The sequence below is a fragment of the Kordia sp. SMS9 genome (assembly GCF_003352465.1).
Classification (GTDB): domain Bacteria; phylum Bacteroidota; class Bacteroidia; order Flavobacteriales; family Flavobacteriaceae; genus Kordia.
Window position 1 is genome coordinate 3,073,596 of the sequence record NZ_CP031153.1, and the last position, 115,343, is coordinate 3,188,938.

A 115,343-nucleotide genomic window follows, 5' to 3' on the forward strand; every position below is an offset into this window, starting at 1 on the left:
CCGATTTGGGTATTTTGTGCCTTTCTGAATCGCCACTACATTCACAACCCATGCATCTTTTGGTACACGACGATTGCCTTCTTTCGTGACAAAATCTTTTTGGTAGAATACATTCAAACAATTATCACAATTGCTAGAAATTTGATCAAATTCTTTTTTAATCCAACGTCTTGCGGCACCAATTCCACGCGTTTCAGAAACGGTGTCACTAAAGGTGTTTCGCGTTCCAAAGTTTGCCAGCGTTCGGATATCATTTTCGATACGATCTGCCGAAACCGCATCAATGATATCGTACAAACGCGAATCGGTTTGTGACATCATAAACGTTACAGAAAAGAGTAGGGTAGTGAGGATAATTTTCTTCATAGTTTTTTATGCTAAATATGTATTTGTATTGAATTTATTTTTTTGTGTAATAAAAAGGAACAATCGCGTTGGAGCCGTCTTTTTGACCAACACTGACATAAACCGTCATATTGTTTGGACCGACAGATTCGAAGATCATTCCTTCAAAAATTGCTTTGTTTTTGGTGACTTTGATCAGTGGAAAATCGACCGTTTCATCCTTGATTTCCCAACCTTTCAATTCGCCGTCAAAATGTTTCAGTCGCAAGAGGAGACTTTTGTTTACTTCCGAAATCGTTTCAATTTCATAAAAATTCACTTTTCCGTCTACAATCAATTTAAAGGTTGCCATCATAGAACCACCCGAAGGTTCGCTCCAGTTTTCTTCCGTAATTCCTCCAAACGCTTCGCCTTTCCAGTTGCCTGCAATCCAACGAATGTTTTCTAAGGTTGGCGCGAGTGTTTTTTCAAGTTCGGCAACCAAAGCTAATTTCGTATTTGCTCGGTTTGTGGTTATGCGTGTAATGTTGTCAAAATTTTCTTTGTCGAACAGTTTTACAATCTTCCATTCGGTATCTTTCTCGGGATGCAGTTTGTATAACGCTTTTCCTTTCGCCATCAAGATAGAACCATCAGCCAACCAGCACATGTCTTCTACATTTGGAATTGTATTCGTGATTTTTTTGGTTTCGTAAGTTTCAACATTCAGGGAACGAATTTCCCAAGCATCGTTCTTTTTACTGATATAACTTACCAAGTTTAAGTTTGGAATGTTGTGCAATGATCGACCAATTTTGGTATCGGCAGTCTCATGGGTATTTTTTTTAAGGTTAGAAACAACAAGTCTTTGCGGTTCGCCCAAAACGAAAGAAACCAGCACATTTCGAGAATTCCATACGTGATACCCAATTTTTAACTCTTTGTGAATTGGTTTACTTTTTCCGCGTCGGTATCTGTATAATAATTGCAGTCCTGTAGTGTCTAAACGAATGGCAGAAACATCTTTGGTTGTAGGAATTGGTGTTGGCGAATATTCACTTCCTTGTTGGGTATTACTCAACCATTTTTTATCGCCATTATTGATATTATACGAAAGAATATCCGTTTGTCCATTTCGCGTGGACGCGAATAAAATTGTGTTTGCATATTGAAACGAAGGTTGATTGTCATAGCCTTCATTGTTAGAAATATTCTGTCCGTTGGTGAGTTGTATTTGATTGTTTTTGGTAGCAAGATCAAAAAGATATACTTCTGTATTAGGTTGAGAAAACACAGCAAACGGAATTGTAATTACCAGCAAGTGTAGTAATTTTTTCATGTGTGGTTTGATTGATTAGTTGATGGAAAGTTACGCAATTTTCAAAATATGCATTGTAAAGGAGTTGTTTTTTAACAAAAACACTGTTTTTTGAGTCTTTAATAACGACATTAAAATGTTGAATGCTAAATGTTGAATTACAAATAAAAATCAATTCGCGTTTATATAAAATTGAGCATCACAAAAACCATTGATGAATTCGTGACAAAAAGTAAGAAGTTGAAAAGTGTCTAAGTCTACGAGTTTATGTTCTGAAATAAAATAGTGTAACCAAATAACGAACCACGACATTAAAATGTTGAATGCTAAATGTTGAATGAAAAACAAAAATCAATTCGCGTTTATATAAAATTGAGCATCACAAAAACCATTGGTGAATTCGTGACAAAAAGTAAGAAGTTGAAAAGTGTATAAGTTTACGAGTTTATATTCTGAAATAAAAATAGAGTAACCAAATAACGAATCACGACATTAAAATGTTAAATGCTAAATGCTAAATGTTGAATGACAAACAAAAATCAATTCGCGTTTATATAAAATTGAGCATCACAAAAACCATTGGTGAATTTGTGACAAAAAGTAAGAAGTTGAAAAGTGTCTAAGTTTACGAGTTTATGTTCTAAAAAAATAGTGTAACCAAACAACAAACAACAAACAACAAATAGGAATTACTTTCGCAATCCAAAACCTTTTGGAGCTTTTAGCGGACTAGAATCATACATGTTAATATAAATAGAAACCGTATCTTTTGATCCTTCCCAAGTAACGCGATAATTGTCAAGTATAGCATTATCACCATACAAGGCGTTTTCGCTAGGTGTTGGACAACAACTTCCAGCTCGGTAATAGGAAACTTCTTCACCATTTGGACCTGTCAGCGCATTTAAATACCGTTTCTCATTTGTAGGTCCTTCAGAATCTCTTGCACCACCAACTTCCACAGCATTCTTAGGAGAATATCCATAGGTTTCATCTGTTGAAATTTCTTTGACTACAAAGGTATATGAATCACGGAGCGTTTGTTTAAAATTTTTACTTTTAGCTTTTTTAATGTTTGTGACAGAACGTTCAGCAGTCGAAGCAGATTTTTTAGTTCCACAGGCTACAATCACAGTTAATACAAGCAATACAAGTCCTAGTTTTTTCATGTAATTTAGTTTTAGATGGTTCATGCAATGTACCGAAGCTACTATTTTTACATTGAAAATCAAATTTTGAAGCGGTGTATTGAGTGAATGTGATGTTTCTGTTAGGTAAGAATAAGTTTCGCTGAGAGAACATTTGTGCCAACTAAAAGATAAAGAACCTGTTAATGTTGACAATTTTTCTTTTCTGTCTTCGTCAACCAATACGCTAATTTCCGAGTCAAAAATGGCATAATCAAATATTGCATCGCAGTTACCAAAACGACTGTTAATACAAACGTTCTGGCAATAAGCGGCAAAGCAATTAATTCTTCTTTAAATAGAAATAAAATTATGGTAATGAGTGGATAAATAACGATCCAAGTTAAAAACGCCAGTCTGTGTTTTGAGGTATTATTTTTCATTATTTACGGAATGATATTACGGTTTCTAAAATCCTGCAAAAGATCTAAGAACATTTCTTCACTGTCCATCACTTCGTGGAATCCTAATTGTTGAATTTTGGTAGTGCTTAATAAAACATCCCAATCACAATTGAACATAAAGTCACCTAATGGCCAAGCGGCAACATCGTGATACGAATTTGGTTCCAACTGATACTTTTCTACAATCGAATCCCAAAGTGGTGCTTTGTCTTCCATAAAAGTTGCCAAATTGATTTGTTGTGGTTCTTCATATTCCATGTCAAAAAACTTGGCAATTCTTTTCCACAAATGTTGCCAACGAAAAGCGTCTCCATTCGTAAAATTAATGGCGTGGTTGGCTGTATTTTCAGCAGTAGCTACCCAAACGGCTGCTTTGGCTAACAATTTGGCATCACAGACTTGTACCAAAGCTTGATACGCAGCTTCACTTCCCGAAAAGCGCAATGGCAATCCCAATTCTTTTGAAATAGTAGCATATACACCAATCAATAAAGGCAAGTTGGGAATGCCGACAATATTGCTGCAAAGCAGTTCTGGACGCAAGGCAACCCAAGACCACGATTTTCCACGTTGACGCTCTATCAAAAAGTCTTCTTGATTGAAATAGAAGTTCGGAGCCATGTGTCGTGCATCCGTTTCTTTGGCTGGTGTTTTAAACTTTCCAAGTTGTCGTCCGTATACTTTTCCGCCTTCCATCAAAAAGACACGCTGGAGATTCTTTGCAATTGGTTCAATGGCTTCTACGGTATTTTTCAATAAGGCTACGTTTTTATCAATTGGACCGCTAAACGTGGCATCGCCAATAAATCCAACACAAAAAATATGAGTTGTAGCTGTTAAGTGTGAAAGTTTTTGTTTGGTTTCTTCCACATCTAAGAGATTCACTTGAATAAAAGTTTGTCTACTTTCGTACATTGGTTCTTTAATGTCGAGTCCTACAATATCCCAATTGTCTAGCGTTGATAAATAGGTAATGATATTTCTTCCCATTCCGCCAGAAGCGCCTATAATTACTGCTTTATTTTTCATAAGTTCTAATTTTTTAAAGTTGAATGTGTACGGATTGCATGTTTTCTAGCAAATGCTTTTCAGAGGAAGTTCCTGGAATAGGAATCACGTTGTCGCTGTAGTGTAAGAGCCATGATAAGGAAAGTTGGTTGATAGAAATTCCTTCTTTTTCCGCTTTCGCGAGAATGGTCTCATCCCAATCGTTTTTTGCGACAGGTGTGTGTGCGACAAACGCGATATTTTGCGCAGCAGTTGCTTGTACCAAGTCTTCATAACGACGATCTTTATAACTGAACGCATTCTGTACAATGTCAATCTTTGCCACTTTTTGCGCGCGTTCCAAATCGTTCACCGTTACGTTAGAAATTCCGATGTGTTTTATTTTTCCTTCTTGTTGAAATTGTGCCAATGCGCCTACCGATTCTTCAATAGGAATGTTCGGATCAATGCGATGTAAAAAGTATACTTCTATTTGTTCGCGTTGCAATCTGCGCAAGCTGCCTTCAATGGCCGTTCGTAAGTAGTACGGATGTCCGTTTGCCATGATCGCGCCAGGTTTGTACTTTACCGCGCCGCCTTTGGTAGCAACTACTACGTCGTTTTTAAAAGGTTGTACAGCCTCTGCTACCACGAGTTCTGACGTATACGGTCCGTAAGAATCGGCAGTATCAATAAAGTTGACGCCTTGTTCAATAGCTTTGCGAATCACTTTGATTGCGGAAGCTTTATCAGTAGAATCTCCCCAAATTCCGTTTCCTGTTGTGGCACGCATGGTTCCGAATCCTAAGCGGTTGATTTCGGTTGCGTTTCCAATTGTAACTGTTGTTTTTAATGTGTCCATCGTTTTTGTTTTACTTGTTTGATGGTACAAATGTATGCCGCGATGTTGCCTGAGCTTGGGTAGATTTTACAGCTACTTAGGTAAATTTTACAGAATTGTTATTTTCCGTCTCGAAATTCGCTTGGAGAAAGCTTGGTAGCACTTTTAAAATACTTTGAAAAGTACGAACTGTCTTGAAATTTTAAGAAATAAGCAACTTCTGAAACCGTGAGTTCTGTACTTTTTAGTAAAGACTTAGCTTCTAAAATAGTTCGTTGTTTAATAATTTGTGAAGCTGTTTTTCCTGTTTCCTTTTTTAAGGTGTTGCTCAAGTAATTCGCACTTATGTGAACATGCTCGGCAAAGTCAGCAACGGTGAAAATGTATTCCGCTTTTTGTGTGGCGATGTCAAAAAAGTGTTTCTCTAGCAAATCGTAAAAAGCTTTTGAAATGCTTTCTTTCTTCGTGTTGTTTGTCACTGTAGGATGCTGTTCTCGATGCCATTTTTTAGACAATAATAGCACAATAGATACGTAATGATACAGCAACGGTATTTTGTCTTTTTCATGACTTTGATATATCTGTAAAAGCTCCGTCAGCAATTCATTCAACTGTGTTACTTGCGTTGCATTGAGTTGCAATTGCACATTCGCATCTATTTCAAAAAAAGGATATTCTGTATAAATATCTGTTGTAGAAAACTGTCGGATGAATTCGGTAGAAAACAAAAACACAAAGCCTTTCCACGGTTTGGTTTTTTTGTAATAGCGCAAATGTCGTGGCGACATAAAGTAGAATGAACCTTCTTGCATGGTGTATTCTTGCAGTCCAATTTTGTATTCCGCGGCACCTTCTATCAAGAACGAAGCGGAAAACGTATCGCTTCTAAATATTTGTGTTTCGGCAGAATGTGTTTCAGGAACTTCCTCGTGTTTGTGAATGTGAAAGAGATTTGACTGCGGCGTAAAGGTGCGCAACGCTTTCAATAAAGCCGTAATGTCTTTAAAGTAGGATATAGAAGATGGATCTTTCAAAGATAACAAATTGAAAGTCTAAGATAGTATTTTTTAAATTTTTAAATGCGTTCAGAAAGCTGTAATTTTAGCTAATGCCAGAAACCGCTACAACTTCGTTATACATTATGGCTGCCATTTACATTGTGGCAGGAATTTTTCATTTTGTGACTCCAAAACTTTTTCTAAAAGTCACACCGAAATGGGTTCCTAAACCTGAAATCGTGAATATTTTGGTGGGAATTATTGAAATTGCATTAGGAATTGCGTTGCTATTTGAAGCCACACGTTCGTATGCTGCGATGGGAGTTATTGCCTTGTTAATTGCTGTATTTCCTGCAAATTGGAATCATTTTCAAATGGCAAGACGCAAAGGTGAATTTGTCATTCCAACGTTGATTCGATTGCCGATGCAAGCGGGACTAATCTATTGGGCGTATACATTTGTTTGAAGCTTTAGTGGTGTCCTAAATTAAACAATATTTTATTGATTTAGGGTGCACTATTTTCATTAGTCGTGGATTAAATTATACATTTATAAAGATTACATCCGTTGTGTATTTTGAATACAAAAGTATAACGAAGCTTCATTTCGAGTGATTTTGAGGTATGAAAAATCGTATCGAGAACTGTTTAGTGCAAAACATGCTATTTTCGATACAAATTTCACACATTTTCAATCATAAAATTCACTCAAATTGATGAGTTTTATCAAAATATACAACGGTTAATAACACTATTCACTATGAAAAAACGATTACTTTTATCAATATTATATTGCTTTCCAATACTTTTTTATGGTCAAATAGGAAATGAGTTCGAAGACGGAATTTCTAATTGGACGAATACTGACGGCTCTACAACCATGCTTACTCAAGAAATGCATTCAGGTTCAAATGAATTTAATCAATACTATTTGTTGAAAACCTGCGATGGCTCTAATACTGCTATAGGAGAAATGGCTGTTGTATATCACTTTGGCGGTAATTTATATGATGAAACATGGGGAACAGGTTTTGAATTTGATGTAAAAAATGATAATAACTTTCCGCTACATATACGATTGGGATTTGAAGGATTCAATAATGCTGAACTGGTTACACTACAGTCCTTTGAAATTCCTGCAATGACTGATTGGATTTCTGTAATTTTTTGGGTTCAGGGCGGTTATGATGTAGAACTAACTGATGAAGGTGACTATGTACCTAGTATACCTGGCGTCTTTTATGAGACTATGTCTAATGTCAAAAACATTCGAATTATACATAATGCTAGTGTAAGTTTTGATGGAGAAATAGTGACTGGATTATTAAAGATAGATGATTTTGATATTATTCTTTTATTATCAGTAGATGAAAAGTTTTTGAATGGCATTAAAGTCTTTCCAAATCCAGTTGTAGATCAGTTATTCATTAATTTTCCTGCCACGACAAAAGGCAAACTTAGCTTAACGTCTATTGATGGAAGAAAATTATTGACAAAAGATATTCAAGCTGAACAAATGCAGTTAGATGTTTCAAGCATTAAAAGTAAAGGTATTTATTTTTTAAAGATAGAAACGCCTCAAGGAACGCTAATTAAGAAAATTGTGAAGGTTTGATTTGACTGTTAATTGCAAACTTCGTCGATTAAATTATGAGTAAAAGAGGATTCCTGTTTTTTAATAGGCGCACGGTGTGCTTATTGCACAAGTTTAAGAAGTTTCTTGTATCGTATTATTGAGCAGTATATAAGCGTGCTATTACTAGAGTATGCAGTAAACAAGGACGTTATATGAAAAAGAAACGGCAAAGTACGGTAGAACCCGTTTTTGGTACGCTAAAGGAATATGTGGGACTCAGAAAAATCAATACATTAGGAATTGAACAAGCTAACAAAGTCATGCATATGGCGGCCATTGCTTATAACTTGAAGAAGTACCTGAAATTCATCACAAAAACTACAAAAGTAGAGTTAAATCACTTGGCTTCCTCATTTTCAAAATAATGCTACTATTTGATAATTATATCTTGATTATAAGCGGAGTTAATTTTAGAACTCTATAACGAGAATCAAAAGAAAGGCACTCTTAAAAGTGCTGAGAATGCCTTATTTTTTGTGAAATTATAGGGTTGTGCAACGATTACCATTGTTGGCAATAGTTTTTTTACTTTTATCTATTAAGACTCCTGAATTTTCTTCCCCCCATTTTTTTATAAAATTCTTAATCTCAGAAGGATTCGTGAGCTTGATTTCAATATCTTTTTCGATTCTTTCCCCTATAATCCGATATTGACGAAATTCAGTTACTATATCCATATAGTATCCAGTAAATCTGCAAGGAATCTTACCGTTAGAACACATAAAACTGAATTCATTTCTTCCGTCAAAATCTGAAACTTGGTCATCATAGTTTCCCTTATAATAACATTCTAGCTTTCCATTTGAAATCCAAGAGTTTACTGATTTCCAGGTCCCAAGTAATTCTCCATCTGAATTATAAGATTCGCCCTGTAATAGATAAAATCCTTTTTCATATTTAATTCTAATAAGAGCATAGGTCTTTATCTCTGTAACATCTATCCATAAACCTTCAAAAAACTCTTCTCCTAGAATGATTTTTCTTATCCAAGAATTATTATTTATAAAATATTCAATAACTATTGAACCAACTTCAACACAAATTAACAATGTAACGGCTATTATTAGAATGGCTAAAACCTTATTATCAATTTTATTATCCAGAACACTTGTTTGTATATAACCAGCAAGGAAAATTGCAACCGATGCTAAGATAGTTTTAGAAAGGTTATTTATATTTTCAATTTGTTGAATCTTAGATGATATCATCGAATGTTAATAAATTATTGCCAACGATAAGAATAAGTTGCGTTTTAATGCAATTTATTCTATTGTTATATATATGTTTTTTACGTTCTTATCTTAACTAAATTACAACTTAAACTCAAGTAAAAAAACAGGAGTTCAAAAAAGAGCCAAAATGAGCGGTAAAGCCCGTTTGAAATAGTGAAAAAGATGCGCTTTATATTTGTATAAGGCGTGCCTTTTTTTACTATTTACAATGTTAGATTTTATAGTTTTTTTATAAGGAGTTGATTTTGTGAAATAAATCCACTACCTTAATTTAAGTTTTTGAGTACATTAACAATGTTTGAAAGAACTGTCTTTCACAGTGTAACTGACAAAAACTTAAATGAAAATCTACTGATTTTAAAAATAATATAAAATCGTTCCAAAATCATCTTTTCTAACGGATGTCTCCGATTCTCTTTTTGAATTATATATAACATATGTATATACGGAATTCCTGTTTTTATACTAAATATGATAAATAACAGGAACAAATTTGATTTCAACCTCCTGTTATTCCCCATAAATGTAAAACAAAACTCATACATACACAATGCGGTTTTCCGTAAAGAACAGAAGTTAAGTACTAATTCCCTAAGAATATGTTCCTAGTCTGTATTGAATGGTTTTAGAGTTCGCATCAGCCCAAACCAATGTCCATGTAGTTTCGTCAGAATTATTGCAATACATACTGCGATACGCTTTATGATGTGTTATGGTTTATACAAATGAGTTTCTTTTCTTTCTGAAATAAGATATTGAAATCTACATTAGCGATTCCATAAGAATGAATATGTACCACATACGCATAGTAATTTCCTTTTTCAGCCAAAATCTTTCGAATCAGTTTATTTTCTGTAAGTTTATCAGATTCTGACAGTGTTGATCGGTAATAAGAATAAGGATGTTTGGTGTTTTTTCAATGTTTTTCATAGTGTAAATTTTCTGTAGTTGATCTATATAAATCTAAATGAAAGATGCAGACTTTACAATTTAATCGCTTTTATACTACTAAAGAAGAATACATTTTGAAAAATTCACAATAGTTATATCATATTCAATCATTTTATTAAAAAATACGCAATAAAAATGCTCGGGAAATATTTTTACAGTAATGTAATATGCTTCCCCGACGTCGGGGAAGGTCTATGCAATACTGTAAAACGCTTCCCCAGTTTCGGGAAATGTTTTTGCAACACTGCAACTTGTTTCCCTAGCGTTAGGAAAGATTCCTGCAATACTGCGAACAGTTTTCCTGCATTGAGGAAAGACTCTTGCAGCGCTACAACATACTTTTGGGAAACTTCAGAAGCTTCTAAAACTACTGAGACAGACTTTCGTTGAAATACAAACGCTGCTCGTTTATAACCATAAGGGAAATGGATGTTTTTAGTTTAGCATTTAAGGGATATATACGCGTGTTGTTGGTGTAAAGAAGGTTCAAAAAAAAGACAAGTAGTTACTATACAATTCTATGATTCTGTAGTGGTGTCATCTTCTTCCTCTTCAATCCTTCTTGCTTTTGCCAATGCAGTAGCAACCAAACCCGCAGGAACTGTTACCACACCAATTCCAATAATAAGTACAAAAAACGTAAAAATTTTGCCGCCCACGGTAATAGGAATTACATCTCCATATCCGACTGTAGTTAGGGTAACAATGGCCCACCAAAGACTGTGAAAAATGGAACAGAATGCTTCTGGTTGTGCTTTGTGCTCAAAAAAGTAGATTCCTGAGGCAGAGAGATACATTAAAATTCCTGTAACAATAAAGAACAATACCATTTCTTCCTTTACAATTCTGGCAGCAATATGAAATCTGCGCAACGCTTTGTTGTAGCGTATTAATTTTAAAGCTCTAAAGATTCTAAAAACACGAAAAGCTCTTAATCCACGTAAATCAACAGAGGTATTGAGGTAAAACGGTAAAATAGCTAGTAGATCAATGATACCGTAGAAACTGAAAATATATCGGAATGTTTTTTTAGCCACATATATTCTAAGGATGTATTCAATAGAAAATACAACGACACAGAATATCTCTATGATGAAAAGAATTTGTTTGGTAGAAGCGCTATTATTTGGAAGTGTTTCAACTGCAGAAGCCACTAAGGAAATCAATATAAGTGCTTGAATACAATAGTCAAATATTTTACCTCCTCTTGTGGTGTTGTCTTCTACAAATATTCTAAGTTGTTCCTTCATTTTGGATCAGGTATAGCCTTGGTATACGAAAGAAGCGTTTATGCTACCTAAACTTTTCAGTAATGTAGCAAACCATTCTCTTTCTATACAGAAAATTCAAGATATTAAATAATTAAGTATTTGACTTTATATATGGCAATAAAAATCTATTTGCGAACTTTAGTATTGTTTGTTAATGTTAGATTTTTTAAGTAGAGTATCGTCAATAAAGTTCCGATTATGCCAATAAAACTCCATAAAATTATTAGAAAATAATCTGGATTTAGTTTCTGTATATACATGCTCAAAGACATTGCCATAAGCGCAAATCCGAGTGTGCCTGCTTTGGCTAAAATTATTCCAGTAAGAATATAGCCCCAATTCTTCTGTTTATACAATAAAAAAGCAGCCATACACATTAATGGGATTATGATGGCTAAATCTAATGAATAGATAATTAACGGAGCTTCGCCATCAGGTGTTTCAGATCGGTGTTCAGGATTCGTGAGATGAGCAAAAATATCACCCAACCAAATAAATGATAGCATCAGTACGATGAGAATCAAATATACAATAATTGTGTATTTTAACGATTTTCGTGGTAAAGCAAAGCCACAATCATAGGTATGCAATTTTAAACAGGAAAGGACAAACCCAAACGTAGCGAGACTAAATATCGGAATATGAAATAAATATAAAAATGTGAGTTTTGCTGCAAATACATAAAAGATATAAGTGTACACAAAATAAAGTAGTATGCCACTATTTAGAATACGCCATTGCCTATTTTTTGTGTCAGATGTTTTAATAATGCTAATGAGTAAGATGGGCACAGCCATACCTAAAGTTACAATATCTTGTCCTAGCCATTGTGCATTTATCCATTCACCATCTTGATAAATATCATTATTAAAAATACTGATGATGCAGGATATTATTGCAAGCGCAGCAATTAAATAGTTGATTGTATGTAAGGAACTTTTCGTCACAGGTAAAAATTATTTCTAACAGTTTTATACAAAGTGTCCGTTTGGGGATTTAAGGTACTAATTTTCTATAAAAACAAAAAGCCACTTCCGTGGAGAAGTGACTTTGGTAACGGTTCGTTTTTTTGATGGACAACAGGACCAATAATTAATACCAATTTTACTATAGAATGCTGAATGAACGAGCTTATTTGTTGCATCTTATAGTAGAATTGGTATAACTATTAAAAGTCAAGATGAGTTCACTTATTTGATGGATGATTTTATTATAATGCCTGCGTAATAGTTTGATTCCAAATGCCCGTAGCAGCAGTTTTTTGTGCAAATTCTGTAAAATCCATTGCTTTTCTTCCAAGGATACTTTCAATATCGTTTGATACTGTTTGATTGTCCGCATTGCCCAACACTTCTTTAAAAAGATAGCCAAACAACCAAATAAAGTCTGCGGGAACACCTGCGTTTTCCATGCCTTCCAAGTATTGTTCTAAGGTAATTGCTTGAAAGTTGATGGTTCTGTTTGTCGCTTTGGCAATGGTTTGAACGGCTTCTTTAAACGTGAGCTTTCTTGGTCCAGTAACTGTGATGATTTGTCCGTTGAGTGAATTGTCTCGTAAGGCTTTTGCTACCACTTCTGCAATGTCGTCTGCATCGACAAACGGAATTTCAGCTTCTGCCATCGGTAAGGCAACATGACCTGCTAAAATTGGATCTGAAAAGACACTTTCGCTAAAGTTTTGATTGAACCATGAAGCACGTACAATGGTGTAATTCAATCCAGAGTTAGCCACAATTTCTTCACAAGCTTCGGCTTCTTTTTCTCCCTTTCCAGAAAGTAATACCACTTTGTCCAAACCTTCTTTTAAAGCGAGTTCTGTAAAGGTTTGAATGGCTTCTTTGGCACCTGGTACAGCCAAATCGGGCGTGTAAGCAATGTAGGCGCTGTCCATGCCTTTTAAAACGTTGGCATAACTTTTTTGATCGTTCCAATCGAAAGCAGGAGTGTTATGTCGTGAACCTACAAATACGTTTTCCTGTTCGTTTTTTAAAATGTGTACAATACGGCGACCTGTTTTTCCTGTGCCGCCAGTAACTAAAATGTTTGATTTCATAGTAATTGATGTTTAAAATTTATACTGTGATACTTTGATAAGTGCAATGAGTAAAAGTGCAAAGGAACTAATGCTGGTAATCGTTCTGATGAGATGCAAGCGATTCCATTTGACTTCATATTGATCGCGTAGACTTTGTAGATCACTTACAGAAGCTGTTGCGAGATCGGTTTTGTCTAAAATTTCATTCAATGGAACATTTCCAAATATGGTGATTACAACCAATCCGAAAAAGTAGCATAGTGTTGCCGCTACGAGCACTAAAATGATGGTACTTGATGTGTTTTTCAATAAAAATATACTGAGCATTTGTGCTAGAAATGGTCCAAAAAAGACAACGATAAATGTTGGATTGATGATGGCGCGATTCATTTGTTGAAATGCTTGTAAATAGCCTACATTGTCCAATCTGCCAATTCCTGAGGTAACCGCGTTTGTCCATGTAAAACATAAACCTGCGGAAAGTCCAGTGAGCAATGCCGCGATCAAAATGATTGAAAGTTTCAGTGAAATGTCCATAGAATTAATCTTTTTTTAGGTTGAGAATGATTTCTTGTGAAGTCGCTTCGTACATAGAAACGATCGTTACCGAGTTGGTTTTTGAGTTATCTTCTACGGTATTTATGTTCTTATCTACAGCAGTGAAAAGAGTAAAAGTCTTTAGAAGAATGATATATACTAACATGTTTAAAAGTCCCATAACTGATTGTTTTAGTTTGATGAGACAAATTTCAGAAAAGGAGTGAAGGGAAGATTGACCGTTTGCGCCAATGTTTTGACTGTTTACGCCAAAGTGTGGAAATTTACGATTTACGATTTATGATTTACGATTTACGATATTCAATAGGCGTTTTTCCCGTCCAACGTTTAAAGGCACGATTGAAGGCACTTTGTTCCGAAAAGCCAGTTTCAAAAGCAATTTGTGCAATATTCGTATCTGATTTGGTCAACAGCAACTTGGCGCGTTCTTCTTGTTTTTGTTGAATTAAATCGCGAAATGTGACACCGTGTTCGGAAAGTCGTCGTGTAAATGTTCGCGTGCTCATGCCTAAGATTTCTGCTAAGGATGCCACACTTGGAATACCACTTGGCAGCGCGTCTTCAATCAATTGTTGAATATCAGTGATAAGTTTGTTAGAGTTGATTTGAATTCCGTTGGTTTCTTCTTCAACGCGTTCCACCAAAAATTTATTGATGCTGATATCGGCTTTGGCAGTTCTTAGGTTTAAATCTTCTGTTGTATACGCAATGACATTGTGCGATTGATTGAACAGTATCGGACATTGAAACGCTTTTTGATAATCGTCCAATTTTTTAGGAGGATCATGTTTGAAGGAAACCGACACAGGAAAAATCATTTTTTCGCTCATTGCTTGCAAAACCACTACGGTTGCCGAAAAAGTGGCTTCGTTAGAGAGTTCCAATCCGCGTCGATGTGCGTCTCGGTATAGATAGACTTTAGAAATTTCTGGGCCTTTTTCTACTTTGAAAACGTAGGTGTCAGAGAGTAATTTAAAATACCGTTCGCTTCGGTCAAAAATCTCGCCAACCCACGAACAGGTTCGCCACGCCAAGCCCAATACTCCGTAATCGTCTATTTTCATTTGCTGTCCAACACGAATAGAAAATCCTGCGCCTAATTTTTTATCTAAGAATTCGTGCAGTTCAAAAAAATGATTGGCAGGAACGGCGTTTAGGTTTGAAATGGCATCGACGGACGTTGATAATTGTTGAAGTTCATCTGCATGCAATCCTTCATCAAGTGCATGATCGATCATTTTTTTATAGAGATTGATGGAAATGTATTTCACAAGACAAACTTTGTTACTAAAATACTAAAAATTGAAATGATGTTACTCTTGTATATTTTTTTTAATGAATTCAGAAATGGAGGAAGCTTCATCAATCACGCAGATATGACTTCCGTTTTTAATAATTAAATCAGGTTTTTGGACGAGTTTGTACGGTAAGGTTCTGTCGTTGGTTCCATGAATGCGAAGAATTTTAGTCGTTTTAGGAACTTTCGGCGCTTTCCAAGTAGATAAAGCTCTAAAAGCCCATTGCAAATAGGAATTGGTTTGTTTGCCAATCATGCTTTTAAATAGCTTTGTAGTTTCTGCAGTAAATCCGTGATATTTTCCCCAAAACCAAATAGATTTTACACAAAATCCTTTCGTAAAAAAACGATCTAAACGTAATGGTTTTACAATTTTGAATGTAAATGGCAGTTCTTTTCGCGCGCTAATACTTGAAACCAAAATAATTTTTTCAATTTGGTTGGCGCTTGCAATTTCTTGCGAAACGACTCCGCCGAGTGAATGACCAATTAAGATTGTTTTTTGGGTAGCTAATTTCGCTGTAGCGAATAAGCGTTGTGCATAATCGTGAATATCCTCGTTTTTGAGTGGTTCAATCCAGTTTAGATATTCAATTTCATAATCCGACAAGTCTAAATTGTGAAAAATACGATCGTCATATCCTAATCCAGGAATTAAAATAATTCTCATTTACTGTAAAACATTGTGTATTTGTAAATTTACGGCTTATTGGTGAAACACAAGCCAGACTGCTACAAATTCTTCCAGCGTTAATTCACCATCAAAGTTAAAAAGAATGTCTCCTCTAAAATCGGATCGTCCTTTGTAGACGTTTCCATCTTCTATACGTGCTATAATATCAAACGACGAACTAGAGATGCCGTTGTATATCACATTGTCTTGAATATTGAATAGCACGTTACCTTGGAAAAATGAATTTCCTTTATATACTCTGCCATCTCTGATGTTGGCAATGATATCTTTTAAAAACGTAAAATTCCCTTTATAGATTTTACCACCTTTAACATTTGCTATTATATCTAGTCTAAAAGTAGAATCTCCATTATACACTTTTCCATCTTCCACTGTACAAATGAGATCATTCGTAAAGTTGGAGTTTCCTTTGTATACATAGGTTTGTGCCGTTGCGATATCACTTGCGCAGAAAAGAATTATAAAGAAGATGTATTTTTTCATGGAATGAAGATAGTTAATTATTATGTTGATTTTAACAAAATCTATGCCTTTAATGGTACCAAAAACTTCCTATAGTTGATGTCCATGTATGGTCTTTTTTTGTAAATAGTATGGTCTTTCCACCACCACATAAGCCTGAACATAAATCTTTGATCATCATAACAACTTTGGTTTTATCTTTTGAAAATAATGGAATAGAAAACGCATACCAGTTTTTTTTATTTGATTGATTAAAGCCTAATTTGGAATTATCCCATTTAAAATTGATCAATTCTTTTTTTTGTTGTTTCATAGCGGCAATATCTTCTTCTGTTATATCATCAAGGTAATATAGCCAGTTCATTGGAGAACGTAAAATCTCATTAAGGACATTGGGTTCTTCCTCTTTTTTATTTTTCTCCATTATTTTTTTTTGTTGAATTTTAAATAATAGATTATTAAACATAATACTATCAGAGTCAAATGAAGTAAATCTAGATTCTGGTAAAAGACGTAACGCATAACTAGGATCTAATTTTTGTTCTTTGATCACAATTTCCATAAAATCATAAATTTCTGGATGTGCATTATTTTGATGCGTTTTTTGGCAACTTATAACCAAGATTGATAGAGCTATAGTTATTATTTTCAGAGACTTCATAATATGTTTAAAAAGAAATGACTTGTTTGGTAAAGAAAGATACTAATTAAATGTTTTAAAATAATTACCAATCTAACTTCAACAACATCTCGATACAATTTTTCTTCATTTCATTTCGACTACGCTCAATGTAAACATTACGAAAAACCACTCGATGTGACGGTTTGTTAATGTATCAATGTATCAATGCTTTAATCATTCAATTTTCAAATACACACACTTCAAATACGCGCCTTCTTTGAAACCAATTGGATGATCAATATCGTGAAGCGTTTTTTCTAAAATTGTATACTTGGCATTGTTTCGTAAAAGAGTTTCCGCTACCAAATCAAAAAAGATCTCAGCAGTCACGCGTGAACTACAAGAAGCTAAGATTAAGATTCCTTTTCGGTTGACCAGTTGCAGTCCCAATTGCGTGAGTTTTTTATAACTTGTAATCGCTTTTCCAACTTCTGCGGCGCTTTTGGCAAATGATGGCGGATCAATTACGACAATATCAAATTTTGTGTTGACACGTGCGAGTTTATTGAGTTCTTCAAACGCATCGCCCACAATGATCTTATGCGTTCCAGCATACGAATTCAACGTTGCATTACTTTTCGCAATTTCCAACGCAGGCGCACTGATGTCCAAACTTGTGACTTCTTTCGCGCCACCAACCAAAGCATGCACCGAGAATCCGCCCGCATAGGAGAACACATCTAAAACCGTTTTTCCGTTGGAAAGTTCACCTACTTTTTTACGGTTGGCTCTGTGATCTAAGAAATAGCCTGTTTTGTGTCCGTGAATGACATTGGCAGAGAAATTTACGCCGTGCTCTTTAAAGACTATCACTTCATTGTGGAGTTCGCCATCTAAAACTTGCCCGTCTGTAAAACCAAATTGATTCTTTTCTTTTTGCACATTTCTGCTAAGTCGTAACACAGTTGTTTCCGCTTTACTGATTTTGATCAGTTCAGGCAAAATATCTTTTAAATGGTAGAACCAAAACGACGCGTAGAGCTTTACAACCAACACAGTATCGTATACATCTGCAACGAGTGAAGGTAAGTTGTCGTTTTCGCCGTAAATCAGTCGGTAACTGTTAGTGTCCGTTTGTAAGAGTGGAATTCGTTTGTTGTAGGCTTCTTGCACTTTGTTGGCAAACCATTCCGAATTGATCGTGGCAGGCTTATTAGCTTGTAATATTTTGATGCGAATGGGAGAATTTGGATCGTAAAATCCGCAGGCTAGAAATTTGTTCTTCCGATGGTCAAAAATGATGGCTATATCGCCTGTTTTTCCTTCTTTATTTTGCTTGGAAATACTGTTTTCAAAAACCCATGGATGTCCTTTTTTTACCAACGTTTCTGAGGAAGGTTTCAGTTTGATGGCGATTTTACTCGTGACTATTTCAGGTAATGTGATCAATTTTTTTGCTTTGCGATGTGTTTGGTAAAAGTACGATTTTTTAATGTAGACGTTTAGTAAAGTCGCGAGACTTTACTCATATAGTGACTTTACGCAATTAGTTATTTATTTGTTAATTACGGATTTCCCGTACATTGTTAAAAAAATGATTTTATAAGTTTATTACATATTAATTAAAAAAATTAAATGTTATGAAAAAAAGAAAACCTAACTTATTAAAGTTGAACAAAAAATCTGTATCTAAATTGAGTGCCAATGCTATAGGAGGTTATCCAAACGCAGAGACCCTTTTTCAAGGAAATTGTGGTTCATATATCACAGTAGCACATACTTGTCAAAGTGACTTAAATTACTGTTAGACAAGCAGCGTCACGTGCAAATATTAAAAAATAACTATGATGAGCGAACTTCGGTTCGCTTTTTTGTTGCTTTGCAATGTGTTTGGAGTAAAGTCGTCACACTTTACTCAGCTACATTGCAAACAAATATTTGTTTATCAGAAGTATCTTGAAATGCTTCTTCTTCAAAAGAGCCAAGCTTGTGAATGATGTTGAAACCGTTCCATTGTAGATATGCATTTAGTTCTTGCGGAAAAAACATGCGCATGTCCAAGTTTTGAATCGAGTCAAATTCTCCATTGATAAAATAATGCCATTCTATACGATTAATTTGTGTACTAGATTCGTAGTGCATGATTTCTTTGATCACGATCTTTCTGCCATCATCAGTTTTGTATTTAGAAATCTCTTTGAGTTCTTTTCCACCTTCAACAATAAACGGCAAGTTTGGATTGAAACAATCGAATATGAATACGCCATCCTTTTTTAAGTGTTTTTTTACGGCTTTTAGTGTTTGAAACAAATCTTCGTTTGTATACAAATGGTGAACAGAATTGAAAGGAATAAAGATGAGGTCGTATTGTTCAGGTAGCTCAAAAGTCCGCATATCCGCTTCTATGAATTCAATATCCAAACCAGCATGTATAGCTTTTGCTTTTGCTTGTGTTAGCATGGAAGCGGTAAAATCTACACCCGTAATATCATGTCCGTCTTTTGCAAGCGGAAGCGTCAATCTCCCCGAGCCACAGCAAAGTTCTAAGATACGTGCGTTTTTATTTTTTGAAAGCCAACGTTTGTAAAAAGGCAAATCGTCCATGTTGGTATTCATGCCATCATAAATACTTGCATCATAGATAAGGTTGCCGACGGTGTAGTTGGTTTTCATGTTGTGAATGAATTAATGTATAAAGTTAGGTAAAGGTTGGACAAAAAAATAGCGGCTTAGTAAAGTCTCTAGGCTTTACTAAGCTACGAAAGTATGTTTTGAGATTCCTGACGTAAATGTAGACGTGAGTAGTCTCCAGACTTTACTCAGCTACAGTTATTGTGTTATAGTTTGACAAAGAATGGAATTAATCCACCTGTTTCTACTGCAAAGTCATCAATATAGAGAATAGGTTCGGCAATTAAGTAAGTGGTAAATGGTTGATATATTCCAAAAGCATACCTGCCTCTATTGACTTTTAGTGTTTGATACGGCATGTTAACATACCATTGCTGGTTGCCAGGAATGATATCAGATTTAGGAGTTCCAGTTGCTGCAGAACCATCGGGCATCATAAAGTAATTAGAAAGACTACCAACAGGCACACCTTTTCCATTACTACCATTATTTAGGTAAAACTTTACTACAACTTGAACTTTTCTTCCTATTCCTTGCGGCAGATTAACCATTCCGTGGATTCTCATGATTTGACCTTGCTGCATATCTTGAATGTTATGCTGTACATTGGAAATTCTGAAAGTTGCGGTTAAATCGCTAGTCGGATTTACAACAGGACGAGGTGTAGGATTAGTATCTGTTCCGTTAATAGCATCTTTCATTACATACGCTTCTCGGACAGTATTTGGAAAGAACGAATATGAAATCCAACAATATCCGTTGTTTCCCCAATTTTGTCCCCAAGAATTTAGCACCTTAAAAGCGCTTCTATTATCATCATAACCAACCACAATCATTGCGTGACCTCCAAGTTGCTGTCCGCTGTAATTATTCCAAATAAAATCTTGACCTACACTGTTTCTTCCGTTGTTTACAAAGCCTCTATCTATCATTGCACCGATAATTACAGGAAACCCTGCGTTTAACTGTGCTTTTACTTCTTTACTATCAGCAGCGTTTACTTGTCTCCAAAAGTCAATTTTGTATTTTTTTGCTCTGTCTTTTATATTGTTATTAGGTCTTGTTGTATAATCACTTTCATTATAAGGCATATCAGACCATTTAACTGCGCCTTGCTGAGAAACGAGATTTAACGCATCTATAAATAGACTTCCTCCATCTACACCATTATTAATTTGATTGTAAATAAAAGAAGGACTAAAAACAGCATTTTTATTTATAGCACCTCCATTGAAGAAGCTTGAGCCTTCTTCATATTTTTCTTGATAACTTTTACACGCATACCCAACTGCCCATGCAACACATGAACTTTGTCGTCCCTGATCACCAGCAGGTGGCATTCTGTTTGAAAGATCAAAAGTGCTCGGTAGTTCATCTCCAGCAAAAGGTGTTGAAGCCATTGGAATACCTCGTAATTGATCGGTTGGAGTAAATTTTAAACCTAATTTAACGTCTTGAGCAAGTATTGAGAAGGGTAGTGCAATACATAAAAGGATTAGAATTTTTTTTTCCATACTGATTGAGTTTATTATTTTGATCCAGCAAAAACATAAGGGTTGTTTGTGTGAATTTTTGTCTTGTTTGCGTTAAAGATAAGAGATTTACAGGGTAAATGCAATGTGTATTTTTTTTGTGTTGTGAGCTTATTGAAAAGTACATATTATTTGAGACGATGTATCATAAAAAAAAGCCACCTCAATGAGATGGCTTTTCACAAACAACTAAATTCTAAAACCTATCTAAAGTTTAGAATTTTTTTTTAATATTTTAGAAACAATATTCGTTTTCTGCGGTCATTTTTTCTGCAATTTGGTTACGTAAGGCAACTACGTTTGGCATGTTTGCGTATTTTGTGAAACGCTTTAATCCCATTAACATCATACGTTGCTCGTCACCTTCTGCAAACGAAACGATTCCTTCTTTTGCTTTACTCGTGATTTTTTCTACGGCGTTGAACAAGTTTAATTTTGTCATCGCAATTTGAAGTTCTTGAGAATCTTCTCCGAAACGTTTTGCGTTCTTTTCAGTACGTAAGATGGAAGATTCAATCATGTAAATTTCAATTAAGATGTCAGAAGCCGCCATTAGTAATTGTTGGTGTTCTTCTAATTTTGGCCCAAATTTCTGCACAGCCGATCCAGCAACCATTAGGAATACTTTTTTCAACTTTCCTAGTAATTCTTTTTCTTCTGAGAATAGTTCAGAATAATCTGGAATGTCAAATGATGGAATTCCCATCAATTCGTCCGCCACTTTCATAGCAGGCCCCAATAAATCAACATGACCTTTCATCGCTTTCTTCACCAACATTCCTACAGCCAACATACGGTTGATTTCGTTGGTTCCTTCATAGATACGAGAAATTCGTGCATCTCTCCAAGCAGATTCCATTGGTGTATCTGCTGAAAAGCCCATTCCTCCAAAAATTTGGATTCCTTCGTCCGTTACTTTTTGCGTGTCTTCTGAGATTTTTACTTTTAAGATTGAACATTCAATCGCGTATTCTTCTACACCTTTTAATTCCGCTTCTTGGTGTGTGTTTCCTTCTGTTTCACGAATTGCAATTCGGTCTTCAATATTTTTCGCAGCTCTGTACGAAGCAGATTCTCCCACGTAACATGAAGTAGCCATTTCTGCTAATTTCGCTTTGATCGCTCCAAATTTTGCAATTGGTGTTTTAAATTGAATACGCTCGTTTGCATATTTGGTAGCTTCTGTGATGACACGACGTTGTGCGTCTAAACAGGCTGCTGCCAATTTGATACGTCCTACATTTAAAGCATTCATGGCAATTTTGAAACCATTTCCTCGTTCAGAAAGCATGTTTTCTACAGGAACTTTTGTTTCATTAAAGAATACTTGACGCGTAGAAGAGGAGTGAATTCCTAGTTTGTGTTCTTCTTCACCAAGTGTGATTCCGTTTGGATTGTCTCTGTCAAACTCAACAATGAATCCAGTGATGTTTTTGTCATCTTCTATACGTGCAAACACGATGAATACTTCTGCAAAACCAGCATTGGAAATCCACATTTTCTGTCCGGAAATCAAGTAATGTGTTCCATCTTCCGATAGAACTGCTTTTGTTTTTCCAGAATTTGCATCCGATCCAGCACCTGGTTCCGTTAAGCAATATGCACCAAACTTTTCTCCAGCAGCTAATGCTGGCACATATTTTTGTTTCTGCTCTTCTGTTCCGTATAATGTAATTGGCATGGTTCCAATTCCTGTATGTGCTCCAAAAGCGGTTGCAATAGAACCTGTGGCACCAGAAATATAGTCACACACCAACATCGTAGAGACAAATCCCATGCCCATTCCGTCATATTTTTCAGGAACTGCGATTCCCAAAAATCCTAATTCTCCTGCTTTGCGCATTACTTCTTCCGTCAATGCGTAGTCTTTCTTTTCAAAGCGTTCTTTGTGTGGCCAAACTTCACGGTCTACAAATTCCTTTACGGATTCTTTCATCATGATTTGTTCCTCCGAAAAATCTTCTGGAGTAAATACGTCTTCACATTTTGTTTCTTTTACGAGGAACTGCCCTCCACGTAAGATGTCTGTTTTTACTGTTTCTGTGCTCATTTTTTTTATGGATTTAAGAATCAAGAGTCAAGAGTCAAGACTTTTACTAAGTCTACTTTTAAATCCTGAAATCATTTTTTGTAACTGATTTATCTTTTTTATTAATATGTTGTATTTTTCTTCTGTTAGATACTTTTCTCTGTAAGCTATTATTAATTGTGTTTCTAATTCAAAAGCAGAACCTAAACTGTCTTCTAAATATTTATTAAAATGCTTATCAGAACTTTTACTTGTTCCTTCCGCAATATTTGAAGGAATTGAAACTGCACATCGGTTCATTTGAGAGGTTAATCCAAATTTTTCGTTATCGGGAAAAGTTTTCGTGAGCTTGTACGTTTCACTTACGATTTCCATTCCGTCTATCCAAATGTTCAGTTTTTTAAAATTATGCACAATTAAAAGTCTTGGTTCTTGTTTCTAACAATCTTGCTTCTTAGTTAAGAAATTCAAAAACTCCAGCAGCGCCTTGTCCTGTTCCTACGCACATGGTGACCATTCCGTATTTCCCTTTCATGTCGCGCTTGCGCATTTCGTCAAATAGTTGCACCGATAGTTTTGCGCCTGTACAACCTAATGGATGTCCTAAAGCAATAGCGCCACCATTTACGTTGACGATGTCTTGGTTTAAGTTTAATTCGCGCATTACGGCTAACGATTGTGAAGCAAAGGCTTCATTCAATTCGATGAGCTCAATATCGTTTTGTTGTAATCCTGCTTGCTTTAATACTTTTGGAATTGCAGCTACAGGGCCAATTCCCATGATGCGTGGTTCTACACCTGCCGCAGCATAGTTTACCAAACGTGCAATCGGTTCAAGATTTAATTCTTTCACCATTTCTTCACTCATGATCAATACAAAAGCCGCACCATCACTCATTTGAGAAGAGTTTCCAGCAGTAACACTTCCGCCTTGAGCGAACACTGCACGCAATTTATTTAATACTGCTGTACTTGTTCCTTTACGTGGACCTTCATCTTTGGTTACGGTGTAACTTTTTGTTGCTTTTTTTCCGTTTTCATCAATATAGGTTTGATCTACCGTAATAGGAACGATTTGATCTTGAAAACGATTTTCTGCTTGCGCACGCAATGCTTTTACATGTGAATTGTATGCAAACTCATCTTGATCTTCACGAGAAACATTGAATTGGTTGGCAACAGCTTCTGCCGTATTTCCCATTCCCCAGTAATAATCTTCGTGACCTGCGTTTACGATGTCGTAGTTTAATTCTGTTTTGAATCCTGTCATCGGAACAGAACTCATGCTTTCGGCACCACCGGCAATGATACAATCTGCCATTCCTGCTTGAATTTTAGCCGCTGCCATTCCGATCGTTTCTAATCCTGAGGAACAAAAACGGTTTACCGTCACTCCGGGAACATCTACAATGTCTAATCCCATAAGTGAGATCAAACGTGCCATGTTGAGTCCTTGCGAACCTTCTGGCATTGCGTTTCCAACAATTACGTCGTCAATACGTTTTTTGTCAAAATCTGGCAATTCATTCATCATGTATTGAATCGTTTCGGCTGCCAATTCGTCCGTTCTTTTAAATCTGAACACACCTTTTGGAGCTTTTCCAACGGCTGTTCTGTATGCTTTTACTATGTATGCTGTTTTCATTTTCAATGAATAGTATTGAGTATTGAGTTTTTAGTATTGAGATTAGAGTTTCTGCTGAAAAGCATAATTCATTTTCTGTATTTCAATACACTGCTCAATTATTGGTTGTACTTTTTTTTTGTGTATGAGATTTAACTCTATTACTAATAACAATTGCGTGTGTAGTTCGTAATTAGAACCATTTGCAATACCTAAGAAATGCTTAAATTCTTTGTTAGAATTTCTTCCAGCACCTTCAGCTATGTTTGAAGGAATAGAAACTGCACTTCTTTTTATTTGAGATGTTAACCCAAATTTTTCATCCTTTGGTAAATCAGCAATAAGTAGATATACAGCTTTCGTCAAGGCTATTGACTTTGTCCATATTTTTAAATTATCTACTTTATGCATTTGATTTAGTATTGAGTTTTGAGATATTAGTATTTAGTTTTAGTATTGAGATGTTTCTTAGAACTTGTCTCAATTCTCACTACTAATATCTCAAGACTATTTTTAGTTTCTAAGCGGTTTCCCAGTTTTCAACATGTGCTGAATACGTTCCAAGGTTTTACGCTCTGTACATAGACTCAAGAATGCTTCACGTTCAAGGTCTAATAAGTAATCTTCACTTACTAATGTTGGTTCTGATAAATCGCCACCAGCCATTACATACGCCAATTTGTTGGCAATTTTATGATCGTGTTCACTGATGTAGTTACTTGCTTCCATGGCGTCAGTTCCTACTAAGAACATTCCCAACGCTTGTTTTCCAAGGACTTTTACGTCTTTTCTACGAACTGGTTGCGTGTATCCAGATTCTGCCATCAGTTTTGCATGTGCTTTTGCCGTTGCGATTTGACGATCTTTGTTTACAACTACCACATCTTTTCCTTTTTGTAAGATTCCCATATCGAATGCTTCATACGCAGACGTTGCTACTTTTGCCATTCCGATGGTTAGGAAGTGTTCTTGCAGTACGTTCAATTCTACATCACCTTTTCTAAACGTATCCGAAGCGCGTAACGCCATTTCTTTAGATCCTCCACCGCCAGGAATTACTCCGACACCAAATTCAACCAAACCAATGTACGTTTCCGCCGCAGCGACTACTTTATCAGCATGCATCGAAAGTTCGCATCCGCCACCCAATGTCATTCCGTGAGGAGCCACAACTACAGGAATAGAAGAGTAACGCGCACGCATCATCGTGTTTTGGAACATTTTTATTGCCATGTTCAATTCGTCATATTCTTGCTCGACAGCCATCATGAAAATCATTCCGATGTTGGCTCCAACAGAGAAGTTGGCTGCTTGATTTCCAATGACTAATCCTTGGAAATCTTTTTCAGCTAAGTCAATCGCTTTGTTGATTCCCGCTAAAACGCCACCACCAATCGTGTTCATTTTTGATTGGAATTCTAAGTTGATGATTCCGTCGCCTAAGTCTTCAATAACCGCTTCACTGTTTTTCCAAACTTCGTTCGATTTGCGAATGTTGTCTAGAATAATGAAAGCATCTTGACCTGGTTTTTTGGTCTGCACTTTCGCTGGAATGTCATAATAGTACGTTGCACCATCTTTTACGGTATAGAAACTTTTTTCGCCAGCTTCCACCATTTCCGTTACCCAAGCAGCAGGTTCTTTTCCTTCTGCTTTCATGAGTTCGATTCCTTTTTCAATACCAATCGCATCCCAAATTTCGAAAGGTCCATTTTCCCATCCGAAACCAGCTTTCATGGCATCGTCAATTCGGTATAATTCGTCAGAGATTTCAGGAATTCTGTTTTGAACATACGCAAACATGGCTGCAAAGTTTTTACGGTAGAATTCGCCCGCTTTATCTTTTCCACCAACTAATACTTTGAAGCGATCAATTGGTTTGTCGATAGTTTTTGTAAGTTCGAGCGTCGCAAATTTGGCTCTTTTCTTTTCACGATATTCTAACGTATTTAAGTCTAACGAAAGGATTTCTTTTTTACCTTCTGCAGTTACCGTTTTCTTGTAGAAACCTTGTCCTGTTTTGCTTCCCAACCATTTGTTTTCCATCATGGTTTCGATGAAATCTGGTAGTTTGAATAAATCGTGCGCTTCGTCGTCTAGACAGTTTTTGTAGATTCCGTTTGCAACGTGTACTAATGTATCTAAGCCGACAACATCAACCGTTCTAAAAGTCGCTGATTTTGGACGTCCAATTACGGGTCCTGTTAATTTATCAACTTCTTCAATAGTTAAGCCTAATTCTTTTACTTGATGGAATAGACTTTGAATTCCGAAGATTCCAATACGGTTTCCAATAAATGCAGGTGTATCTTTTGCTAATACGGATGTTTTTCCAAGGAACTTTTCTCCATACATCATTAAGAAGTCAGTCACTTCTTGGCTACAGTTTGGTCCTGGAACTACTTCAAATAGTTTTAAGTATCGTGGCGGATTGAAAAAGTGCGTGACTGCGAAGTGTTTTTGGAAATCTTCGCTGCGACCTTCATTCATAAATTGAATCGGAATTCCAGACGTGTTTGATGTAATTAACGTGCCTGGCCTTCTGTGTTTTTCAACTTGCTCGAATACTTTTTGTTTGATGTCTAATCGTTCTACAACAACCTCAATAATCCAGTCGACATCTTTTATTTTGTGAATATCATCTGTTAAATTCCCTGTAGAGATTCTATTAGCGAATTTCTGTGAGTAAATAGGAGATGGTTTCGATTTTAGTGATGCTTTCAGATTGTCGTTCACCAATCTGTTGCGTACGATTGCATCTTCAAGCGTTAAACCTTTCGCTTTTTCTTTGTCGTTGAGTTCAAAAGGTACTATGTCTAGTAGCAACACTTCGACTCCGATATTGGCAAAATGACAGGCAATTCCAGAACCCATGATTCCAGAACCGATGACTGCTATTTTGTTAATTGGTCGTTTCATCTTTTTTTCAATTTTTAAATTGTTAGTCAAAATTTATTCGATATTGAATACGTAGATTTTAAGTATATTCTTGGTTATTATTTATTTTCTGCGGTAGCTTCTATTTCAGAGCTGTATATTTTTTTGTTACTAATCAATTCTAGAATGACTTCTGAAACTTCATAGAAATTTTTTAGTTTTTCTTCATTAATATTAGCGCGAATGGCATCGTTGAAGCGCAATACGGTCGTTTTAGAAACATCTCGCATTTCTCTACCAAACTCTGTCAAACAGATTAACACACTTCTTCCATCTTTCGGATTCTTTTTTCTGTAGATGAGTCCTTTTTCTTCCATACCTTTTAAGGTGCGTGAAAGGCTGGTGGCTTCCATACCCATTTTTGGACCTAGTGCGGTAGATGGTGTTCCTTCTTCTTGGTCGATGCTTAGTAATGTGAACCCTGTTGCCATGGTGCTGCCATATTTTCCTGCTTCCTCATTGTACATTTTGGAAATGGCTTGCCATGTAGCTCGCATTACATGATCTATTGTTTTTTCTTTCATATAGTTGTTTGTGCTTCAAATATATGAAAAAATACTATGCACGCATAATAAAATAAAAAATAATTTTATGGATTTGGTAAAATTTTAGGAGTTGGAGTAGAAGAGTGGTAGAAAAATGATTAGGAATTGAGAATTTTATATTGTTGCAGCTATTTGTTGAGGATGAAAAAACTGTTTAAAAATTCTAGAATTCGTGAAACCGAATCAAGTTCGATTTCACATAAAGATTAATAATTAATGTGATGAGATTCTATGTCAAGTCCAGAATGACGTTTTTATAAACTTCTTAGAAAGTCTATTTTTCAGATTTTTATTAAAAAAAACCGCTCAATCTCTTGAGCGGTTTTGATATTTTTAAGCGCGATCGTATATTTTTTCGCAGTAGTCTTTGTAGATTTCTTTGATGACTTTTCGCTTCATCTTCATCGTTGGTGTGAGTTCGCCACCGTCAATGGACCAGACTTTCGGAATGAGTTCGAAACGTTTGATTTGTTCCCACTTTCCAAAGTTGCTATTGGCTTCGTCCACTTCTTTTTGAATACGTTTTATGATTTCTTCGGAAGCGCAGATTTCTTTTTCTGTTTTTCCAATGTTTTTTCCTTTCTTTTCTATCCAATCTTTGATGAATTCAAAGTTTGGTTGAATTAAAGCTGCTGGCATTTTTTCGCCTTCACCAATCACCATAATTTGCTCTATGAAACGCGATTGTTTGAATCGGTTTTCTATCAACGCAGGAATGACATATTTTCCTCCCGACGTTTTGAACATGTCTTTTTTACGATCAGTAATTTTTAAGAAACCGTCGTCACAGACTTCTCCAATGTCACCTGTATGGAAATATCCATCCGTCATAACACTTGCTGTTTTTTCAGGATCTTTGTAATAGCCTTGCATTACATTTGGACCTTTGACCAAAATTTCGCCATCGTTGGCAATTTTTACTTTAACGTTATCAATCACACGTCCAACCGTTCCTACTCGGAATCCGCCGTTACGCTGATCGTTTACAGTGATTACTGGCGACGTTTCCGTCAATCCATATCCTTCCATGATCGGAATTCCTGCGGCTGCAAATACACGTGTCAATCGTGCTTGCAATGGTGCACTTCCAGAAACCATGAGTTCTAAGTTTCCGCCCAAACCTTCTTGCCATTTGCTAAAGATAAGTTTGCGCGCTATTTTCAATCGGAATTCATACCACCAACCGTTTTTGCCGTATGGTTCGTATTGCAATCCGAGTTCAATCGCCCAAAAGAATAATTTCTTTTTAATTCCTGTTAAATCAGCACCTTTTGCGTAAATTTTATCATATACTTTTTCATACAAACGCGGAACTGCCGTCATTACGTTTGGCTTCACTTCTTTTAAGTTGTCGCTGATTTTTTCAATAGATTCTGCAAAGAAAATTTCAATGCCACAGTATTGATATAAATATAAAATCATACGCTCAAATACGTGACAAACAGGCAAGAAACTCAACGCTCTTGCTTGTCCGTTGTGTAATGGAACACGTTTTTGACTGTCCAATACGTTAGAAACCAAGTTGCTATGCGCTAACATGACACCTTTTGGTTTTCCTGTGGTTCCAGAGGTATATATTAAGGTGGCTAAATCTTCTGGAGTTACCGCATCTTTTCGTGCTTGTAACTCATCTTCATTGCTGGTATCTTCTCCAAGTTTTAGTATTTCTGACCAGTTGGTTTCTCCCGTAATTTGATCAAAAGTATACACACCTTTTAGCTTGGTATTTCCTTTAATCGCATTTAGTTTTTCTACAATTTCTTCATCCGACACAAAACAATAAATAGCTTCTGAGTGATTCAAAATATATTCATAATCTTCTTTGGCAATGGTTGGATAAATTGGGACATTTTGTGCGCCAATTTGCAACACGCCAATGTCCATAATATTCCATTCGGTTCTATTATTGGTAGAAATCACCGCAATTTTATCATTCGGTTGTACGCCTAAACGCAACAAACCTCTACTGATAGCGTTTGCTTTATCTAAATATTCTTGTGTTGATGTGGAAATCCATTCACCATTACTAAAGGTAGTAAGGGATTTTGCTAAGGGATAATTTGCTAATTGATAATAAGGAAAATCAAATAATCGGGTTACATTCGTCATTCTCTGATTTGGTTTTTTTATGAAATTGCAAATTATGAAATTTGTGAGCCATTTTCAAAAGAATGTTAAAAAAGCCTGTGATTTTATGAGAAATTTATAATTAATTGGCAGTTTAATTGTGAAGTCAAATAAAAAAGACCTGTCACGTTGAACAAGTCTTTTTTATGTTTTTATTGAATTTGAGTTACTAATTTTTAGCTTCAATCCATAACCTTGCATTGACAAATGCTTCTAACCATGGAGACACTTCGTCGTTGCGTCCTGCTGGATAATTTGCCCAATTCCATTGAAACGTAGAGCGTTCAATATGTGGCATGGTAACCAAATGCCTTCCCGTAGCATCGCACATCATGGCAGTGTTGAAATCGGAACCATTCGGATTCGACGGATAGCCTTCATATCCATATTTGGCAACAATTGCATACTTGCTTTCGTCATGCGGGAGTTTAAATTTTCCTTCTCCATGAGAAATCCAAACACCTAAAGTCGTTCCTGCTAAGCTAGAAAGCATCACGGAATTGTTCTCTTGAATTTTTACCGAAGTAAACGCACTTTCGTGTTTTTGAGAATCGTTGTAGGTCATTTTTCCATGTGCATCATGCTCTGGATTGATGACTTCCAATTCCATAAATAATTGGCAACCATTACAGATTCCGACAGATAAGGTATCTTCTCGCTTAAAGAAGTTTTTCAACGCCGTATTCGCTTTTTCATTGTACAAAAATGCACCTGCCCAACCTTTTGCTGAACCTAATACATCTGAATTTGAAAATCCACCAACAGCGCCAATAAATTGAATATCTTCTAAGGTTTCACGTCCCGAAATTAAATCGGTCATGTGCACATCTTTTACATCAAATCCCGCTAAATACATGGCGTTTGCCATTTCGCGTTCAGAGTTTGAACCTTTTTCACGAATGATCGCAGCTTTTGGTCTCGACTTCGCTCGACCACCTACCACGTCTTTTAATTTGCCAGTGAAATGTGTCGGAAACCTATATGTTAACGGTTGATTTTTATAATTGTCATACCGATCTTGTGCCAAACCATTTGCCGTTTGTTTTTGATCGAGTAGGAACGAGGTTTTATACCAAACATCTCTTTTCTGAGCAACATCAAACGTAAATGAATCTTCGTTATTTTTAATGTTTACCGTTGCCGAATCAGTTGCGTTTCCAATGTTGAAAAACTCAATATTATTTGCGTTGAGCGTTTCTTCAACAGAAGCATCTGCTTGAAAAACAATTCCTGCATTTTCAGCAAATAATAGGTTGATTGAATCTTCTTCGCCCAAACTAGAAAGATCCAAGTTCGCGCCTAAATTGACATCTGCAAAACACATTTCAAGTAACGTTGTGATTAATCCGCCCGAAGCGATATCATGTCCCGCTACTATTTTATCGTCTTTTATTAAGTCTTGAATCGTATTGAAAACAGTTTTTACGTACGCTGCATTGGTTACGTTTGGCGCCTCATTTCCAATGGTATTTAATGTTTGATTGAACGAACTTCCGCCCAATTTAAAATCGTCTTGCGAGATGTTTATATAGTAAATGTTTCCACCATTTTGTTGTAAAACTGGTTCTACTACGTTGCTTATTTTGGTACAGTTCGCTGCCGCAGATATAACTACGGTTCCTGGGGAAATGACGTCTCCATCAGGATATTTTTGTTTCATTGACAAGGAATCCTTTCCGGTAGGGACATTGATTCCTAAAGCGATAGAAAACTCTGAAATCGCTTGAACGGCCTCGTATAAGCGCGCATCTTCACCTTCATTTTTACACGGCCACATCCAGTTTGCAGACAATGAAACACTTTGCAAACCGTCTTTTAATGGTGCCCAAATAATATTTGTCAACGCTTCTGTGATAGAATTGCGACTTCCTGCTACAGGATTGATCAATCCAGAAATTGGCGAATGTCCAATAGACGTTGCAATTCCTTCTTTTCCGTTGTAATCCAATGCCATAACACCAACATTGTTCAACGGAATTTGTAGTGCACCCACACATTGTTGTTTGGCAACTTTTCCGCCGACGCAACGGTCCACTTTGTTTGTTAACCAATCTTTGCAGGCTACGGCTTCTAACTGCAATACTTGATCGAGATAGATATGAATGTTTTTCGTTTTGTATCGTGGATTTTTATAATTACGCCCAACAGTTGTGTCTGTCATGATCGTTTTTGGCGAACTTCCAAACATATCGCTCAGTGCCAAATCCATAGGTTTGTCACCTTTCGTAGCCGATTCAAATGTAAAACGATCGTCTCCTGTTACATTTCCAACCGTATACATTGGCGAACGTTCACGTTCCGCGATTTTGTGGAGTGTTTCAAGATGTTCTTCTGCAATCACCAAGCCCATACGTTCTTGCGATTCGTTTCCGATGATTTCTTTGGCAGACAGCGTTGGATCGCCTACAGGCAATTTGTCCAAATCAATTTTTCCACCAGTTTCTTCTACCAATTCTGACAAGCAGTTTAAATGTCCACCAGCGCCGTGATCGTGAATGGAAACGATGTAATTTTCGTCACTTTCTACCATTCCACGAATGGCGTTTGCCGCACGTTTTTGCATTTCCGGATTGGAACGTTGAACCGCATTTAATTCAATTCCTGTGGAGAATTCTCCGGTATCTGCGGAAGAAACTGCTGCGCCGCCCATTCCAATTCGGTAGTTTTCTCCACCTAAAATCACAACTTTATCGCCCGTTTTTGGAACGTCTTTGATGGCTTGCGACGCTTTTCCGTAGCCAATTCCACCAGCTTGCATGATGACTTTATCGTATCCTAATTTTCTCGCTTTCGCCGAACTGGAAGACGCGTTTTCTTCGTGTTCAAAGGTTAAGACAGAACCACAAATTAGTGGTTGCCCGAATTTGTTTCCAAAGTCAGAAGCTCCGTTTGATGCTTTTATTAAGATGTCCATCGGTGTTTGGTACAACCAATTTCTTGCTTTGAATTTTTCTTCCCAATACCTGCCTTTTTCTAGGCGCGAATAGGAAGTCATGTATACTGCGGTTCCAGCTAGTGGCAGCGAACCTTGTCCACCAGCCAATCGGTCGCGAATTTCTCCTCCAGAACCTGTAGCGGCTCCATTAAAAGGTTCCACGGTGGTTGGAAAATTGTGTGTTTCCGCTTTGAGCGAGATGACAGATTCAAATTCTTGTGTTTGGTAAAAGTCAGGTTTGTCGGCTGTTTTTGGCGCAAATTGTTCCACTTTTGGCCCTTTTACAAAAGCCACATTGTCTTTGTAAGCAGACACAATATCGTTTGGATGTTGTTTTGAGGTTTCTTTGATAAGTTTGAAAAGTGACGTTGGTTTTTCTTCGCCATCAATGACAAATGTTCCGTTGAAAATTTTGTGTCGACAGTGTTCTGAGTTGACTTGTGAGAAGCCAAATACTTCGGAATCCGTCAATTTTCTGCCTAGTTTCTTGGCAAGATTGTCTAAATATTCAATTTCTTCTAAACTTAGCGCCAAACCTTCTTGTTCGTTGTAGGCAGCAATATCGTCAATGTCCAAAATGGCTTCTGGTTCAATGTCGATTGTAAATGTATCTTGATGTAAACCGTTGAATTTCTGAGAAATCATTGGATCAAACTCTGAAAAATCTTCAGCGACAGTTTTAAATTCTTCAATTCGGATGATGCCTTCTACGCCCATATTTTGGGTAATTTCTACGGCATTCGTACTCCACGGAGTAATCATTGCGGCTCTAGGCCCAACAAAAAAAGCATCTAAGGATGCTTGTTCGATTTTCGTAGTGTTGCCAAAAAGCCAGTTCAACTTGGCAACATTTTCTGTTGATAATTCTTTTACTGTTTGAACGGCAAATACTTTGCTGTGTACGTTTCCAAAGAAATGAATCATTATGTGAAGTTTGTGTTGTTGTTTTTAAAAATGCAAATTTAAGCTATTTGTTGGTATTTTTGCTTAAAATTGAGTTGATAATTTGGGAGTTATTCACGAGGTTTTGAACAAGATGTTTTTAGGCTTGCTTTGCTTTTAGATTTGTTCCTAAGTATTCTGGAATTTCTTAGAATTTCTAGTGGTTTTTAGAACTTGACTAATACCAAATACCTAAAATAGACTCGTTTTACTTTTATTCCGCGTTTGTTGCGAAATCTTACTCATTATTATGGGAAGCTGAATCAAGTTCAGCTTGACGAAAATAGTTCTTTTCTAAATTACTTTTTGTTTGAAACGCTACCAATTCCTAATACCCAAATATTAATATCTGATTTAGAGTTGTTTAGCATTTAGTGTTTTAGTTTTTAATGATCAAATTGATACATTATTACATTGAACAATTGTTACATTAAAACATCATCCAGCGGCTTCATAGGCTTCTTTGATCCAGTTTTTTACAGCTTCTGAGATTTCTGCAGGGTTTGTGAGGCGAATTCTGTGGGAACACATGGCATTAAAGCTTCCCGAATTTTCTAGAACATCGGTAGCTTCTTTTCCTTTTAGATTTAAAACGAGATCTAAACGTGTTTTCGTAGAAGGTTGAATGATGGCAAATTGCTTTTTTCTACGCACACTGACATAGGCTTTTTTTGGCGCGAATTCGATGTCGTTTCCTAGTGTTTCTATATATGCTTTTAAAGTGTCGTAGATGGGTTTTAAGTCTGGCTTTTTTTCGTATTGCGACGCGACTAAATCTACCGTTTCTGTGTTATCTTCTTTGGATAAATGTACAATCGTATTGGCAAAACCATGTGTAACATTGTGTTCTTTTTTTAGAAAATTGACCGCTTCTGAATGTTTTGCAAAGGTTTTTGTTTTGAGAAGTGTCAACCATTCTTCTAATGATTTCCCTGTTTTTTCAGGCATGTTTGCAATCATCGTTTCTAAAGCTTTGTCCATGTTGTTGTTTTTAGGTGATTCTGATCAGAAAGAGATTAAAATAATTTTTGGAAGCGAAAGACTGACTTGTATTTGCGTTTGTTCTTGGTTTTTCTTCATTCATTCCAAAAAAACAGGTTTTCAGGAAGTTTTTTAATTAATATGTAGTTTTATACGTACATTTCTAACAATTAACTAATCAAATTATAATTATGAGTGCGCAAGAAGAATTAGAATGTGAACAAAATGAAAAGTGTTTAGGAGATTTTAAACATCGAAATAATCCTAAAAAAGTTTTAAAGCGTTTAAAATCTGGGAATAGACGTTTTGCTCTTTCAAAAAAAAAGTGTAATCAACCTGTAACAGAATGTGATACTAATGATATGATTCACCCAAATCAATCAACTATTAGAAGGAAAAACACAGCTGCCAATGGGCAAAAACCGTTTGCCATTATATTGAGTTGTGCCGATAGTAGAGTGCCGCCAGAATTGATTTTTGATACAGGAATTGGAGATTTGTTTGTGGTACGTGTGGCAGGAAATATTGCCAATACTTCTTCTATTGCTAGTATCGAATTTGCTGTGGCGAAGTTACACTGTAAGTTCATTTTAGTGTTGGGACATGAAGGTTGTGGTGCTGTTAAAGCCGCCATGTCCAATGAACCAGCAGCGAGTGAAAATCTTGAACATTTAGTAGAACATATACTACCAGCTGTATATTATAGTGGATGTGAGTCTAAAATTACCGATGAAGATTATTATAATACTTGTAAGCATAACGATAGTGATTTAAAAAGCGTTACTAAACGAAATGTTGCGAATAATGCAGATGCGCTTGTATATAAATCTAAAATCATTAGAGAAAGTATAAGGAATTCTGGAGTTGAGATTTATTCTGGGTATTATAAATTAAAAAGTGGCAAAGCAAATATAGATACAAATGCTTTATGGAATAATACCAATTTACACATAAAATGATGTTTATAAACTCGTTCATTTGGTAGTATAGTTCTTTGCGAATACTTTCCGTAGCTAAGGCTATGCAAACCATTCACAGCATCCTATACAGCCAAAGCAACTTCGCATCCAAAACACCATTTTAAATGTAAATTGGAATAAGAAAAAACTATGAGGAAATGAATAGACTGTTTTTATAAATTTTTAAATCAAAAAAACCGCGCTAAAATGATTTTCAGTGCGGTTTTCAATATATTCAGTTAGCGACGCTTATTTCATGGCACCAACCATATTTTCTGGTTTTACCCATTCGTCATATTCTTCTGGAGTTACATAGCCTAAGTTGACAGCTTCTTCACGTAAGGTTGTTCCGTTTTGGTGTGCGGTATTGGCAATTTCTGCTGCTTTGTAATATCCAATCTTAGTGTTTAATGCAGTAACTAACATCAATGAATTGTTCACTAATTCTGTAATGCGTCCGTGATTTGGTTCAATTCCTGACGCACAGTTTACATCAAAACTTACACAAGCATCTCCAAGTAGTTGCGCCGATTGTAATACGTTAGCAATCATCATTGGTTTGAAAACATTGAGTTCGTAGTGTCCTTGCGTTCCACCAACGGTTACCGCAACATCATTCCCCATCACTTGTGCGCACACCATGGTAATAGCTTCACATTGCGTTGGGTTTACTTTTCCTGGCATGATAGAACTTCCAGGTTCGTTTGCAGGAATGATCAATTCGCCAATTCCTGAACGCGGTCCAGAAGCCATTAAACGAATGTCATTTGCTATTTTATTGATAGAAACGGCTAATTGTTTTAAAGCACCGTGTGTTTCTACCATGGCATCATGCGCGGCTAAGGCTTCAAATTTATTTTCAGCAGTGATAAACGGCAATTCCGTAAAACGTGCGATGAATTCAGAAACACGCTTTGCATATCCTTTTGGCGTGTTTAATCCTGTTCCAACGGCAGTTCCACCCAATGCTATTTCACTTAAATGTGGTAAGGTGTTTTCTAAGGCTTTTAAACCGTGATTTAATTGTGAAACATACCCAGAGAATTCTTGTCCTAATGTCAACGGCGTTGCATCCATTAAGTGTGTACGTCCAATTTTTACAACATTTTTAAATTCTTCCGATTTCTTTTTTAAGGTATCGCGTAATTGTGAAACACCAGGAATGGTTGTTTCTACAATTTTCTTGTAGGCTGCAATGTGCATTCCTGTTGGGAACGTATCGTTTGACGATTGTGATTTGTTGACATCATCATTTGGTTGAATGGTTTTTTCGCCTTCGCCAATTTTTTTTCCAGCCAATTGATGTGCTCTGTTGGCAATAACTTCATTCACGTTCATGTTGGATTGCGTTCCAGAACCTGTTTGCCAAATCACTAATGGAAATTGATCGTCGTGTTTTCCTTCTAAAATTTCATCACAAACCGTTGCAATTAAATCTCTTTTTTCAATAGGTAATACGCCTAATTCGCAGTTGGTAAAGGCAGCTGCTTTTTTTAAATATGCAAAACCGTATACAACTTCTAGTGGCATACTTGCTGGCGCACCGATTTTAAAATTATTTCTTGAGCGTTCTGTTTGTGCTCCCCAAATTTTATCTGCGGGAACTTTTACTTCGCCCATGGTATCTTTCTCTATTCTGTATTCCATGTGGATTCGTTTTAGCAGTGCAAAATTACAACTTTTTGCGTGAAAAGGAATTAAAAAAAGGGGAAAACACGCTTTCATTTGGGGATTTTCACGGAAGTATTTCTAGGTTGGATTTTTGATATTTACTTGAGAAAAAGTGTAACCTTATAATTAGTTCATTATGCAAGCAAAAACTTCCACATCTATTAAACTTCCACAGTCAATTACTTTAAAAATAGAAACCAAAACACCCGCCAGTAATGATATGACTCGAAGTTTGGTTTTTGAGAATTTTGAAGGAAGACGTATTGAACTAAAAATTAAATTGAATAGAACGGCTACGCATTGTCTTGAAGTTTCCGATTTTCCAGATACGACGCACAATCTGCAAGTGTTAGGAAGTTTGAATCATCGTTCGTTTTGGGATAAGATTTATTTTAAGAATAGTGGTGGAACGAGTAAAATTGATATTAAAAAAATGACCTTAGTTATACATTATCACGAAGTTGTTGGTGGTGCTATAAAAGATATTCCATTATTATTAAACACCACTTTTAATCGCGTGCTACGTTCAGGGAATAGTGAAGTGTATTTAACTCCTTTTATAGAACGTCATTTGATGCGATATGCAGGTTTGACCAGTAGAAATCATCCAGCAGCAGCGTTATCAGCCAAAGATATTGGTAAGAGTGGAACGAGCGCCAAAGGCTACGATCAATATGGAGATAACCCAAAATATAGAGGCTGGATAAGCTATGAATGTAGTGAATTTGCGTCGTGGTATTTGCATGAAACTGAATGTTGGAGAGATTTTAGGAATAAACCAAAATCAGTATTTAGAGATATTACCTATACGGAACAGTTGTATCTTATTTTTAAAAGTAAAAAAAGAACGTATTACTATCATAATGGAAGAAATAGGTTTTTAAATGAAAAGAATGAAAAGGCATATACACCAAAACCTGGCGATATATTTATGCGTAAAGCCGATGGGAAGTTTGAACATTCAATGATTTTTTTGAGATGGAATTCACGTGATAAAACAGCGTTGGTGATTGACGGACCTTATCCTGTAACGCTTCGGACCGTTGATGTACATGCAATGGAAACACGCACAAATGATCAGAAAGATTTTATAGTATGTGAGTCTGTTATGAATCGTTTTTAATATTTAATCTTACAGCGCAAATCACGTAAAAGTAATTGAGCATAGTTGCTTGGATTTTTAGTATATTGGGTATCTAACTCATAATCAATAAAATCAGAAACCATGCGAATTAACTTTCTTTACATTGTATGTATAAGTCTATTATTTTTTGGATGTAAACACGATACTTCCAAATGTCCTGAATGCCCAAAAGCTCATGCTGAAGATGTACTTGCTACAACAACAACGGCTAAATTTTTAACATTATCGGATGTACATGTTGATAGTTTACTGCAACAAACTCAATTTCAAGATCACAATCAAAGTGATAAGAGTGTTTCTTCTCAAAAACTGTGGCTTCGCGCAAAAACGAAAATTGAAGCTACAGTAACTGCTGAAAAACCAAAATTTATGGTGTATTTAGGAGATTTACCAGGATATGATCATTACAATGAAGATGAGGAACAAAACATTAAACATAGAAGAACGAATACACATTTAATGCTCGAAAATTTAAGAAATTTAAAGATTGACATTCCAATTTTGTATTTACCAGGAAATAATGATTCATTAGAAGGTGATTATCATTCATTTTCTACTGATAGTATTACGGCAAATACCGTGCTAACCAATGATGCCGATACAACCAATCCGTGGCCAATAATTAATAGTAAATCTTCAAGTATCACTGTAGGTGTTCCAGATTTTAATAGTGAGTTTGGATTTTATTCTGTGGATTTAACAGAAAAAGGAAACACATTAAAAGTGATTGCATTGAATACCGTAATTTTTACACACAGTCATTATACAGATGATGATAAAGTTTCACAACAAGCCGCAACAAACATACAAATGGCTTGGCTAGAAAAAAAGATGCTCACTCTAGGGAAAAATGATCGTGTATTATTAGTGATGCACATTCCAATAGGAGATGACGGGTATAGTGGAAAACCTATGTGGAATCAAGCATTGACCTATAAAGGTAAAGGCTTGCACAATAGCTTTTTAGACTTGATTGAAAAGTACCAACCAAATATTGTCGGTTTATTAAATGGGCACACACATTTGGATGGACTTAGAAGAATATACAAAACAAAAACGTCAACGAATCCAAAAGCTAGTGATATGACTTCTTTTTCAATCACGACTCCTGGAATTGCAGTAAATCACGGAAATAACCCTGCTTTTAAAACATTTACTTACCACACCACAAATTTTGATTTGTTAGATTTTAAAACGCATTATGCTACACCGACAATGCATGTGGCGCATCCAAATAATCACGGATACAACAATACAGATTTTAAATTTGTTGATGGATCAACCTACACATTTAAAGATGCGTATAAGATTACAGATCCGAATGAAACCATTTTTACGAGTTTAATGGGGCAGTCAGATCCACAAATTATAAGGCACATGAATTGTACACTAGGCGCAAATAGTAACAGAGATGTGAAGTTAAGTCAAGATGGATTGAAATCGATTAACGTTTTTAAAAACTAAACAGCAATTGTTAATAATTCTAAACGTTTCTATATGAATATTGAATTTATTGCAATATCTTTGAACCGAATTCGATAAATTCCGGAAAATATGTTTGAATTTGATCAATATTTAGGCTTTTTAGCTTTCCTTACTATCTTAACCATTGGATTTTGGTTAATGATTCTTTTGCTGACGTTTATTGTACCTTATTGGGTTGGTGGCGCATTGAAAGAACGTTACGACGAGTGGAAAGAAGCTAAAAAAGATTCCTAAATACCAAAAGGACAAAGACAAAAGGGAACTTATTTTACATAAGTTCCCTTTTTTAATTAAACATATTAAAGGTGAGATAATTCTTTATTTTATTTCAAAGCTTCCAATAACAATTCCGCTACTTTTTCAGACGAAGCAGGATTTTGCCCTGTAATTAACAATCCATCTTTTACCGCGTGTGAATTCCAATCACTTACTTTGGAGTAGATTCCTCCGTTGTTTTTTAACATGTCTTCTACTAAAAAAGGAACGACTTCCGTTAATTGTACTGCGGCTTCTTCTGTATTGGAAAAACCTGTTACATTTTTATTTTTAACCAACGGCGAACCATCCGTATTTTTGGTACTCTTCAATACTGCTGGCGCATGGCAAACTGCCGCAACAGGTTTGTTATTGTTGTAAAAAGATTCAATCAGTTTGATAGAAGTTGGATCTTCTGACAAATCCCACAAAGGACCATGTCCGCCAGGATAAAAAATAGCATCGTAATCCGCTTCGTTTACTTTTGACAATACGAGTGTATTGGCTAACAATTTCTGAGTTTCTTCGTCTGCATTGAAACGTTTGGTAGCTTCCGTTTGAAAATCGTCACCTTCACTTTTAGGATCTATTGGTGGTTGTCCACCTTTTGGCGATGCTAACGTGATAGAAACATTCTGATCTTTTAGTGCATAATACGGAGCCGCGAATTCTTCAATCCAAAATCCTGTTTTTTCTCCAGTATTTCCTAATTGGTCGTGACTTGTTAATACAAACAATACTTTTTTCATTTGTTGTTTCTCTTTTTGAGGTTTCTTTTTATTCATTGTGCATGCAGTAATAATAATGACTACTGCTAATACACTCATTATATACTTCATAATAGGGGAATTTAATACAAAGGTAGTATTTGTTTTGTAGAAAAAAATTGATGTATGTTAAGAATACTTTTTTTAAGTGATTTCTTTGCGAATTCGACTGAGACTTTCCGTGGTAATACCTAAATACGAAGCAATATGATAATTCTTTACATGTTGTTCAATATTCGGATACTCGTGTGTGAAGTTGAGGTAACGCTCTTTGGCAGTTTGTGATAAATTGGATAAAATCCTTTTTTGAAAATGTACAAATGCACGTTCTAATTTTTTACGAATAAAGCGTTCCGTTTTCGGGACTTCATTAAAAATTTCTTCTACAGCTTCACGCGAAACTTTATACAGCGTAGCATCTTCAATGCATTCAATATACAAGGTAGCATTTGTATCTGAGAAGAAACCGATATAATCACTAATCCACCAACCTTTAATGGCAAACTGAATGGTGTGTTCTTTGCCCGATTTGGAAATTAAATATGTGCGCAAACAGCCATCGGCTACAAAATATTGGTAATCTACTTTTTCGCCAGCTCGTAAAATGGTTTCTCCTTTTTGAAACGTACCTTTTTGATAGCTTTTTTCAATAAAATCGACTTCATCTTCCGTAAATGAAAGTTGTTCATCGTGATAAATTTGATGTACAATGGAATCCGGTTTCAACATGAAAAGTTAAGCGAGTTTACACCTGTAAAGGTAAGAAAAATACTTATACAATTGTGCGTCGGTTAAAACTTTATTCCATAAAAAAAAGAGTCAATCTTTATGTTGTAAGCCTGTAATTTATTTTTGAATTTTAGTTTCTTATCAAGTGTTAGCTCAATCAAAATCTCGTGTCTCCCTATTTTTAACGTAAACAGTTCACGTCCTACTTTTCGGAGTTGCATCTCTTCAACAGTCCTTAAATTAATTTCATGAATACTATTTTCATTCGTAATGATCATCAAATCATTTTCAAATTTCACAGTGCCTGATCTTATAAAAAGACCTACATCTAATAAAGAGATAATTACGCTACAAACGATCCAAATACCGATTCCTATAAACGCATAATCGTTGTAATCAGGTAACGAAAACAGGAAATGAATTCCTATGAGCAGCAGGAAAACAATAAGAGAAGCATCAACTATTTTAGAAAGTATTTTTCTAAATTTTGTTTTCTTAAAATATTGATCATCTATAATGTCTATCACCATATTTTCAAAATTAGGTTAAATTTTTAAAACAGAAAAAAATAAAAACTACACAGCTTTTTACTAATTTCGCACTCTCAAAAACTCATACATGATTACGGTTGATAGTATTGCGGTAGAATTTAGTGGAACTACGTTGTTTAGTGATGTAAATTTTGTCATTAACGAAAACGATAAAATTGCCCTTATGGGGAAAAATGGCGCGGGAAAATCCACCATGATGAAAATTATTGCAGGTGCACAAAATGCCACACGCGGAAAAGTAAGTTGTCCAAAAGATACCGTCATTGCGTATTTGCCACAGCATTTGTTGACGGAAGATAATTGTACTGTATTTGAAGAAGCATCGAAAGCATTTCAGCATATTTTTGTGATGCGCGATCGTATGGAAGCACTGAACAAGCAGTTAGAAACGCGTACCGATTACGAAAGTGAAGCTTACATGAAAATCATTGAAGAAGTTTCGGAATTGGGCGAACGCTATTATGCGCTGGAAGAAATAAATTATGATGCAGAAGTTGAAAAAGCCTTGAAAGGACTCGGTTTTAAACAAGACGATTTTCAACGAATGACGAGCGAATTCAGTGGCGGATGGCGCATGCGAATTGAATTGGCAAAAATTCTACTTCAAAAACCCGATTTGATTTTGCTAGATGAGCCAACGAATCATATTGATATTGAATCGGTGATTTGGCTAGAAGATTTCTTGGTGAACAAAGCCAATGCTGTCATGGTTATTTCGCATGACAGAGCGTTTATTGACAATATCACCAATCGTACAATTGAAGTCACAATGGGACGCATTTACGATTACAAAGCCAACTATTCACATTATTTGGAATTACGAGCTAATCGTAGATCGCATCAAATAAAAGCCTATCAAGAACAGCAAAAATTTATTGCGGACAATCAGGCGTTTATTGAGCGTTTTAAAGGAACGTATTCTAAGACAAATCAAGTCGCTTCTCGTGTTCGAATGCTAGAAAAGTTGCAAATCATTGAAATTGATGAGGTTGATAATTCTGCCTTAAAGCTCAAATTTCCACCTGCGCCACGATCTGGCGATTATCCTGTGATTGTAGAAGAATTGTCGAAAAGTTACGACGATCATGTGGTTTTTAAAGATGCTAGTTTTTCTATTGCGCGCGGCGAAAAAGTGTCGTTTGTAGGTAGAAATGGAGAAGGGAAATCAACCATGATTAAGTCCATTTTAGGTGAAATAGCACACGAAGGAAACTGCAAGCTCGGTCACAATGTAAAAGTGGGTTATTTTGCGCAAAATCAGGCTTCTTTGTTGGATCAAAGTTTGACTATTTTTCAAACTGTAGATGAAGTTGCCAAAGGAGACATTCGCACACAGATTAAAAATATTTTGGGACAATTCATGTTTCAAGGTGACGATATTGACAAAAAAGTCAGTGTCCTTTCTGGAGGAGAAAAAACACGTTTGGCAATGGTAAAATTGTTGTTAGAACCAGTAAACTTGCTCATTTTGGATGAACCGACCAATCATTTAGATTTACGTTCTAAAGACGTGTTAAAAGATGCTTTAAAAGCTTTTGACGGAACGTTAATTCTAGTTTCTCACGATCGTGATTTCTTGCAAGGTTTGTCACAAAAAGTATTCGAATTCAAAGACAAGCGTGTTATTGAACATTTTGAAACCATTGATGCTTTCTTGGAGCGAAATCGTATCAAAAACATTAAAGAAATTGATTTGAAGGCTTAAATACAAGCTTCTACAAAAATTCAAATTTCACTGCTGTTTTACTCTTAAAAGGAGAGATTCTCCCTTTTGGCGCACCGTGAAAAAAGGAAAAGAAAAGGTGTTTTAACTATTCTACATCCTAAGTTTCAACGCTAATTTTGCTTGCAATTATTTCTGGTACAGATCACACATGATCTTCAGTATTAACACTAGAAATAAAGTAACCAAAAGCATAGCAAAATGAAAACAATACTAAATTTACCAGAAAAGTGGAATTATTTGCTCTTAATTATAGTAGCTTTCACAACAAGTAATTTATTAGAAGCGCAAACTATAACTTCTATCATGTCTTCGTATAATGGATATGATATCAATGCTGATAGAGTAAACGAAATTGACCAATTAACGTATTTACCATTTGAAAACAGCTACGAAAGAGTCAGCTCCACCGAAAAATTGGTGTTGGTATTGGTTGAAGATAGAATTTTGGAAAGCATCACAGGAAGTTCCTTATCGGAACAAGAGCTACTAAAAAGACTCGAACAGTACAAAGATGATTTAAAAGCAGAAGGATACACGACAAAATTTATAAAAGCCAGTATTTATGATGGTACAGAACATCAAGATGGTAGAACATTACTTGCGATACGATCGTTCTTAAAAGACATTAAACAGTCAAAAAACTTGCAAGGAGTTATATTGGTAGGCGCATTTCCTGAAGCGATGATTGTGAGGCGATGGATTTGGAGAAGAAAAAACTGGAATGTTACTATTGACGGAACAGATTATACAGGAAACAATCAACGAGATTTTTTAAGAATTGTTCCTGAAATTGTTGCCCACAGAGCAGATATTGTTTTGGCAGATTTGGATGGGAATTGGAAAAATATCTATGTAAAAGGTCCTGTAGATTTAGAATCTATTGAAGCACTTCCTGTAAGTGGAACCAATAGCAATTGGCCACTGTATGCCATGACATTTACTTCTACAAAATATAATGACCAAGTGATGTCATTTCAAGATTTTTTCTGGATACAAGATGATAACTTTCAAAGACTTTCAGCACCTAGTGGAACACTTAAACTAAGAATTCGAAAAGCTCAAAAGCATCCAGAAACTAATTTTAGAGATCGAGCAAAACCAAATCCGATTGCGAGACCAGAAATATTTGTGTCAAGAATTAATGCTAGAAATATTGCCGTTTCAACTGATAAAAATTTTGTAGACGCAAGCAATCAAGGGTTACTAGATGTAAGTGGAAAACCTAGAACTTTAGAAACGAATCAAAACGTTGATCCAAGATCATTTTTAAGAAAAGATCCAATTACGGAACGTAAAATCCTTATCAATTATTTTGATAGAAATCATAGTTACAGAGTTGGTGGCAATCCATTAAACAGTCATAGAACTGGAGCTGTAAAATTTGGAACAGGCTTAATTAGTGCTTCAAATCTAAATAATTATCTTAAAAAGGCATCATCAAACTTTAGCAGTTCTATTACGTATAATGAAGCGAGTTTAGTAGATTATGTAAAATTTTTAAAAACACCTGCAACACTAAAAGGAATGTCATCACATTCAGACCCTTGGGGAAGTGAATACGGTAATTCTTATAATGTAAATGAATTGGAAAATCTAGTAGGCGGTAAGCCTTGGCTCTGGAAAAAAGAAGCTATTTCAAGTGGATATCGGTATACACCTTCGTTGGTTGGACTCAATGGAAAAGCTGATGCATATATACATAGAACCATTTATGAAAACAATATTCTTTCAGGAACAGGAGGAAACCTTTTTATACACAATGGTTGTGAAGTTAACAGTCCTGGAAACGCATCTAGAAGACCATACAATCATAAGGATTATGGGTCTTCTAGTGGGTTACAGAATGCAGAAAGTATCTTGTTTTTTCTTAATGGAGTTGCTTTGGCTTCAAGGGCAAAGGTATTTTATGATAAACCAGAAGGATTTACAGAAGAAATTGGTAAAAATAAAAAGAATCATTTCGGTGCTGGATGGAAAGCGTATTTTACCAAAGAATCGAATGATGCTGACTTAGCTTCAAATGTTTCTGGAAATAAACGAACCTATACTTGGAGTATTACTGGCGATTGGACCGCTAGAGTAAAGTATGACAATGGACTTGGTATTCTTAAATTTGAAGGAAACAACCTAAAAAATTATTCAGTGCATGCAAATCAATCATGGTTTGGCGGCTGGAATTTTGATTCAAATCTCAACAATATTAAAGGGAAAGGTGATTTTAATGGTGATGGAATTGATGATATATTGATTAATAGTTCATGGGGAATCGGAGTATTATCCCGCATAGGAAATCAATGGAAAAGTATAGTCGCAAAGCCAAAAGATAGTTGGTTTGGCGGATGGCGATATGGCGTAGCTGATAAAATTGAAGCCATTGCAGATTTTGACAATGATGGAAAAGACGAAATTTTAATTACCAGTAATTGGGGAATTGCAATTTTAAAACTTCAAGGAAACACATTTAGATCCATACTGGTAAAACCAAACGGAACTCGTTTCGGTACCTGGACATACAATACAACTACGGTACGCGATAACAAAATAGAAGGTGTGGGAGATTTTAACGGCGATGGAAAAGTTGATATTTTAGTCTCAAAACCTTATGGAATTGCGCTATTAACCATGTCAGGATCTACTTTGCAAAGTATTGTTGTAAAACCAAATGATAGTTGGTTTGGCGGATGGCGCTATGGCGTAAGCAATAAAATTGAAGCCATTGCAGATTTTGACAATGACGGAAAGGATGAAATTTTGATCACTAGTAATTGGGGGATCGGAATGCTGAAACTTCAAGGGAATACATTCAAATCTATATTGGTAAAACCCAATGGAACTCGTTTTGGTACGTGGACATACAACACAACTACTGTTCGGGACAATAAAATAGAAGGCGTAGGAGATTTTAATGGCGATGGTAAAGCCGATATTTTGGTCTCAAAACCCTACGGAATTGCACTATTGACACTATCAGGAACTACATTAAATAGTATTGTTGTAAAACCAGTAGGAACTCAATTCGGTCAATGGACCTATAACACAAGAAGCGTTTACGATAACAAGGTTGAAAAAATTGGAGATTTCAATGGAGATGGCAAAGCAGATATTTTGATGTCAAAACCTTACGGAATTGGCGTATTAAGTCTTTCAGGAAATACCTTTACAAGTTTATATATAAAACGCAATAATACTCAAATAGGCGATTGGCATTTAAAAGTCTCAAACAGCTTTCCTGTTATTGGAAATTTTGATGAACAACCCGGCGAAGAAATCATCATTTATAAGTAGCGGGAAATAAACTAACACCATTTTAAATGTAAATTGGTATCATTCATAATTTTATCAGATTAAAACGAACTTCGGTTCGTTTTTTTTGCTTTACTGATTCAAAATTATACATTTTTAAACCTATTTTTTCAAATAAAGAATTGTCAAGGTTTTTATGCTATTTTTAAGGATGAAAAAAATGATACTGACCATTCTGACTTCTTTTTTACTTTTTATAAGTTGTTCAGACACTTTTAGAAGCAATTATGCATATGGCAAGTTGCCAACCAATCTAGAAACAGCTCGTATAGCTGACACATACACGATTTGGAAAGATAAATATGTCACTGCTGATGGTTGTCCCGAAGGTGCCAAACGCATTCTTTTTGATGATATGTCGCACACAGTAAGCGAAGGTATTGGCTATGGCATGTTGATTTCTGCTATGATGAAAGACAAAGCAACTTTTGACGCTTTTTACACCTATTACAATGCACATTTAGATCCAAACGGATTGATGCACTGGAAAATTGATGCCAATGGAAAAAGGGCAGGCGATAATGCTGCGACCGATGCTGACGTTGATGTTGCATACGCGTTGTTATTAGCACACAAGTTGATTGGAAACGAGTCATATCTGGCGGAAGCCAAAAAAATCATAAAGTTGATCAAAAAGTATATGGTAGAGCCAAAAACCTACGTTTTGAAAGCAGGAGACGCTTGGGGCGGAAGCATGACTACCAATCCGTCCTATTTTGCACCTGCGTATTTTAAAGTTTTTGCAGAAGTAACCAACGACGATTTTTGGCATAAAGTAAGTGATACTTGTTACGATATTTTGTTTAAAAGTTGGAATTCAAAAACAGGTTTGGTACCCGATTGGTGTAAAGCAGATGGAACGACGCCAGCTGATAATGTAAGTTGGGCAAAATACGAAGGGAAAGCATATTACTATGATGCAGCAAGAACTCCGTGGCGCATTGCCAAAGATTATGTTTGGTTTGGTGACGAACGTGCTGAAAAATACTGTAATGTTGTCAACAGATTTATTGAAAAAATAGGTTTTCCTAATATTACCGATGGTTATAATTTGAATGGTTCAACTTTTAGAACTAAAAAGACAAGTGCTTTTGTTGGGTGTTTTGCTGTTGCGACTTTAGTGTCTAACAATCAACAATTAATTGATGCTGCTTACGCAGAAAACATCAATACCTTTAACGACAGTTATTTCAATGATATTTTGCGTTTATTGACTCTTCAAATGCAGCATGGAATGTTTGTGCGGTATGAGTGAATTTTTTCTTTTGAGATTTGTTTTGGTTTAGAATATTTGGAAATCAGTTATTTACAAATGATTTGTAAATATGGGAAACAGTAATGGGATTTAGCTAAAGACCGTTAATTTTGGTATAATCAAAAAACTCTTTACAATGAAAACACTTAAAACTTATCTTTTTGTTTTAACATAACGACTATCAGTAACTATTTTTATAGCATGTGATGAGGATGATGATACTCATACTTACCCAGAGCCGACTGTTGAGATGTCTCCTGTTCAAATTATTGCTTCAAATCAAAATTCCACAGATAGTCCAACAGGACTTTGGCAAGACACCATTGAGATTGATAAAACTTGTCTATTAACCATAAATGCGATTGCTAGTGCAAGATATAACGGCAATGTTGTTAATGCTGGTATTAGATTAATTATAAGGTTAGATGAAGAAGAATTAACTTCTGACTATAGCTTTGAGGGAAGTAGTTCTTCAATTTTATTTAGCTCTTCAGCTTTTACTACCCTTTTTTTACAACCTAGCATATATAATTTAGAGATTGAAAGAGTCAATGCTGCTGTAAATAGCGATTACAATTTACGTGCAAATTATTATGCAATATATGCGGAGATGAGTAATTGATGTAAGTAAATGCTAATTTAATTGATAAATGCCTTGTAAAATAAAAAAGCTAAGACCGTATGATCTTAGCTTTTCCTTCGTTTATAGTAGTAGCGAGATCGGGAATTGAACCCGAGACCTCCGGGTTATGAATTCGGTGACAATTGGTCTCTATTGTTGCTAAATGATTTATAATCAGCTGTTTTTTTGGGGTTGTGTGTAGTTAAGATTCAATAAAAACTGCTAAAAACAGCAAAATGTTTTAGGTATGTTTTAGGTAAAATGAAATTTCAGCCGTATCTTTAATGTAAATAATGACTATATTATGGCTTCGATAAAGATACTGCTTTGGAAACATGATAAGAAGAAAAACAACACATTTCCTCTGGCAATTCGTATTACAAAAAACAGAAAAACCCGCTATGTGTTTACAGGCGAATATATAAAGGAAAAAGATTGGAATGAAAAAGAGGGCTTGGTTAAAAAATCCCATCCCAATTCTGCGCGGCTGAATAATTTTCTGCAAAAGAAATTAAGTGAAGCGCACAGCATTGCTTTAGATGTCGAAACCACCGATAAAAGTAAAACCGTTAAATCTATTAAGAAGAAGATCGTCAATGATAATAATGCGGATTTTTTCTCTATTGCCGATATGTATTTGAAGAACTTAGAAGAACGCAAGAAGTTTAATCAAAGCAATAATGATAATGGACGATTAGAAATCTTCAAAATCTATCTTGGTAAAGAACAGCTTGATTTTATGGATTTGGATGTCACGCTCCTTGATAAGTTTAAAACCTATTTGATTTATAAGCTAAAACGTTCTGAACGCACCGTTGCAAATTATATGATCTTAATTCGTACGATTTATAATATGGCGATAGCACAAGGTGTTACGGATAAAAATAATTACCCGTTTGGGCGTGGTAAATATCAAATCAAAATTCCAGAGAGTGAAAAAATCGGATTGAACAGAGAAGAAATTCAACTTTTAGAGAATGTTGACAATATAACACCTGCGCAACAACACGCTTTGAATGTTTGGTTGTTCAGCTTTTATTTTGCAGGAATAAGAGTAGGGGATGTATTGAAACTCAAATGGTCTGATTTTAAAGATAATCGTTTGTATTACCGTATGGGAAAGAATAAGAAACTCGTTTCCTTAAAAGTACCACAAAAGGCACAAGCTATTATGAATATCTATATCAAGGATAAAAAGAAAAAAACAGACTTTGTGTTTCCGAATTTAAAAGGTGTAAACTTAAAGGATGAGAAAGCACTCGGCATACGCATAAAGACCATCACACGTAATTTAAACCGCCGTTTAGCCATAGTGGCGGAACAATTAGAGATTGATAAAAAGCTTTCCATGCACATCGCACGTCATAGCTTTGGTAATATTGCAGGCGATACGATTCCAATACAGATGTTGCAAAAATTGTATCGACATTCATCCATTACCACAACCATCAACTATCAGCAAAATTTCATGCATAAAGAAACTGATGATGCTTTGGATAAAGTGATTGGGTTTTGATTATTTAATTTTTAAATCAAGGAACATATCCCCTTTTTCAGAATAGATAATACTCCAAATATCATCATTTTTCTCTATAAAATAAATACTATGTTGAGCCGTATTTCTACTAGATCGATAAAATGTTTTTATAATGGCTTTGTTTTTATCAAGATTATAAACAGGCGCAGAGACATTAATTGCATAATCATTATCATCTTTATTTTTAAGTAATTTTTCATCTAAAGATTTCGGGATAACCCATTTGACAATTCTTGATTGCTTATAATTAAAAGAATCTTTGAGAAAAGTTTCAAATTTTTCATCAACTCCTTTACCATAGATGAGGTATTGATTGCTTTTGATTTTCTTTTTCTCATAAATAATAGTATCATATTTAACATACAAACTATCGTTAATGATTTCTTTTTTTAGATCTGATTTATGGGCAAAACGGAATGTTTTATTGTTTTTGTTCCGTAATCGAAAAAATTCTTGAATCGATATTTTATCTCCCTTTGGTTTTAAATAAATAGGTTTTATGAATTGGTTCTGTTTTGATTGCAGAACCAATTCTAGTAATTGTTGATCATCATTTTGTTGTTCTTGTTGACATGATATAAATGCGAACACAATCATGATGAAGAAACTTATTCGTTTAACAGTCTTTCCCTTTTGCATCTGATGTATTGTTTTGTTCATTTTGGGCTTTAAGTATGTAATCATTTTGTAGGTTTACATCAGGGGTAATCTCGTTCATAGCAGGAGTTCCAGAAAATGTTCCTTTCGTCACATCTTTGCAATATTCGTGTGTGACACTCTCCATGCGATTATTTTTAGCGTATTTAAACAAGGCATAAGCCATTGTTCCTATTAGATCAACCATGGCAATGTGCATTGAATCTTCCAAAGCGCTAAGTGTTGTTTCATTTCTGCTAGCTGTATAAATATCAAATTTAATTTTTAAATCTGTGAAACTTGGATATTTTTGAAGCAATTCACCTTCAAGATAAAGATAGATGAGATGTGCATGAACCATTTCATGAATAGTGTTGGCTGCTAGTGATAATTTTGTTGGATTACCGCTAAGATAATCTTCTGCAAAATTAACGATAATTGGGTAATATCCATTATTAATAGCTGAAGCTGATGGCATAGACGTTCCAGCATTGGCTACACCATTCAAAATATCATTATCTCTAAAGCCTAAGATGTAACTAGGTTGTTGACCAATTGTATTTCTGATTTGATTAATTATACCCGCATTTAAATTCCTAATAATTTCATCTCTAACTACTCTTAGTAAACAATCATTATCAATTTCATCAACGGCAAAATTGTCGAAATTGACTTCTGTTAATTCATATTCCATGAGCATATTAATTTCTGCTAAAATATCTTCTTGCGCTTCTGTACTACATGAATTTTCACTCAGGAGATCATTCATTGCGCCTGCAACTTGGTGATTATTGTCTTGTAACCATATAAGCATTTCTGGAGTTAATTGAATATTATCTGTTAAGAAAGATGAATTCATACAATTTTCAATTTTTTCCCAATCAGTAAGAATAGGCACAGTTTCAATCGGGTCGTCTTGAAGTGGGTTATTTGGATCACTACTGCCACCACCTGCTGTACCATCATTTCCATCTCCGCCACTTGGCGCACTTCCACCTGTGCAACTCCATTGATTCACCGTAACCCAACCGCATATTTGATAGGCTGGCACACATGTATATCCAGGTGTACCGCAATCACAATCCTCACCAATAGCGTGATTGCCACCCGTACAATTATACTGTGTACATTGATATTGTTGCTCCATGCCAATAAGTTCAGGTGTGCCGTCCAAACATGGACGCGGTTGTCCAATACCACTTTTTTGAAGTAATGTATCACCATTTATGGTTTCCATGATTGCATTGGCATGATCAAGTCCACCACCTTGATCATAACCTATACGTGGATATTTGATAAGGAATTGATATTCTGCTCCATCATCAAATTCAAGGAACATATAATTAATAAGATAATTATTTTGTTCTGAATGTCCATGAACGGTCGTGGTGTATTGAGTATAAGTATTGCGCTCTATAATTTGTATTGTGTTTAAATCAAGTGAATAAGCTGTACTCGTATCATTACTTTTAGCAGTATTTGACGATTGAGTAAGTTTTTGATAAACGCTTGGATGCGTGGCGCGTAAATGATCGCCTGACTCCATTTGAATAATAAAACTCTTATTTTGTGACTTTGTTTGTTCGTCAATGCGTACAGTATCATCATGTTCGCAACTGATCAAAAAAATAGCACATACAATAATTAAGGGGGAAATTGTTTCGTTAAAAATACTTTTCATTTAAACTTTTTTAAAATGTTAAAAAATCTGATTAAGTATTTTAAGGTAATTTAGAGGGATATAGCTTATACTTTATTGCTACTTTTTCAAAAATAGATAATTTTTCTTACAAATTAAAAAAATAGAATCTATTTTCTCAAAATTTTGTGTGCATATTCCTGTAGATAGAATTCTGCTACAACCTTTTCATGACAAAAGAATTTCACACGAATATCAGCCAAATCACCTTGCAATATCAGCGCAAAGTTAAGGCGAATGAGCGTCCCAAAATAAGTAGTGCTTTACGCGCTTATCAATTATTCCGTGCTAATTGGGATGATATGACCATTAACTTGTTTGAAGAATTTAAAATCTTGCTTCTTGATCGCAATAATTGCTGTATGGGGATTGTGCCGATTGCCAAGGGCGGTGTATCAGGTGTAACAGTTGATCCAAAACTTATTTTTGCCTCTGCGCTCAAAGCGCGTGCTTGTGGTATTATTTTAGGTCATAATCATCCATCGGGTGGCTTAAAGGCAAGCTCGGCTGATAAAGCCATTACGCGAAAAATTGTCCAAGGCGCGCATTATCTCGATATTAGTATTTTGGATCATTTGATTGTCACGGATGATGAATATTACTCTATGGCTGATGACAATTTAGTGTCGTTTACACTTTGAAAAAAGCACGAAAAAATGTCTATATAATAGTGATTGTGACGTTTGAATTACTTAATTTAGATTCAATTATAAAAAACATATTTTATAGAATAAACGAATAAATAATTTTAAATATAAGCGTTAGCTAACGAATTCCATTGGATGTAGAAAACTGGTAATTTTCAAAATTGACTCAAATGGAAGACAAATGTGCTAATGCTCACGGCTTATGGCGTGGGCTTAGTGTTGTCTTTGAGTCTCGGTATACCAGTACCTCTACATTCAAGACGCATTAAGTTTCCACGCTGTTTTTTTAAGCCTATGAAAACCCAACACACCATCCGCTCCCCGTAGTCACTCCTAAGCCGCCCTTTGATGCGTTCCCCTAAACCCTCAACTCATTTAAACTATTTAAAACTTATCAAATATGAAAACAAAAACGATATTTTTGATCTTCATCACTTTCCTTATGATGGGATGCGAGGAAGATGACGCATCAATTGCTGATTTAACAACAACACGCAGATTTCAACTCATTGATTTGGGGACACAAGGTGTTCGCTTTGGTAATGGAATATATTCTAACGCTAATATCTATTTTTCGAGTGAGTCGGGATTTGATTTAGTGGCTGGACAATTAGAACCGAACAATAATACGAATGTAACACTCAAAATGTCATTAGAATTGGACCGCCAAGGAACGATTGAATATAATCAAATGTTTTGGAGTGACATCCCATTTCAAATAGCACAATATCTCTTTTATAATGGCTATAAAGATATGACCATCACGCAAGCGGATGTAAGGCTAACATCAAAAAATGGCGACGCTATTTTGTTTGATGAAGCAGGGGAATATGGTGTTGTTGAATATCCCTATGGATGTGGTACAGGAACACCTTGGGGTAATGGACGTTTTGATGAAATCGGTAATACATTTGGGAATTTAATTCAAGACGATCAAAATACTTTTTCTGAAAATACAACCGTGGATATTGACCGTTTTACTGATTTTAGAATGTTAACGAATTTGCGTTTTTTAATGAGTAAAAGTAACACATCACAACTTTATGGATTAAGCGAAAATGGTGCAAGAGTAGATTTTTCCCTTGATTATTCAACGGATTTACTAAGCCTTTCAGATTTTTTAAGTGCGCAAAATGTGGTCACTTTAAAATTTGAACTTTCGGGGGATTTTAACATTAACCTTTTTATAGGAACTATTCGCTCGGATGAAAGTCCAGATGGTCAAGGGAAATCTATTACAGTTGATAATCCTTAAAATAGCCACACTAAAGCTTTGAGAAAAACCTGCCAAATGCGCAGGTTTTTTATGCTTTTTCTGACAATTTATTTGTATCTTTTTTCTTTGTTTTAAAAACGAAGTATATGGAAGTTGTTTGTCTGCAAGAGGAAGCATTTTACAAGCTTTTTGATAAAGTGATTGAGCATATAAGCGAGAAATTACAAGACCAACCGCGTCAATGGATTGATGGTGTGGAAGCCATGGATATGCTCAATATTGCTTCAAAAACAACACTACAAAAATTACGTGACACAGGTAAAATTCGCTTTTCACAGCCACAACCCCGTATTATTTTATATGACCGAAATTCAATCAATGAGTATATTGAATCACACGCCAAAGACACATTTTAATTATGGAAGATATCAAAGTCAGTGAAGAGTATAAGGAAGCTTTTAATGAGGGGTATGAACTGGCCAAAGAATTGGGCTTAAAACCTGATATTTTGGATGGCTTAAAAGCGGGAAAGTATCGTATGCAAGCCATGAGTGAGGGAATGAAGGAATATCAAAAAGATATTGCGATGGAACAGAGTAAAGATGTTATCCCGCCTTTTGATATGGATAGCGTGGATAATACGTCCTATATCGATACTAATATTGAAGATAGTAAGACCCAAGATAAAGGCATTGAACCTGATAAATAATCATTCATAATCCCCACTTGGTTCGGGTGGTTCAATATCCACATTCATATCTTTTGTATTTTCTTCAAAAGCTTGGGAATAATTATCTTGCATAAGATGATCCATTTCCTGTTCATTGAATTGGATTTTATCCAGAGTTGAAGAATCTAAGTAATTCTTTTTGGTTTCAATATTATCTTTATAAGTTGCTTTCTCTTTTTCTTGTAATAATTCATAAACCTTATCAACACCATTATTTTCGAGTAATGTTATGACCTCATATTGGGTAAGTTTATTCATTTTTTCTTTATGGTGTTCGTAGCCATTTTTTTCAATATTGTTACGGGCTTCTGCTTCTATTTTGTTATCAAAATCACTACGAACCTGTTCAATTTTATTTCGCTGGGCATCCTTTAATCCCTTACTTAAAGATTTCTCTTTGGGAAAATTTAAATCATCTTTGGGGGTTAAACTTGGTTTTGGCTCAAAATACCCTGAAGTCTGTTTATGCGTAAGCTTATCAATCGTTTTTTCTTTTTCATTGATGAGTTTAACAATTTTCTCGCTACTTAAAGCAAAAAATACTAAATCTGATAAATCACTTTTATTAATCATTGAAATAAAATTTAATTTGTGTTATGTTTAATGAGTAACTTGGAGTTTCAAAATGCCAACAAGTAAATCTTTTTCTACCGATTGGGCATCTATCATTGCTTATGATACAGATGATTTGGAGCACAAAGACCAAGTCCGAAAACTTATTGTTGAAGGATTAGGTTTCGAACCCAGTTTAAATGCAAGTCGAAGCACAGAACGAGGGTTAAGAAAAGAATTAAAACTTCTTGAACAAGGTAAAATATCTCAAAACACTTTTAATAAACGTCTTCACAATGGTTTGATATTAATTAAAAAATACATCTTAATACGAGTACCCGAACAAGCGCATTTATTTGATCCTAAAGAGGCAGAAGCGCCATTTCTTGACACAAGGGATGAATAATTAACAACATGGATTTACATTTATAATCTTCCCAGATGTTTGTTTTCCATAGTTGAAATTTAATGATTTTTATGTTATTCTTTATGTCAAGAGAATAGAGGTTTAACATGATATCTAAAAATTATGCCCCAAAGTATAAATGGAATTCTGTTAAAGAGTTTTGTAATTTTTACCCTGAATATAAAGAGCAAGCACAAACGTTAATTAAAGAAAAATTAGGTTTCAAACCTGCCTATGTTGCAAGTAAAAGCGTTGAAAAGTGTCTTCGGCGTGAATTACATGAGCTTAAAATTGGTAAAGTTTCACAGAGTCAATTTGACAAGCGTTTGCATAATATGATTATTCATATAAAAAGATACATTCTGGAAAGAGCGCCCGAACAGGCGCATTTATTTGATCCTAAAGAGGCAGAAGCGCCATTTCTTGACACGAGGGATAAATGATTAATCATCCAGTTCATCATTAACCCATATATCTTCTTCAATCCCCATTGATTGATTAAAGGCATTGTAAAGCATCCTGCGGGTTTCTTCTTCTTCAGGTAATTCAATGGGTAAATAAATCCCTTTGGTTTCTTGACTTGGTTTGCGTTCAATAAATAGATCATAATTCAATTCACTACATATTTTATCGTCGATGATATCAAGAACCCAGTTCCGTCCCAATTGCGCTTGCGTAAAGTTTTTGATAGCAAAGCAAATGGCAGAAAATATCAAAATACCACCGACTAATCGGGAAAAAGAGAAAAACAATAATATGGAACCAACTAAAAAAGCGAGAGCAGGTTCAAGAACAACTTTTACTGTGTACTCATTAATCTTTACACCAAATATTCTTTTTCCAATAATCTTATACCAAAAAGGTGCAATTTCCCCATGAGAGAGACTAAAACGTTTAAAATCATAGGTTGTACCATATTTGGAAATTTCCATACGATGCTTAATAGATAATCCTAAATAGATCAATATAAATATGAGCAAGAATGAAAAACCGTTTCTTGCTCTAAGAAGCTTAGCAAAATAACCTCCAAAATAGAAAATAAGTATAGTTGTAATGATTGGATGAGAAATCGACATATATCTTTCACCAAAGCGTTTCCTTAAAAATACTTCAATAAAGGATGAGCCATAAATGGCAAAAGCAAGGAAAAACTCTTTCAAAAGAGCTATGAATATATTTGGTTTTCCAAAATGCGTTTCAACAAAAATATTTCGTGTTTCTGACTTATTGTTATTGAAAATTTTATTGTCTGATAAATTCATAAGTTTTGTTGATTTATAGTGAATAATGCGTAATTTCTCTTCGTATTTTCAAAGGGTATTCCTTGCCTGTGAACAACCGTTTCTATTTCATAATTATTAAGCGGACCACCAGTTTTTTGACTGGAAAAATCCGATGATTGAATAATATGGATCAAACTTTGCGAATTTCCCTCTGACACACTCATTTTATCCCCAAAAGAAACATTTTCGTTAGCCATCCATTGAAAAGTTTTACCAATGAGTTCAGATGCGTATTCATTCGTTTCAACATCAGAATTTGCATGAAAGAATTTCGTTCCTAAATTTCCGGCTAATGCTTTGAATTGATACGCACCTTTATCGCGACCACCAAAGTGTAGGCTAAAATTGGGTAAGTTTTGCGTGAGATAGACAGTACATGCACGGTAACTTCGTGCTGTTGATTGATGATCTATATCATGGTCATGGAGAAAGTAATGCGCCTCATCAACCCATAAAAAGGTTGGTCGGCTATTTTCTTTTATTTTTCGTCGTTGCATGGCACGTTGCCAAACATATTTAAAGAGAATTTGTCCGTCTCGTCCTGTATTTTCATAAATAAGATAGGGTAAGTTAATAACAATAATTTTCCCCCTTATGGTGTCTTCAGGTGTTACTTGTGTTCCCTCTGTTGAATTAAAGAGTGAATAAAGCGGATCGCGCATAAAACGATCACCAAATCCAAAAAACATCTGTTCAACAATAGATCGGGTTTTTTCAGAAAGGTTGAGCCAATTACCAAGGAAAAAATCTTCAATCGAATGTAATCGTCTGGCTAGTGCATCATTTTCTTTTGATTTAGGTACATCTTTTAAATGAATAGCAACATGATGTATCAATTTAAAACATTGAGATTGCGCACGCCATTTAGGGTTATTGAGTTGTTGTCTATTCTTAGGTGCAGATTGCACAACTTTATATAAGTGTTCAAACTTAATTTTTTTCGATGCAAGTAAACAAAGATCAACCGTGTTAACGAGAAGTTGTTGCAAAGCGGTGTCCCAAAATGCCTTATCAGATTCTTGACCGTCACTTGCGCCTGCCTTAATCACAGTTTTAAGCGTATCAGCTATATTGTGAATAATTCCTTGGGCTTTATCACTACGGCTACTTTCATAATCAAGAAAGTTAAAACAATAGCCAGAATCCACGCCAAAAATAATTAGGTCATCTTCACGACCATATTTTTTACAATAGTTTTTCCAAAGTTGGACTTCTTCTTCTTTGGCAGTTAAAACCAATCCGCCAAATTTATTCTTTAAATATCGTCCTGCCAATAATGCACCAGAACCCGATGTTTTTCCACTTCCTAAACCACCTAAGATCAAAACACCTTCACACGCATTGCGAACTGTAAAGGGATGTCCCATTGGCCACTCAATAAGTGGCTTATCTAGAATCTTAGTCATAGATGCTTCGTTTTAAAATTTACACTTACTAAAAATAAGAATTATTTTCTTACATGAATTAATGTTTTTGCTTATTTTTATCAAAAAAACATAATGAAAGTTGATAGAATAATAGAATTAGGAAATGGACATAAAATTGAATTTGGTACATCGACATGGAATGATAATACCTTATCAGTAAGAAACAGATATCCAACGTCAACAGGTGGTTTTAGTCCTCGAAGTTCAAGTGAGATACCAATCGAAGATATTCCAATTATTATTACTTCTACTATTGAAAATGGTTATCTTGAAAAAGAAGATATTATAAGAATAATGGAAGTTGCATTGGAAGAATTGAAAAAATGATCATTTGCATCGCAAAGGGGAGTTGTCTGATCCAAAAAAGCACTGTATAGGTTTAAGAAAAAGCATCGTATAGGTAAAATATTGCATCATTTCATGTAGATACATATTGGTGCATGTATTAACTCAATACAAATTAAAATAGATTGTCTGTAAATTTCAACCGATGCGATGCAAGCTAAGAAAATTTAAAGATAGAAACATGGTTTAGGATTGGAAAATAACACCGTATAGGGAAAGAGTAAACCATTGATGTAACAATCAATTTATTCTTTTAAACGATTTGGAAAACTGTTAGGTATGAAAAGCACTGTAAACAACTTTCATTTATCCCTAAGCTTTTTTTGTAGAAAAAATCTATGGTTGATGTGTTACAAAAGAAACTTTTCAACTACATATGTTATCGCTTTTAATACTTATGTTTTCTTTTGGCTATATCGAGAGATATTTATTCGACATGGAAGTGAATTTGAACCATATCTTTTATGGTTTTTTACAACCGTTGGTATGCATTTCTTCATATTAGATAATCAAGATGTTTTCCTTAAAAGGAAAAATAAAAACCCTTAAAATCTTACTAGAACTAATATTATGCAATGCTTGGTGAAGTAAATAAGTAGAATATGAATTAATGATAAACCGAATTATAGCCTAATGGTTTTTTTATTGCTTTTAGAATGTCTTTAGGGATATATAAATCAATATCAGATATAAAACATATTTGAGAGGAATAGTTAAATCGCCATGCCAAATTTCGTTTTGCTTTTCGTGATGTTGTTAGGTCGCACCATTTATCCGATATAAACCACCATTGTTTAGATTGAGGCTCTCTAACGGCTATAATTCTTTTATGATATGAATAGATTCCAATCTTTGCATTTTGATCAAAAGATAGAGGTTGAATGGATGTATCTCTTCTTCCCAAACTTTCATAAATTGATTTATTATACCATCTTTTCGTTTTATTAATTGAATCAGATTGTCTCATCTTATCATAGAGTTTTTTCTTAAAAACAATTTCTGTAATAATGATATAGTCAATTATTCGGTACTCTATGTTTCTCTTTTTTATCGGATCAGAAATATTTTTTATCGCTATAATTTTATTTGTTTTCTTAATCTGCGTTGTATCTCTGCGTGATATCATTTTGAGATAATCTTCAATTGTTTCTTCTTTTGAGGAGTTTTCAAATAATGCAGGGTGTATTAATTGTAGTTCATTTGCAACATTTTCCTCAATAATTGCTTTTGAATAGGCTTTAAAATAATCTTCTAAATTTTTATCTGATTGAGCATTTTGAGAGCAAGCCATTTGACAGACAAATAATAAAATTACTATGTAGATATGTTTCATATTTTCTTTTGTGTTGAGGTATTTATATCAAAACAATGTTAGTTGCTCTTTATTGTGACGTTTATGATTTTTAGTGTGTGGTTTTTCTTGATAAAGAATGGAGTTTTCTTTTGGCACAGGGAGAATCCCAATGCCTTGGCAATTGACTTGCCATGCGTTGTACCATTCGAGGGATAATGTATTCATCCAAGCCACTTCGCCGCGCAAACCATTAAGGAAAAAGTTCAGCGTGGTCATTTTAGCGCATGTGGAACTGACATCATTGCCAAAGAAGTAATTATCAGGTGCGTGTTTAGCAAAAGATAATAGTGTGCGACCAGAACCACAAGATGGATCATAAACACGTTTGCCTTGCGTGATATCGCACGCATTAATACGTGACATTAATTCACAAATCGGTTGTGGAGTAAAAAACTGTCCGTTTTGTCCGCGTGTAATATGTTCAGTAAAGTAATCACCTAACAGATCAGAATAGGGTTCGTTATAAACAGAAAGCTGTAAGGCACCGAGTAGTTTAGGAAAGAGATCAATCGCTTTTTGATCATATTTATTGATAATACTGTGATAAAGTTCTTCATTAGTTGCGTCTTTTTGCGTGAGTTTCGATTGAATATTGGTGCGATGAAAACTACAAATTGCTAGTGATAAAAAGTCATCGAAAACGCGGCTAAGTTCATAACGTCGCCCAAGGATGTTCATATGATCTTGAAATTCTTTATAGGCATTATAGTGTTTTGATTGTGACATGATATGACCTCCTAATATTCGTGTGCGCACATAACGGTTAAGACACGGCGTGTTTTGCTTAAATCACTTGGGTCTTCAGAACCATATTCATAATTGAGATCGTAGCAATCAATCTTCCAAAAAATCGATTCAGCATTATGCTTAAAACTCCCCATATCATGTTCACCATAGGGATCGTTATCTTTATTAAAATTATTGAAATTGCGCACCGCCATGGTGATTTTAAATTGTTCTAAAATTGGCATTTCTGAAATGCCAGGTGTGATACAATATTGTCCTTGAATACCTGTTTCTTTTTGCGCATTCGTATCGCCATAATTTTGTCGAAAGAGATCATTTTGTTGAGCAATAAGTTTTGTGTTTCGTTTCGTCATTTTTAACTCCTAAATGTTGAGAGGTTAGAGGGAAGTATCAAGCTTCCCTCTTGGGATTATTTTGTTTCTGATTTGGCTTTTGGTTTAGGATTATTTTCAAAAACGACCATATCATTGAGAGAGATATTGAAGCCGTTACCCTTGGAATGTTTCCATGCGCCACCAATTTTCACATTCAGTTTTTGTCCGTTGACATAGGCTTTGGCATAAACGCTATGGGTGGGTCGATTGCCTTTCTTTGGCTCTTGGTTTTGTGTTTGATCTGTCATCTTAAATCTCCTTTGTTTGTTGTTAATCAGATGATGAATGCAACGGAACGCAAGGCAGAAAAAATTTTCTTGGAACAACACGGATTGGAGCGGGCAGAGGATAAGAAAATTTTTGCGTTGTGTTAGAGTGAGTGTTCATCTGATGGGCAAACATAAAGATGTGTTTTGTAGATGACTATGCACACAAAAATCACAAGTAAAAACGTAATATTTGAGAGAATATTCTTAACTTTAAGATGTCAATGAGTAGCGCAATTTTATGTGCATAGTGTCCCCGAAATCTCTTTGTTAGAACAATTGATCAACAAGGAGTGTGTTATGATTCGAATGTTTCAAAGTCAAACGAGTGCGCAAGCGAAAGATTATTTTCGTGATGCGTTATCGCGCGCTGATTACTATATCGAAGATCAGGAACTTAATGGGGTTTTTAATGGAAAAATCGCCAAACGATTAGGTATTGAAAACCAGATGATTGATAAAGCCACATTTGAGAAACTCTGTGATAATATCAATCCGATAACAAATCAGTCTTTAACACCAAAAACGGTTCATGATCGGCGTGTTGGTTATGATATCAGTTTTCATTGTCCAAAATCCGTGTCAATATTGCATGCGCTTGGTGATGATGAACGTGTACTGAAAAGTTTTGAGACAAGTGTTCATGAGACGATGTTGGAAATTGAAGCTGATGTTCAAACGCGTATTCGCCTTAATAAGCAAAATGATGATCGACAAACAAGCGAGTTACTCTGGACGAATTTTGTGCATCAAACGGCGCGTCCTGTCGATGGTCATGCACCCGACCCACATTTACATTGCCATTGTTTTACCTTTAATGTGACCTATGATGAGGTTGAGAGTAAATTCAAAGCAGGCCAATTTCATAATATCAAACGTGATATGCCGTATTATCAGGCGCGATTTCAAAAACGTTTAGCCGATAAGCTTTCAAATTGTGGCTATGATATTCGTAAAACACGTGATGCGTTTGAAGTAGCTGTTGTACCACAAAAAGCGATTGAGCATTTCTCAAAACGTACTGATCTCATTGGGCGTATTGCCAAAGAAAAAGGCATTACCAATCCACAAGAATTGGCACAATTAGGTGCGAGGACACGACAAGCAAAAAATAAGAACTTAACTATGCCAGAGTTGCAAGAAGAATGGCTAGAACAATTAGCCGATAAAGATATTACTTCAGAAACGCCCGAAGAAATTAAAACCACCGATATTAATATGAGCGCTGAACACGCTGTTAATCATGCGATAAACCATGTGTTTACAAGAAATTCTGTTAAGCGTGATCGACAGATTTTAGCGCAGAGTTACTTATATGCAATTGATAACAGCGATATTACATTCGCTGATATTGAACAAGCATTTGATACAAATGATGAGGTTTTTAAGATTAAAATGGGAAGTCAGATGCTATGTACGACACAGCTTGTCCACGCGGAAGAACGACGGATGATAAGTCTGGCGCGTGATGGAATTGGTAAAGTAAGACCCTTACAGGCTGGTTTTGATTTAAGACAATATCAGCAGTTAAATGATGAACAGCAATTAGCCTTGAACCATGTGATGACCTCACAGGATCGACTGTCAATGATTAGAGGTGGTGCAGGAACAGGAAAAACCACATTGTTAAAATCGGCTGTTCCCGCTATAGAACAAACAGGTAAGTCTTGTTTTTTATTTGCGCCCACATCAGAAGCTTCGCGTGATGTATTACACAAAGAGGGGTTTGATAAAGCTGATACGGTAGCGCGATTACTCTTAGATACAAGGTTACAGGAACAAACAAGAAATCAAGTAATATGGGTCGATGAGGCAGGAATGTTGGGAAGTCAAGATATGGCACAATTATTAGATTTAGCAGAACAGCAACAAGCACGTTTGATCTTATCGGGTGATCCACGACAACATTCAGCCGTGATGCGTGGCGATGCAATGCGTTTATTGCAAAGTGTCGGGCATATTCCAATTGTGTCAATGGAACAGATTTATCGTCAAAAGGTTGATTATTACAAACAGGCTGTCCATGAGATTAGCAAAGGGAATGTGAGAACAGCTTTTACCATGCTTCATGATAAAGGACATATTAAAACCCGTGAAGCGAGTGAGATTAATGCACAACTTGTCCATGATTTTATTGAAAGTAAACTAAATAAAAAATCTGTACTTGTTGTTACACCAACACGGGCAGGGCGCGCAGAACTTAATTTAAAAATCCGAGAGAATTTAAAAGAATTGGGCATGATTGGTAAACGTGAAAAATCGGTCACAACCTATCACAACTTACATTTTAGTGAGGCACAAAAACAAGATCATCGTAATTATAAACAAGGGCAAATCATCCAAACCCATCAGAATATGACAGGTATTCGGAAAGGTTCGGCTTTAACTGTAACCAAGATTGAGAATAAACAGATTTATGTTATTGATAAAAAAGGCACACATCATACCCTGCAAACCCAAAAAGCAAAGGATTATGATGTGTATGCTTCAAACGAAATTAATTTAAGTAAAGGTGATGAAATTCGCATCAGTAAAAATGGCTATGATGTAAATGGACGGCGTTTGAATAATAGTACAATCCTAACGATTCAAGGTTTTACGCGTGAGGGAAATATTAAAGCGGTTAAGGTTTCTAAATCACGAAAAAGTGAGTTTATTTTAAAACAAGATCATGGCAATTTTGATTACGCCTATGCAACGACTTCTTATGGTGCACAAGGAAAAACAGTTGATAATGTCATAATTGCGCAACCGAGTGCAACATTTCCTGCCAGTAATCAAAAACAGTTTTATGTTTCGGTATCACGCGCCCGAGAGAATGTAACGGTTTACACGGATGACGGCGAACAGCTTTTAAGCCATATTGAAAAGACAGGGAACAGACAAGGCGCAACTGAACTCGTTACAGATGAATACTTCAACACCAAAACTATTGATATAGATATTAATAAAAGCAAAGAAATAACCCTAAGTAAAGACAAAGGATATGAGCCAGAAATATGATTTTAAGAGCTTGCACTTCGGCACAGATGAGAAAAGTGATGAAGACCAAAATAATACTAATAAAAGTACATTAACAGTTTTTGAGACAGGCGACAGCAAAACGATTGATTTTATCAAAAAAGACAATACACGGCAGAATTTCCCGTATAGTCATTATTTGACATCTTGGATTGAAACCGACAATAAAAAGCGTGTCATTAAGATTATGTTTGCCACGCATCAAGTAACCATCAATGGCTATTGTCTTGATGCAATTTATGATGAATTGCGACAATTCAATCTCAAAAACCTTAAAGCCAATGATGAACGCTACACAAATGATCTTCCCGATGATGAACCGTTTATAACTTCCATCATCATAGAGTGGAAAGGGAAAGAGTAAACTTTATTTATAAATAAGTACTGAAAGCCAATAACTGAAAATGTTTAATAGAGAAAGAAATATTTTACCCTATATCAATAATAAAATCTTCATCATTATTTTGGGTTTCTTCTTTTTTCTTTGAACTAAGTAAATATTTTTTTTCAAAATTAACCTTACTTGTTTCAAATACTGTATTTGTAGCTTTTACTAAATTATTTATATCATCTGGGGACAGATTGAACAATTTTTGTCTCTTTTTGGAACCTAATATTTCTTCAGCCTTTCTTAAAGAGCTAAAAGAGTTATCATCTAGACTTTTTTCTCCGATTGAGCTTGTTGTTATGCTTTGATATTGGCTTTGTGCTGACTTATGATCTTCTTGAATTCTTTTATCAATATTATTTGGAACCATTTTTTTGGTTGGAATTTCAACTTCTATAACCTGTATATTGGAGTTGGTAACCATTCTTATACGTTCCGAAAGCATTTTCTCAATGCCATCAACAAATTCAAGATACCTCTTCATTAATAAATAATTTACTTGTAAATCACTAGTGTTATCTACTTTTTCGGATATTAGAGCGGTCACATCGAGTTTAGCCTGACTGATTGTTTGTTCTGAAAAATCTGTCAAAATCTTTACAAGGCTACTGTCTTGTTTTTTATTTATATCACTAAAAGTTTTATCAATCCATTTCGCATCTTCTAAATGAATTTGCTGACTGACAGATGCACCTAATTTAACTTGCAAAGTAAAATTAGTTTCTATATTACCTAAGTTTAATGATACCGTAATTGGCTCGGGAAAATCCCGAATAACTTTGATAGTATAATCGTTTTTATCATTGCCAAGCAATTTATCTAATTCAAAAACAGACATTTGACCAGATATGAGGTAGCTCGGAGCATTCGGTTTAATACTATATGCAACGACTAATTCGTCTTTACTTGTTTCATTTAGAAGTGTAAAACGATTATTTACCCAAATAATTATGGTTGTTATTGGAACTAAGCAGTATAGTGTTGTAAGAAAGGACTTGCTCCTTTTTAGGCTGCCAATAAATTCAAATAAACTCTGATCTACTTCAATTGATTGATTTACTAGATACCAAATAAAAACTATTATAATAATCCCTAAGAAAAGAATTAATGTTATGTATTTATTTTTAAAACTCACATACTTTTTAACTAATCGTCTTGAAATATTATCTTCAATGAAATTTCTGATTAAACCCCAGATTTCAGGAAATGATATACTGAAAATCATAGCGACTGTTGCGGTGTAAAACCATCCTGTTGAGGTTTCTAACCCTGTCATTAGTAAAAATTTCTGAACAATTGTGCCGCCTTCTTCAGAGGGATTCCAAGTAAGAATTTCTAATAAGAAAAGCGCAAATAAGGCAAATCTTACAATACGTATAAATGATATCATTTAAAACAAAAATTAAAGATTAACAAGCAAAAAGACTTTAATGTTTTCGATTTGGGAGGTTTATTCCAAAAATAATGTTTTTTGCTTTTAAAAAAAAAGAATTAACATTAAAAAACTGTCATATTATATGTTTACTATTTAAAGTAATTGTCTACAACTTTGCTAAATTTTTTTCGATCTTCGATAAGTTTAATATATTCTTCAACTAAGTCTGGATAACTCTCTTTGAATTCTTCAATCATTAGATTATCCATTGTATTTTGCATATTTTCTAAAGATAAAGGGTCTTTTACAATCATTTTTTCTCTTTTGATAAGGTAATCATCAATTTGTTTTTCATTTTCCAATAAAGGATTGGAAGTCTTTTTACATGAGAAAAAAGAAAGTGTGTTGTTCTTAAATTTTTTTAAAACTGACATGCGAAGAATTGTACCAGAATATTGTGTTTATGTCAATATTGTATTATTAATAATTGACCTAATTCTTAGAGAAATAGATGATAGTATTTTTGATTATGCAATTTCTTTAGCTTTCATTGTAGTTTTTACAGAACGGATTTCAAAAACCATATTGAATTTTGAAGGTAAATAAAAACTTTGTTAATAACTGTATGGCTTTTGGTTATGTGTTCTATCTAAAATTATTTCTTTACTCTCATTCGTTAGTAAATATCAAGTAGTATAGTAATGTTAGTTTTTTTTATGAAAATAAATGGATTACTTATAAAGTACTAAAATGTAACATTTTTAAAGTTGTGTCTACTAATAATTATAAAATTAATGTTTTCTATAATTCTTTAGAGAATGACTGAAAAAATTAATCAATTAATAGATTTTTTAGAATCCGATGAAACCCATAAAGCTTTTACTGTAATATGTGCCTGTATAGGGGCTTTAGCACTTGCATTTATTTACGGGTATAGTGCTGATGAAGTCAAACTTGGCACATTAATTCTTATGTTGCCATTGGGAGCAATAATTGGGGCATTATTAGGTCAATTAATCATTGTAGGATGCTATATTTTCGTTTGGGGTTCTGTAATTGCACTAGCAGCCTATATAATATACTGGATTCTTTGGTTATTAGGCTCGATAATATATGGTTTATATAATATTGTGTTATGGGAAAATTAATATCTGACTATGAAAATAAAAAGAATGCCAACTCTATCTTGATAGATGGTTTTACACTGCATGTTGCTTGTCTCCATGATATTACTCCAAAAGAATATCTCAAACTAAATGACTATGCAAAAAAAACTTTCAATACATTAATTCAATCACTTGTTTTACATGAAAAAATTAGTGTTGGTAGTGATGTTGTAAACCCAAAAAAACGTTTTCCAGAATTATTTAATTTATTTGGTGATTGTATTCAAGAAATTAATACAATAAATCAAAACGACACTTCACTCTTTAAAAAAGAAATAGTTCGAGATTATAATTTCAATAAAGAAGAATTCTTAAAACTGAACAGAGAAAAAAGTTATGAAGATGAACTTACTAACTTTGTTCAAAAACATTTTTTTGAAAATAATTTAGAACCCAAGGTTGAGATATTAAAAAGGTCAGACACTAACCTGTTTAAAATATTTATTCAGCATCAAAAGTTGAGAGTTAGAATGTACAATGTTGAAGCTGTACACAATGGAATATCTTATCTTCCATCACCATTTAGAGTAAAGCTTTCTGAAATTAAGGAGATGAAAAAAACACTTGCTATGGATTTACTAAATTCTCTCAATGAAGAAATTAGAGTTCCTATCATTAAATCCTTAGCTGAAGATACTGTCTATAGACATCTTCCTTTAGATATATCAACACCGCCTCTACTTAAATTTATAATAAAAGAGGGCGGTAATCAGAGCATACTTAAATCTGCATTAGAAATTAGGAATTTAAAGATTGCAAAGGGTTTTAGAAATCTTTGTAATGATCTTTTAACTGCTGAGGAACTTAGAATTATTACTAAAATAAGGGCAGAGATAGAGGATTTAAAGTCTCTTTGGAAAAATGAACTTCATCAAAAAAATCATACCAAATCGAATGATATTAATTTGAAAGTGTATGGTATCTCTGCAAAGACACCTATTACATGGAAAACCAAGTTTCCGAGAAAAGCTTATCTTTTTATGTATAAAATGGTTAATGCTATTTAGATTCCCTTCTCTACATTTTCATGCTAAAATGGTACCCATACTGCCACCCATAGAACCATTTTAAGTAGTTTAATGAAAATTTATATTGATTATTCAATGGTTTAGCAAAATTTTGTTGGCTTTCGCAGTAGGTTAACAGTCATTTGCTCTACCAACTGAGCTATCGGGGAATACCGTTGTAAAACGGACTATAGTTGTATAGTTAGTTTTTCCTTGATTGTCCAGTAGAAAATTGAAACCCTTTCTATAAAGGGGACACAGCACTTTTTATGTGCATAGTGATGTCTTTAATGAGTCGATATAAAACATGAACTACTTATTTTTTAGATAAGGAGAATTGCATCATGTTGCATTCAAATTCATACAAAAACGGTCAATTTGGTACCCATAGTGGTACCCGCGACGAAACAAAAAAACATAATGATTCAAAGGCTGACAAGCCAAAGATTAACAAAAATGGTACCCATAGGAGCCGAATTATTAAATTTACGGATGTCACGATTCGTCATTTAAAGCCAAAATCAAAGCGAATTGACTATTGGTGCCAGGGATTATCAGGGTTTGGTATTCGTATGTCGCCTCATGGAACAAAAACATGGGTTTATACCTATCGCATTGACGCAAAGAAAAGACGATTGAGTTTAGGCAAATACCCTGCTGTGACATTGAGAGAGGCTAAAATTCTCTATCAAGAGGCTAAAGAGAAAGTTGAAAAGGGTATTGATCCGATTAAAGAGCGCCAAGAACAAAAGCAAAAATCTTTTGATGAATTGACATTACATGAACTCATTACGCTTTATTTAGAACATTGCAAAAAGGCTAAAAAGAAAAGTTATGATATTGAGCGTAAATGTTTAGAAAAAGATATTATTCCTGTATTGGGAAAGCGTAAAATTACCACTATTCAAGCGAAAGACTTATCACAGATATTTCACACGATTATCGTCGAACGTGAAGCTCCAAGCACCGCAACACACCTGTATAGCTATGTCAGACGATTATTTAATTTCGCGGCTGATATGGGATTAATGCGCAGGCGCGATAATCCGTGTTTAGATATCAAACTGAATGTCAAGAAAAAGCAACGCTCACGTCATCTCTCACCACAAGAAATTTATCAATTTTGGCACAATATTGAAACTGTGCCGATGATGCCAGTCACACGATTGGCATTAAAATTTATGCTTGTGACTGTGGCGCGTGGGTGTGAGGTTCGATTAATGAAATGGTCGGATATTAACTGGAAAGACCGTATCTGGACATTACCGATGACAAAAAATGGGCATTTACATCGTATTTATTTAAGCGATTTAGCTTTCAATATTCTTGAAAAGGTCAAACCCTATTCAAACGAAAAAGGAATTGTCTTTGGCTCTAATGGTCACAGAGATCGAGAACAGGGTAAAGAACAAGCTCAAAAACCAATGAGTGATCATACGCTTTCACAACCGATTAAACGGCATTGGGATAAGTTTGGAATAGAAACACCGTTTACACCACATGATTTACGCCGAACAAGCGCAACTCTCATTGCAGGCTTGTTCGGGCGACGTGATTTAACAAAACTCTGTCTAAACCATGTCGATAACAGTATTACGGCGGTCTATGACCAATATGCGTATAGTAAGGAAAAAGAAATGGCAATAAACGCTCTCAACAAAGCGATTGAAATTATTATCAACTGCAAAAATGTTGAGAGCGTTCCAAGTTTTGATCAGTTACGAGAACAGGTTTTTAAAAAGCCTAATCATTTGACTGTTGATACGAAGCAGGATTTTCAAGCCAGTTTTTCAGATCAAGTATCTTATAGGCTTTCCTTTGACCTAAAGGGGTAATTGAATAAAGTCGTGGAAAGCGTTTTTCAATACGCAAGCGATATTGCGTTGCTTTATCAAGCGTTGTGACAATCTCAGCAGTTTTGATTGAGACAAAACTGTTGAGCATAAAGAGCAACTCTGCCACGACTTTATCTTCCTGTTCTGGGTCAATGAGAATAACAGCGTTATTTTCAATTGTTTTTACCATATTGTTTTCCTTTTCAAAGTTAGCGTTAGCAGAAGTGATAATGATTTTTGAATATTAAAACCATGCACATAAAATGACTTAAAACTGTATGTAAAGCATTGAATAGTATGACTTTTATGTCCATACACAAATTAAAAACGAATCTCTAAAACATTGGCAAACCTAAACCAACAAAGGAGATTTTTAATGAACTTAACATTTAACTATAAAGGAAAATCGAAAGAAGATTTTAAAAAGGAGATTATAGACAAACTCGTCAAAAGACGAAAAGAACTCAATATGACACAAGAAGAAGTCAATCAAAAATTGGGAATGTCAGATTCCCAGGTAGCAAAATGGGAAACGGGCAAACGCGTTCCGATACTTTTTCATTTGCTCTGCTGGCTCGATGTTTTGGGATTAGGGATGAAACTTCATGACAATGAGGGGAATCTTCTAGCTTCTACACATGCACCAAAGAAATAGGAATAAAAAAATAGCCTCTCAAACCGAGAGGCTATTTTCTCAAAGAGTTGGTTTTTAATTACAACTCAAATTGCACAATCTTCTTTTCAATTTCTTCTTTACGGTGAAGTAATGTGTCTTGTAAATGATTAGTCACAAGTTGAATAAGATTGGTATTGGTTGTTTTAAATTCTTCGCCATTTTCATCACGAATTAAAAATACACACGAGTCGCCATTATTGTATTTGAACTTAGTTAAGCTCGTTAAAGTTGTCATGAGCCGTGTGCGTTGATTGGCTAAACCGTTAAGTTTCTCAAAGTTATTCATACGGTCATGTAAACTAATTGGTTTTGTGACTGGTGGAATTACTTCTTGAACAAGTTTCTTAGTTGCAGATGTTGCTTTTGCCTTTTCGGATGTTTTTACGGCTACTGTTGATTGCGTTTTTTTCGCTGTTCCATTTTGTTTTACTGTTGCTGTTGCCATGATTTTAAATTTTTAAGATTAAACATTGTTTTTTTGATCGTTCCCTTTTGGCATGTTGGGTTTCGAACAATGCTTCATCTGCCGATGCGGTAGGAAAGGTCAAGACAACATCGGTTATTTTTTGTGTGCAAAAAATGTTCGTGTTCCCGCAGGGCTTGGTCTTGCAAGCGCGCAAAGGCAAGAGGCGATATTTGCAATTGATCGATAACACCACAGGTCACTAAAAAGTGTGCGATAATGATGTTTAATTAGGGATTTGAAATGGTACTGGAAACAATGAGTGAAAGGGAATATTCAAAAAATGGACTCGCAAATGCGGAAAACCGCATTGTACAATTGTAATCTTTGTTTTACATTTATAGAAAATAAAAGAAGTTACTATAAATAAACAGCTTGTTATTCAAGTATTTCAATAAAAATAGGGCATTCTGCGACTAATACTTTTAATAAAACTAAAACAAGAATTCGAACTACTATGAAAATCACAAAACTTAGACTTTTTAACTTCAAAAAATTTGAATTTTTAGAAGTAGATTTCAAAGAAAATTTAAACGTATTGATTGGCGATAACGAGTCTGGAAAAAGTTCAATATTATTAGCAATTGACTTAGCCCTTAGAGGTAGTAGAAATCGTGTTGAAACTGAAGGATTGGATTTGCTTTTTAATTCCAAAGCAGTCGAAGATTTCTTCGTTACAAATACCTACGAAACTTTACCTGAACTTAAGGTTGAATTATATTTTGATAATTTGGGAAATAAAAATGATTATTATGGTAGAAATAATACTTTAGGGACAGACGAATACGGATTTTCTCTTATTTGTAAACCTCGTGACGAATTAAGTAAAGATATATCAGAGATTTTAGCACAAGGAAAACAAAACTTTCCTTTTGAATATTATTCGATTACTTTTTATAAGTTCTCTGGTCAGCCATATTTAAGTTTTAAAAAAGATTTTAAACATATTTTATTAGACAATACCCTCATTAATAATGAATACGCTACAAATCAATACATCAAAACATTATATGACAGCAATGTAACTATCTCAGAAAAAAATAAACACTTAAATGAGTATCGAAAATATAAGAATGATTATCGTGAGAAAGTTCTAGCTGACGTTAATAAAAAAACTGGAGACTATAAATTTGGAATTAAAAACGATAAAAAATCAAATTTAGTAACAGACTTAACTATTACAGAGGAAAATATTGATATTCAAAACAAAGGAAAAGGACGTCAATGCTTTATAAAAACCGAGTTTGCTCTGCAAAAAAATAAAAGTGAATTAGACTTTGTTTTGTTAGAAGAACCAGAAAATCATCTGAGTCATTTGAACATGAAGAATTTAATTTCAAGAATAAGTGACTCTAAAAATAAACAACTTTTCATCGCAACACATAGTAATTTAATTAGTTCAAGATTAGATTTAAGAAATACCATTTTATTGAATAGTAATAGTTCAATTTCTATCAATCTAACTCATTTAGAAGACTCTACCGCAAACTTTTTCATGAAAGCACCAGATAATAATATCTTGGAGTTTATTCTCTCTAAAGAAGTGATTCTCGTTGAAGGAGATGCAGAGTTTATATTACTAGAAAGATTCTTTGAGATTGTTACAGGGAGCAAGCCGAACGAACTAAATGTCCATATTATTTCTGTTGGTGGTACAAGTTTTAAAAGATATTTGGAAATTTCTAAACTGCTAAATATTAAAACGGCAGTAATTAGAGATAATGATACAGATTATCAAAAAAACTGTGTATGCAGGTACGTTAAATATATAGCAACGAATATAAAAGTCTTCTCCGAAATAGATAATTCTATTTCAACATTTGAGATATCAATGTATAATACTAATACTCAAATTTGTGATGAACTCTTTTCTTCTGGAAGAAGAACAAGAAGTGTTCAACAATTTATGCTTGATGAAAAAGCTGAATGCGCTTTTGAAATACTAGATAAAAAAAGTACAGAGATTATTGTTCCTAATTATATAAAAAATGCAATTGAATGGTTGATAAAAAATTAATATTAGCAGTTGCAGGCTCAGGTAAAACAACCAATTTAATTGATAAATTAAATTTAGATAAACGATTTTATTTAGTTACTTATACAATAACCAGCGCGAGTTTGATTCGGTATCGGATTATTAAAAAATTTGGTTATTTACCAAATAACATACAAGTATTTACTTATTTCAACTTTTTGTACAACTTTTGTGTAAAACCGTTTTTATTCTTCAAATATAATCTCAAAGGAATATATCTTGAGAATCCCCCCGAACAAACTAATTACTTCAAAAATTCAGATATAAGAAAATATATGAGTAAAAATGGCTATGTCTATCATAATAGACTAGCTAAGCTAATTGAATTTGAGAATTTAATAGAAGATGTTAAATTAAGGTTAGAAAAGTTCTGTGATTATTTCTACTATGATGAAGTACAAGATTTAGGGAGTCACGATTTCAATTTTATAATGGAGCTTTCAAAGTCCAATCTTAATTTTCTTTTTGTTGGAGATTTTTATCAGCATACATATGTAACAAGCTTCGATAGAAATGTGAATGTAAATTTACACAAGGATTTTTATAAATATTTAAAAAGGTTTGAGGCTTATGATATCAAAATTGATTTAAAAACATTAAGCAATAGCTGGAGATGTAGCCCCACAATATGTAATTATATAACTGATAATTTAGATATTAATATTGGCTCTCATAGAACTGATCAAACAAAAATTACATTAATTGAAGATAAACAAAAATTGATTCCAATTTTAAATAATAATAACATAATAAAGTTAGTTTATAACAATGCGAATAAAAGGGATTTTAAAGCAAAAAATTGGGGTGAATGCAAGGGTGAAGATGATTTTATCGACACCTGTATAATAATGAATACCACTACATACAATTTATATAAAAAAGATAACTTAAAGAAGTTGGCTAAGAGAACTAAAAACAAACTTTATGTAGCTCTATCAAGAACCCGTGGTAATTGTTATTTAGTTAATGAAAAACTATTGAAATAGAAATGTTTGATCAAAAATGAATTATATCTGCTATTTGCTTTAGATAAAAAATAGGGGAATATAGCTGACAACATTATAGACACTTGCTATTTTTAATTTGAAAAATCTCTAAGATGTATTTTTTTTAATTTTAGAACAAATATTACGCAATGAAAAAACAACTCCCAAAACCAGAAAATTGGCAAGATTTTGAGTCCTTGTGTAAAAAACTTTGGGGCGAAATTTGGAAAATACCAAATAAGATAAAGAAAAATGGTAGAGCAGGACAAATCCAAAATGGTGTTGATGTTTATGGTATTCCAAAAAATGAGAAAAATTATTGGGGCATTCAATGTAAAGGTAAAGACTCGTACACACATGCAAAATTAACTAAGTCGGAAATAGATATAGAAATTGAAAAAGCAAGATCATTCAAGCCGAATTTAACCGTTTTAATTTTTGCTACAACATCAAATAAAGACTCAATAATAGAAGAGTATGTAAGACTAAAAGATTTTGAAAATAGAGAAAATCAAAGCTTTGAAATTTTACTTTTTTGTTGGGAAGATATCGTCGATCTTATCGAAGAGCATAAAGATGTGCATGACTATTATATGAATTCTCAAAAGTTCAAAACGCAATTCGATTTTGAACTTTTGTTCGATGAAAATCAAGATACCGTAATTGAAGTTAATCCTGAATTTTATAATTCTAAAATTGTAACTGTCATAAAACCACCATCCATTCACAATCCAAGAAGAGGAAATATACACATTTTAGACCTAACAGGCGACTGGAGTACTCATAGGAGTGGTAAAAATTTATCTTATTGCACCATGAATTTATTGCTTACCAATACAGGACAAGAAGTTCTTGAAGATTGGAAGCTCACGTTTAAGGTTGAGGGAAAATATAAATTTTTAGGTAATTATGATGCCAGCGAGGATCAATTATCTCGAAGTAGTATTGCAAAAATTAGTAATCCTAGTGCATTTCTTGAATACAATGATGAATTCACTTTGGAATCTTCCAAAGCCATTATTCAAAGTGACCATAGAAAATATCCTTTATGGATAAGACCAATGCCAGAAAAATATCAAATTAAACTTTCATGGGTATTCTTAGCGAGAGGTTATAAGAATAATGGAGAATTAATTATTAACGTTAACCCAATTATTGAAGATCAAACATTAACAAATGAAGTTGATCACTATTATGAACTAAAAGAAGATCAAGATAGAATTGATGAGAAAGTCGTATATCAATAAAGAGTAAATTAAGAACTTTAAGAAAAGATAGGGCGATTAAAAAAAATAAGAAAAGCTTTTTATGTCAATTGGATTCAATGGTTTTGCGGATTCTATTTTTTAGAATAAAGCTGTAACAATTTTTAAAAATGTAAGACAAATATTATAAAATATTGTCGTTATGAGTAATTTAAATAAACTCAATAATGAATTTAAAATATACCAAGAGTAAAAACAAAATCTCATACATGTGTATATTGTTTTGCAGTATAAAATAATTAGTTATGAATCGAATAAAAAGAGGAATACAAAAATTAGAATCTAAACAAATAGATTTAATAAATAAGCAAATTGAAGATTTGAACCATAAGAGATCACATAGAAATCGCTCTTTTGTATTAAGTTGTATTGTAATATTGGGAGCATTTTTTTCATTTTTGGCAATTACATATCCAAATTTTAAAACTTCTCAAAAAACAGCTAATGTAGAGTTAGGTTATGAAGTATTAAGACTTTGGACAGCAACAGACACTGTTTCTAATAAGGAATTAAAAAAACTAATTCGAACAAGTTTAGCATCAGAAATTGATTTTGCAGAAATGTTAGCTAATAATGATTCTTTAAATCAAAAGATCAAGAAAATAGATATTTTAGTGAATTCACCTGTTAATATGGGATGGTGTATTAATGACGAAAAGGGTGTGCTTAATTTTAATAATAGTAATTATAGCAAAGAAATTTATGATAAATTAAAGAAAAAATATGGCGATATTTTGTGGGCTGAAACTATGAACCTTCCTGAATTTGAATATTTTGAGTTAGATTCTCTACCTGCAAACCGGCATTATTAAATTAAGTATATAATTTATCCAAACCAACTTATATGTTATTAAAATCTAAAATGTTTTAGGTATGTTTTAGGAAAGCAAAAAAGCTAAGATTCAGAATCTTAGCTTTTCTAGTGTTTATAGTAGTAGCGAGATCGGGAATTGAACCCGAGACCTCCGGGTTATGAATCCGACGCTCTAACCAACTGAGCTACCTCGCCGTGTTTGCGGGTGCAAATATAGGAACTATTTTTTTTTGAGCAAATAATCCACAAAATTTATTTTTTTTGATCTTTTCTTTTAAACTTATTAATTAATGTATATATTGTCAGCAACATAATCAAGAAATACAGCATGTCAGATAAAATTAAATACGAAATTGAGTTCCCTATACAATCTTCACCACAGCTTTTATTCCAATACCTGTCAACACCTTCAGGATTGTCCGAGTGGTATGCAGATAACGTAAATTCTCGAGGAGAACTTTTTACATTTATTTGGGATGGTAGCGAAGAAACAGCAAAGTTATTAGCCAAAAAGAACAACGAACGCATCCGCTTTCAATGGGAAGAGAATGAAGACACGCCATATTATTTTGAATTGAAAATCGTTGTCGACGAAATTACGAAAGATGTTTCCCTAATTGTCATCGATCATGCAGATGATGATGAAGAAGTGGAAGAAGGTAAAATGTTGTGGGAAAACCAAATAGGAAGCCTGAAACAAGTTTTGGGTTCACGCTAAGAAAAACCATTTATAAGAAGTATATTTGCCTTGAGAAAATCAAGGCTTTTTTTATGGTAAATTTTAATGGAAATATCAGCGAAGAAACGACGCTCTTAGATGTTGAAAATAGAGGAATAAAATATGGCGATTCCTTATTTGAAACGCTTCGAATTGTGGGACATAAAATCCTCTTTTGGGAAGATCATTATTTCAGACTCATGGAATCAATGCGAATTCTTCGAATGGAAATTCCGATGAATTTTACCATGGAATTCCTAGAAGCAGAAATTCTAAATACCATAAAAACAAACGATTTGACAAACGCTCGTGTTCGTTTTACAGTCTATCGAGGCAATGGCGGACTCTACATGCCAACTTCCAATGAAATTGAATATGTAATCACAGTCAATACACTTACATCTCCTTTTTATTTGCTTTCAGACGCAACATTTGAAGTCGATCTATACAAAGATTTTTACATCAATAAAGGATTGCTTTCCACATTAAAAACGAATAACAAAGTCATTCATGTCTTAGGAAGTATTTATGCGAAAGAAAATGCGTTAGATAACTGTTTGCTTGTCAATGAAGATAAAAGTGTGGTAGAAGCCTTAAATGGAAATATTTTCTTGGTGAAAGATAATGTAATCAAAACACCACCAATTACAGATGGATGTTTGAAAGGAATTCTGCGAAAGCAATTGATAGAAATTCTTGAAAAAACACCTAACTATGAATTGAAAGAGGAAAGTATCTCTCCGTTTGAAATTCAAAAAGCAGACGAGTTTTTTATAACAAATGTCATCAAAGGAATTGTACCGATTACAAAATACCGAAAAAAGCAGTTTGAATCTACGGTTGCAAGAGATTTAATCGCAAAATTAAATATGAAAATTAGACTAGGCGCGTAACTAATTATGACTCGGATCTTCAGGAGCATTCGACCAAATCAAATACTCACCACCAAGTTCCATCATTTTTTTACGCCAAATAGATTTGCAAGATTTGGAAATGATTTCTTTCTGAAACTCATTCTCCACAATAATCCAAGAATTGGAATTCAATTCTTCACTAAGTTGATTGGCATGCCAACCAGAATAACCTAAGAAAAATTTAATGTCATCTTGTTGTAATTTGTCTTCTTCCAACAATTTAATAATAGAAGAAAAATCGCCGCCCCAATAAATCCCCAGCGAAATTTCTATACTATTAGGCACCAAATGTGGTATTTTATGAATAAAATATAAATTATCTTGTTCTACAGGTCCGCCATTATATACTTTAAACGTCGTTTTTGCGTTCGAAAATTGCGGAATCAAGTCAGAAAGATGCACATTTAGTGGTTTATTTAAAATAAAGCCAATGGAACCTTCTTCAGTATGATCAGCAAGTAAAACAACTGATCTGTTGAAAGATACATCTCCTATAATAGATGGTTCAGCTATTAAAAGATGTCCTTTATCTGGTTTTAAGGCTATCATTTATTTTTTTTTAGGTTACTTAAATCTATTAAAAAAAAACCAAATAATCAAATTCAAGAAATTATCTAAACCTATATAAAACGAAAAAGCACCCAAATTTGGGTGCTTTTTGTCTAATTTATATGTAATATAATTAGTTTACTGCTTTTCCTAAATCAGAACCTGCTTTAAATTTTACTACTTTTTTAGCAGCAATTTGGATAGTTTTTCCAGTTTGTGGATTTCTTCCTTCTCTTGCAGCTCTTTCTGAAACTGACCAAGATCCGAAACCTACTAAAGAAACTCTTTTTCCGTCCTTTAAAGCTCCTTCTACATTTCCTAAAAATGATTCCAATGACTTCTTTGCTGCAGCTTTAGAGATTCCTGCGTCAGCAGCCATTGCGTCAATTAATTCTGTTTTGTTCATAATTGTTGAATTATTAATTGTTGGTTAAACATTATTTTTTAAAAGCACTACAAATTTATACGGATTTCTTTGCCATGCAAGTAATAGCGCGGGAAAACCGCGTTTTTGTTGATAACTTAATACGATTGTTAATAAACACAACGATTTTTTATTGTTTTTCTCTCGTATCAGTAAATATAAGGGTTACGAGACTTTTGCCTCTTTTTCGAAGCGAAAACCGTTTAACAAAGCACTAATTTCCATTGAACGCTTTCCTGGAAGCTGTACAATTTTCAAAAAAATGTAACCTTCTTGGATAGCAATTTTTACCTCTTTTTTAGTGCTAATCACACTTCCAACTGCATGTTGATGTGCTTCGACAATCTTTTCTACCTCATATATTTTAATAGTATAGCGATCTTCTCCATTATATAAAGTGGTCCAAGCAGTAGGATACGGACTCAACCCACGAATCTTATTATATATATTGTCTATCGTATCTGTCCAATCAATTTGGCAAGTTTCTTTGTGAATCTTGTAGGCCGTTTTGGTTTCTTCAATAGTAGGTTGTATTGTCGTGGAAACTTCATCCTTTTCTATATGTTGAACGGTTTTCAGCACCAAACCACTTCCAATAGTCATCAGTTTATCATGTAATGAACCTGCATTTTCGGAAGGATCAATCAAAACTTCTTCCTGAAAAATCATCGCGCCTGTATCAATCTTCTCATCAATAAAAAATGTTGTGACGCCCGTTTTGGTTTCTCCGTTAATAATTGCCCAATTAATTGGCGCGGCACCTCTATAATCAGGAAGTAAAGAAGCGTGTAAATTAAAGGTTCCGTATTCGGGCATTTGCCAAACAACCTTTGGCAACATTCTAAATGCAACGACAATTTGTAAATTCGCGTTTAACGCTTTCAATGCTGAAACAAAAGAAGTGCGCTTCAAATTGGTAGGTTGCAACACGGTCAAATCATTTGCCAATGCAAACTTCTTTACTGCCGATTGATGCAATTTTCGTCCACGACCTGCAGGCTTATCAGGTGCAGTAATTACGCCAACTACATTGTAATTTGCGTCTAAAAGTGCTTGTAATGTTGCTACGGCAAAATCGGGCGTGCCCATAAAAACGATTCTTAAATCTCTCATATAGTATATGTATACGTATTTTTTTCTGTTAAAGTAATCTGTTCAGCCTCCAAAAGTAATTGAATTACCGCTAATATAAGATTTTCTCTGTAAGGTAAAAGGGTACAAATTTCGGTAGAAGGCATCGGTTTTTCTTGTAAAAGTTTTAAAATTTCATCTCTTACGAGGAATTGCAATTCCGTATCAGGTGTTGTAGTAGTTTTGGTTTTGCATACAGAGCAAATGCCGCATGCTTTTTTAGTATGTTCTCCAAAATAGGAGAGTAGCTGTTTATTTTTACACGTTTCCGAATCTTTAATGTAGTTAATTACAGATTGAACGCGCTTCTTTTTCAGTTCCTGTTGTTGTTGTACTTCTTTTGCGATCGGATGAATGGTTTTGTCATCTTCACGTGCAACTAAAAAAGTGACTTCAGCGTCCGTTTGAATCTCGTCTAACAGTATAATTTCATCTTTTGCCAACTGCTGAATGGTCTCTGTAATTTTTCCCTTTGGCAATCCTAATTTCTGTGCGAGGAAGTGTGTGTTGATATTTATTTTCTGTTCAAAAGCGCCACCGTAGGTTCGCAAAATAGCTTGTGTAATCAAACTAATGTTTGGATTCTTATCTAAATAATTCATCAAGTTGAATTGATCTACGATGAATTTTAAAGAAGTCTTTCGATGAAAATGCTGTGAAAGCTGAATAATACTATGTCTATCCAACAGTTGTAATGCGGAATATGTTTTTTGTGTGGGAAATTGATATGCTTTGCAAAAATCGTAAAAAGGCAAGGCATGTTTGGTATCATAGCCTTCACCATAGGCAATTTGAAAGAAACTACACAGCTTCCTGAACACGAGTTTTAAAAAATCGACACTTGGCAAATTGTGAATGAATTGTTTTTGTAACGCATCAATATCGTTGGCATCCGTTAGAATGATGGCGTTTGCATATTCGCCATTTCGTCCGGCGCGCCCAGCTTCTTGATAATAATTTTCCAAACTATCGGGCAATTGCACATGAATCACGTTTTTTACATCAGGTTTGTCAATGCCCATTCCAAATGCATTCGTTGCTACGATGGTTTGTACTTTTCCTTGCAACCAAAGCTGAAGGTTCTTTTTTTTCACTTCTGACGAAAGTCCACCATGAAAAAACACACTCGTAAATCCTTTCCGTGAAAGCGCTTCTTGAATGCTCACGGTGCTTTTTCGGTTGCGCGTATACACAATGCAAGACTGTGGATATTTGCGCAAGGTTTTTTCAATCGTTGTGATTTTATGTTCAGTTTCCAACACGGTATAGGCTAAATTTTCACGTGTAAACGACTGCTGAAACTTTTGCACATTTTTTAAATGCAGACTTTCCTCAATATCTTTTACAACGACTGGCGTTGCGGTCGCTGTCAGTGCAATACACGGAATATTTGGCAATAGTTCTCGAAGCGTATTGATGTTTTTATAGGCGGGACGAAAATCATTTCCCCATTGCGAAATACAATGTGCTTCATCAACTGCTATCAAATTGACGTTCATTTGCTTGATGCGCTCTTGAATGATTTCTTGTTGTAAACGTTCAGGAGACACATATAAAAACTTGTAATCGCCATACACACAATTGTCTAGTAAATTACTGATTTCTTCACGTTTCAGTCCGCCTGTAAGTGCAATTGCTTTAATTCCGTTTGCCTTTAAATTGGCAACTTGATCTTGAATCAAAGCTACTAATGGCGAAATGACGATGCAAATTCCGTCCATTGCCAATGCAGGAATTTGAAAACAAACTGATTTTCCACCGCCAGTGGGCAATAAAGCTAAGGTATCTTTTTGTTGAATAACCGCATTGATAATATCTTCTTGCAACGGACGAAACGAAGTATGTCCCCAGTATTTTTCTAGAAGTGCAAGCGGTTTGGTCATTCGTGAGTTTTAAGTGTATTTAGGATAAATGTTACACGTTCTGAAACAGTTCCAAAAGGAACATCAATTAGATGATATCCATGTTTTTCATACGCAGTTGTCAAATATTGTTGAATTTTTTGGGCTTCTTCATAACTTTCGTAACGTTCATTATCTTGCTCATAAATTTCTTCCCAAGGCGCCAACATAAACACAATGTCGTATGTATACTCGTAGCATGCATTGTGGAACATTTCTGGGTACGAATCGCCTGTATAATCCATATATGCGGCTACATCAGGAATGCCTCGATCGTAAAAAGCATAGGGTGTATTGAGCGGTTCGGCATCTTTAAATTGTTCAATTCTACCTTTTAGGAGCAATTCGCTAAACAATAACGGTTGTGTTAAAAATAATTGTTCAATGCCTCTTTTTTGTGCTGCGGCTGTGACTTCTCGTGAAATTTCATGAAAGCACACATGTCCTTTTGCTTCTAAATCAGTAATTAAGGTAGATTTTCCTGTGCCAGGTCCGCCAACAATAAGTATTCTTTTCGTGTTCAATCTGAATAATTTATGGGATAAAATTACGGAAATTGTAAGGAATATGAAAGTTTTTAGTTCGAGTCGGAGACTCACACTAGTCATAGAAGTTTTTAAATGGCTGGTCAGCGTCTGAGACTCTGACTAAAACTATATAAAAGTTTTCAAAGAAGCTGTATCTTTGCCATTCACTAAGAAAAATAGACTGTATGAGTTCAAAAAACGATTCACAAGCGTTTTATGCAAAATTGAAAACACAATTAGAGGAAACGACTCAATTTCCATCATTATACATGTATAAATTCATTGTCCCTTCTAGCGAAGAAAGAATCCAAGAAGTACATGAAGTTTTTAATAATTTAGGCGCGGTTATCAATACTAAAAAGTCTTCAAAAGGAACCTATACAAGTGTAACCATTACGGCAAATATGAAAAGTGCCGACGCTGTAATTGCTAAATATAAGGAAGCAAGTATGATAGAAGGTATAATTTCTCTGTAAGGAACAGAGTTATATAGATTTTTTTTACTATTTTGCAAGCACAAAATAATCTTCACACGAACTTTATTTTACTTCAATAACATACCTTACAAATACATTTTATTTTGATTGACCAATTAGAGTACAATACAGAACGCCTACGATTGATTATTCCTGAATATGGTCGTCATATTCAAAAAATGATTGATATTGCCGTTGCTACAGAAGATGCCGAAGAACGCAATAAACAAGCAAAAGCTATTATTGGCGTGATGGGAAATTTACAACCGCATCTGCGTGATGTGCCTGATTTTCAACACAAGTTGTGGGATCAGCTTTTTATCATGTCTGATTTTAAACTAGACGTAGACTCTCCATTTCCAAAACCATCTAAAGAAATATTGCAAGAACGTCCTGATCCGTTAGGATATCCGCAAAACTTCCCTAAATATCGTTTCTATGGAAATAATATAAAGCGAATGATTGATGTGGCTAATAACTGGGAAGAAGGCGAAATGAAAGAAGCGTTAGAGTATGCCATTGCCAATCACATGAAAAAATGCTACCTCAATTGGAATAAAGATACGGTAGAAGATTACGTTATTTTCAAACATTTATTTGAGTTGAGTGATGGTAAAATTGATTTGGCTGCGAAAAATGAAGACTTGTCAGATGCTTCCAATCTGCTGAAGCAAAAGAAAAAGTTTACGCACAGCAATAAAAATCAACAACGAAGTAACAAAAACCGTAGCAATAGAAAGCGCTACTAACAAAATTCATTATCATATTTTATGGGGACTTTTAAGATTGAAGGTGGTCATCAGTTAAAAGGAAGTATTCAGCCACAAGGTGCTAAAAATGAAGCGTTGCAAATATTATGTGCCGTTTTGTTAACACCTGAAAAAGTGACAATTAGCAATATTCCTGACATTGTCGATGTAAACAAATTAATCATGCTTTTAGGAAACTTAGGTGTGAAAACTCAAAAAAACGGACCAGGATCGTATACGTTTCAATCGGACGATATCAATCTCAAATACTTAGAATCAGAACAATTTAAAGAAGAAGGACGTGGATTGCGAGGTTCTATCATGATTGTAGGGCCATTATTAGCGCGTTTTGGGAAAGGATATATTCCGAAACCTGGCGGAGATAAAATTGGTCGCAGACGTTTAGATACGCATTTTGAAGGTTTTATAAAGCTTGGCGCAAAATTTAGATACAATCGAGAAGATTATTTTTACGGTGTAGAAGCGAAAAAGTTGCAAGGAACCTACATGTTATTGGATGAAGCTTCCGTAACAGGAACCGCTAATATTGTAATGGCAGCCGTATTAGCAGAAGGAACCACAACAATTTACAATGCTGCTTGCGAACCGTATTTGCAACAATTGTGTAAAATGTTGAACCGAATGGGCGCTAAAATTAGTGGCGTAGGTTCAAATTTATTAGTAATTGAAGGTGTTGACGAATTAGGTGGAACAGAACACAGAATGCTTCCAGATATGATTGAAATTGGAAGTTGGATCGGTTTGGCGGCGATGACTAAAAGCGAACTCACAATTAAAAATGTAAGTTGGGAAGATTTAGGTCAAATACCAGAAGTATTTAGAAAACTCGGAATTACAGTGGAACGTCAAGGTGATGATATTCATGTACCTGCACATAAAGATGGATATGAAATTCAAAATTATATTGACGGTTCTATCTTAACGATTGCGGATGCACCGTGGCCTGGATTTACGCCTGATTTGCTAAGTATTGTCTTGGTAGTTGCTACGCAAGCACGCGGAAGTGTCTTAGTACATCAAAAAATGTTTGAAAGCCGCTTATTCTTTGTTGATAAATTGATTGATATGGGCGCAAAAATTATTCTATGTGATCCGCATAGAGCAAGCGTTATTGGTCACGACTTTAAATCGCAACTAAAAGCAACCACAATGGTTTCACCAGACATTAGAGCGGGAATTTCATTATTGATTGCGGCGTTATCTGCTAAAGGAACTTCCACAATTCACAATATTGAACAAATTGATAGAGGTTACGAAAATATTGACGAACGTTTACGTGCCATTGGAGCGAAGATTGTACGTTTATAATTTTTACACATAAAAAATACATACAGAAAGTCATTTTATGAGAATAGAGTGACTTTTTTTTATGGGAAGATTTTTAGAGATTATATTTTCGTAACTTTAATCTCAACACGTCTATTAGAACTGCGATCGCGTCTTCCTTTTTCAGGAAAACGTAATGGAGAGGTAAATGCGTATCCTTTGTAGCTGAGTCGTTTTGCTGAAATTCCTCTGCTAATTAAATATCTGTAAATAAAACGCGCTCTATCAATAGAAAGGGTTTGCGTACCTGTATCACTATTTAAAGCATCTGAAATATCGTCGCCACCGCAACATACATGTCCTTGTATTTCCACATGAATAGTTCTGTTTTTCCTTAAAAACCGAACTAGTTTTTCGAGTTCTTTTTTAGAGGATTTCATCAGTGTAACTCTTCCAACTTTAAAATTAATTTTTCCAAAAGCATACGATTTCCCTACTCGAAGTTTATTGATTGGAACAGCATAAATGTTTTCTTTCCGAGAAACAACTACAGGTTTATTTTCGTTTTTTGAAATAACAATAGAAACTCTTCGATGTTGTCTTACACCAACACGTTCATTTTGGTTTTTAGCTGCTGTTGGCAATTCGCCTTTTGCTTCTTTTTCAATAGAATTGATAAGCCATACATAATTTTTTTCCAAAAAAGTACTTACGGAAGTCGCTCTGTCTTGTGAGAGTTTGAGATTGAAATTTTCAGTATCTACAAAATCGGTATAGCCTTTTATGATAAAATTGTAAGTAGCAGTGCTATCTAAAGAGGAAAGTTGTTTGTGTATTTTTTTGGTATTTTTGGTTGATAGCGTGAATTTTCCAGAGCCAAAATAAATGTCAAACTCAACTTCTTGTGCTTGGCAAAGACTGATACTACATAACCAGATGATAAGTAGTTGTTTCATAAGATACCTTTTGGGATGAAAAAGGTACAAAAATCTATATAAAAAATAAGGGCAACTAAAAGATAGTTGCCCTTACCAGTCTTAAAAATGGTTTTTTGAATCTAATACACCTAATTTAGATTCGGTAATATAACCTTATTAACAACATGAATTACACCATTCACTGTCTGAACTTCAGCGACGTTAGCCGCCGGTTCTATTGTATAAGTCTGTAAAATCTTATTGTGTGTAGCTGTTTTACAAACATTTTAATTTCATTTTAATTTTTACCAATCACCTATATTATAGTTGTGGTAAAATAACTTCGCTGATTACATGAATTACACCGTTTGCAGCTTGAACATCAGTAACAACAATGTCACCCATTCTTCCATTAAGGTCTGTAAATGAAGCGCCTCCTGCTGTATTGATTGTAAAATCAGCTCCCAAAGTGTTGTCAACAGTCATTCCATCCATTAAAGTAGATGCTAATACATTTGCTCCTGCTATCACGTGTGTGTTAAGAGTAGCTTCTAATGTCGCTGTTGGAATGTCTGCTAAATCGTTCACACCTTCTAATTCTCCAATTAGATTAGTAAAAGCCTGATTTGTAGGTGCAAATACTGTAAATGGAGCTGGAGTTCCTGTAGTACTCAATGTAGCTACATACGTAAATGAAGTTTCTCTTGTTAAAGCTGCTACCAAGCTACTAAATGTAGCATCCGCTGTTGCAAATGTTACTACTGTTGGTAACCCGATTACTGAATTTACAGCATGGATCACTCCATTATCAACAGGTACATCTGCGGTAGATACAGTAGATATTCCGTTTAACACCACACCATCTGCTGTGTTTACATACATGTTAAGTGTGTTTCCAGTTGTAGCTTCTTGGGCTAAAGTTTCAATGTATCCAGTCGTTAAATTTCCTGAAGTATTAGTGCCATTCACCACATGATTTAATAATACTTGAGTTAATACGTCTACTGGTACTGCTTCTAAATTGGCAAAGCCATTATCAGAAAGGAATGTGTCAAATGCAGTATTATTTGGAGCAAATACTGTATATTCAGTATCTCCATCTAATACACTTGTTAAACCTGCTCTATCTAATGCAGCTCCTAAAGAACTGTAATCAGAATTCGCAGCTACGAAATCTGCGATTGTGTTTGTTGCTGGTGCTACGGTGACTGTATTGTCATCATCACTACAAGATGTAAGTGTGAATAGTGCCATAACAAAAGCCATAAGGATAAATGTTGTTTTCTTTTTCATAACAATTTTATTGCTTTTTGTTTTTAATTGTTTTTAACGATCAATACAAAGATAAATAAAATGTTTAAACAATTTTAAAAAAGATTAAACAAAAATTGTTAATTGTTTGTTAAAAGCTTTAAAAGGTTAAACAGAAAAATCACTTATTTTAGCTGTTAATTCCACTTTTGTACTTCTCAAGGCAGCGTTCACGGGCAAATTTGTGTTCTACAATTGGTTTAGGATATGAAAATTCTTGATAGTCAGGAACCCACTTTTTTATATAAATATGATCCTTGTCAAACTTTTTTATTTGTGTAGTTGGATTGAAAATTCTAAAATAAGGTGATGCATCACATCCAGTTCCGGCAACCCATTGCCAATTTCCAACATTTTGGGCAAGGTCAAAATCCAGTAATTTTTTCGCAAAATATGCTTCGCCCCAAGTCCAATCAATTAATAAATGTTTGCATAAAAAACTTCCTGTAAGCATGCGTACTCTGTTGTGCATGTATCCTGATTTGTTAAGTTCCCGCATTCCTGCATCTACTAATGGATATCCTGTTTTTCCTTCGCACCACGCTTTAAATTCTTCTTCGTTGTTTCGCCATTGAATACCGTCATATTTGGATCTGAAATTATTAGTGACAGATTTTGGAAAATGCCAAAGTATTTGCATAAAGAATTCTCTCCATACGAGTTCTTTTAAAAAGGTATTGTTTTCAGATTCCAGTCCGTTTTGCACACATTGGCGAACGCTGATTGTTCCAAAACGTAAATGCGGACTTAATCTTGAAGTTCCTTCTATGGCTGGAAAGTTCCGTGTATCTTCATAATTGTCAATTCTTTGGTCTGTGATCGTATAGGGCAGAACTTTGATGTTTGATTCTTTAAAACCGATATCTTCTAGTGAAGGGAAATCAAAAGATTCGTTCGCGTAATTTTCAGAGTGAAACTCGCAATCAACACTTTTATAATCTTCTTCTTTGAGCGTTGCAAGCCATTTTTTGGAATACGGCGTGTATACAACATACGGATCACCATCATCTTTTACAATATCGTCTTGTTCAAAAATCACTTGATCTTTAAAGGTTTTAAATTCAACATCATGATCCTTTAGTAATGTTGCAATTTCTTCATCTCTTTGGGAAGCATACGGTTCGTAATCGCGATTTGTATATACCGCAACAACAGAAAATGAGTTTATGAGTTCTTTGATGACTTCCACAGGTTTTCCATGCTTTACAGCAATAGAAGCATCCTGTTTTTTAAGTGTATGGTTAATTTTTTCTAATTCTTGATGAATAAATGTCACCCGTGCATCATCTTCGGGTAATTTGTCAAGAATATCGCTGTCAAAGATGAATAGTGGAATTACTTTGTATCCGGATGTTAAAGCATTATGCAATCCGACGTTGTCTGTGATGCGTAGATCTCTTCGATGCCAAAAAAGTACGTACTTATCCTTCATAAGTTCCAAATAGTTCAGTTAGTTTTTTAGTTCGATATTCAAATATTTCTTTTAGTTTAGGTTTTACGATGATGGGATGCATCAATCTTCCCAAAAAGCCTAGTGGAATTTTATAATCTATAATATCTTCCATTTCTACACCACCAGGAATTTCTTTGATAAAATGCTTGTGATGCCACATTGTATACGGACCAAAACGTTGTTCATCTACAAAGTAATGTTGATGCTTTACATGTGTAATTTCAGTTACCCAATGCGTTTTTATATTGAAAACAGGTGTTACCAAATATTGTATTATCTGACCAGGATACATTGCTCTCAATTCTTCTGTCAAGATTTCAAAACCCATATAGTCAGGCGTAATGGTTTTTAAATTCTTTGGATTCGACAAAAAATCCCATGCCTCTTCAAGAGATATGGGAAAGTTTTGTTTACTGTGTAGTCTGTACACAATTCCTTTGGTACTAAATTTTTGCATAAAATTTAATTAGTGAATAAAATATAGCCGTTCAAAGAATTGGCGACTATCATCCATACAAAGTAAGGAAGTATGAATAGTGTGTATATTTTTAGTTGTGGTTTGAATTTGAATGTCATAAAGGCGATCAATCCTGTCAATAAAATCAAATTGATCATGCCTAATAATATGTAATGCTGATTGAAGAATACGTAATTCCAACTGACATTCAACACAAATTGAATCAAAAATAATGTGATGATTGTGCTATTATTCTTTGCTTCTGTAAGTTTTGCCATAAAAATTGAAAAACAAATCATCACAGTCGTCCAAGCAAATCCAAACACCCAGCCTGGTGGTGTCCAAGGTGCTTTTTCTAAATTTGCATACCAAGTTGTTCTAGGACCATCATTCATTAAATAAGCACCCAAACCGAGTGCGCCAAAATTAATGACGAGAAACAGAATTAGCCGAGCATAGAATTTCATACATTATAGTTTAACACTCACAATTCCACAATCCATGGTGAATATTTGCCCAGACGTGGAACGTGCTTTATCAGAAATTAAAAAGTCTGCCATATCTGCTACTTCTTGTGGTTGCAAGAATTTTTTCAGAGGATGACGTTCGGTAATATTTTCAATCATTTTGTCGTTTCGCAACAGCTTACTTGCCAAATCTGTATTGGTAATCGTTGGCGCAATAGCATTTACACGAATTGTTGGGGCAAATTCAGCAGCTAATGTTTTTACCAATCCTTCTACAGCAGATTTTGCCGCAGCAATGCTAGCATGAAAAGGCATTCCCAAGTGAGTTGCCACTGTACTAAATAATAAAATATTAGGATTTGTACCTTTTTTTAAAGCAGGTAGATACTTTTGTATTGCTTTGACAGCACCAATGACGTTGATATCATAATCGTTTTTAAAATCCTCAATTTTCAATCGGGCTATTGGTTTCAAATTTATGCTTCCCGGGCAATAGATTAATGTATCTATTGCCTCCAGTTCGGGAAGTTCATCTTCAAGGATATTACAACTATAATGCGTTAAGTTATTGGATGTGATTTCTGGAGCATTTCGGCTAATGTTGATTACATTATTGTGTGCTACTTGAGCGGACACAATTGCAGCACCAATGCCTCGGCTACCTCCAATTACTACAATGTTTTTCATCTATAAAATAGGTTGAGGGTTGTATGTATGTTTCTCACAATGCGTTACAATGCCAACAGTAGTACACCATCAGCATTGCTTCACATTCATTTGGGTGAGAGTGTTTATTTTAAACGTTTTTCGTATTTTCTTTTAAGAACAGTTAAACGTTTCATGATTTCCATAATTGCAGGATCTTTTTTCTGCTTGTAGATTTCATTAAGACTTAGTATTAAACGCTTAGCTTCTCTACTTGCAGTAATTTTGTCACTTCTTGATCTAAACTTGGTGTTTTCAAAATTTGATACTTCTGAATAAATAGTAGTTGCCATAATTTAATTGTTTAAAAAATTTTGTAATTCTAGGATTTTCTGTGGAGCATTGAAAGCTCCACCGTAATACGATGTAATTGTAGTTGATGAGTCATCTTTAACTCCTCTCGATGAAACACATAAGTGCTTGGCATCAATAATTACAGCTACGTCATCAGTTTGTAATATTTCGCATAATTCTGAAGCAATTTGATTGGTCAGGCGTTCCTGAACTTGCGGTCTTTTTGCATAATATTGAACAATTCTGTTAAGTTTCGATAATCCAATTACTTTTCCAGAGGAAATATACGCAACGTGCGCTTTTCCCATGATTGGAACAAAATGATGTTCGCAGTTAGAGTAAAATTGGATGTTTTTCTCAATAAGCATTTGATTGTATTGATATTTGTTATCAAACAATGCTACTTTAGGTTTGTTTTTAGGATTCAAGCCTGAGAAAATTTCTTCTATGTACATTTTAGCAACTCGTTTTGGAGTTCCTTGTAGTGAGTCGTCAGTTAAGTCTAATCCTAACGTTTCCATAATTTCTGAGAAGTGATAGGCAATTTTTTGTTTTTTCTCTTCATCATCCATTTCGAAAGCATCTGCACGCATAGGAGTTTCCAAACCTGTTAAAAGGTGTTCATCCCCAATTTCATCATGATCAAATCCATTTAAAGAAATAGATGATCCATTTAATTGGTTTAAAACGTCAGCAGTTTTCATATATATTGAAATGTTTAATTTATTTTGAATAAAATTAAACAAAATATTGATAAGAACAAAGTTTTGTTTAGTTTTTTTATCAAATAATTAAACAAAAAATAAAAAGTGCCTTATTTCTTGGAGATTTTATTGTTGCTGATAGCGCGTTGACGCGAGCATTTAAAGCGTCCTTCAGAGAAATCGCGTTTTTTTTGATGCTTGGTTTTGCGACCTTGTACACGTTTCCTCCACATTTTAAAACTTGATGCTTTCATTTCTTTGCGCATCAAATCAATAACTTCTTGCTCTTTGAGTCCAAATTGAAATTGAATAGCGTCAAACGTAGTTCGATCTTCCCACGCCATTTCTATAATTCGGTCAATCTGTCTTGGATTTAAATCGTGTTTCATCCTTCGTAATAATCTGTAGTGTTCAATACTTCGTTTTTCTGCAAGGTCATTTTTTCAATAAATGCCTTGTTTTCTTTGTAAAGTTTGTTCTTTTCAAATTGCACAAATTTCCCATCTGCATGAATGCTGAAGAAAGATGAAGTGTAAATATGCAACTTATAATACGGAATTACCCAAGAAAAGCTATTTAATTTTTTGTGAATATGTATTAAAATACCTTTTGGACGCAATTCAATGCTTCCGTAATTGAGGTCATCCACTGTATTTAGGTATTGTTTTAGGTTCGGACTTACGTCATGAATAATCATTCGTTTAGAGCCAATACCGCGCAATTTGATGCGTTTCATCAGTGGAAATGTTTCTCCCAAATGTGTATCTATGAATCTCGCGGCTTCTTTATCTGTATACGTTGTATTGATAATCATTATGAACTTTTTTTGCGATTAGCTAATGTATGTTTTTTTAAAATTCTGAAGTTTTCTTCAATTACCGTATTTTCATCTTTCATATTCCATAAAATATCACTAGCGTATTTTCGTGTTTCTTGAAGGTCTACAATTGGTTTTGGGTAATTTTTCCCCACAAAGAAATTCGCCATTTGTTGTTCCATCGGTGTCATGCGCGATGGTTCGTGCACAAAAGCAGTGTCTAATTCTGCCAATTCTGGAACCCATTGTTTGATAAAGATTCCTTCAGAATCATGTGCAATTCCGTTTTTTGTCGGATTGTACATGCGCAACATATTAATACCTGTTTCTCCAGCTTGCATTTGTATTTGCGGAAAGTGAATGCCTGGCTCAAAATCTAAGAAATACTGAGATAAAATCATGGCTGCCTTTTGCCAAGGTTGCCATAAATTGTGCGTAAAGAACGATACAATTAAAGCACGCATTCTAAAATTTAAATATCCAGTTTCCTTCAAACAGCGCATGCAAGCATCTACCAATGGATAGCCCGTAGTTCCGTTTTTCCAAGCTTCAATATACCGTTCAGAAACATGTTTTTTAAGTTTGCGATATCCTTTGTTCAAACTTACAAATTCCATTTCGTCTTCCATTTCAAATTTTTGGATAAAATGTGCTTGCCAACGCAGGCGCGAACCAAACGATTCCATTTGCTTTTTGTGAATGTTTTGTTCAATGCAACGAGTGGTTTCTTTCAAAACTTCGCGTACTGAGATATTTCCCCAAGCTAAATATGGAGACAAGCGACTGCAACTACGGCGCGATAGTAATGGTTTTGAGATGTGTGCGTTGTAATTTATTCCACGATCTCTAAAAAATGTGTTCATGTATTTGAGTCCCATCGTAGTGCCTCCTTTTTGAAAAGGCGAATCGTGATCTGTTGTCAAATCAGGCAACTGAAAAAAAGAAGCCAAGTGAGCCACTTCTTCTCTAGTGAATAGCTGTTCTTTTTTTGGACGAAAAGGTAAAAGCGGTTTGTTCATAAACTCTTCCCACAATTCAATCCAATTGCTACGATCTTGTAAACCTCTAAACACGCCATTATTCACATTTTCTTCCCATTTGATCATGTTGTTCAGTAAAAAACGCTTTAAGTTTTTATCACGATCATAGGTCACTTTAATTCCAGTTTCTTGATGCGAATAGAGGTGTGAAATTTTATACGTTTCCTGAATGATCTGCAAAGTTCTATTGATGTTTGATCGTACAATTAAAATTTCACTATTAAAAGCAACCAAAGAATTATTTAAGTCGATTAATGATTCTTTAATAAAATCCCAGTGACGTTCACTGTAGTGCGGATCATTCAGGAGAATATCTTCAAAAACAAATAAAAACAACGTTTTTCGTCCGGAAGAAAGTGCATTGTGTATGGCTTCATTGTCTTGAAGTCTCAAATCGCGCTTAAATAGGACGACGTTTATTTCTGTTTTGTCTTGTATATTCATCTATGTTTTTAATCTTTTTGTATAAGTTTTTTAATCATTCCTTTAAAAATAAAACCGTGAAACGGCAATACGGCATACCAATACAAACGTCCCCAAATACCTTTCGGTCTAAAAGTGGCACGCTGTACTAAATGATCTTTTTCAATTTTAAATTCTAACCAAGCTTCGCCTGGCAAACGCATTTCTGCAAAAAGCAGCAATCTTTTTTCCTCTTTGTCAGCATATAAAACTCTCCAAAAATCGAGTGGATCGCCTGCATTGAGTGTTTTTTGATCTCTTCGACCGCGACGCAATCCAATGCCACCAAAAGCTTTGTCTAAATACCCGCGTATTTTCCATAAAAAAGTAGCGTAATACCAGCCATTTTTGCCACCAATTGCCCAAATTTTGTCAAGGGTTTTTTCCTCATCTATGATTTTCCGTTTTTTAATATCTTTAAAACAACCGTATTCAGGAACTTTGATATAGCGTGAAATTTTTTCTCTGAACAAACCGCTGATAAGTGAATCTTTCCAGCTAGAAATGACACTGTTTTGTTCAATTTTTATAAAAGCATTTTTTACAGCTTCTTTATACGTCATGGGTTGAATATCCAGAATTTCATTGATGTCGCTCGGTTTTCCAATGACTTCTACTTTCATGCTATCAACTAAATTCTTCGCAAGTTTATAGGATGTCGTCGTGATAAAATACAACCAATAGGAGGAAAGCTTCGGCGTCATGACAGGAACTGAAAATATGGTGCGTTTCAATCCTCGAACTTCCGCAAATTGCAACATCATGTCTTTGTAGGTCATTGTGTTTGGACCAAAAATGTCAAACGATTGACGGAATACTTTTTCATTGCCAATCGCTTTTGTCAAATACTCCAACACATTGCGAATGCCAATTGGTTGCGATTTGGTGTTAATCCACTTTGGCGCGACCATAATGGGCAATTTTTCTGTGAGATCGCGAATGATTTCAAACGAAGCACTTCCGCTTCCCACAATAATCCCCGCTCGAAACGTCGTCAACGCGTATATTTCTGATTGCAATGTGATTTCAACATTTTTACGCGATTGTAAATGTTTGGACAATTGCTGATCGTTGACAATACCACTTAAATAAATGACTTGTTGTGCGTTGGTATTTTCAATACATTTTTTGAAATTTATGGCGCAATCTTCTTCCAGTTGTTCAAATTTTGTAGACGAAGACATGGAATGGATTAAGTAATATGCGACATTAATATCTTTCGGAATTCTGTGCAGTGTTTCCGTTTTTAAGAAATCTACTTCAATAATATCAATACGTTCATGAGCTGATACTTCTTCGGGAACACGTTGTTTGTCTCTTACGCAACAAATAATGCTATGTCCCATTTCCAATAAAATTGGAATCAGTCGTTTGCCGATATATCCTGTAGCACCTGTCAGTAGAATTCGCATCGTTTCTTTTGTTTTAGTGAAACTTACTTTTGAAATGTTTCATAAGAGACTTTCAAAGTAAAATCTGTACTAATTCCGCGGTTTAGCAGAGTTTTTCATTGCATGCTTCAATCCTGTCTTTTTTTCCTTTCCAAATTGAAATTTTCAGAGGATTTACTGTTTTACTTCGGACGTTGGTATGGATAGCGCGTTTGCTGATTTGGGACCGCATATCCGTCAAGTCCGTTAATGGTGGCAGTTTCCGCTTTCGCGAGATTGATAAAGCCATCGTTTTCTAAAATAGTATCGTTTATGTGTAAGTGTTCAATTTTCCCAACGATCAAAATCGTATCGTTTTCCTCAATTTTATATTCGCTCAAATAGCGCATGCCAATTTGCACATGACAACCTTTTACATACGGCGCTGCAAAACCATCTTTGTATTCCGTTTCTAAACTTGTTTGATCAAATTCGGACACTTCTTTTGGATATTTGGCAGACGTGTGATGCGCGTCTTGCGTTATTTGTTGATGAATATGATTGATGGTATACATACCTGTGTTTCTAATATTTTCGTATGTATTTCTGGGAACCACCGCTGGTCTCGTGACAAAACCGAGCAATGGCGGATTGGAACCTAAATGCGTTACCGAACTAAAAACGGCCACATTGGTGAAGCCATCTTCTGATGCTGTAGCAATTAGGTTTGCCGATTTATAGCCAGAACAACTGTTGATCAAGTTGATTCGGTATAACTTTTCCATTGCGTCTATGTCTGTACGAGTGATTATTGCCATTATAAATTTTTAAAATTATTAATGATAACATCTTTCGCCTTTAGGTCGTGTAATAGATTGTATAATCCGAAAAACGTTCTATTCATGTAAATAAAATGTTTGGAACCTCTATTTCCGTTCATGCTGCGCAATTGTGTGTTTTTTGCATAGCGTTCTCCGATGTCTGCAATTCTTCCAAAGAATTCTTCATCCGAAAAGTCAAAAATTTCCGTATTGAATGGAGTTGTAAACAATCCGAGTAATTCGTGAAACATCTCAGAGAAAAACGCCAATTCTTCTTTAGAATCGTCTTCGCGAAGAATTTCCAATTCGTATAATTTTTTGGTGAACAATTCCTCGTCATTCAAGGTTTCTTTGTTTGCCAATTCGAAATACGGAACATAAAAATCTTCTGGAATCGCTTTCATACAGCCAAAATCGAGCGCAATCAATTCATTTTCTTTGGAAACTAAGAAATTCCCAGGATGCGGATCGGCATGCACTTTACGGTATTCGTGAATTTGAAACATGTAAAAATCCCAAAGTGTTTGCCCAAGTTTGTTAGCAACTTCTTGATCGGTATTTTTAGCAGTAAACTCAGATAAATGCTCACCTTGCATCCAATCCATTGTAATAATTCGTTCAGAAGAATACGCTTCATAATACTTTGGAAAACGGATGTTTGGTAAATGTTTGCATGCTTCTGACACGTCTTTACTTTGTTTAATTTCAAGTAAATAATCAGTTTCTTCTGTGAGTTTCTCTTCTACTTCCTTAAAGTATTTATCAGAACCTTTTCCGGTAATGTTAAACATGCGAATAGCAATAGGTTTTACGATAGCTAAGTCGGTGGAGATGCTTTGCGCAACTCCTGGATATTGGATTTTCACAGCAAGTTTTTTCCCATCTTTTTCGGCTACGTGTACTTGTCCAATGCTCGCGGCATTTAACGAAGTAGAATTGAAGGTATCAAAAATTTCATTTGGATGTTTACCAAAGTATTTTTTAAATGTTTTTATAACTAGTGGTGGCGACAATGGCGGCACTGAAAATTGTGATAATGAAAATTTTTCCACATACGCTCGTGGCAAAATATTTTTTTCCATACTCAGCATTTGTGCTACTTTTAGCGCACTTCCTTTCAAACTTTTTAAACCATCATAAATATCTTCTGCATTCGATTCGTTCAACCGTTCTTTTGCATCTTCTTCAGAGTTTATGAGTTTATCACCGTAATATTTCAAATAATTCACGCCAACTTTGGCACCAGTCGTTACCAATTTTGTGGCACGTTGAATTTTTGAAATAGGAATTTTATCAATTGTTTTCATTAGGCTTTTATGTCTAGTTTTTCTTTAAATATGAACTTTCCAAAATCTACAATGCTTTTCAAAGGTGTATTATCTATCAAATCAAAACTCGCATTCACAGATTTCTCAATATATTGATCGGTTTTGTCAAAACTAGAAGATGTATCGTCTAGCCAAAACTTCATTGCCATTACAAATTGAATCCAAGCCGTTTCGTTAATCGCTCGGTTTTGTAGCTTTTCCAATCGTTCTTGGTTTAAATCCAGCGTTTTTAAATCTAACGATTCAATAAAGTCTGTAAATACCGTTTTTAGTCCTTTTAAAAGTTTGAGTGATTGCAGTTGATTCTTATCGGAAGTCAAGCCATAAACTACATAACTTCTATTCGCTGTAATCATTTCGAAAAATGTGTAATAGAAACTCAATAATTTATTGCGGGCATCAAAAGTGGCAAATTCTTCACTATTGGCTAATACTTCAAGCGTATTGGTACCAAATGTGGTGAAAATGTTTTCTTCTAAGGATTTGAATGAACTGAAAAATTCATAAAATTTAGCTTCGTCAAAATTGTTGCTTTTTGCGAATGCATATACGTTTTTAGGTTGCGCTCCGTGTTCCAATACATAGTCCATGTATGCGGTAATTATAAAGAGCGAGGTAATATTTTTTTTCTTTGCCATGGTGTACTTTTTAAAACAATGTAAAGATACAACTTGTTTAACTTTTTTTAGTTAAAATTAAACAAAAGTTTTTCACAGTCGTAAAAGTGTATTCTTTTGGAAAGAAAAAGAATGAAGAAATTCGAAATAAAAAAGATAAATTTCAGAGGTTAACAGTCTGTATCACAGCAGTTTTTAGCTTTGACCAGTTTGCAACTTACCACCGCAACTAAGGCTCCAGAAATTGGTGCAACAATGTACAACCATACATCTGTCAGTTGTCCAGAAACCAATGCTGGACCTAACGAGCGTGCTGGATTCATAGAAGCTTTGGTGATTGGACCTGCAAACATCGCTTCTAACAGAACAATTCCTCCAATCGCAATTCCTGCCATCGTGCCCGTTTCTTTACTTCCTGTTGAGACATTTATAATGGTAACCATTAAGAAATAGGTGAGCAAAAACTCCAAAATTAAGGCTTTCCACGGCACAATAGCCGGAATGGTAGCGCCAAGTGTTTCGCTTTCGGGCCAAAACATATACACCATCAGGCTTGCACAAATAGCACCTAAACACTGTGCTAAAATGTATTTTGGAACTTCTCTCCAAGGAAATTTTTTGGCATACGAAAAAGCAATCGTCACTGCGGGATTGAAATGCGCTCCAGAAATTTCACCAAAAGCATAAATCATTGCCATCACAATCAATCCCCACGTAATTGCTACACCAGGATGTGTAATTTCTCCAGTGATATCATTAACGACCATCGCGGCAGTTCCACAAAATACCATGGCAAAAGTTCCTATAAATTCCGAGATGTAATTCTTCATGTTGGGATGTGTTTTGTACGTTTCAAAAATACTATTTCTTATTTTAAGTATTTGTTAACATTTGTTCGTACGGTTTCTGCGTAAATTCGCCTTATTAAAAAACTCTAAATAACAATAAGATGAAAAAAATACTTTTGGCATGTTTCTTAGCTGCAGGAATTAGTGTGCAAGCACAGATCGAAACGCCACAACCAAGTCCAACGGCTAAAGTGGAACAAAAAGTTGGTTTAACAGATGTAACACTTGAATATTCAAGACCAGCAATGCGTGGAAGAAAGATATTTGGTGGATTAGTTCCTTACGATCAATTGTGGAGAACAGGAGCAAATGCAAACACAAAAATTACATTTAGCGACGATGTTACTATTGGAAATTCTGCCGTAAAAGCAGGAACATACGCTATTTTTACTAAACCAGGAAAATCTAACTGGGAAGTAATTTTATATAGCGATTCTTCTAATTGGGGAACACCAAGAGCATGGGACGATGCTAAAGTAGTTGCAAAAGTTGTGGCACCTGTAACTATGATGCCATATGAAACAGAATCATTTACCATTAGCATTGTAAACTTATCAAATAATGGTGCTGATATCGAATTTAAGTGGGACAAAGCATATGTAATTGTTCCTTTCTTAGTACCAACCGATAAAAAAGCAGTTTCAAGCATTGAAAAAATGATGGCTGGACCTGGTGCTGGTGATTATTTTTCTGCTGCTAGGTATTATTTGGAAGAAGGAAAAGATATGGACAAAGCGAAGATGTGGATTGACAAAGCGATTGAAATGACAAGCGATAACCCAAGATTTTGGTATTTAAGACAACAATCGTTAGTATACGCAAAAATGGGTAAGAAAGCAGAAGCTATCAAAATTGCAAAAGAATCAATGGCATTGGCTGAAAAAGCTGGAAATAAAGATTATGTAAAGATGAACAACGACTCTATTAAAGAGTGGTCTATGTAATTTTTTAGTTAAATTATACAAAAGAGGCTGTCTTAAAAGTTATAAAAGCCGTCATTCTGGACTTGATCCAGAATCTCATTAAGCTGATTATCAACTGTTATGAGAAACCGAATCAAGTTCGGTTTGACGAAAATTTGACTTTTCAGACAGTCTCTTTTTTTGTGCTTATCGGTTTTTAGAAGAATTTATCGGGATTTTTGTGTGTAGTTTTTAAAAATAAATTAAATTCAACCTTTTAAAACACCTAACAACATGAATTCTTTTACAAGAGCACTATTTTTAGTGTTGTTCATCAGTATGGTTTCAGTTTCATGTTCTAATGAACAATTGGAAGAACCGATACCAACTACAACACCTGTCATCACGAATGAAATTACACAAGTCATTCTCGATTGGAACCAGCTTTGGTGTCAATTAGATCGGTATGCAACAGGCATGCGACCGAATGCTACCACACGTGCATTAGCGTACATTCATTTGGCAGCTTTTGAAGTATGTGTGGAAGATATGGTGAGTTATACCTCTAATAAAGATCGGTATGCCGAATTGGAGATTGATTTTACGCAACGACAACCAAACATCAATATTGCAATTGCGCTCAACGCATGTTATGCCACGGCAATTGATCATTTTATGTATAATGTGCCATCTAATATTGACAGTCAAATTGCAGTGTTGCGTCAAGCGAAAGAAGCAGCATTAAGTGATGGAATTTCTGATGAAGTTATTCAAAACTCAGAAGATTGGGGAAATTATGTAGCGCAACAAATTATTACATATAGTCAAACAGATACAGAAGCAGAAACGCAACTATTGAGTCCACAACCAACATCGTATGAACCGCCAGTGGGTGTAGGTTTTTGGACGTATAGTGACGAAGCGGAACGCGGATTATTTCCGTATTGGTCTTCCGTACGTACGTTTATCATTTCTTCAGAAGAAACATCTACAGTTCCGCCATCATTAACGTATAGCGAAGACGTGTCAAGCGCATATTATACTGCGATGGAAGAAGTGTACGATGCTAGTGAAGCTGCAAGAACAACCGATACTGAAGGTTTGTGGATTGCAGAATTTTGGTCAAACGATGTAGAAGGCTTGATGATGAGTCCGCCAGGAAGACAAATTTCCATCGCCAATCAATTGATCACGCAATACAATATAACTCATGAAGAAGCTTTGGTGTTGTTGTTGAAACTAGGTTTTTCACTGAATGATGCCGCAGTGTCTACTTGGGCAGATAAGTATGAATATATGGTAATGCGCCCAAGTGTATATATTCAAGAATTTATTGATCCTACTTTCCAGACGAATTTGTTTCCGTTTATTTCGTGGCCAAATCCGACGTTTCCTAGTTATCCATCTGGACATTCAACGTTTGCTTCCGCCGCAGCGGGCATATTTATTCATCATTTTGGAGACAATACAGACTTCACAGATCGTTCTCATGAAGGAAGAACCGAATTTCGTGGCGATCCTAGAACCTATTCAACCTTTACAGACATGGCAGCCGAAAATGGCTTTTCACGTTTGCCGCTTGGCGTACATTTGCGAATGGATTGCACCGAAGGATTGCGTTTAGGTTATGAAATTTCTGATGCGGTCAATACTTTTGATTTGTCGCAATAGAAAATCAATTTAAAAAGGTACAAGTTCGTCAAACCGAACTTGTACCTTTTCAGACCTCTTTGTCTTTAAAAGAAAATTTTGTTACTGACTACAATTACCATCAATAATATCTTGTATAGAAGGATTAAATGGGTTATTTATAATATATACACCATTGAAAATACTAGTAGGAGGATCTATAAAAGTTCCGTTGGTGAACAGGTTTTGCAGTGCGCAGAAATCATTTAAATTATTGTTGCCAGCGTCATTGATTACATCAAAATCTATGTCTTGTCCGATGAGCATCCAATTGCATGTTGTTACATTTTCCAATCCGTTCAAACTTGTCAATGAATCGTTTCCTCCAATAGATAAAGATTCTGCTGTGGTTAAGTTACTCAACTCCGCTAAATCCGTAAGTCCATTATTGTAACTGATTCTTAACAGGCTAACTGAAGTCAATTGCTCTAAACCTTGTAGTGAAGTTAATAAAGGTAAATTCACAATTTCAATCGTCGTCGAAGTTGAAATATTACTTAATGCAGCTATAGAACTTAGTAAGGGATTACTATGAATGTATAATCTTCCAACAGAATTTAATGATTGTAGCGCATCAATAGAAGTCAATGCGTTGTTGTTTAAAATTCTCAACGTTCCAGTACTAGTAATTCCTTCCAAACCGTCAAGAGACGTCAGCGAATTATTATAGTTAATGGATATCATGGCATTCGCATCTGTTATATTACTTAATCCTGTAATTGATTGTAATGAAGTATTACTTTGGATGGTTAGCACTTGCGTAGAAACTAAATTTTCCAGTCCGTTTAGTGATGATAACATTGCATTATCGGTAATTCTTAAACTTCCGTTCACATTTGTTAGTGACATTAAAGGTGTTAAGTCGCTAATATTACTATTTGCTTCATATTGCCCTATTTGTAAATTACCGTTGATCGTACTATAATTTAAAGCGCCAAAGGCATTGAGTTCACTTTGGGATACTAAAGAAATATTACCATTGTAGATTCCACCAGTATTTTCACAGGTACTTAGATTTCCTATGTTTACAGGGTTTCCATCCATAGTAACGTCGTTTACTATTGTCCATTGATTTGATTCAAAGTCATACAGTTGAACTGCAAATGTTTCTGTAGTAGTGGCACAGGTTTGAACACCAACATTGATAATTCCATCTGTAATGTTGAATGTATTTACATTGTTAATATAAATATATCCATTTGTAATAGGATCGCCATTGCAATTGGTCGCCATTCCTGTAATTGGTGTAATTGTGAATTGTTCTTGGAATGAAATAGTAGCAGTAGCATCAGCGTTGTATCCGCCAAGAATTTCTTCATATATTAACGTAGCGTTACACGATTGAGAGTCTACACCGCCATACACAGCTACAGAGACTTCTTCATTTCTTGGAATTAAACCACATTCTGCTTGATAAGAAGTTAAAGGTCCGTAAAAAATGAATTCGTCTGTTTGTACGCGTTTAATACTCATGAAATAAGGAGCAGGTTCTATAGAATTTGTAGGTGTTAACGTAACGCATAATTGAACAGAATCAAAAGGAATGTCGCAATTCCACCATGTAAAGTGAGACACTTCTCCTACATAATTATTACCATCTCTTGTCGCGACTCCTTCTTCTTTCCAATAGCCTTGTTCTTCATCAAAATACCATAACTGGATCGTTTCAGGAGCAGTAGAAGTTTGTGAAGAAAATAAGGGAAAAGTTATCGTTGCAGGACTTTCAGGATTAATGTTTAAAATTTCACCCGATGGCGAAAATAAATTAACTCCAACCATTCCGTATGTTTCCAAGCCGCGTGCTTCATTTGAAGATGTTTGTGCAAATAAACTTCCCGGTGCTTCTGTGAAAGTTTGCAAAGTATTGGGACGAATGTAATCTAATACAACATCAACTGGACCAGAATATGAGTTACCATCTTGCGTAATAAAATCACCACTAAAAGTAACCTTTACGGCTCCAGAAGTAACTTCTGAAACAACTCCTGAGGTGATTGTTTGGGTAACTTCTTTTTCTAATAGTACAATATTAATTCTATTAGTGCCATTGGTTTTAGGAATTACCATTCTAGAACCATTGAGATATCCGTCTTTTCGTGCTTTGATGTATGCAAAATTTTCAAATACTTGTACATCATTTAAAATAAAGAATCCATTGCGATCGGTCATGGTAGTAACACTGCCTATCGTAACAAGAACATTTTCTAGGTTATTTCCTGTCTCATCAGTAATAATTCCAATGAAATTTCCTGTAGTGGTATTTCCAAAGTTTTCATCTTTGAATTGTTGATCTCGTAAATTTTCAGCTTCAGTTTCAGGATCTACTGTAATTCCGCCATCAAAATCGTCATTTTCACAATTTTGAAAGCAAATAACACAGCCTAATGCAATGATCAGTTTCGTTAATTTTTTCATAAATTTTGGTTTCGGTTTATACATCTTTGATGTGTAAAACCGCAAAAGGTTGCGTAGAAAAGCAAAATCTTTTTTTGAAAAATTATGATGAAACTTTCTTATTTGCTGATTGTAAAATAGTTGCAAGAAATATTACAATAACGCAGCCTACCAAGTTTAACCATAAAAACGGCATTAAATCTAAATACCAAATTGCTACGACTATTACTTGCGTGATCAATGCGCCCACAAAAACAGCATTTCCTTGTACTTTTTTAAAGAAGAATGCTAACAAGAAAATTCCAAGCACATTTCCATAAAAAATTGAACCAATAATGTTGACCAATTGAATTAAATTTTCCGCCAAACTGGCAAAACATGCAATGATAATGGCTAAAATTCCCCAACCCAACGTGAATAATTTGGTCGCTTTTACATAATGCGCATCGTCTTCATTTGGATCAACGGATGGCGTACTTTTTCTATTTCTTTTATATAAATCAATAGAGGTAATCGTAGCTAATGCATTGATTTCAGAAGCGGTGGACGACATTGCCGCCGAAAGAATGACTGCTAATAACAATCCAATCAAACCATTTGGTAAATATTTTAGGATGAACGAAATAAACATATAATCGCGGTCGTTGGTTTCGCTGTCTTTTGCAGCTTCTTTGTACAATGTTTTGAGTTCCGCTGTTTTTTCTTTGTAAATTTCGCTTTCAGGATTTTGTTTCAGTGCCGCAATTTCCTTTGATAATTCGTCATAGTCAGCTCCGTATTCAGGATCAATTGTACGTTTGATCAAGTATTTCGATTTGGCTCTGTATACTTTTTCAACACTGTCTAACTGTAGCAAATTTTTCTTATCCGTTTCGTTGAACGATTTCGCCAATTGTAAACTCACCGTTTTTTTCTTTTCGAATAAAGCCGTTTGTTTTTCTTGAAGCATTCTGTAGTCGTCCGCATATTCAGAAGCCAGTACTTTTTCCGTAGAAGCATCAATAAAGTTTAACGGAGCAGGATTGAATTGATAAAATACAAATACCATCACACCCACTAACAAGATGAAAAATTGCATGGGTACTTTTAACAAACCGTTAAACATCATTCCCCAGCGCATTTCCTTGACCGATTTTCCAGAAAGATAGCGTTGTACCTGACTTTGATCAGTTCCGAAATAGGAGAGCATCAAAAATGTTCCACCTAAAATTCCTGTCCAAATGGTATATCTATTTTCCAAATCGAACGAAAAATCTAAGACTTCCATTTTTCCGCTCGCGCCAGCAATATCTAGGGCTTCAGTAAAACTTACTTCATCTGGGATTAAATCTAAAATGATAAAAAATGCAGCAAACATTCCTGCAAAAATGACAAACATTTGTTGCTTTTGTGTCACACTTACCGCTTTGGTTCCGCCAGAAACTGTGTAAATAATGACTAAAATTCCAATAATAATATTCAGCGTGATTAAATTCCAACCTAAGACAATCGACAAAATAATGGCAGGTGCAAAAATGGTAATTCCTGCTGCCAATCCGCGTTGAATTAAGAATAAAATTGCAGTTAAGGTTCTGGTTTTTAGATCAAAACGATTTTCCAAAAATTCGTAGGCTGTATATACTTTGAGTTTGTGATATAGCGGAATAAATACCATACAAATAATCACCATCGCAATTGGAAGTCCAAAGTAAAACTGCACAAATCCCATTCCGTCACTAAACGCTTGTCCAGTAGTAGATAAAAAGGTAATGGCGCTGGCTTGAGTTGCCATAACGGACAATCCGATGGTCCACCATTTGGTTGTGCTTCCGCCACGAATATAATCTTCAGAATTTTTACTTCCGCGTGTTTTCCAAGTTCCGTAACCTACGATTGCGGTTAAGGTTCCTATTAATACGATCCAGTCTAATGGTTGCATGTGCTATGGGTTATGAGAAAATTTTCATGATGAGGTAAAAGAAAAGGATGTACGCCAAATTGGCAACCAAAATGACCGTATACATTTTTTTCCAAACGAATTTTTTTGTGTCCATACGATTAGTTTTTGAGTTGCGATTTTTTGATGATTTGTTCCTTACCCACAGAAATCATGTTTGTGAACAATTTGTAAGCGCCAGGAACGCCCGCAGGTAATTCGCGGAAAAAGCTCAGTCCTGTGTAAATGTAGTTTCCTTTTCCGTACTTGGCGATGAGCAAACTTCCTTTTTTAGCCGTTTCGCCTTTGTCGTTCATAGACAAAATAGGCGTAAACTCGTTTGCCCAATTATTTGGAAAATACAATCCGCGTTCTTGCACCCAACCTTCAAAATCTTTGGGTTCTATTTTGTTCGGAAAGTTCACTAAAGAATGCTCTTTCGCAATGATGTTCACTTTGGCATTTTCGTCTGTGACACGATCTCGTGAAAGACTTAAACTGTACGGTGCCAATTCGCTTTGATCGACTTTGATTCGGCGATTGGTGTTATATTGAACGATCACATTTCCACCGTTTTTTACATAATCGAGAATGTATTTTTGTTTGAATTTTAATTCGTCAACCGTGTTGTATGCACGAATTCCCACGACAACCGCATCGTATTTTTGAAGCGACTCTCCATTGATGGTTGCTGGATCAATGACTTCCACGTCATAACCAATTTGACGCAAACTTTCTGGAACAGCATCGCCCGCACCTTGAATATAGCCGATATATTGTCCGCCTTTCTGAATATTTAAACGAACTACTTTTGTTTCCGAAGGTAATAATACCGATTGTTTCGGAATATGATCGTATTCAATTTCGCTCAATGCTTTCGTGTATTTTTGATCGCCAATAAACACTTCTGGCGTTAACACACCTTCACTTTGCGTAGATGGTGGCACTACGGTGAACATGAGCGTAACTTCGTCTCCTTTTTGTTCAATAGTCACTTTTTGTTTTTTAGGATATACTTTCCAACTGTACGGATGTTTAATAGAAACATAGCCTTCTATATTATTTGCTCCTGCTTTGACGGTGACAGGAATTTCTTTGGTGTTGTCGTCTGAAAAAATGATGACTTTGTCTTGAAAATCTGCGGTGACTTTTGGTAAAATCTCAAATGGTTGATACAATTCACCTTTGTCTGGCTTGGAATAACGATACACCACAGGTTTTGTTATGGTGATTGGTGTTCCGTCAATTTCCAGATTGAATTTTATCTTAGCTGGTCGTGGTGTTTCCGGCAATCCACGCAATTGTTGATCAGCCACTTTATACATTCCCAGCGTGCCTTTTTCAAACAACCAATATGGCGCAGAAAAATCGTCGGTTGCTAAATTGATATCTAATGCAATATTTTCTCTGGTATTTGGTGCTAAATTGATATTTTGTGGTGTAGTTTTATCATCACTAGTAGAAGTTATAGACACCAATTTGATATTCGCGTTGCTTCTGTTTAATGCTTCAATATTCACTTTTACGGCACTTCTTGGTGTTCCACTCGATGCTGCTGCAGAAGCTTCTAAGTACAATCCGGCGCAAGCCTGAATAATTCCTTCAATTTCTATTAATTTAATGGCTTTCCAATGTTCATCTTCTAACTGTTGAATCATTCCGTACGCCTTTACCAAGTCAGATAAGTGTGACGCAGGATTTACAAAATCGAAATCTTTTTCAACCGCCACTAAAATATCGCCAATCGCTTTTCCGCCTTTTACGCGATTCCAAGAGGTATCAATTCCTGAAAATATATTGCTTTTATCTTTTGGAAAATCTCCTTTTAAAAATTCTACATATTCTTGTTGCGTTCCCCTTGAGGTCAATCGCCCAAAACCTTGACATAAGTGTTGACTGCTCGCAATGGATGCCAATTCGTTGTTAGACAGTCCTTTGAGTGGATAATACACACCAATATCGAAATTTAACATCTTACTTTTGTCGGCTTCTTCAAACTTTTTGCGACTTCCATAAAACCACCAAGACGTGTTGAAAAATAGGCGCGTAGGTTGCCAAGCGTCATACGTTTTCAATTGAGAAGTATATTTTGTAGTGTCGCCTGCCAAATCGAAGGCTTCCATGCTCAACATGGCTGACGTTGTGTGATGTCCGTGCGTTCTTCCCGGCGTTCTATGATCAAAACGATTGATGATAACATCTGGTTTAAATTTTCTGATTGCCCAAACCACATCGCTCAATACTTCATCTTTGTTCCAAATGTCCAAGGTTTCATCTGGATGTTTGGAATAGCCAAAATCATTGGCGCGTGTAAACAATTGTTGTCCACCATCAACACGACGTGCAGCGAGTAATTCTTGTGTACGAATTACGCCTAATTGTTCTCGAATTTCGGGTCCGATCAAATTTTGTCCGCCATCACCACGCGTTAATGATAAGTATGCTGTTCGTGCTTTCACTTGATTGGATAAATAGGCAATCAAGCGTGTATTTTCATCATCAGGATGCGCTGCAATGTACAAGGCAGATCCTAAAAAATTAAGTTTTTGTAGTTTCTCGTAGATTTGATTGGAGGAAAGTTTATCTGGTTTTTGTGCGGAAACTGTAGAAATTACGGCACAATTCACTAAAATAAACAGTAATAATTTTCTCATTAGGAAGTATTTGGTTCAGTTAACTTTCAAAAATAGAAAAGTTCATCTATTGGTATCTATTTTTAACGTTCTTTAACTTTCGTTGGAATGTATGAGAAAAGTATAGAATTTAGGTTTTTATATTATAATGAAGCTGTCTTAAAAGTTTTTAAAACTATCATTCTAGACTTTATAAAGAATCTCATCAAGCTAATTTTTAATCGTGATGAGAAACTGAATCAAGTTTGATTTAACGAATTAAATATTTTTAAGACAGCTCTAGTTTTTATTCACAAAAAATTTCAGAACAATAAAATGTATCTCTACATACTGTAAGTTCTGTAATTGGCGTAAGATATGGACAATTAATAGGTTCTAAACTTTGACAATTTTGATCAGTACATTCTATATCAGTGCCTCTACCTATTATATTTCCTGTATATTGAAGTGAAGAAATAGACTTTTTGTTGATTTGTAATGATTTAATACTTTTTCTTTTCATAACTAAATTAATTTTTAAAAATTGATATTGAAAGAATAAGATATAAAAAAATAAAGAAAAAAACTACAATTATTAAAGTTTATAAGTAAAGCTGCTTTTTTTACATCTTATTTCACAGTTTTAGATAGTTACAATCCTAAAAAAACAATTAAAACTTAAAATAGGATGAATTAGAATCAAAAAGAGACTGTCTAAAAAGTCAAATTTTCGTCAAATCGAACCTTTTGACTGTTACTCAAGACAGGCTTGATTTGGTTTTTCATCATCATTGAAAATCAGTATAATGAGATTATGAATCAAGTTCAGAATGATGTTTTTTAACCTTTTTAGACCTTCTCTTTCTAAGTACTGATTGTTTGTGATCGAGTTAAGAACAAAGTCTTGGATGAATTGTTTCACAACGTGGATCCCAATAACAACCTGTGATGTTTTGCTCAGAGTAGCATTGTCTATCGTTGGAACCGCGTCCGCCAATTGGCGAAGAAGTTTCCAAGTTTGAAATAGACTTTTTGTTGAGTTTCAAGTTTGTAAGATTTCTTTTTTTCATGAGTTTGTGGTTTAAAAAATATATTAAATCAATGTACTAGCAATCTTCCCAATCACAAGAACCACCAGAACCACAATTAGCCTGTGTTTGAGGGCAGTTGTTTGTGTTATTTCCACCACCGCCATTATACGGACAGTAGCAATCGCTCATAAAATTGGGATCTCTGGAAGGACAATCTTGCCAAAAGCAGGAACCGTTTTCAGATTGATATCCACCTTTTACAATACCTGTTTCCAATGTCGAAATGGAATGCTTGTTCAATTGTAAATTGTTAAATTTTCTTTTTTTCATGGTATATAATTTAGGTGTGAATATGTTATTGTTCCATTGGTATACAATCACTTACTTCTTGCGAAAAAGGACATACGAGCCAATAGCAAGAGTCAAGATCTGTTCCGCATAATTCAATATCATTTGTGTTCTTTCCACCTTTTAATATGGTTACTTTAAGGTTAGAAATTGACTTTTTGTTGAGTTGTAAATTTTTGATGTTTCTTTTTTTCATAATTATAGTATTTAAACATTTTTAAATTTTAGTGACACGCATAACATTGTCCGTTGTACCAAACAATTCCATAGCCAAAACAGCGATCTTGTGACCAGCTAATTGGTTCGTGACCAGTTCCTCCACATAACAAAGGCTTGAGCCTTCCTCCATTAACAATTTTTTGATCTTTTTTGCTAAGCGTATGAGCTCCTTTTAATTTTGAAATTTTTTGTAACATAATAGTAGGTTTTTGGTTAATAGCAAAAAGTTACCAAAAACACTTCAGAATAAAGTAGGGGAATACCTTACTTAACATTTGGTTTGAATCAATTTATTATATTCTTAATAATTTGTGTAGTTTTGAGAAAATCGATAAAATCTTTTATACCAAATACAAAAACATTCATGACAATTTTTAAAAAAGCTGCTTTTGTACTACTGATCCTTTGTGTAGTAAGTTGTTCAACGAACGAAAAAGAAACAAAACAAATGAAATCGTATGCCAATGATACCCATTCGTACGCAAAACCTAATGAAGCGGTTGCTAAACATTTATTGTTAGATATTGATGTCGATTTTGAGAAAAAAATCATCACAGGAACGGCAACATATACTATAGAAAGTACGAATGCTTCCGAAATTGTTTTTGATGCAAAAAACCTAAAAATTCACAAAACTTTTGTCGATGAAAAAGAAGTTGCTTTTACGCTTGGCGCGAATGATCTTATTTTAGGACAATCACTTACAATTCCGATCACAAGCAGTTCAAAAAGTGTGTCTATTAGTTATGAAACAACTGATAAAACAGAAGCATTACAATTTCTAAATCCACAGCAAACCGCCGATAAGAAACATCCGTTTTTGCTCACGCAAGGACAAGCCATTTTAACACGTACTTGGATTCCTATTCAAGACAGTCCGCAAGTACGATTGACGTATTTGGCAAAAGTAAAAGTGCCAAAAGCGTTGATGGCGATTATGAGTGCGGAAAATCCAAAAGAAAAAAACGAAACAGGACAGTATAGTTTTGAAATGAAACAACCAATTTCTCCGTATTTAATTGCGTTGGCAGTTGGTGATTTGGTTTACAAAGAAATCAGTCCACGAACAGGCGTATATGCCGAAAAATCTATGATTGATAAAGTGCATTATGAGTTTGCAGACATGGAAAAAATGGTAGAAGCTGCCGAAAACCTGTATGGAACGTATGCTTGGGATCAATTCGATGTTGTGGTGTTGCCACCAAGTTTTCCGTTTGGAGGTATGGAAAATCCACGATTGACTTTTGCAACGCCAACCGTCATTGCAGGCGATCGTAGTTTGACAAGTTTGATTGCCCACGAATTGGCACATTCTTGGTCTGGAAATCTTGTTACCAATGCAACTTGGAACGATTTCTGGCTCAACGAAGGTTTTACCGTGTATTTTGAAATGCGCATTATGGAAGCCTTGTACGGAAAAGAATACGCAAATATGTTAGCTTCTATTGGGCGACAAGATTTAGCGGATGAGATTGAAAACTTACGCGATCAGCCAAAAGCCACACGCTTAAAGTTAGATTTACAAGGAGAAAACCCTGATGATGGCATGAATAGTATTGCCTATGATAAAGGATATTTATTTTTGCGTACGTTGGAAGAAACTGTGGGACGTGAAAAAATGGACAGTTTCCTAAAAGAATATTTCAGAAAGCACGCGTTCTCTACCATGACTACAGAAACATTCGTAGCATATTTGAATGCTGAATTATTGGTTAAAAACAACGTGGAATTTAATGTAGACGAATGGATTTACAAAGCGGGAATTCCTGGAAATGCAGCAAAAATCAACTCAGATAAATTTAAGGAAGTAAACATGGTCCTTTCCAATTGGAAAGACAAAACAATGGAAGCTAAAGAGGTTTGCGAACAAGATTGGAACATTCAACAAAAAATACATTTCATCAGAAACATTCCGAAAGAATTAGATGATGGATTGTTTGAAAAGTTAGACGAAGCTTGCAATTTCTCAACGGCAACCAATTCATACATCGCGATGGTTTGGTTTGAGCAAGCCATTAATCATGATTATCACGGAAACAATGTAGATCAGCTGATGGAAGACTTTTTAATGAAAGTTGGGCGTCGCTGGTATGTTTCTACCATTTACAAAGCGTTTAAAAACAACAATCGATTGGAAGATGCCAAACGTATTTATGCAAAAGCACGTCCAAATTACCATTCTGTAACTGTAAATACGATTGATGATATGTTAGGGGTTTCGTATTAGATGGATGCTGGATTTTAAATGTTAAATTTTGAATTACTTCGTTCTAAGAAACTTTTCTTCTTCAATCACAAAACGTCACTTCGAGTGAAATCTTGTAAAGATTTTGTATCGAGAAGTACTTGGAAGTACTAAATGTTAATGCTATGAAACGTCTTTACGAGGAACAATAGTGACGTGGTAATCTGTTAAAATCATACCTTGAATTGTTTTTGAAACGAACAGATTGCCACAAATTTTTTCAAAATTTTCGCAAAGACGTATCGGAGGAGAAGTTCTTTAATTACAGGCATCTTCAAATAACAAATCGTCACTTCGAGAGAAATCTTGTAAAGATTTTGTATCGAGAAGTACTTGGAAGTACTAAATGTTAATGCTATGAAACGTTTTTACGAGGAACAATAGTGACGTGGTAATCTGTTAAAATCATACCTTGAATTGTTTTTGAAACGAACAGATTGCCACAAATTTTTTCAAAATTTTCGCAAAGACGTATCGGAGGAGAAGTTCTTTAATTACAGGCATCTTCAAATAACAAATCGTCACTTCGAGTGAAATCTTGTAAAGATTTTGTATCGAGAAGTGCTTGGAAGTACTAAATGTTAGTGCTATGAAACGTCTTTACGAGGAACAATAGTGACGTGGTAATCTGTTAAAATCATACCTTGAATAGACTTTGGAAATAAACAGAATGCCACGCTCTAATCAAGTTGGAGATCACAACGGCGTATCTGAAATTTTCTGATTCTAACCTGCGCAAGAATAATACTCAAATTCTACCAAAAAAAAGAATGGATACTTTGAGGGCACAAAGTATCCATTTCTAAATGAGATGATATCTAAGCCAGCAGGTTAAGGCGTGGAATTATGACTTAAATATACTTAGTAAATAATTTATCAGATTATTACTTTAAATTTCGTGAAATTTTGAAACTTTTGATTACGGTTTTACCATACAACCACTACTTGTTTGCATTGATATGTGCGTTCGTTTTGTAGGATTACAACTCCAATTTTTTCCGTAAGATGCTATCTTTTACACTGTTTTTAGACCAATAGGCACTTTTTAACTGTTTGATCCTCGTTGCTTTAGTGGTCAATGATTTTGCAGAATCTCCATATCCACGCGTTGTAGTCTCTGTCCAACCCAAAATGTCGTATGGGAAGCTTTTATTGAAATGTATTGCTAATTTTCTGTTTAATTTCGGATAGATCAACGTATAGGTGTATGTTTCGCCAGCAGCATTCAATGTCGCCGCAGCTTCGTATGCTTTTAGTGGAATGTGTTTCATGTGAATTGTCTCAAATGCAGGAACGATTTGGTGAGTACCAACTGGTAATTGTGCTGGATTCATCCTGAGTTTTGTCCACAATTCATCTTCCAAAATCACTTTGTCTATTGAAAATTGTTGATCAGATTCGCTTTCAAAATAGGAATACGATTGCACGTCAAATTGTGCTCGGTTGTTTAATTGTGTAAACACATGTCCGCACCATTCTTGCATAGAAGAAGTCACTTTTATCGCATGTTGATGGTTCGCCACAGGATAAAACGTACTCGTCATCACACTATACGGATAAATGCCTGTAAAGAATTTTTTGGTAGCGTTTAGTTTTAAAATTGGCACATTATTGGCACGTTGTTGATCAGCTTTTACTTGCTTTACAGGATTAAAATCTTCAGTTACATATACCAAAACCGCTTTTCCTTTGTGAATTTCGCCGTAGCGCGATTGTTCCAATTGAAAAGAGGTCAATTCCGCTTTTCCAGCATACCAATATTTATTGAAAGCTTCTGACGTAGCTTGAGCAGGTAGTTTTTCGGTCGTTATTGCAGTGTTATTGGTTGTCGTTGCAGTATCACTTTTTACGTTAGAACACGCTATGATTGTTCCAACTATGGTA

General features: G+C 34.9%; 112 protein-coding genes and 1 tRNA gene (2 of these 113 cut by a window edge). 38 read left to right on the top strand and 75 right to left on the bottom strand.

Going from position 1 to position 115,343, the window contains the following annotated elements; translation table 11 throughout:
- From KORDIASMS9_RS13390 to KORDIASMS9_RS13420, 7 genes are all read right to left on the bottom strand, one after another.
- Window positions 1–366, bottom strand: partial view of a M28 family peptidase gene (locus KORDIASMS9_RS13390; protein WP_114903319.1) — the start only. 972 nt of this gene lie to the left of the window's left edge; 366 of the gene's 1,338 nt are visible here — the first part of the coding sequence; its start codon is at window positions 364–366; the stop codon falls past the left edge of the window.
- A 34-nt stretch (window positions 367–400) separates the two neighbouring features.
- Window positions 401–1,663: a DUF6265 family protein gene (locus KORDIASMS9_RS13395; protein ID WP_114903320.1), complete on the bottom strand. Its 1,263-nt coding sequence runs from the start codon at window positions 1,661–1,663 to the stop codon at window positions 401–403.
- Window positions 1,664–2,331: 668 nt separating this feature from the next.
- Window positions 2,332–2,811, bottom strand: coding sequence for a 2-dehydro-3-deoxyphosphooctonate aldolase (locus KORDIASMS9_RS13400; RefSeq protein ID WP_114905250.1), 480 nt, complete (start codon window positions 2,809–2,811; stop codon window positions 2,332–2,334).
- Window positions 2,812–2,972: 161 nt separating this feature from the next.
- Complete coding sequence (locus tag KORDIASMS9_RS13405) at window positions 2,973–3,212, bottom strand: hypothetical protein (RefSeq protein WP_114903321.1); 240 nt, start codon at window positions 3,210–3,212, stop codon at window positions 2,973–2,975.
- A gap of 3 nt (window positions 3,213–3,215) precedes the next feature.
- The gene (locus KORDIASMS9_RS13410; RefSeq protein ID WP_114903322.1) at window positions 3,216–4,262 is read right to left on the bottom strand and encodes an SDR family oxidoreductase; all 1,047 of its coding nucleotides are present in this window, start codon (window positions 4,260–4,262) and stop codon (window positions 3,216–3,218) included.
- A gap of 13 nt (window positions 4,263–4,275) precedes the next feature.
- Complete coding sequence (locus KORDIASMS9_RS13415) at window positions 4,276–5,082, bottom strand: aldo/keto reductase (RefSeq protein ID WP_114903323.1); 807 nt, start codon at window positions 5,080–5,082, stop codon at window positions 4,276–4,278.
- 98 nt (window positions 5,083–5,180) lie between these two features.
- Window positions 5,181–6,095 (bottom strand): AraC family transcriptional regulator, encoded by a 915-nt coding sequence (locus KORDIASMS9_RS13420; protein ID WP_114903324.1) that lies wholly within the window; start codon window positions 6,093–6,095, stop codon window positions 5,181–5,183.
- 74 nt (window positions 6,096–6,169) lie between these two features.
- Between KORDIASMS9_RS13420 and KORDIASMS9_RS13425 the strand changes: the two genes are divergently transcribed.
- The 3 genes from KORDIASMS9_RS13425 (at window position 6,170) to KORDIASMS9_RS13435 (ending at window position 8,060) form a co-directional block, all read left to right on the top strand.
- Window positions 6,170–6,526 carry a MauE/DoxX family redox-associated membrane protein gene (locus KORDIASMS9_RS13425; RefSeq protein WP_114903325.1) on the top strand — a complete coding sequence of 119 codons (357 nt, stop codon included), beginning with the start codon at window positions 6,170–6,172 and terminating at the stop codon, window positions 6,524–6,526.
- A gap of 293 nt (window positions 6,527–6,819) precedes the next feature.
- Window positions 6,820–7,674 (top strand): T9SS type A sorting domain-containing protein, encoded by an 855-nt coding sequence (locus tag KORDIASMS9_RS13430; protein ID WP_114903326.1) that lies wholly within the window; start codon window positions 6,820–6,822, stop codon window positions 7,672–7,674.
- Between the two features lie 140 nt (window positions 7,675–7,814).
- The gene (locus tag KORDIASMS9_RS13435; protein ID WP_256387011.1) at window positions 7,815–8,060 is read left to right on the top strand and encodes a transposase; all 246 of its coding nucleotides are present in this window, start codon (window positions 7,815–7,817) and stop codon (window positions 8,058–8,060) included.
- A gap of 117 nt (window positions 8,061–8,177) precedes the next feature.
- Here KORDIASMS9_RS13435 and KORDIASMS9_RS13440 read toward each other — a convergent pair whose 3' ends face one another.
- The 11 genes from KORDIASMS9_RS13440 to KORDIASMS9_RS13485 form a co-directional block, all read right to left on the bottom strand.
- Entirely contained in the window at window positions 8,178–8,903 is a 726-nt protein-coding gene (locus KORDIASMS9_RS13440) for a hypothetical protein (RefSeq protein WP_114903328.1), read from the bottom strand.
- 1,493 nt (window positions 8,904–10,396) lie between these two features.
- Window positions 10,397–11,128, bottom strand: a complete 732-nt coding sequence (locus KORDIASMS9_RS13445; protein ID WP_114903329.1) for an ion transporter — start codon at window positions 11,126–11,128, stop codon at window positions 10,397–10,399.
- A 146-nt stretch (window positions 11,129–11,274) separates the two neighbouring features.
- Window positions 11,275–12,096 (bottom strand): hypothetical protein, encoded by an 822-nt coding sequence (locus tag KORDIASMS9_RS13450; protein WP_114903330.1) that lies wholly within the window; start codon window positions 12,094–12,096, stop codon window positions 11,275–11,277.
- Window positions 12,097–12,359: 263 nt separating this feature from the next.
- On the bottom strand, window positions 12,360–13,202 hold the full coding sequence (locus KORDIASMS9_RS13455) for an NmrA family NAD(P)-binding protein (protein ID WP_114903331.1): 843 nt from the start codon (window positions 13,200–13,202) through the stop codon (window positions 12,360–12,362).
- A 12-nt stretch (window positions 13,203–13,214) separates the two neighbouring features.
- A complete protein-coding gene (locus KORDIASMS9_RS13460; RefSeq protein ID WP_114903332.1) occupies window positions 13,215–13,721 on the bottom strand; it encodes a DUF1772 domain-containing protein in 507 nt (168 codons plus the stop codon).
- A gap of 4 nt (window positions 13,722–13,725) precedes the next feature.
- Window positions 13,726–13,902 (bottom strand): hypothetical protein, encoded by a 177-nt coding sequence (locus KORDIASMS9_RS23335; protein WP_162819950.1) that lies wholly within the window; start codon window positions 13,900–13,902, stop codon window positions 13,726–13,728.
- A 124-nt stretch (window positions 13,903–14,026) separates the two neighbouring features.
- Window positions 14,027–15,013, bottom strand: coding sequence for an AraC family transcriptional regulator (locus KORDIASMS9_RS13465; RefSeq protein WP_114903333.1), 987 nt, complete (start codon window positions 15,011–15,013; stop codon window positions 14,027–14,029).
- Between the two features lie 42 nt (window positions 15,014–15,055).
- Window positions 15,056–15,709, bottom strand: coding sequence for an alpha/beta fold hydrolase (locus KORDIASMS9_RS13470; protein ID WP_114903334.1), 654 nt, complete (start codon window positions 15,707–15,709; stop codon window positions 15,056–15,058).
- A 36-nt stretch (window positions 15,710–15,745) separates the two neighbouring features.
- Entirely contained in the window at window positions 15,746–16,216 is a 471-nt protein-coding gene (locus KORDIASMS9_RS13475; RefSeq protein WP_114903335.1) for a hypothetical protein, read from the bottom strand.
- A 49-nt stretch (window positions 16,217–16,265) separates the two neighbouring features.
- Window positions 16,266–16,856 (bottom strand): hypothetical protein, encoded by a 591-nt coding sequence (locus KORDIASMS9_RS13480; RefSeq protein WP_114903336.1) that lies wholly within the window; start codon window positions 16,854–16,856, stop codon window positions 16,266–16,268.
- A 195-nt stretch (window positions 16,857–17,051) separates the two neighbouring features.
- On the bottom strand, window positions 17,052–18,266 hold the full coding sequence (locus KORDIASMS9_RS13485) for a class I SAM-dependent rRNA methyltransferase (protein WP_114903337.1): 1,215 nt from the start codon (window positions 18,264–18,266) through the stop codon (window positions 17,052–17,054).
- Window positions 18,267–18,457: 191 nt separating this feature from the next.
- Here KORDIASMS9_RS13485 and KORDIASMS9_RS23340 point away from each other — a divergent pair, with 191 nt between their 5' ends.
- Entirely contained in the window at window positions 18,458–18,625 is a 168-nt protein-coding gene (locus tag KORDIASMS9_RS23340) for a hypothetical protein (protein ID WP_162819951.1), read from the top strand.
- A 103-nt stretch (window positions 18,626–18,728) separates the two neighbouring features.
- Here KORDIASMS9_RS23340 and KORDIASMS9_RS13490 read toward each other — a convergent pair whose 3' ends face one another.
- The 11 genes from KORDIASMS9_RS13490 to KORDIASMS9_RS13540 form a co-directional block, all read right to left on the bottom strand.
- Window positions 18,729–19,490 (bottom strand): class I SAM-dependent methyltransferase, encoded by a 762-nt coding sequence (locus KORDIASMS9_RS13490; protein WP_114903338.1) that lies wholly within the window; start codon window positions 19,488–19,490, stop codon window positions 18,729–18,731.
- Between the two features lie 164 nt (window positions 19,491–19,654).
- A complete protein-coding gene (locus tag KORDIASMS9_RS13495; RefSeq protein ID WP_114903339.1) occupies window positions 19,655–20,962 on the bottom strand; it encodes a C1 family peptidase in 1,308 nt (435 codons plus the stop codon).
- 253 nt (window positions 20,963–21,215) lie between these two features.
- The gene (locus KORDIASMS9_RS13500; protein WP_114903340.1) at window positions 21,216–23,030 is read right to left on the bottom strand and encodes an acyl-CoA dehydrogenase family protein; all 1,815 of its coding nucleotides are present in this window, start codon (window positions 23,028–23,030) and stop codon (window positions 21,216–21,218) included.
- Between the two features lie 27 nt (window positions 23,031–23,057).
- Entirely contained in the window at window positions 23,058–23,423 is a 366-nt protein-coding gene (locus tag KORDIASMS9_RS13505) for a four helix bundle protein (protein ID WP_240321052.1), read from the bottom strand.
- 40 nt (window positions 23,424–23,463) lie between these two features.
- Window positions 23,464–24,654: an acetyl-CoA C-acyltransferase gene (locus KORDIASMS9_RS13510; protein ID WP_114903342.1), complete on the bottom strand. Its 1,191-nt coding sequence runs from the start codon at window positions 24,652–24,654 to the stop codon at window positions 23,464–23,466.
- A 42-nt stretch (window positions 24,655–24,696) separates the two neighbouring features.
- Window positions 24,697–25,044 carry a four helix bundle protein gene (locus KORDIASMS9_RS13515; protein ID WP_114903343.1) on the bottom strand — a complete coding sequence of 116 codons (348 nt, stop codon included), beginning with the start codon at window positions 25,042–25,044 and terminating at the stop codon, window positions 24,697–24,699.
- Window positions 25,045–25,146: 102 nt separating this feature from the next.
- Complete coding sequence (locus KORDIASMS9_RS13520) at window positions 25,147–27,552, bottom strand: 3-hydroxyacyl-CoA dehydrogenase/enoyl-CoA hydratase family protein (protein ID WP_114903344.1); 2,406 nt, start codon at window positions 27,550–27,552, stop codon at window positions 25,147–25,149.
- A gap of 77 nt (window positions 27,553–27,629) precedes the next feature.
- On the bottom strand, window positions 27,630–28,094 hold the full coding sequence (locus tag KORDIASMS9_RS13525; protein WP_114903345.1) for a MarR family winged helix-turn-helix transcriptional regulator: 465 nt from the start codon (window positions 28,092–28,094) through the stop codon (window positions 27,630–27,632).
- A 354-nt stretch (window positions 28,095–28,448) separates the two neighbouring features.
- The gene (locus tag KORDIASMS9_RS13530; protein ID WP_114903346.1) at window positions 28,449–30,224 is read right to left on the bottom strand and encodes a long-chain fatty acid--CoA ligase; all 1,776 of its coding nucleotides are present in this window, start codon (window positions 30,222–30,224) and stop codon (window positions 28,449–28,451) included.
- 187 nt (window positions 30,225–30,411) lie between these two features.
- Window positions 30,412–34,101, bottom strand: coding sequence for a phosphoribosylformylglycinamidine synthase (gene purL, locus KORDIASMS9_RS13535; protein ID WP_114903347.1), 3,690 nt, complete (start codon window positions 34,099–34,101; stop codon window positions 30,412–30,414).
- A 456-nt stretch (window positions 34,102–34,557) separates the two neighbouring features.
- Window positions 34,558–35,100 carry a DUF4287 domain-containing protein gene (locus KORDIASMS9_RS13540; protein ID WP_114903348.1) on the bottom strand — a complete coding sequence of 181 codons (543 nt, stop codon included), beginning with the start codon at window positions 35,098–35,100 and terminating at the stop codon, window positions 34,558–34,560.
- A gap of 191 nt (window positions 35,101–35,291) precedes the next feature.
- Between KORDIASMS9_RS13540 and KORDIASMS9_RS13545 the strand changes: the two genes are divergently transcribed.
- On the top strand, window positions 35,292–36,059 hold the full coding sequence (locus tag KORDIASMS9_RS13545) for a carbonic anhydrase (protein WP_114903349.1): 768 nt from the start codon (window positions 35,292–35,294) through the stop codon (window positions 36,057–36,059).
- Between the two features lie 249 nt (window positions 36,060–36,308).
- Here the strand turns inward: KORDIASMS9_RS13545 and fumC are convergent, their stop codons facing one another.
- Window positions 36,309–37,706, bottom strand: a complete 1,398-nt coding sequence (gene fumC, locus KORDIASMS9_RS13550) for a class II fumarate hydratase (protein ID WP_114903350.1) — start codon at window positions 37,704–37,706, stop codon at window positions 36,309–36,311.
- Window positions 37,707–37,866: 160 nt separating this feature from the next.
- Between fumC and KORDIASMS9_RS13555 the strand changes: the two genes are divergently transcribed.
- From KORDIASMS9_RS13555 to KORDIASMS9_RS23725, 3 genes are all read left to right on the top strand, one after another.
- Window positions 37,867–38,853, top strand: coding sequence for a hypothetical protein (locus tag KORDIASMS9_RS13555; protein ID WP_114903351.1), 987 nt, complete (start codon window positions 37,867–37,869; stop codon window positions 38,851–38,853).
- Between the two features lie 102 nt (window positions 38,854–38,955).
- The gene (locus tag KORDIASMS9_RS13560; RefSeq protein ID WP_114903352.1) at window positions 38,956–40,338 is read left to right on the top strand and encodes a metallophosphoesterase; all 1,383 of its coding nucleotides are present in this window, start codon (window positions 38,956–38,958) and stop codon (window positions 40,336–40,338) included.
- A 90-nt stretch (window positions 40,339–40,428) separates the two neighbouring features.
- Window positions 40,429–40,593, top strand: coding sequence for a hypothetical protein (locus tag KORDIASMS9_RS23725; protein WP_205317990.1), 165 nt, complete (start codon window positions 40,429–40,431; stop codon window positions 40,591–40,593).
- Window positions 40,594–40,682: 89 nt separating this feature from the next.
- On the opposite strand, the gene KORDIASMS9_RS13565 is transcribed toward KORDIASMS9_RS23725, so the two are convergent.
- The 3 genes from KORDIASMS9_RS13565 to KORDIASMS9_RS13575 form a co-directional block, all read right to left on the bottom strand.
- On the bottom strand, window positions 40,683–41,363 hold the full coding sequence (locus tag KORDIASMS9_RS13565; RefSeq protein WP_114905251.1) for a type 1 glutamine amidotransferase domain-containing protein: 681 nt from the start codon (window positions 41,361–41,363) through the stop codon (window positions 40,683–40,685).
- Between the two features lie 162 nt (window positions 41,364–41,525).
- A complete protein-coding gene (locus KORDIASMS9_RS13570) occupies window positions 41,526–42,110 on the bottom strand; it encodes a Crp/Fnr family transcriptional regulator (protein ID WP_114903353.1) in 585 nt (194 codons plus the stop codon).
- Window positions 42,111–42,172: 62 nt separating this feature from the next.
- A complete protein-coding gene (locus KORDIASMS9_RS13575; protein ID WP_114903354.1) occupies window positions 42,173–42,640 on the bottom strand; it encodes a hypothetical protein in 468 nt (155 codons plus the stop codon).
- Between the two features lie 88 nt (window positions 42,641–42,728).
- Here KORDIASMS9_RS13575 and KORDIASMS9_RS13580 point away from each other — a divergent pair, with 88 nt between their 5' ends.
- From KORDIASMS9_RS13580 to KORDIASMS9_RS13600, 5 genes are all read left to right on the top strand, one after another.
- Window positions 42,729–44,366: an ABC-F family ATP-binding cassette domain-containing protein gene (locus KORDIASMS9_RS13580; protein WP_114903355.1), complete on the top strand. Its 1,638-nt coding sequence runs from the start codon at window positions 42,729–42,731 to the stop codon at window positions 44,364–44,366.
- Between the two features lie 219 nt (window positions 44,367–44,585).
- Window positions 44,586–47,672, top strand: coding sequence for a VCBS repeat-containing protein (locus KORDIASMS9_RS13585; protein ID WP_114903356.1), 3,087 nt, complete (start codon window positions 44,586–44,588; stop codon window positions 47,670–47,672).
- Window positions 47,673–47,850: 178 nt separating this feature from the next.
- Complete coding sequence (locus tag KORDIASMS9_RS13590; protein ID WP_162819952.1) at window positions 47,851–48,945, top strand: glycosyl hydrolase family 8; 1,095 nt, start codon at window positions 47,851–47,853, stop codon at window positions 48,943–48,945.
- Window positions 48,946–49,195: 250 nt separating this feature from the next.
- Complete coding sequence (locus KORDIASMS9_RS13595; protein ID WP_114903358.1) at window positions 49,196–49,567, top strand: hypothetical protein; 372 nt, start codon at window positions 49,196–49,198, stop codon at window positions 49,565–49,567.
- A gap of 304 nt (window positions 49,568–49,871) precedes the next feature.
- Window positions 49,872–51,083, top strand: a complete 1,212-nt coding sequence (locus tag KORDIASMS9_RS13600; RefSeq protein WP_114903359.1) for a site-specific integrase — start codon at window positions 49,872–49,874, stop codon at window positions 51,081–51,083.
- On the opposite strand, the gene KORDIASMS9_RS13605 is transcribed toward KORDIASMS9_RS13600, so the two are convergent.
- Together KORDIASMS9_RS13605 and KORDIASMS9_RS13610 are read right to left on the bottom strand one after the other, a co-directional pair.
- Complete coding sequence (locus KORDIASMS9_RS13605) at window positions 51,084–51,743, bottom strand: hypothetical protein (RefSeq protein ID WP_162819953.1); 660 nt, start codon at window positions 51,741–51,743, stop codon at window positions 51,084–51,086.
- Window positions 51,721–53,421 (bottom strand): hypothetical protein, encoded by a 1,701-nt coding sequence (locus tag KORDIASMS9_RS13610; protein ID WP_114903361.1) that lies wholly within the window; start codon window positions 53,419–53,421, stop codon window positions 51,721–51,723. The genes KORDIASMS9_RS13605 and KORDIASMS9_RS13610 overlap by 23 nt, the downstream gene beginning before the upstream one ends.
- Before the next feature lie 188 nt (window positions 53,422–53,609).
- On the opposite strand from KORDIASMS9_RS13610, the gene KORDIASMS9_RS13615 reads away from it, so the two are divergent.
- From KORDIASMS9_RS13615 to KORDIASMS9_RS13630, 4 genes are all read left to right on the top strand, one after another.
- Window positions 53,610–54,080, top strand: coding sequence for a JAB domain-containing protein (locus KORDIASMS9_RS13615; RefSeq protein WP_114903362.1), 471 nt, complete (start codon window positions 53,610–53,612; stop codon window positions 54,078–54,080).
- Between the two features lie 406 nt (window positions 54,081–54,486).
- On the top strand, window positions 54,487–55,341 hold the full coding sequence (locus KORDIASMS9_RS13620) for a hypothetical protein (RefSeq protein ID WP_162819954.1): 855 nt from the start codon (window positions 54,487–54,489) through the stop codon (window positions 55,339–55,341).
- Between the two features lie 107 nt (window positions 55,342–55,448).
- Window positions 55,449–55,718, top strand: coding sequence for a helix-turn-helix domain-containing protein (locus KORDIASMS9_RS13625; protein ID WP_114903364.1), 270 nt, complete (start codon window positions 55,449–55,451; stop codon window positions 55,716–55,718).
- A 2-nt stretch (window positions 55,719–55,720) separates the two neighbouring features.
- Entirely contained in the window at window positions 55,721–56,011 is a 291-nt protein-coding gene (locus KORDIASMS9_RS13630; protein WP_114903365.1) for a hypothetical protein, read from the top strand.
- On the opposite strand, the gene KORDIASMS9_RS13635 is transcribed toward KORDIASMS9_RS13630, so the two are convergent.
- The gene (locus KORDIASMS9_RS13635) at window positions 56,012–56,605 is read right to left on the bottom strand and encodes a hypothetical protein (RefSeq protein ID WP_114903366.1); all 594 of its coding nucleotides are present in this window, start codon (window positions 56,603–56,605) and stop codon (window positions 56,012–56,014) included.
- A gap of 52 nt (window positions 56,606–56,657) precedes the next feature.
- On the opposite strand from KORDIASMS9_RS13635, the gene KORDIASMS9_RS13640 reads away from it, so the two are divergent.
- Together KORDIASMS9_RS13640 and KORDIASMS9_RS13645 are read left to right on the top strand one after the other, a co-directional pair.
- A complete protein-coding gene (locus KORDIASMS9_RS13640; protein ID WP_114903367.1) occupies window positions 56,658–56,990 on the top strand; it encodes a hypothetical protein in 333 nt (110 codons plus the stop codon).
- Window positions 56,991–57,097: 107 nt separating this feature from the next.
- On the top strand, window positions 57,098–57,433 hold the full coding sequence (locus KORDIASMS9_RS13645) for a hypothetical protein (RefSeq protein WP_114903368.1): 336 nt from the start codon (window positions 57,098–57,100) through the stop codon (window positions 57,431–57,433).
- Here KORDIASMS9_RS13645 and KORDIASMS9_RS13650 read toward each other — a convergent pair whose 3' ends face one another.
- The gene (locus tag KORDIASMS9_RS13650; protein WP_114903369.1) at window positions 57,434–58,252 is read right to left on the bottom strand and encodes a hypothetical protein; all 819 of its coding nucleotides are present in this window, start codon (window positions 58,250–58,252) and stop codon (window positions 57,434–57,436) included. It lies immediately after the preceding gene.
- Window positions 58,249–59,679 carry a type IV secretory system conjugative DNA transfer family protein gene (locus KORDIASMS9_RS13655; protein ID WP_114903370.1) on the bottom strand — a complete coding sequence of 477 codons (1,431 nt, stop codon included), beginning with the start codon at window positions 59,677–59,679 and terminating at the stop codon, window positions 58,249–58,251. Before KORDIASMS9_RS13655 ends, KORDIASMS9_RS13650 begins: the two co-directional genes overlap by 4 nt.
- Before the next feature lie 93 nt (window positions 59,680–59,772).
- On the opposite strand from KORDIASMS9_RS13655, the gene KORDIASMS9_RS13660 reads away from it, so the two are divergent.
- The gene (locus KORDIASMS9_RS13660) at window positions 59,773–60,027 is read left to right on the top strand and encodes a hypothetical protein (protein WP_114903371.1); all 255 of its coding nucleotides are present in this window, start codon (window positions 59,773–59,775) and stop codon (window positions 60,025–60,027) included.
- A gap of 625 nt (window positions 60,028–60,652) precedes the next feature.
- On the opposite strand, the gene KORDIASMS9_RS13670 is transcribed toward KORDIASMS9_RS13660, so the two are convergent.
- The 4 genes from KORDIASMS9_RS13670 to KORDIASMS9_RS13685 are packed head-to-tail and all read right to left on the bottom strand — an operon-like array spanning window position 60,653 to window position 62,768.
- Entirely contained in the window at window positions 60,653–61,378 is a 726-nt protein-coding gene (locus KORDIASMS9_RS13670) for a hypothetical protein (protein ID WP_162819955.1), read from the bottom strand.
- Between the two features lie 27 nt (window positions 61,379–61,405).
- Window positions 61,406–62,125, bottom strand: a complete 720-nt coding sequence (locus KORDIASMS9_RS13675) for an N-6 DNA methylase (protein WP_114903374.1) — start codon at window positions 62,123–62,125, stop codon at window positions 61,406–61,408.
- Window positions 62,126–62,136: 11 nt separating this feature from the next.
- Window positions 62,137–62,499, bottom strand: a complete 363-nt coding sequence (locus tag KORDIASMS9_RS13680) for a DUF3768 domain-containing protein (protein WP_114903375.1) — start codon at window positions 62,497–62,499, stop codon at window positions 62,137–62,139.
- A gap of 56 nt (window positions 62,500–62,555) precedes the next feature.
- The gene (locus KORDIASMS9_RS13685; protein ID WP_114903376.1) at window positions 62,556–62,768 is read right to left on the bottom strand and encodes a hypothetical protein; all 213 of its coding nucleotides are present in this window, start codon (window positions 62,766–62,768) and stop codon (window positions 62,556–62,558) included.
- A 318-nt stretch (window positions 62,769–63,086) separates the two neighbouring features.
- Between KORDIASMS9_RS13685 and mobF the strand changes: the two genes are divergently transcribed.
- A complete protein-coding gene (gene mobF, locus KORDIASMS9_RS13690; RefSeq protein ID WP_114903377.1) occupies window positions 63,087–65,789 on the top strand; it encodes a MobF family relaxase in 2,703 nt (900 codons plus the stop codon).
- Entirely contained in the window at window positions 65,773–66,171 is a 399-nt protein-coding gene (locus KORDIASMS9_RS13695) for a hypothetical protein (protein ID WP_162819956.1), read from the top strand. Before mobF ends, KORDIASMS9_RS13695 begins: the two co-directional genes overlap by 17 nt.
- 64 nt (window positions 66,172–66,235) lie before the next feature.
- On the opposite strand, the gene KORDIASMS9_RS13700 is transcribed toward KORDIASMS9_RS13695, so the two are convergent.
- Both KORDIASMS9_RS13700 and KORDIASMS9_RS13705 read right to left on the bottom strand, forming a co-directional pair.
- Window positions 66,236–67,585 carry a hypothetical protein gene (locus tag KORDIASMS9_RS13700; RefSeq protein ID WP_114903379.1) on the bottom strand — a complete coding sequence of 450 codons (1,350 nt, stop codon included), beginning with the start codon at window positions 67,583–67,585 and terminating at the stop codon, window positions 66,236–66,238.
- Between the two features lie 134 nt (window positions 67,586–67,719).
- On the bottom strand, window positions 67,720–68,004 hold the full coding sequence (locus tag KORDIASMS9_RS13705) for a hypothetical protein (protein WP_162819957.1): 285 nt from the start codon (window positions 68,002–68,004) through the stop codon (window positions 67,720–67,722).
- A 384-nt stretch (window positions 68,005–68,388) separates the two neighbouring features.
- Between KORDIASMS9_RS13705 and KORDIASMS9_RS13715 the strand changes: the two genes are divergently transcribed.
- The 4 genes from KORDIASMS9_RS13715 to KORDIASMS9_RS13730 all read left to right on the top strand — a co-directional run bounded on the left by KORDIASMS9_RS13715 (window position 68,389) and on the right by KORDIASMS9_RS13730 (window position 72,233).
- Window positions 68,389–68,718, top strand: a complete 330-nt coding sequence (locus KORDIASMS9_RS13715) for a hypothetical protein (RefSeq protein WP_114903382.1) — start codon at window positions 68,389–68,391, stop codon at window positions 68,716–68,718.
- The gene (locus tag KORDIASMS9_RS13720; protein WP_114903383.1) at window positions 68,706–69,743 is read left to right on the top strand and encodes a hypothetical protein; all 1,038 of its coding nucleotides are present in this window, start codon (window positions 68,706–68,708) and stop codon (window positions 69,741–69,743) included. The genes KORDIASMS9_RS13715 and KORDIASMS9_RS13720 overlap by 13 nt, the downstream gene beginning before the upstream one ends.
- Window positions 69,744–70,087: 344 nt before the next feature.
- A complete protein-coding gene (locus KORDIASMS9_RS13725; RefSeq protein ID WP_114903384.1) occupies window positions 70,088–71,578 on the top strand; it encodes a site-specific integrase in 1,491 nt (496 codons plus the stop codon).
- A 376-nt stretch (window positions 71,579–71,954) separates the two neighbouring features.
- A complete protein-coding gene (locus KORDIASMS9_RS13730; protein WP_114903385.1) occupies window positions 71,955–72,233 on the top strand; it encodes a helix-turn-helix domain-containing protein in 279 nt (92 codons plus the stop codon).
- Window positions 72,234–72,291: 58 nt separating this feature from the next.
- Here the strand turns inward: KORDIASMS9_RS13730 and KORDIASMS9_RS13735 are convergent, their stop codons facing one another.
- Window positions 72,292–72,699 (bottom strand): hypothetical protein, encoded by a 408-nt coding sequence (locus KORDIASMS9_RS13735; protein ID WP_114903386.1) that lies wholly within the window; start codon window positions 72,697–72,699, stop codon window positions 72,292–72,294.
- 475 nt (window positions 72,700–73,174) lie between these two features.
- On the opposite strand from KORDIASMS9_RS13735, the gene KORDIASMS9_RS13740 reads away from it, so the two are divergent.
- The 4 genes from KORDIASMS9_RS13740 (at window position 73,175) to KORDIASMS9_RS13755 (ending at window position 77,815) form a co-directional block, all read left to right on the top strand.
- The gene (locus KORDIASMS9_RS13740) at window positions 73,175–74,734 is read left to right on the top strand and encodes an ATP-dependent endonuclease (RefSeq protein WP_114903387.1); all 1,560 of its coding nucleotides are present in this window, start codon (window positions 73,175–73,177) and stop codon (window positions 74,732–74,734) included.
- Window positions 74,716–75,738, top strand: coding sequence for a DNA helicase UvrD (locus tag KORDIASMS9_RS13745; RefSeq protein ID WP_114903388.1), 1,023 nt, complete (start codon window positions 74,716–74,718; stop codon window positions 75,736–75,738). Before KORDIASMS9_RS13740 ends, KORDIASMS9_RS13745 begins: the two co-directional genes overlap by 19 nt.
- A gap of 149 nt (window positions 75,739–75,887) precedes the next feature.
- Entirely contained in the window at window positions 75,888–76,985 is a 1,098-nt protein-coding gene (locus tag KORDIASMS9_RS13750) for a hypothetical protein (protein WP_114903389.1), read from the top strand.
- A gap of 263 nt (window positions 76,986–77,248) precedes the next feature.
- A complete protein-coding gene (locus tag KORDIASMS9_RS13755; protein ID WP_114903390.1) occupies window positions 77,249–77,815 on the top strand; it encodes a hypothetical protein in 567 nt (188 codons plus the stop codon).
- A gap of 123 nt (window positions 77,816–77,938) precedes the next feature.
- On the opposite strand, the gene KORDIASMS9_RS13760 is transcribed toward KORDIASMS9_RS13755, so the two are convergent.
- Window positions 77,939–78,012 (bottom strand) — tRNA-Met (locus KORDIASMS9_RS13760).
- Window positions 78,013–78,145: 133 nt separating this feature from the next.
- On the opposite strand from KORDIASMS9_RS13760, the gene KORDIASMS9_RS13765 reads away from it, so the two are divergent.
- The gene (locus KORDIASMS9_RS13765) at window positions 78,146–78,535 is read left to right on the top strand and encodes an START-like domain-containing protein (protein WP_114903391.1); all 390 of its coding nucleotides are present in this window, start codon (window positions 78,146–78,148) and stop codon (window positions 78,533–78,535) included.
- Window positions 78,536–78,588: 53 nt separating this feature from the next.
- Entirely contained in the window at window positions 78,589–79,428 is an 840-nt protein-coding gene (locus tag KORDIASMS9_RS13770; protein WP_114903392.1) for an aminotransferase class IV, read from the top strand.
- Here the strand turns inward: KORDIASMS9_RS13770 and KORDIASMS9_RS13775 are convergent, their stop codons facing one another.
- From KORDIASMS9_RS13775 to KORDIASMS9_RS13795, 5 genes are all read right to left on the bottom strand, one after another.
- Window positions 79,429–79,998, bottom strand: coding sequence for a YqgE/AlgH family protein (locus KORDIASMS9_RS13775; RefSeq protein ID WP_114903393.1), 570 nt, complete (start codon window positions 79,996–79,998; stop codon window positions 79,429–79,431). It abuts the gene before it with no gap.
- Window positions 79,999–80,131: 133 nt separating this feature from the next.
- On the bottom strand, window positions 80,132–80,407 hold the full coding sequence (locus KORDIASMS9_RS13780) for an HU family DNA-binding protein (RefSeq protein WP_305778362.1): 276 nt from the start codon (window positions 80,405–80,407) through the stop codon (window positions 80,132–80,134).
- A 180-nt stretch (window positions 80,408–80,587) separates the two neighbouring features.
- Entirely contained in the window at window positions 80,588–81,535 is a 948-nt protein-coding gene (fmt, locus tag KORDIASMS9_RS13785) for a methionyl-tRNA formyltransferase (protein ID WP_114903395.1), read from the bottom strand.
- Window positions 81,532–83,436 (bottom strand): ATP-dependent DNA helicase RecQ, encoded by a 1,905-nt coding sequence (locus KORDIASMS9_RS13790; RefSeq protein WP_114903396.1) that lies wholly within the window; start codon window positions 83,434–83,436, stop codon window positions 81,532–81,534. The genes fmt and KORDIASMS9_RS13790 overlap by 4 nt, the downstream gene beginning before the upstream one ends.
- Window positions 83,433–83,978, bottom strand: a complete 546-nt coding sequence (locus KORDIASMS9_RS13795) for an AAA family ATPase (RefSeq protein WP_114903397.1) — start codon at window positions 83,976–83,978, stop codon at window positions 83,433–83,435. The genes KORDIASMS9_RS13790 and KORDIASMS9_RS13795 overlap by 4 nt, the downstream gene beginning before the upstream one ends.
- 188 nt (window positions 83,979–84,166) lie before the next feature.
- On the opposite strand from KORDIASMS9_RS13795, the gene KORDIASMS9_RS13800 reads away from it, so the two are divergent.
- The 3 genes from KORDIASMS9_RS13800 to murA all read left to right on the top strand — a co-directional run bounded on the left by KORDIASMS9_RS13800 (window position 84,167) and on the right by murA (window position 86,535).
- A complete protein-coding gene (locus KORDIASMS9_RS13800) occupies window positions 84,167–84,457 on the top strand; it encodes a DUF493 family protein (protein WP_114903398.1) in 291 nt (96 codons plus the stop codon).
- Between the two features lie 104 nt (window positions 84,458–84,561).
- A complete protein-coding gene (locus KORDIASMS9_RS13805; protein ID WP_114903399.1) occupies window positions 84,562–85,206 on the top strand; it encodes a DUF4290 domain-containing protein in 645 nt (214 codons plus the stop codon).
- 21 nt (window positions 85,207–85,227) lie between these two features.
- Window positions 85,228–86,535 carry a UDP-N-acetylglucosamine 1-carboxyvinyltransferase gene (murA, locus tag KORDIASMS9_RS13810; protein ID WP_114903400.1) on the top strand — a complete coding sequence of 436 codons (1,308 nt, stop codon included), beginning with the start codon at window positions 85,228–85,230 and terminating at the stop codon, window positions 86,533–86,535.
- A gap of 80 nt (window positions 86,536–86,615) precedes the next feature.
- On the opposite strand, the gene KORDIASMS9_RS13815 is transcribed toward murA, so the two are convergent.
- From KORDIASMS9_RS13815 to KORDIASMS9_RS13890, 16 genes are all read right to left on the bottom strand, one after another.
- Window positions 86,616–87,449 (bottom strand): OmpA family protein, encoded by an 834-nt coding sequence (locus KORDIASMS9_RS13815; protein ID WP_114903401.1) that lies wholly within the window; start codon window positions 87,447–87,449, stop codon window positions 86,616–86,618.
- A 282-nt stretch (window positions 87,450–87,731) separates the two neighbouring features.
- A complete protein-coding gene (locus KORDIASMS9_RS13820; protein ID WP_114903402.1) occupies window positions 87,732–88,703 on the bottom strand; it encodes a fasciclin domain-containing protein in 972 nt (323 codons plus the stop codon).
- A gap of 148 nt (window positions 88,704–88,851) precedes the next feature.
- A complete protein-coding gene (locus KORDIASMS9_RS13825; RefSeq protein ID WP_114905252.1) occupies window positions 88,852–90,153 on the bottom strand; it encodes a deoxyribodipyrimidine photo-lyase in 1,302 nt (433 codons plus the stop codon).
- Window positions 90,143–90,631 (bottom strand): SRPBCC family protein, encoded by a 489-nt coding sequence (locus tag KORDIASMS9_RS13830; protein WP_114903403.1) that lies wholly within the window; start codon window positions 90,629–90,631, stop codon window positions 90,143–90,145. The genes KORDIASMS9_RS13825 and KORDIASMS9_RS13830 overlap by 11 nt, the downstream gene beginning before the upstream one ends.
- A gap of 5 nt (window positions 90,632–90,636) precedes the next feature.
- Window positions 90,637–91,098: a TspO/MBR family protein gene (locus KORDIASMS9_RS13835; RefSeq protein ID WP_114903404.1), complete on the bottom strand. Its 462-nt coding sequence runs from the start codon at window positions 91,096–91,098 to the stop codon at window positions 90,637–90,639.
- Between the two features lie 3 nt (window positions 91,099–91,101).
- Complete coding sequence (locus tag KORDIASMS9_RS13840) at window positions 91,102–91,785, bottom strand: SDR family NAD(P)-dependent oxidoreductase (RefSeq protein WP_114903405.1); 684 nt, start codon at window positions 91,783–91,785, stop codon at window positions 91,102–91,104.
- Between the two features lie 104 nt (window positions 91,786–91,889).
- Window positions 91,890–92,096, bottom strand: coding sequence for a hypothetical protein (locus KORDIASMS9_RS13845; protein ID WP_114903406.1), 207 nt, complete (start codon window positions 92,094–92,096; stop codon window positions 91,890–91,892).
- 3 nt (window positions 92,097–92,099) lie between these two features.
- On the bottom strand, window positions 92,100–92,801 hold the full coding sequence (gene folE, locus KORDIASMS9_RS13850; protein ID WP_114903407.1) for a GTP cyclohydrolase I FolE: 702 nt from the start codon (window positions 92,799–92,801) through the stop codon (window positions 92,100–92,102).
- A 110-nt stretch (window positions 92,802–92,911) separates the two neighbouring features.
- Window positions 92,912–93,190, bottom strand: coding sequence for a TIGR03643 family protein (locus KORDIASMS9_RS13855; RefSeq protein WP_114903408.1), 279 nt, complete (start codon window positions 93,188–93,190; stop codon window positions 92,912–92,914).
- A complete protein-coding gene (locus tag KORDIASMS9_RS13860; RefSeq protein WP_114903409.1) occupies window positions 93,187–93,615 on the bottom strand; it encodes a hypothetical protein in 429 nt (142 codons plus the stop codon). The genes KORDIASMS9_RS13855 and KORDIASMS9_RS13860 overlap by 4 nt, the downstream gene beginning before the upstream one ends.
- Window positions 93,615–95,102: a cryptochrome/deoxyribodipyrimidine photo-lyase family protein gene (locus KORDIASMS9_RS13865; protein ID WP_114903410.1), complete on the bottom strand. Its 1,488-nt coding sequence runs from the start codon at window positions 95,100–95,102 to the stop codon at window positions 93,615–93,617. The genes KORDIASMS9_RS13860 and KORDIASMS9_RS13865 overlap by 1 nt, the downstream gene beginning before the upstream one ends.
- An 8-nt stretch (window positions 95,103–95,110) precedes the next feature.
- Complete coding sequence (locus tag KORDIASMS9_RS13870) at window positions 95,111–96,532, bottom strand: SDR family oxidoreductase (RefSeq protein ID WP_114903411.1); 1,422 nt, start codon at window positions 96,530–96,532, stop codon at window positions 95,111–95,113.
- Window positions 96,533–96,693: 161 nt separating this feature from the next.
- On the bottom strand, window positions 96,694–97,308 hold the full coding sequence (locus KORDIASMS9_RS13875; RefSeq protein WP_114903412.1) for a flavin reductase family protein: 615 nt from the start codon (window positions 97,306–97,308) through the stop codon (window positions 96,694–96,696).
- Window positions 97,308–98,618: an AarF/ABC1/UbiB kinase family protein gene (locus tag KORDIASMS9_RS13880; RefSeq protein WP_114903413.1), complete on the bottom strand. Its 1,311-nt coding sequence runs from the start codon at window positions 98,616–98,618 to the stop codon at window positions 97,308–97,310. Before KORDIASMS9_RS13880 ends, KORDIASMS9_RS13875 begins: the two co-directional genes overlap by 1 nt.
- Entirely contained in the window at window positions 98,618–99,277 is a 660-nt protein-coding gene (locus KORDIASMS9_RS13885; RefSeq protein WP_114903414.1) for a TetR family transcriptional regulator C-terminal domain-containing protein, read from the bottom strand. The genes KORDIASMS9_RS13880 and KORDIASMS9_RS13885 overlap by 1 nt, the downstream gene beginning before the upstream one ends.
- A 149-nt stretch (window positions 99,278–99,426) precedes the next feature.
- Window positions 99,427–100,137, bottom strand: coding sequence for an MIP/aquaporin family protein (locus tag KORDIASMS9_RS13890; protein WP_371412774.1), 711 nt, complete (start codon window positions 100,135–100,137; stop codon window positions 99,427–99,429).
- A gap of 68 nt (window positions 100,138–100,205) precedes the next feature.
- Between KORDIASMS9_RS13890 and KORDIASMS9_RS13895 the strand changes: the two genes are divergently transcribed.
- Window positions 100,206–101,048: a DUF2911 domain-containing protein gene (locus KORDIASMS9_RS13895; RefSeq protein ID WP_114903416.1), complete on the top strand. Its 843-nt coding sequence runs from the start codon at window positions 100,206–100,208 to the stop codon at window positions 101,046–101,048.
- 252 nt (window positions 101,049–101,300) lie between these two features.
- Window positions 101,301–102,677, top strand: coding sequence for a vanadium-dependent haloperoxidase (locus KORDIASMS9_RS13900; protein WP_114903417.1), 1,377 nt, complete (start codon window positions 101,301–101,303; stop codon window positions 102,675–102,677).
- Window positions 102,678–102,758: 81 nt separating this feature from the next.
- Here the strand turns inward: KORDIASMS9_RS13900 and KORDIASMS9_RS13905 are convergent, their stop codons facing one another.
- The 7 genes from KORDIASMS9_RS13905 to KORDIASMS9_RS13940 all read right to left on the bottom strand — a co-directional run bounded on the left by KORDIASMS9_RS13905 (window position 102,759) and on the right by KORDIASMS9_RS13940 (window position 111,411).
- A complete protein-coding gene (locus KORDIASMS9_RS13905) occupies window positions 102,759–105,110 on the bottom strand; it encodes a hypothetical protein (protein WP_162819958.1) in 2,352 nt (783 codons plus the stop codon).
- A gap of 82 nt (window positions 105,111–105,192) precedes the next feature.
- Window positions 105,193–107,007 carry a sodium:solute symporter gene (locus KORDIASMS9_RS13910; protein WP_114903419.1) on the bottom strand — a complete coding sequence of 605 codons (1,815 nt, stop codon included), beginning with the start codon at window positions 107,005–107,007 and terminating at the stop codon, window positions 105,193–105,195.
- 119 nt (window positions 107,008–107,126) lie between these two features.
- Window positions 107,127–109,658: a PIG-L family deacetylase gene (locus tag KORDIASMS9_RS13915; protein ID WP_114903420.1), complete on the bottom strand. Its 2,532-nt coding sequence runs from the start codon at window positions 109,656–109,658 to the stop codon at window positions 107,127–107,129.
- 848 nt (window positions 109,659–110,506) lie between these two features.
- Window positions 110,507–110,686, bottom strand: a complete 180-nt coding sequence (locus KORDIASMS9_RS13925) for a hypothetical protein (RefSeq protein WP_114903422.1) — start codon at window positions 110,684–110,686, stop codon at window positions 110,507–110,509.
- A 36-nt stretch (window positions 110,687–110,722) separates the two neighbouring features.
- Window positions 110,723–110,977: a hypothetical protein gene (locus KORDIASMS9_RS13930; RefSeq protein WP_114903423.1), complete on the bottom strand. Its 255-nt coding sequence runs from the start codon at window positions 110,975–110,977 to the stop codon at window positions 110,723–110,725.
- A gap of 25 nt (window positions 110,978–111,002) precedes the next feature.
- Window positions 111,003–111,191 (bottom strand): hypothetical protein, encoded by a 189-nt coding sequence (locus KORDIASMS9_RS13935; protein ID WP_114903424.1) that lies wholly within the window; start codon window positions 111,189–111,191, stop codon window positions 111,003–111,005.
- Between the two features lie 28 nt (window positions 111,192–111,219).
- Window positions 111,220–111,411, bottom strand: coding sequence for a hypothetical protein (locus tag KORDIASMS9_RS13940; protein ID WP_114903425.1), 192 nt, complete (start codon window positions 111,409–111,411; stop codon window positions 111,220–111,222).
- Window positions 111,412–111,578: 167 nt separating this feature from the next.
- Between KORDIASMS9_RS13940 and KORDIASMS9_RS13945 the strand changes: the two genes are divergently transcribed.
- On the top strand, window positions 111,579–113,441 hold the full coding sequence (locus KORDIASMS9_RS13945) for a M1 family metallopeptidase (RefSeq protein ID WP_114903426.1): 1,863 nt from the start codon (window positions 111,579–111,581) through the stop codon (window positions 113,439–113,441).
- A gap of 998 nt (window positions 113,442–114,439) precedes the next feature.
- Here the strand turns inward: KORDIASMS9_RS13945 and KORDIASMS9_RS13950 are convergent.
- On the bottom strand, window positions 114,440–115,343 hold the 3' portion of the coding sequence (locus KORDIASMS9_RS13950) for a septum formation inhibitor Maf (RefSeq protein WP_114903427.1). Its footprint extends 38 nt past the window's final position; 904 of the gene's 942 nt are visible here — the last part of the coding sequence; its start codon lies beyond the right edge, outside the window — the gene reads right to left on this strand; the stop codon is at window positions 114,440–114,442.

Coding starts and splice junctions, on each gene's coding strand:
- KORDIASMS9_RS13395 (WP_114903320.1), bottom strand. CDS start 1,663: ATGAAAAAATTACTACACTTGCTGGTAATTACAATTCCGTTTGCTGTG.
- KORDIASMS9_RS13400 (WP_114905250.1), bottom strand. CDS start 2,811: ATGAAAAAACTAGGACTTGTATTGCTTGTATTAACTGTGATTGTAGCC.
- KORDIASMS9_RS13405 (WP_114903321.1), bottom strand. CDS start 3,212: ATGAAAAATAATACCTCAAAACACAGACTGGCGTTTTTAACTTGGATC.
- KORDIASMS9_RS13410 (WP_114903322.1), bottom strand. CDS start 4,262: ATGAAAAATAAAGCAGTAATTATAGGCGCTTCTGGCGGAATGGGAAGA.
- KORDIASMS9_RS13415 (WP_114903323.1), bottom strand. CDS start 5,082: ATGGACACATTAAAAACAACAGTTACAATTGGAAACGCAACCGAAATC.
- KORDIASMS9_RS13425 (WP_114903325.1), top strand. CDS start 6,170: ATGCCAGAAACCGCTACAACTTCGTTATACATTATGGCTGCCATTTAC.
- KORDIASMS9_RS13430 (WP_114903326.1), top strand. CDS start 6,820: ATGAAAAAACGATTACTTTTATCAATATTATATTGCTTTCCAATACTT.
- KORDIASMS9_RS13440 (WP_114903328.1), bottom strand. CDS start 8,903: ATGATATCATCTAAGATTCAACAAATTGAAAATATAAATAACCTTTCT.
- KORDIASMS9_RS13445 (WP_114903329.1), bottom strand. CDS start 11,128: ATGAAGGAACAACTTAGAATATTTGTAGAAGACAACACCACAAGAGGA.
- KORDIASMS9_RS13455 (WP_114903331.1), bottom strand. CDS start 13,202: ATGAAATCAAACATTTTAGTTACTGGCGGCACAGGAAAAACAGGTCGC.
- KORDIASMS9_RS13460 (WP_114903332.1), bottom strand. CDS start 13,721: ATGGACATTTCACTGAAACTTTCAATCATTTTGATCGCGGCATTGCTC.
- KORDIASMS9_RS23335 (WP_162819950.1), bottom strand. CDS start 13,902: ATGGGACTTTTAAACATGTTAGTATATATCATTCTTCTAAAGACTTTT.
- KORDIASMS9_RS13470 (WP_114903334.1), bottom strand. CDS start 15,709: ATGAGAATTATTTTAATTCCTGGATTAGGATATGACGATCGTATTTTT.
- KORDIASMS9_RS13475 (WP_114903335.1), bottom strand. CDS start 16,216: ATGAAAAAATACATCTTCTTTATAATTCTTTTCTGCGCAAGTGATATC.
- KORDIASMS9_RS13480 (WP_114903336.1), bottom strand. CDS start 16,856: ATGAAGTCTCTGAAAATAATAACTATAGCTCTATCAATCTTGGTTATA.
- KORDIASMS9_RS23340 (WP_162819951.1), top strand. CDS start 18,458: ATGAAAAAAAGAAAACCTAACTTATTAAAGTTGAACAAAAAATCTGTA.
- KORDIASMS9_RS13490 (WP_114903338.1), bottom strand. CDS start 19,490: ATGAAAACCAACTACACCGTCGGCAACCTTATCTATGATGCAAGTATT.
- KORDIASMS9_RS13495 (WP_114903339.1), bottom strand. CDS start 20,962: ATGGAAAAAAAAATTCTAATCCTTTTATGTATTGCACTACCCTTCTCA.
- KORDIASMS9_RS13500 (WP_114903340.1), bottom strand. CDS start 23,030: ATGAGCACAGAAACAGTAAAAACAGACATCTTACGTGGAGGGCAGTTC.
- KORDIASMS9_RS13510 (WP_114903342.1), bottom strand. CDS start 24,654: ATGAAAACAGCATACATAGTAAAAGCATACAGAACAGCCGTTGGAAAA.
- KORDIASMS9_RS13515 (WP_114903343.1), bottom strand. CDS start 25,044: ATGCATAAAGTAGATAATTTAAAAATATGGACAAAGTCAATAGCCTTG.
- KORDIASMS9_RS13520 (WP_114903344.1), bottom strand. CDS start 27,552: ATGAAACGACCAATTAACAAAATAGCAGTCATCGGTTCTGGAATCATG.
- KORDIASMS9_RS13525 (WP_114903345.1), bottom strand. CDS start 28,094: ATGAAAGAAAAAACAATAGATCATGTAATGCGAGCTACATGGCAAGCC.
- KORDIASMS9_RS13530 (WP_114903346.1), bottom strand. CDS start 30,224: ATGACGAATGTAACCCGATTATTTGATTTTCCTTATTATCAATTAGCA.
- purL (WP_114903347.1), bottom strand. CDS start 34,101: ATGATTCATTTCTTTGGAAACGTACACAGCAAAGTATTTGCCGTTCAA.
- KORDIASMS9_RS13540 (WP_114903348.1), bottom strand. CDS start 35,100: ATGGACAAAGCTTTAGAAACGATGATTGCAAACATGCCTGAAAAAACA.
- KORDIASMS9_RS13545 (WP_114903349.1), top strand. CDS start 35,292: ATGAGTGCGCAAGAAGAATTAGAATGTGAACAAAATGAAAAGTGTTTA.
- fumC (WP_114903350.1), bottom strand. CDS start 37,706: ATGGAATACAGAATAGAGAAAGATACCATGGGCGAAGTAAAAGTTCCC.
- KORDIASMS9_RS13555 (WP_114903351.1), top strand. CDS start 37,867: ATGCAAGCAAAAACTTCCACATCTATTAAACTTCCACAGTCAATTACT.
- KORDIASMS9_RS13560 (WP_114903352.1), top strand. CDS start 38,956: ATGCGAATTAACTTTCTTTACATTGTATGTATAAGTCTATTATTTTTT.
- KORDIASMS9_RS23725 (WP_205317990.1), top strand. CDS start 40,429: ATGTTTGAATTTGATCAATATTTAGGCTTTTTAGCTTTCCTTACTATC.
- KORDIASMS9_RS13565 (WP_114905251.1), bottom strand. CDS start 41,363: ATGAAAAAAGTATTGTTTGTATTAACAAGTCACGACCAATTAGGAAAT.
- KORDIASMS9_RS13570 (WP_114903353.1), bottom strand. CDS start 42,110: ATGTTGAAACCGGATTCCATTGTACATCAAATTTATCACGATGAACAA.
- KORDIASMS9_RS13575 (WP_114903354.1), bottom strand. CDS start 42,640: ATGGTGATAGACATTATAGATGATCAATATTTTAAGAAAACAAAATTT.
- KORDIASMS9_RS13580 (WP_114903355.1), top strand. CDS start 42,729: ATGATTACGGTTGATAGTATTGCGGTAGAATTTAGTGGAACTACGTTG.
- KORDIASMS9_RS13585 (WP_114903356.1), top strand. CDS start 44,586: ATGAAAACAATACTAAATTTACCAGAAAAGTGGAATTATTTGCTCTTA.
- KORDIASMS9_RS13590 (WP_162819952.1), top strand. CDS start 47,851: ATGATACTGACCATTCTGACTTCTTTTTTACTTTTTATAAGTTGTTCA.
- KORDIASMS9_RS13595 (WP_114903358.1), top strand. CDS start 49,196: ATGTCTCCTGTTCAAATTATTGCTTCAAATCAAAATTCCACAGATAGT.
- KORDIASMS9_RS13600 (WP_114903359.1), top strand. CDS start 49,872: ATGGCTTCGATAAAGATACTGCTTTGGAAACATGATAAGAAGAAAAAC.
- KORDIASMS9_RS13605 (WP_162819953.1), bottom strand. CDS start 51,743: ATGCAAAAGGGAAAGACTGTTAAACGAATAAGTTTCTTCATCATGATT.
- KORDIASMS9_RS13610 (WP_114903361.1), bottom strand. CDS start 53,421: ATGAAAAGTATTTTTAACGAAACAATTTCCCCCTTAATTATTGTATGT.
- KORDIASMS9_RS13615 (WP_114903362.1), top strand. CDS start 53,610: ATGACAAAAGAATTTCACACGAATATCAGCCAAATCACCTTGCAATAT.
- KORDIASMS9_RS13620 (WP_162819954.1), top strand. CDS start 54,487: ATGAAAACAAAAACGATATTTTTGATCTTCATCACTTTCCTTATGATG.
- KORDIASMS9_RS13625 (WP_114903364.1), top strand. CDS start 55,449: ATGGAAGTTGTTTGTCTGCAAGAGGAAGCATTTTACAAGCTTTTTGAT.
- KORDIASMS9_RS13630 (WP_114903365.1), top strand. CDS start 55,721: ATGGAAGATATCAAAGTCAGTGAAGAGTATAAGGAAGCTTTTAATGAG.
- KORDIASMS9_RS13635 (WP_114903366.1), bottom strand. CDS start 56,605: ATGATTAATAAAAGTGATTTATCAGATTTAGTATTTTTTGCTTTAAGT.
- KORDIASMS9_RS13640 (WP_114903367.1), top strand. CDS start 56,658: ATGCCAACAAGTAAATCTTTTTCTACCGATTGGGCATCTATCATTGCT.
- KORDIASMS9_RS13645 (WP_114903368.1), top strand. CDS start 57,098: ATGATATCTAAAAATTATGCCCCAAAGTATAAATGGAATTCTGTTAAA.
- KORDIASMS9_RS13650 (WP_114903369.1), bottom strand. CDS start 58,252: ATGAATTTATCAGACAATAAAATTTTCAATAACAATAAGTCAGAAACA.
- KORDIASMS9_RS13655 (WP_114903370.1), bottom strand. CDS start 59,679: ATGACTAAGATTCTAGATAAGCCACTTATTGAGTGGCCAATGGGACAT.
- KORDIASMS9_RS13660 (WP_114903371.1), top strand. CDS start 59,773: ATGAAAGTTGATAGAATAATAGAATTAGGAAATGGACATAAAATTGAA.
- KORDIASMS9_RS13670 (WP_162819955.1), bottom strand. CDS start 61,378: ATGAAACATATCTACATAGTAATTTTATTATTTGTCTGTCAAATGGCT.
- KORDIASMS9_RS13675 (WP_114903374.1), bottom strand. CDS start 62,125: ATGTCACAATCAAAACACTATAATGCCTATAAAGAATTTCAAGATCAT.
- KORDIASMS9_RS13680 (WP_114903375.1), bottom strand. CDS start 62,499: ATGACGAAACGAAACACAAAACTTATTGCTCAACAAAATGATCTCTTT.
- KORDIASMS9_RS13685 (WP_114903376.1), bottom strand. CDS start 62,768: ATGACAGATCAAACACAAAACCAAGAGCCAAAGAAAGGCAATCGACCC.
- mobF (WP_114903377.1), top strand. CDS start 63,087: ATGATTCGAATGTTTCAAAGTCAAACGAGTGCGCAAGCGAAAGATTAT.
- KORDIASMS9_RS13695 (WP_162819956.1), top strand. CDS start 65,773: ATGAGCCAGAAATATGATTTTAAGAGCTTGCACTTCGGCACAGATGAG.
- KORDIASMS9_RS13700 (WP_114903379.1), bottom strand. CDS start 67,585: ATGATATCATTTATACGTATTGTAAGATTTGCCTTATTTGCGCTTTTC.
- KORDIASMS9_RS13705 (WP_162819957.1), bottom strand. CDS start 68,004: ATGTCAGTTTTAAAAAAATTTAAGAACAACACACTTTCTTTTTTCTCA.
- KORDIASMS9_RS13715 (WP_114903382.1), top strand. CDS start 68,389: ATGACTGAAAAAATTAATCAATTAATAGATTTTTTAGAATCCGATGAA.
- KORDIASMS9_RS13720 (WP_114903383.1), top strand. CDS start 68,706: ATGGGAAAATTAATATCTGACTATGAAAATAAAAAGAATGCCAACTCT.
- KORDIASMS9_RS13725 (WP_114903384.1), top strand. CDS start 70,088: ATGTTGCATTCAAATTCATACAAAAACGGTCAATTTGGTACCCATAGT.
- KORDIASMS9_RS13730 (WP_114903385.1), top strand. CDS start 71,955: ATGAACTTAACATTTAACTATAAAGGAAAATCGAAAGAAGATTTTAAA.
- KORDIASMS9_RS13735 (WP_114903386.1), bottom strand. CDS start 72,699: ATGGCAACAGCAACAGTAAAACAAAATGGAACAGCGAAAAAAACGCAA.
- KORDIASMS9_RS13740 (WP_114903387.1), top strand. CDS start 73,175: ATGAAAATCACAAAACTTAGACTTTTTAACTTCAAAAAATTTGAATTT.
- KORDIASMS9_RS13745 (WP_114903388.1), top strand. CDS start 74,716: ATGGTTGATAAAAAATTAATATTAGCAGTTGCAGGCTCAGGTAAAACA.
- KORDIASMS9_RS13750 (WP_114903389.1), top strand. CDS start 75,888: ATGAAAAAACAACTCCCAAAACCAGAAAATTGGCAAGATTTTGAGTCC.
- KORDIASMS9_RS13755 (WP_114903390.1), top strand. CDS start 77,249: ATGAATCGAATAAAAAGAGGAATACAAAAATTAGAATCTAAACAAATA.
- KORDIASMS9_RS13765 (WP_114903391.1), top strand. CDS start 78,146: ATGTCAGATAAAATTAAATACGAAATTGAGTTCCCTATACAATCTTCA.
- KORDIASMS9_RS13770 (WP_114903392.1), top strand. CDS start 78,589: ATGGTAAATTTTAATGGAAATATCAGCGAAGAAACGACGCTCTTAGAT.
- KORDIASMS9_RS13775 (WP_114903393.1), bottom strand. CDS start 79,998: ATGATAGCCTTAAAACCAGATAAAGGACATCTTTTAATAGCTGAACCA.
- fmt (WP_114903395.1), bottom strand. CDS start 81,535: ATGAGAGATTTAAGAATCGTTTTTATGGGCACGCCCGATTTTGCCGTA.
- KORDIASMS9_RS13790 (WP_114903396.1), bottom strand. CDS start 83,436: ATGACCAAACCGCTTGCACTTCTAGAAAAATACTGGGGACATACTTCG.
- KORDIASMS9_RS13800 (WP_114903398.1), top strand. CDS start 84,167: ATGAGTTCAAAAAACGATTCACAAGCGTTTTATGCAAAATTGAAAACA.
- murA (WP_114903400.1), top strand. CDS start 85,228: ATGGGGACTTTTAAGATTGAAGGTGGTCATCAGTTAAAAGGAAGTATT.
- KORDIASMS9_RS13815 (WP_114903401.1), bottom strand. CDS start 87,449: ATGAAACAACTACTTATCATCTGGTTATGTAGTATCAGTCTTTGCCAA.
- KORDIASMS9_RS13820 (WP_114903402.1), bottom strand. CDS start 88,703: ATGAAAAAGAAAACAACATTTATCCTTATGGCTTTTGTTATGGCACTA.
- KORDIASMS9_RS13825 (WP_114905252.1), bottom strand. CDS start 90,153: ATGAAGGATAAGTACGTACTTTTTTGGCATCGAAGAGATCTACGCATC.
- KORDIASMS9_RS13830 (WP_114903403.1), bottom strand. CDS start 90,631: ATGCAAAAATTTAGTACCAAAGGAATTGTGTACAGACTACACAGTAAA.
- KORDIASMS9_RS13835 (WP_114903404.1), bottom strand. CDS start 91,098: ATGAAATTCTATGCTCGGCTAATTCTGTTTCTCGTCATTAATTTTGGC.
- KORDIASMS9_RS13840 (WP_114903405.1), bottom strand. CDS start 91,785: ATGAAAAACATTGTAGTAATTGGAGGTAGCCGAGGCATTGGTGCTGCA.
- KORDIASMS9_RS13845 (WP_114903406.1), bottom strand. CDS start 92,096: ATGGCAACTACTATTTATTCAGAAGTATCAAATTTTGAAAACACCAAG.
- folE (WP_114903407.1), bottom strand. CDS start 92,801: ATGAAAACTGCTGACGTTTTAAACCAATTAAATGGATCATCTATTTCT.
- KORDIASMS9_RS13855 (WP_114903408.1), bottom strand. CDS start 93,190: ATGAAACACGATTTAAATCCAAGACAGATTGACCGAATTATAGAAATG.
- KORDIASMS9_RS13860 (WP_114903409.1), bottom strand. CDS start 93,615: ATGATTATCAATACAACGTATACAGATAAAGAAGCCGCGAGATTCATA.
- KORDIASMS9_RS13865 (WP_114903410.1), bottom strand. CDS start 95,102: ATGAATATACAAGACAAAACAGAAATAAACGTCGTCCTATTTAAGCGC.
- KORDIASMS9_RS13870 (WP_114903411.1), bottom strand. CDS start 96,532: ATGCGAATTCTACTGACAGGTGCTACAGGATATATCGGCAAACGACTG.
- KORDIASMS9_RS13875 (WP_114903412.1), bottom strand. CDS start 97,308: ATGGCAATAATCACTCGTACAGACATAGACGCAATGGAAAAGTTATAC.
- KORDIASMS9_RS13880 (WP_114903413.1), bottom strand. CDS start 98,618: ATGAAAACAATTGATAAAATTCCTATTTCAAAAATTCAACGTGCCACA.
- KORDIASMS9_RS13885 (WP_114903414.1), bottom strand. CDS start 99,277: ATGGCAAAGAAAAAAAATATTACCTCGCTCTTTATAATTACCGCATAC.
- KORDIASMS9_RS13895 (WP_114903416.1), top strand. CDS start 100,206: ATGAAAAAAATACTTTTGGCATGTTTCTTAGCTGCAGGAATTAGTGTG.
- KORDIASMS9_RS13900 (WP_114903417.1), top strand. CDS start 101,301: ATGAATTCTTTTACAAGAGCACTATTTTTAGTGTTGTTCATCAGTATG.
- KORDIASMS9_RS13905 (WP_162819958.1), bottom strand. CDS start 105,110: ATGAAAAAATTAACGAAACTGATCATTGCATTAGGCTGTGTTATTTGC.
- KORDIASMS9_RS13910 (WP_114903419.1), bottom strand. CDS start 107,007: ATGCAACCATTAGACTGGATCGTATTAATAGGAACCTTAACCGCAATC.
- KORDIASMS9_RS13915 (WP_114903420.1), bottom strand. CDS start 109,658: ATGAGAAAATTATTACTGTTTATTTTAGTGAATTGTGCCGTAATTTCT.
- KORDIASMS9_RS13925 (WP_114903422.1), bottom strand. CDS start 110,686: ATGAAAAAAAGAAATCTTACAAACTTGAAACTCAACAAAAAGTCTATT.
- KORDIASMS9_RS13930 (WP_114903423.1), bottom strand. CDS start 110,977: ATGAAAAAAAGAAAATTTAACAATTTACAATTGAACAAGCATTCCATT.
- KORDIASMS9_RS13935 (WP_114903424.1), bottom strand. CDS start 111,191: ATGAAAAAAAGAAACATCAAAAATTTACAACTCAACAAAAAGTCAATT.
- KORDIASMS9_RS13940 (WP_114903425.1), bottom strand. CDS start 111,411: ATGTTACAAAAAATTTCAAAATTAAAAGGAGCTCATACGCTTAGCAAA.
- KORDIASMS9_RS13945 (WP_114903426.1), top strand. CDS start 111,579: ATGACAATTTTTAAAAAAGCTGCTTTTGTACTACTGATCCTTTGTGTA.